This is a genomic window from Stenotrophomonas sp. YJH_SMC_54, assembly GCF_059368435.1.
In genome coordinates, this window is sequence record NZ_JCAFRS010000002.1 from 224746 (window position 1) to 339429 (window position 114684).

Genomic DNA, 114684 nt, shown 5'->3' on the forward strand with positions numbered 1-114684 from the left:
CGTGCTGGACTTCATCGTGCAGGGGGGGCAGGCGCTGGCGCAGTACCCCGATTTCCACAAGGTCGTGCGCGATGCCGATGGCAGCTACCGCATGCACGATCGCCGCCAGGCGCTGCGGCACCGCCTGTCGATCGGCACCATCAGCAGCGATGGCAGCGTGCGCGTGCAGTTCCTGCGCGGTGGCGGGCTTGGTGCAGTGGAGGAGCAGTTCGCCAGCCGCCTGCGTCGCGGCGACCGTTTCCAGTTCGCCGGGCGCCTGCTGGAACTGGTGCAGCTGCGCGACATGACCGCTTTCGTGCGGCTGGCACGAGGGCGCGGTGATGGTGTGGTGCCGCGCTGGCAGGGAGGCCAGTTGCCGCTGTCGATGCCACTCGGCCGTGAGCTGGAGTGGGTGCTGTCCGGCGCCGACGACAGTGCCGAATCCCGCTGGTTGTCACCGTTGCTGGCACTGCAGCAACAGCTGTCGGCGCTTCCCGGCCCAGAGCACCTGCTGGTGGAAGAGGTGCGGCGCCGCGAAGGCCAGTTCATGTTCGTCTACCCCTTTGCCGGCCGCCACGTACACGAGGCACTGGCCGCGCTGTTGGCGCTGCGCTGCACCCGCCAGCAACGCAACAGCATTGGCTATGCGGTGAACGATCATGGCCTGGTGCTGGCGCCGGCGCGGCCGATCGATCTGGATGAGGCGCAATGGCGTGCGTTGTTCGGCAATGACCGCTTGCTGGCCGATCTGCGCGAGGCAGTGAACCTGGGCGAGCTGGCGCGACGTCAGTTCCGGGGCATCGCACGCGTAGCAGGCCTGCTGGTGCCCAGCCTGCCCGGTGGCATGCCACGGTCGCTGCGCCAGCTGCAGGCGTCCGCGGGCCTGCTGTACGACGTGCTGCGCGAGCACGATCCGGAACACCTGCTGCTGGCGCTGGCGGAACATGAAGTGCTGTACGACAGCCTCGACCTGCCGGGGGTGCAGCAGGTACTGGAGCGGATCGGCACGCAGCAGCTGTCGCTGCAGCGACCGTCATCACTCACGCCGCTGGGCTTTCCATTGTGGGCCGAACGCCTGCGCGGTCAGTTCAGCAATGAAGACTGGCGTATGCGCGTGCAGCGCGCGGCCCAGCAACTGGAGCGCCGCCATGACCGATGAATTACCGCTGCTGCTTGCTGGTGAGTCCGTGGTCCTGGTGGGCGCGCGTGCGCTGTACTGGCCCGCGCGGCAGGCACTGCTGATCGCAGACCTCCACCTGGGCAAGGCCGATGTGTTCCGTCGCGCCGGCATCGCGTTGCCCAGCGGCGGCACCGGCGAAGACCTGCAACGCTTGCAGCGGCTTCTGGACCTGCATGCCTGCCGCGAGCTGTGGATCCTGGGCGACATCCTGCATGGGCCGGCGCATCGCGCTGGGTGGTACCAGCAATGGCTGGGATGGCGTGAACGCAATGCTTCGCTGGACGTGCATGTCCTGCGCGGTAATCACGACCGCCAGCTGCCGCATGCGCAGTTGCAGGTCCAGATCCACGATGAAGTACGACTGCGGCCGTTCCTGCTTCGGCATGAGCCGATGCCCGATGCGGCGCTGCATGTGATCGCCGGGCATCTGCACCCGCAGGTTGCCTTGAGGCCACTGCGACGGCGCTTCCCCGCGTTCTGGCTGCGTGACCGGATGACGGTCCTGCCGGCCTTCTCCGCATTCACTGCAGGCATCGTGCCTGCCCCCGCCCGCGGCGAACAGATGATCGCCTGCGTGGAAAGCGGCCTGGTGGAACTGCCGGTCGCCTGACTCAGGCCGGGCCAATGCCCAGCTGCGGCATCAACTGGAAATCAGGGGTGTCATTCTCACGCCGCCGCGGCAAGGCCTGGATTGCCGCCAGCATCTCCTGCGCGCAGGTCCGGATGCGTGCGTGGTGTTCCGGCGACGCATGGCTGACCAGGCTGCCGACATGGAACTCGAATACATCCTCCAGTACGTCGGGCTGGTCCTCGTGCAGCATCTGCAGCAGTCCACGCAGCTTGCAGATTTCCGATTCCAGCTCTTCGACCGCGAACAACATGGCGTCCTCCTGTTCAACATCAAGCGGCACGTCCGGGCCGCAACAGGCCGCAACAGCAGCGCTGCCCGAGCCACGCGCGATGTTGATCACGGAAAGGAAAACGGGCGACGCGCAGTCGCGTGCAACCTACTTCTCGCACATCCGCGGTGAGGCAACCGTTAATTCACGTGACGGCACGCTTCACGCGCTGGCCGTGATCGCGTTGCTGCGAGGTATTTCCATCGTCGTCGCCAATGCGTCGATGAAGGCCGGATCCAGCGTAAGCGAACCGAACCACCCCTGCTGCGTGCCGCTGAGCACGCGCAGCATGTGGCCACGGCCTCCCGGCAGGCGCCCCATCGGGCCCAGCAGCACGTCGCGCGTCTTCGCCCAGGCATCGCGATCGGACTGGAACAGCGGCGTCAGCCAGCGACTCCAGCGCTGGTAGACCGCCACGTGGGCCCTGCGTTGCGCCTGGTAGGCCTGCAATGCAGCGGCACCACCGCCATGCGTGCGCACCGCATCGCGCAGCGCCAGCGCATCGAGCAGCGCCATGTTCACCCCCTGTCCCAGCTGCGGGCTCATCGCGTGCGCCGCATCACCTGCCAGCACCATGCGGCCCTGGTGCCAGCGCGTCATCACTGCATCGCGATAGACCGCGCGCGCCAGCTGGCCGGCATCGCGCAGGTGGGCGAAGCGCGCACTGGCCTGCGGCCACAGCGCATGCAGCTCGTCCAGCCAGGGCGTCATGCCATCGGCCTGCCAGCGCTCGAAGTCGGTGCGTGGCAGGCTCCAGAAGAAGCTCAGGCGCGGCGTGTCATCGCCGGGGCGCGTGCCGACCGGCAACAGGCCGATCATCTTGCGCGCGGCCACGTAGCGCTGCCGCAGCTCCTGCACATGCGGCCAGTCTTCGGCCGGCAACAGGCACCACAGCGCTCCCCACGGATACACGCGGTCCAGCCCGGCACCGCCGGCAATGGTGCTGCGCAGCGTAGAGGCCGCGCCATCGGCGGCCACCACCAGGTCGAACGGGCCATGCAGGCGCCCTTCGCTGTCGCGCAGGCGGCCCTGCTCGGCATCCACGGCGGCGATGGTGACGCCCGCATGCAGATTGCCTGCCCCCGCGCGCGCCTGGTCCAACAGCGAGAACAACGCCCCACGCTGCATACCCAGGCCATGCAGGCGCGCATCCAGACCGTCGTAGCGCATGTCCATCACCGCGCGCTCGCATGGCGTGTCGCCATACAGGCGGTGCACCGGCGCGGCATGCGCGCGCACCGCATCCAGCAGGCCCATCTGCCACAGCACCTGCAGGCCGCTGGGCTGCAGCAGGAAACCGGCACCCACCGGTCCCGGCGTCGGCACGCGTTCGAATATCTCCACTTCGTGGCCGTCACGGGTGAGGAGGATGGACACCGCCTGTCCAGCGGTGCCGTAGCCGATCACGGCGATACGCAGTCGTTCCGTCATGGCCACATTGTGCCCGAGGCGGGTGGACCGCGAACCGGCCGCGGGCACGCCGCGCAAAAAAAAACCCCGCCGAAGCGGGGTTTTCAACGCACTGTCGAGTGGATCACTCGGCCGGCGTGATGTTCGAAGCCTGGGCACCCTTCGGGCCCTGGGTCACGTCATAGGTGACACGCTGGCCTTCCTGCAGGCTGCGGAAGCCCTTGGAGTTGATGGCGGAGAAGTGCGCGAACACGTCGGCGCTGCCATCCTCCGGCGAGATGAAGCCAAATCCCTTGGCGTCGTTGAACCACTTGACGGTACCGTTCGGCATGGTGATGCGAGACCTTATGCAATGAATGGGTGGTGTACGCTGAACCCGCGCACAAGCTGAGTATGCAAAGCTTGCTCGGGGAAGACAATCACCCCCGCGCCAATTCGCCCACCAGTTCCGGAAGTCCGTTGCTGGCCGCCTGTACGTTGGCCAGCACTTCGGCCATCGTAATCTCCTCGCCATCACCACAGCCGGCAGCCCAGTTGGCGATGATCGCCAGGCAGGCGTAATCCAGCCCCAGTTCGCGTGCCAGCGCGGCTTCCGGCATGCCGGTCATGCCCACCAGGTCGCAGCCGTCGCGGCGCATGCGGGCGATTTCAGCGATGGTTTCCAGGCGCGGGCCCTGCGTTGCGCCGTAGCAGCCACCGTCATGGACCGTGACGCCGGTCACTTTGGCCGCCGCCAGGATCTTGCTGCGCAGCATCGGCGTGTACGGGTGGCCGAAATCGACGTGGACCACATCGGTGCCCTCTTCTTCACAGATGGTACTGATGCGGCCCCAGGTGTAGTCGATGATCTGGTCCGGGCAGGCCAGCACGCGCGGGCCGAAGTTCTCGGTGATGCCACCGACCGTGTTCAACGCCAACACGCGCTGCGCGCCCAGCTGCTGCAGCGCGGCCAGGTTGGCGCGGTAGTTGATCTTGTGCGGCGGCAGCGAGTGGCCTTCACCATGGCGCGCCAGGAACGCCACGCGATGGCCGAGCAGCGTGCCCACGCGCACCGGACCGGACGGGCGGCCGAAGCGGGTGTCGACCTCGTGGGTCTGCACGTCGTCAAGCTTGGCCAGGTTGTAGACACCGGTACCGCCGATCACGGCCAGGGCGATCTGTTGCATTCGAAGCACTCCATGAAAAGACGAACGCCGGCACCCGAGGATGCCGGCGGCAGAAGAAGACGCGCCGCGGGCGGCTGCGCCGTTATTCCTTCATCGCGTAGATGGCCGGCACGCAGCGCAGGGTTTCGTTGACGTCCATGCCGAAGCCGAACACGTAGCGGTCCGGCAGTTCGATGCCGGCGTAGTCGGCGGTCACGTCCGGCAGCGCGCGGTCGTGCTTCTTCACGGTCATCGCGGCGATGCGCACGTCGGTTGCGCCCTGTTCCAGGCACCAGGTGCGAACGCCCTGCAGGGTGTAGCCCTCGTCAAGGATGTCGTCGACCAGCAGCACGCGGCGGCCGAACAGCGAGGTGGCCGGCTTGTGCTTCCAGACCAGGTCGCCGCCGGTGGTTTCACCGCGGTAACGGGTGGCGTGCAGGTAATCGAACTGCACGTCCTGGCCGCGCGCGCCCAGCTCCAGTGCCAGCTGGCCGGCGAACGGCAGCGCACCGTGCATGATCGACAGGAACAACGGCACCTCGCCCTTGTAATCGCGCGCGATGGCGTCGGCGATACCCGCGATGGCCTTGTCGATGGTGGGGCGGTCGACCAGCAGGTCAGCCTGGGCCAGGGCCTGGGAAATGGTGAGGTTGGGCATCAGACGGTTCTTCCAAGGGTTTCAAGCAGACGGGATTGGGTGTTGCCATGGCGGGCATCGGCCAGCAGGCCGTCCCAGCCAAGCGCGCCGCGGCCGAGCAGGCCCAGCAGCGCAGCGGTATTGAGGGAGCGCCCCTGCACCGCGTGCAGGGCTTCATCGACCAGCTCCGGGTGGCAGACCAGCACCACGTCGCAGCCGGCGTCCAGATGGGCGTGCACGCGCGCCGGCACGCCGCCGGCGCTGTGCGAGGCGGCCATGCCGATGTCGTCGGAGAACACCACGCCACGGAAGCCGAGCTCGCCGCGCAGGATGTCCTGGATCCAGCGCGGCGAGTAACCTGCCGGTTCAGGCGCAATCTGCGGGTAGATCACGTGCGCCATCATCACCGCATCGGCACCGGCGGCGATGCCGGCCTGGAACGGCACCAGGTCCTGCGCACGCAGCTCGTCCAGCGCGCGCGGATCGATCGCGGTATCGACGTGGGTGTCTTCCAGCACGGTGCCGTGGCCGGGGAAATGCTTGAGCGTGGCGGCCATGCCGACCGAATGCATGCCGCGCACGTAGGCGGCGGTGAACGCGGCCACCACCTGCGGGTCTTCACTGAAGGCGCGGTTGCCGATGGCACGGTTGCCACGGCCAAGGTCGACCACCGGCGCGAAGCTCAGGTCCAGGCCGCTGGCGCGTACTTCGCTGGCCATCAGCCAGGCGTGCCGTTCGGCCAATGCCAAGGCCTGCTGCGGGTCGGTGGCATACAGGGCACCAATGTCCTGCAGTGGCGGCAGATCGCTGTAACCCTCGCGGAAACGCTGTACACGACCGCCTTCCTGGTCCACGCAGATCAGCTGCGGGCGCGGCGCGGCGGCGCGGATCGCCGCGCTAAGATCGGTCACCTGCTGGCGGGAGGCGAAGTTGCGCTTGAACAGCACCACCCCGGCCACGGCATCGTGCTGCAGCCAGTCACGTTCCTGGGCGGTCAGTTCGGTGCCGGCAACGCCGATCAGCAGCATGGTCGATCTCCACAACGCGCGCCCGCATGGCGCAGTGCCGCATTGTCGCAGAACCGGCCGACAGGCGCAGTGGTCAGAAAAAGGGGAGTGTGCGGTCAGAGCCCCTGCGGGGATCTGACCCCGGGGCCGGATCCCCGCAGGGGCTCTGACCCCGATCTGCTCAGACCTTGCAGCCGTCCGGGCCGCAGGCCTCGTCGTCGCCAGCCGGGGTGGCCGGGGCGCCCTGTTCGGCGGCAATCTGGCGCAGGGCGTTGGCGAAGGCCTCGGGGGGCTGCGCCCCGGAAATGGCCCACTTTCCATCGATGACGAAGGTCGGCACCGAGGAGATGCCCAGCGCATGCGCCTCCGCCAGCTTGGCTTCGACCTCGGCCAGGCCGCGGTCGGAGGCCAGCATCTGCGCGATTTCGCCGCCGTCCAGGCCGCCCGCCACACCGGCCTTGATCAGCACCGCGCTGTCCGCCAGGTTCTGGCCAAGCTCGAAGTGGGCGCGGAACAGCGCCTCCCCGACCGCGTCCTGCACGCCGTGCTGGCCGGCCAGCCACAGCACCCGATGTGCCGGCAGCGTGGTCACCCGCACCTGGCCCCGGCTGAAGTCCATCGGCAGGCCTTCCGCACGCGCCGTGGTCTGGGTCTGGCCGAGGATCTGCTCGGTGCGCTCGACGCCACCGAACTTGCGCACATAGGCCTCGCGCAGCGGCACCGGGGTGTCGTCCGCGTCCGGGTCCAGCTGGAACGGCTGCCAGTGGATATCGAGTTCAGGCGCATCGGCGCCCAGCAACTGCACGCCCTGCTGGAAACGATGCTTGCCGATCCAGCACCAGGGACAGACCACGTCGGAGTAGATGTCGATTCTCATCCCACCGACATGGGGCCCGCCCCCGCCGAAAAAAGGGGACGGAGGGGATTAAGTCGCTTTCCGCACAGGCGGGGTAAAGACGACTTAATCCCCTCCGTCCCCTTTTCAGGGTTTCACCACTGTGAATAGGGATGACTGGCGAGCGCGACGTTGTAGTAGCGGGCGTCGTCGGTGACTTCCGCGCCGGCCCAGTCCGGCAGCTCGATGGCCTGGTCGGCGCTGTCCAGTTCCACCTCAGCCACGACCAGGCCGGCGTTGTCGCCGAGGAACTCGTCCACTTCCCAGGTCAGGCCGGCGTGCTCGACCAGATGGCGGCGCTTGTCGATCAGGCCACCCACGCACAGCGCCAGCAGCGCGCGCGCGTCCTCCACCGGAATCGGGTAATCGAATTCCTGCCGGGTGTGGCCGATGGTGCGCGACTTCAGGTTCAGCGCAGCATGGTCGCCCTCGATACGCACGCGCACCGAGGCGTTCTGGGTACCGCGATCCAGCGCGCCCATGTCGTTGATGTAGCCCTGCGCCATCGGGATCACCCGGTGCGCAGCGGATCGCCAGCCATCGTTGATGACCAGGAATTTGCGTTCGATTTCAATGCCCATGGCGCGATTATGCGCCATGGGTGATGACAGCCGCTCAGCGCTTCTCGAACACCGCGATGCTTTCCACGTGCGCGGTGTGCGGGAACATGTCCATCGCACCGGCACTGACCAGGGTGAAGCCCTGTTCGTTGACCAGATAGCCGGCATCGCGCGCCAGCGAACCCGGGTGGCAGCTGACGTAGACGATGCGCTTGAACTGCTTCAGCGGCAGCTGCTGCAGCACTTCGATGGCGCCCGAGCGCGGCGGGTCCAGCAGCAGCTTGTCGAAGCCCTGGCGCATCCACGGCGTGCTGCGCTGGTCCTGGGTCAGGTCGGCGCTGAAGAACTGGGCGTTGGCCAGCCCGTTGCGCACGGCATTCTCACGGGCACGCGCGACCAGGCCGGCATCGCCTTCCACACCCACCACTTCGCGCACTCGGCGGGCCAGCGGCAGGGTGAAGTTGCCCAGGCCGCAGAACAGGTCAAGCACGCGTTCGTCCTCGCCCGGCTCAAGCAGGTCCAGGGCGTGGGCGATCATCTTTTCGTTGAGCTTGGCGTTGACCTGGATGAAGTCCAGCGGGCGGAACGCCAGTTCCACGTCCCAAGGCGCCAACCGGAACGACAGCGGCACGCCCTGCCCGTCCAGCGGCTGCACGGTGTCCACGCCGCCGGATTGCAGGTAGATCACGAAACCATGCTGCTGGCCAAAGGCGGCCCAGGCGGCGCGGTCGGCATCGCTGAGCGGCTGCAGGTGACGTACGGTCAGCACCACCGCCTGATCGCCGGCGATGAACTCGATCTGCGGGATGTCGCGCTTGCCATCGAGCGATTCGATGAAGGTGGACAGCGCCTCGACCTTGGTACCGATCTCGGGGATCACGGTCAGGCACTGGCTGAGGTCGGCGACGAAACGCGGGTCCTGTTCACGGAAACCGACCAGGGTCTTGTCCTTCTTCTCGACCCGGCGCACCGAGAAGCGGCCCTTGCGGCGATAACCCCAGCTCTCGCCGACCAGCGGCGCCAGCACCTTGCCCGGCTTCACATGGCCGATCCGCTCCAGGTTGTCCATCAGCACGCGCTGCTTGGCGACGATCTGCTGGTCTTCGTCCAGGTGCTGCAGCACGCAGCCGGCGCAGGTACCGAAATGCGGGCACTTCGGGGTCACGCGCTGGGGCGAGGCCTGCAGCACTTCCACCGTGCGTGCCTCGTCGAAATGGCGGCTGCGGGCGGTCTGTTCGGCCATGACCACCTCGCCCGGCAGGGCGCCGCTGACGAAGGTGACCTTGCCGCCCTCGCCTTCACGGCGGGCGACACCGCGACCATCATGGCTGAGGTCGAGGATCTCGGTCTGGAACGGGGTACGGTCGATGCGGGAGCGGGATCGGGCCACGTGGCAACAGGCTGCGGGCAAAAATGGGGGCACATTGTCGCAGATCCTGACTGGCAGGGTCCGGACCCGCTTGCGCCCGCCGCCGCCGTGCTTGATGATTGCAGCAGCTGACATGGAGGCAGCCCTGATGCAGATGACCCCGCGGGCCAGCCGGCCCCGCTTCCTGCTTGTCGAGGACGACATCATCAGCCGCGGTTTTTTCAAAGCGGCGTTGGAAACGTTACCGGCGGACGTGGACACCGCAGATTCATTGGCCAGCGCGCTGGCCAGCGCCGAGCCCGGCGCGCATGACCTGTGGCTGATCGACGTCAACCTGCCGGACGGCAATGGCGCGCAGCTGCTGCGTGAACTGCGCCGTTCACACCCCGATACCCCGGCATTGGCGCATACCGCCGATGGCGACACCTCCATCCATGCCCGCCTGCGCGAAGCTGGCTTCAGCGACACGCTGGTCAAGCCGCTGGGCCGCGACCAGTTGCTGAAGGCCGTGCGCCGGGCACTGGTGAACAGCCCGGCGGGGATCTCCGTTGCCCCGGCTCCGGCAGCGGTCGAGCTGCAGGTACAGGACTGGGACGAGACCGCGGCACTGGCCGCGCTCAATGGCCAGCGCAACCACTTGATCGCGCTGCGCGAGCTGTTCCTGGCCGAGTTGCCGGGCGTACGCGACGCGGTCGAGCAGGCCGTGGACCAGCACGACGAGCGCCAGCTGCGCAGCCAGCTGCACCGGTTGCAGGCGAGCTGTGGGTTTGTCGGCGCGGCACGGCTGGGACGGGCGGTGCGGCAGCTGCATCATGCGCCCGAGTCCGGGCAGGCCCAGGCGGGGTTCCGCGACGCGGTGGCGGCCCTGCTGCATTGAGGGTTTTCGGCAGGGCTGCGCCCTGCACCCGCAGAGGCTTCAGGCCAAGGCAACAGCAAAAGCAAAAGCTGGCATTCCGTGGGGTGGCGGGGCGGTATCGGAGTGCGGGGACGCCGTAAACCCGTCCATGGGGGCTTGGCAGCCGCATCCATGCGGCTGACACCCCGCCCTCCGACACCGCCCCACCTCTGACAGTTTTCCGCGATCGGGTAGATCCACGCCGTGCGTGGATGAATCTCTGTCAGATATCGAAATCAATCTGGGGTCGGATCCGTTTTCCTGTGGAAAACGGATCCGACCCCGTGCCGTCCCGACAGCTCGCGGAAAAACTGTCGAAGGCGGGGTGGGTCCGGTTGCGGAGGCGTGAGCCGCATGGGCCCGAGGCATGCCTCGGGCGGGTTGGGCAGGACGCCCAACCCCGGTCTTGCCGTGTGCGCAGGACAGCGCACACGAGCAAGCGGCGACCGAGCTTACATGGGTGAGGGCGCTTTGCTTGCGAAGCACTGCTTCGCAAGCGCCCGAACGCACAGCCGCCAGCGGCTGGGCCGGACCCCGGAGGGGGACTTGCAGCGCCCCCCACAACCGGACCCATCCCGCCATCCCACGGAATGCATGCTGTTGCTGTTGCTGTCGCTTTGGCCTCGGCAGGTGCAGGGCTGCAAGCCCTGCCGAACACCCCCTACCTGCGGGGCGCGAGCTGCTCGAGCATTTCCCAGGACTTCAGGCCGCGTGGCCCGAGGTGATGGGCCAGCACCCGCCGCATCGGCAGGCGCAGGCTGGCCAGGTCGGCGGCAGCGGGCTCTTCGTCGGCCGCCAACGCCAGCAGGGCCGAGCCAGTGGCCGCCGCCCGGCGCTCCCCACCGCGCTCACTGAGCAGGCGCTGCGCGCCTTCCTGTGGGTCCAGCTCGTAGCGCGCGGCCGGGTCGATCGGCTGGCCGTCGCTGGCACTGTCCAGTTCGAAACCCAGGCCCAGCGCGGTCAGCAGCTCGCGCTCGAAACGACGCAGCGTCCAGGCCAGGCCGGCACCGACCGCCAGCCGCGCGCGCGCTTCGCCATAGGCCAGATACAACTCAGGCAACGGATCCTGGCGAGGTGCCAGGCGCAGGGTCAGTTCACTCAGATAGAAGCCGGCCAGCATCGCCTGGCCGACCAGGCGCGGGGCCGCATCCAGCGCTTCAGCGCCGCGCAACTGGGCCAGTTCACCGCGCTGCTGGGCGCTGAAGCGGATCCACTGCAATGGCTGCAGGGCAGCGCGCAGCACCTGGCCCTTCGCGGTTGACACACCACGCGCGAGCAGGCCGACGCGGCCATGCTGCGCGCTCAACACTTCGACCAGCAGGCTGGTCTCGCGGTAGGCCCGCGCATGCAGCACGAAGCCGGTGTCGTCCTCGATCATCATCGAAGCGACCGCAACGGCTTACTCGTAACCGAAGGCCTTCAGCGCGGCCTCGTCATCGGACCAGCCTTCACGCACGCGCACCCAGGTCTCAAGGAACACCTTGGCCCCGAACAGACGCTCCATCTGCAGGCGGGACTTGGCGCCGATCTCCTTGAGGCGGGCGCCGCCCTTGCCGATCACGATGGCCTTCTGGCCTTCGCGCTCGACCCAGATCACCGCGCCGATGCGCAGCAGGTTGCCGTCCTCGGTGAAGCGCTCGATCTCAACGGTGGTGGCGTACGGCAGCTCTTCGCCGAGCTGGCGCATCAGCTGCTCGCGTACCAGCTCGCCGGCCAGGAAACGCTGGCTGCGGTCGGTGATCTCGTCCTCGCCGAACATCGGCGGCGCTTCCGGAAGCAGCTTCAGCACGTCGCGCACCAACGCTTCCAGGCCATTGCGCTTCTGCGCCGAGATCGGATGCACGGCAGCGAAATCACGGCCTTCGGTCACCTGCTGCAGGAACGGCAGCAGCGCGCCCTTTTCCTTCAGGCGATCGATCTTGTTGACCACCAGCACCACCGGAATGCCGGCATCGCGCAGCACATTGAAGGCCAGGCTGTCTTCTTCATCCCAGCGACCGGCCTCGATCACCAGCAGGCCGGCATCGACGCCCTCCAGCGAGCCGCGCGCGGCACGGTTCATCACCCGGTTCATCGCCCGCTTCTGCACCTTGTGCAGGCCGGGGGTATCAACCAGCACCAGCTGGCCTTCCGGGTAGGTGGCGATGCCCAGCAGGCGATGGCGCGTGGTCTGCGGACGGTTGGAAACGATGCTGACCTTCGCACCGACCAGGGCATTGGTCAGGGTCGACTTGCCCACGTTCGGGCGGCCGATGACGGCCACGCTGCCGCAATGATGAGGAGTTTGTTCGCTCACTTGGAATCCAGTTGTTCTAGGACGGCCGCAGCCGCCTGTTGTTCGGCAAGCCGCCGCGAGGCGCCTTCGCCCTCGGTGCTGGCGGCCGGGTCGGCTACGTTGCAGCGTACCCGGAAGTGCTTGGCATGGTCGTCACCGGATTCTGACACCAGTTCATACTGCGGCAACGCCTTCTGTCGGGCCTGCAGCCATTCCTGCAGGCGGGTCTTGGGGTCCTTCTCGGGACGGCCGGAGGCCGGCAGCGCTTCGATCGAAGCGCTGAACCAGGGCAGTACCACCGCCCGGCAGGCCTCGAAGCCGGCATCCAGGTAGATCGCAGCCACCACGGCTTCCACTGCGTCGGCCAGGATCGAGTCGCGGCGATGACCGCCGGACTTCATTTCGCCCGGGCCCAGGGTCAGCCGCTCGCCCAACTGCAGGGTGCGCGCGATCACCGCCAACGCGCCTTCGCGCACCAGTTCGGCACGGGCACGGGTCATCGCCCCTTCGTCAGCCTTGGGCCAGCGTCGGTACAACGCCTCGGCCGCCATCATGTTGACGATGCTGTCGCCGAGGAACTCCAGGCGCTCGTTGTGCGGCGCACCAGCACTGCGATGCGTCAGCGCCTGCTTGAGCAGGGCCGGGTCGCTGAAGGCATGACCGATCAGGTCGCCACGTTGGATGAATTTACTGGGCACCGCTTCGTGTCAGGTCCTGGGAAGAATCGAATTTGCCAACCACATCGAGGTTGCCGATCAGCTGGCGACGCACTTCGTAGTTGACCTTGAGGGTCCAGCCATTGTCGCGACGGTCGAACTTCACGTTGGCCGGCTTCACATTGTCCGAGTAGTTGATGTACAGGCGCTTGAAGAACAGGTCCTGGATCCGCGACGGCTCCATGCTGCCCACGCCCGGCTCGTTGGCCAGGCTCTTCATCGCCGAGCGCACGGCGTAGTACTCCTGGTACATCGGGAACAGCTTCATGCCGATGTAGAGGAAGAAACCGACCACGATCAGGACCGTCAGGAACGAGGTCAGGGTCATGCCGCGCTGCGTGTTCATCGTCTTCATTGCGTTCTCCCCAGATACGCGTTGGATGTGAAGGTACTCAGTTGATGCCCGATCAGTTGATGCTCGAGCCGATCCGCGACGGCTCGAAGCCATCCTTGCAGAACCAGCCCTGGCAGTTCAGCCAGATCAGGAAGGCCTTGCCGCGCAGGTTCTCTTCCGGCAGCAGGCCCCAGAAACGGCCATCGTCGCTGTTGTCGCGGTTGTCGCCCATCACCAGGTACTTGCCGGCCGGCACCGTCCACTGGCCCTGGCCGCGCGGGTAGTCGGTCTCCAGCACGGTGTGGGTGCGGCCCGGCAGGTGCTCGACCAGCAGGTTGGCGCCTTCGCCCTGGCCCTTGTGGCCGGCGTAGATGCCCTTGTTGTCGTACTTCAGCGGCTCGCCATTGAGGATCACGCCGTCGCCTTCGAAGACCACGGTGTCACCCGGCACGCCGATCACGCGCTTGATGAAGTTCTCGCCCTTGGCCGGGTCGTTGTCGCTGTGGCCGGGGAAGTGGAATACCACCACGTCGCCACGCGAGGGCTCGCCGAACGGCACGATCCTGGTGTTGCTGATCGGCAGGCGCAGGCCGTAGGAGAACTTGTTGACCAGGATGAAATCGCCGATCAGCAGGTTCGGCATCATCGAGCTGGACGGGATCTTGTACGGTTCGGCAATGAAGCTGCGCACGATCAGCACGATCGCCAGCACCGGGAAGAACGCACGCGAGTAATCCACCAGCACCGGCTCGGAATCGAGCAGGCCGGCGCGCTGGGCGCGACGCTTGGCGAGGTACAGCTTGTCCGCAAGCAGGATCAGGCCCGAGGCCAGGGTCAGCACGACCAGGAGGATCTCAAACAGTTTCATTCAGGGTCCTTTGCAACGTCACCGGACGACCGGCCCCGCAGGGCCGGTGCGGGATTACTTGTTGTCCATCTGCAGCACGGCCAGGAACGCTTCCTGCGGGATCTCCACGCGGCCGACCTGCTTCATGCGCTTCTTGCCTTCCTTCTGCTTTTCCAGAAGCTTCTTCTTGCGCGAAACGTCGCCACCATAGCACTTGGCCAGCACGTTCTTGCGCATGGCCTTGACCGTGGTACGGGCGATGATCTGCGAGCCGACCGCAGCCTGGATGGCGACGTCGAACATCTGGCGCGGAATCAGGTCCTTCATCTTCTCGCACAGCTCGCGGCCACGACGGTCGGCATGGCTGCGGTGCACGATCAGCGACAGTGCGTCGACCTTGTCGCCGTTGATCAGCACGTCCACGCGCACGAACGGGCCGGCGTCGAAGCGCACGAAGTGGTAGTCCAGCGAGGCGTAGCCACGGCTGACCGACTTCAGCTTGTCGAAGAAGTCCAGCACTACCTCGGCCATCGGCAGCTCATAGCTGATCTGCACCTGGCTGCCCAGGTAGTTGATGCCGATCTGGCTGCCGCGCTTTTCTTCGCACAGCTTGATGATGTTGCCGATGTACTCCTCGGGAGTGAGCACGTTGGCACGGATGATCGGCTCGCGGATCTCCTCGACCTGGTTCACCGGCGGCAGCTTGGCCGGGTTGTCCATGTTGATGATCGAGCCATCGGTCTTCAGGACTTCATACACCACCGTCGGCGCGGTGCTGATCAGGTCCAGGTTGTACTCGCGCTCCAGGCGTTCCTGCACGATTTCCATGTGCAGCATGCCCAGGAAGCCGCAGCGGAAGCCGAAGCCCATCGCCTCGGAGCTTTCCGGCTCGAAACGCAGCGCGGCATCGTTCAGGCGCAGCTTGTCCAGCGCTTCGCGCAGGTCCGGGTAATCTTCGGCATCGACCGGGAACAGACCGGCGAACACGCGCGGCTGCATTTCCTGGAAGCCCGGCAGCGGCTTCGGTGCCGGGTCGCCAGCCAGGGTCAGGGTGTCGCCGACCGGCGCACCGTGCACGTCCTTGATGCTGGCGGTGACCCAGCCCACTTCACCGGCACGCAGCGCAGGCAGCACTTTCCGCTTCGGCGTGAACACGCCGACGTTGTCGACCTGGTGGTTGCGGCCGGTGGACATCACCTGCAGCTTGTCACCGGCCTTGATCTCGCCCTGCATCACGCGTACCAGCGAGACCACGCCCAGGTAGTTGTCGAACCAGGAGTCGATGATCAGCGCCTGCAGCTTCTCGGTGTCGCGCGGTGTCGGCGGCGGGATGCGATGCACGATCGCTTCCAGCACGTCCTGCACGTTCAGGCCGGTCTTGGCACTGACCGGCACGGCGTCGGAGGCGTCGATGCCGATCACGGCCTCGATCTCGGCCTTGGCGCGCTCGATGTCGGCGGTCGGCAGGTCGATCTTGTTGATCACCGGCACCACTTCCAGGCCCTGCTCCACCGCGGTGTAGCAGTTGGCCACCGACTGCGCTTCCACGCCCTGGGCCGCATCGACCACCAGCAGCGCGCCTTCGCAGGCGGCCAGCGAGCGGCTGACTTCATAGGAGAAGTCGACGTGGCCGGGGGTGTCGATGAAGTTCAGATGGTAGGTCTGCCCGTCCTTGGCCAGGTACGGCAACGACACCGACTGCGCCTTGATCGTGATGCCGCGCTCGCGCTCGATCGGGTTGGAGTCGAGCACCTGCGCTTCCATCTCGCGGGCCTGCAGGCCACCACAGAGCTGGATGATGCGGTCGGCCAGCGTGGACTTGCCGTGGTCGACATGGGCGATGATGGAGAAGTTGCGGATGTTCCGCATCGAATCAGAAGACATAGGTGGCGGCGGCGCGCGGCGTCGTCAGGGTAACGGTCGATTATCGCATGCCCGGCGCCCCACCGCGAAAGCGGACTGCTCGGGCCCCGCCCGGAAAGGCCGAAGCCCCGCCAGGGCGGGGCTTCAGGGGAGACACAGGGGCCGCCGAAGCGGCCCCGGCAGGCCTTACTGGCCGGCCTTGACCGCCACGAAGGCGCTGTTGCCGTTGCCGGTGCGCACCAGCAGCATCACCACGTCGTCCTTCTTGTAGCTGGACAGCGCCCGGTTCAGGCTCTCCACGCTGCCGACCGGGGTACGGCCGACCTGCAGGATCACCATGCCCGGGGACAGGCCGGCATCACGCGCCGCCTGGCCCTTGACTCCGGTGATGCGCACGCCTTCGTTGCCATCCAGGCCGAACTGCTTGCGCTGCGGTGCGGTCAGGTCGCTCACGTCCAGGCCCAGCAGGGCATTGGCGCCGGCCTGCGGTGCCGCATCGGGCCTGGCGGCAGACGCCGCACGGGCATTGCCCTGACCGTCTTCGCTCAGCGCCGTGAGCGTGGCGCTGAGGTCGCGCGGCTTGCCGTCGCGGATCACCCCCAGCGTGACCCGGCTGCCCGGTGCCATCGCACCGATCAGCGGCGGCAGGTCGGACCAGCTGTTGACCGGGCTGCCGTTGACCGAACGCACTACGTCGCCGATCTGCACACCGGCCTTCTCTGCGGCACTGCCGGCGACGATCTGGTTGACCAGCGCGCCACGGCTGTCGGGCAGGCCCAGGCCCTGCGCCTTCAGCGCATCGATCGGCTCGACCACCGCACCCAGCTGGCCACGGGTGACCTTGCCACTCTTTTTGATCTGCTCGACCGCGCTCATCGCCAGGTCGATCGGGATCGCGAAGCTGATGCCCATGTAGCCGCCGGAGGCGGAGAAGATCTGCGAGTTGATGCCGACCACTTCGCCGCGGGTGTTCAACAACGGACCGCCGGAGTTGCCCTGGTTGATCGCCACGTCGGTCTGGATGAACGGCACGTAGCGCTGGTCGGCGCCACCCGTGCTACGCCCCAGTGCACTGACGATACCGGCGGTGACCGAATGGTCGAGACCGAACGGCGAGCCGATCGCGACAACCCACTGGCCGGGCTTCAGCGTATTGGAATCACCCACGCGCACGGTCGGCAGGTTCTTGCCATCGATCTTCAGCAGCGCCACGTCGTACTGCTGGTCGCTGCCCACCACCTTGGCGTTGAACTCACGGCTGTCGCCCAGCTTGACCTTCACGTCGCTGGCATCGGCCACCACGTGGTAGTTGGTCAGCACATAGCCATCGGGCGAAATGATGAAGCCCGAGCCCATGCCGCGGCCCTTGATGCTGGGGCCACCGTCCGGGCCGCCCGGGCCCTGCCCCGGCATCGGGAAGTCCGGGCCGAAGAAGCGACGGAAGAATTCCGGCATGTCGTCGTCACCGCCCATCGGGCCCCGCGAAGCCTGGCGGTTGGTGCGGACGATGGTGGTGTCGACGTTGACCACACCCGGACCGACCTGTTCAACAAGGTTGGTGAAATCAGGCAGGCCGGTAACCAGCGGCTGTGCCGGTGCCCTTGGCGCGGTGGCTGGAGCAGCCTGGGTCGGGGCGGCCGGAGCCGGTGCCTGCGCGCAGGCCACCAGCGGCAGGGTCAGGGCCAACAGGCCCATGGCCTGCGTGCGGAGTCGGGGAGTCATCGGACGGCAACCTCCGGATCGGATGGAAAGAGGAATACGGGCCCCGCTGACGGCGGGGCGTGAAAGCGCCCGGCTCAGTCGCGCGGGCGCGGCGGCACCGGCAGGTCGTCCTGCAGGCGCGGCTCGAACGGGTAGAACGCGGCGCCACCGGTATGGGCCGGGAAGCTGGCATTGAGCGCGCCGCCGGCGGCAGGCGCCAGGCTGGAACGCGGCCACGGCCGCGCCTGCAGCCCACCGACCTCGCCAAACGGCATGTTGCGGCTGCCATTGGCGGGTACGGTCGGGGTCAGCGGCGCCTGCGCAGCAGCCACCGCGCGTTGCGGCACGTCCTCACGCTGGGCGGCACGCGCGGCCTGCTGGCTGCGGGTAGCACTGGCGCGGCGGGTGTCCTGGCGGCGACCGGCAGTGGCCATCGCCAGGGCGGGAGCCGCCGCCACAGCCATCGCGGCCGTGTCTGCAGAGGCTTCGGTAACCGGGGCAGGATCGGTCGGCACGGTCGGCAGCTCCGCCTGGCTGGCGATCACCTGAGGTGCCAACGGCTCGCCCGGGGTGGCTTCCTTCAGCTTCTCACCGCCCATGAACAGCGCCACCGCTGCCACTGAAGCGGCCAGTGCGGCACCACCGCCCCAGGCCCGCCAGCCACTGCGACGCACCTGACGGCGCGGCTCGGCCTGCGGCGCAGGCTCGGCGGCGATGGCAGCAGCCACGGCGGAACTGAACCCGGCCGGGGCCAGTGCCGACGCCTGCCCACGCATCACGTCGCCCAGCAGCTGCCAGCGCTCCTGGCAGCCGGCCAGTTCGGGGTCATGCTCCATCCGCCGCAGCAGGAAGCGCGCTTCATCGGCGCCCAGCTCGCCATCGACCAGGGCCGACAGCTGCTCGCGATGGCGCTGGTCCAGGCGCTGCCCGGCGGGCGATTGATGGTTCTGCGATTCGTTGAACGGGTTACTGGTCATACGCGGCTCTTCTCACGGGTGGCGCTGCCGATGTCCAACAGCGGCCGGAGTTCGGTGTCGATCGCCTCGCGCGCCCGGAAGATCCGTGAACGCACGGTGCCGATCGGGCACCCCATTTTCTGCGCGATTTCCTCGTAGCTCAGGCCTTCCACCTCGCGCAGGGTGATCGCCGACCGGAGCTCTTCCGGCAGCGCGTTGACGGCCTTCATCACCGTCTGTTCCAGCTCCTGGCGCATCAACTCGCGTTCGGGCGTGTCGGTGTCGCGCAGGCGCGTACCACTGTCGAACTGTTCGGCATCGCCGATGTCGATGTCATCGGTCGGTGGCCGTCGATTGTGTGAAGCCAGGTAGTTTTTGGCGGTATTCACGGCGATTCGATGCAACCAGGTTGAGAACTGGGCGTCGCCACGGAAACTTCCGATCGCGCGATAGGCGCGGATGAAAGTGTCCTGGGCGACGTCCTGACATTCGCTCCAGTCGGCGATGTAGCGGCCGACAAGGGCCACCACGCGATGCTGGTACTTGCGCACCAGGACATCGAACGCGGCGCTCTCGCCGTGCTGCACGCGCCGGACCAGTTCCAGATCCAGCTCCTGTGGTGTATCAACCTCGGCCATGAGGGGCCGCACTCCTGTCAGCCCAACCGACGTCGGGCAATGAGACTGCCAATCCCGGGAAAAGTTCAGTCGCCGATCACCCGGCGCCGCACCAGCTTTTAACCACCGTTCCGTTAGCGTTCCGGTCCACGGCCATGGATCCGGGGTCGCCACTCCCCTGCTATTGGGATTTGACGCGGGGGAAACAACCTCTGGATCATAGCCGCTTCTCCATACACAACCGGATGGAACGTCCATGCTCTCAGGCTTCGATGGTCTCCGCTTCAGCCACTGGCACCCCGAGATCCGCGACGACGGCGTGGTGGTCCTCTCCCTGGATCGCCAGGACAGCAGCGTCAATGCCATGTCGCAGGATGTGCTGCTGGAGCTGGGTGACCTGCTTGAGCGCATTGCACTGGACCCGCCCAAGGGCGTGGTGATCCAGTCGCTGAAGAAAGCCGGCTTCATTGCCGGGGCGGACCTGAAGGAGTTCCAGGAGTTCGACCGTCGCGGCACCGTCAACGACGCCATCCGCCGCGGCCAGGCTACTTACCAGAAGCTGGCCGAGCTGCCCTGCCCCACCGTGGCGGCCATCCACGGCCATTGCCTGGGCGGCGGCACCGAGCTGGCGCTGGCCTGCCGCTATCGCGTGGCCTCCAATGACAGCAGCACCCGCATCGGCCTGCCGGAAACCCAGCTGGGCATCTTCCCGGGCTGGGGCGGCAGCGCGCGCCTGCCGCAGCTGGTCGGCGCGCCAGCGGCAATGGACATGATGCTGACCGGCCGTACGCTGTCGGCCTCGGCCGCGCGTGGCATCGGGCTGGTCGACAAGGTGGTGGCACCGGCCGTGGTGCTCGACACCGCCGTGGCGCTGGCGCTGTCCGGCACCACGCGCCCGTTCAAGCAGCGCGCAACGGCCTGGGCCACCAACACCTGGCTGGCACGCACGCTGCTGGCACCGCAGATGGTCAAGCAGGTCGCACGCAAGGCCAAGAAGGACCAGTATCCGGCGCCCTACGCGCTGATCAGCACCTGGCAGCGCAGTGGCGGCAAGCCGATCCAGGCGCGTCTGGACGCCGAGCGCCGCGCGGTGGTGAAGCTGGCCAGCACCCCGACCGCGCGCAACCTGATCCGCATTTTCTTCCTCACCGAACGCCTGAAGGGCCTCGGTGGTGGTGATTCCGGCATCCGCCACGTGCACGTGGTCGGCGCCGGCGTGATGGGCGGTGACATCGCCGCCTGGGCCGCCTACAAGGGCTTTGAAGTGACTCTCCAGGACCGCGAGCAGCGCTTCATCGACCCCGCCATGGAGCGCGCGCAGGCGCTGTTCGCCAAGAAGGTGCGCGACGAGAGCAAGCGCCCCGCCGTGGCCGCGCGCCTGCGTGCCGACCTGGAAGGCAACGGCGTGGCCGAGGCCGACCTGGTGATCGAAGCGATCATCGAGAACCCGGAAGCCAAGCGTGCGCTGTACCAGACGCTGGAACCGAAGATGAAGCTGGACGCGCTGCTGACCACCAACACCTCGTCGATTCCGCTGGTGGAACTGCGCGACCACATCCAGCGCCCGGCGCAGTTCGCTGGCCTGCACTACTTCAACCCGGTGGCGCAGATGCCACTGGTGGAGATCATCCACCACGACGGCATGGCGCCGGAGACCGAGCGCCGCCTCGCCGCGTTCTGCAAGGCGCTGGGCAAGTTCCCGGTACCGGTGGCCGGCAGCCCGGGCTTCCTGGTCAACCGTGTGCTGTTCCCGTACATGCTGGAAGCCGCCACCGCGTATGCCGAAGGCATTCCGGGCCCGGTGATCGACAGGGCCGCTGTGAAGTTCGGCATGCCGATGGGCCCGATCGAACTGATCGACACCGTCGGCCTGGACGTGGCCGCCGGCGTCGGCCGCGAACTGGCGCCGTTCCTGGGCCTGCAGATTCCAGCAGCCTTGCAGACGGTGGAGCCGGACAAGCGCGGCAAGAAGGACGGCCAGGGCATCTACACCTGGGAAAACGGCAAGCCGAAGAAGCCGGACGTGGCCAGCGATTACCAGGCCCCGGCCGATCTGGAGGACCGCCTGATCCTGCCGCTGTTGAACGAGGCGGTGGCGTGCCTGCACGAAGGCGTTGTGGCCGATGCGGACCTGCTGGATGCCGGCGTGATCTTCGGTACCGGCTTTGCCCCGTTCCGCGGTGGTCCGATCCAGCACATCCGTGCGGTCGGTGCCGATGCGATCGTCGAGCGGCTGAAGGCACTGCAGCAGCGTCACGGTGACCGCTTCGCCCCGCGCCCGGGCTGGGACAACCCCACCCTGCGCGAACCAGTGGTTTGAGTTTATCGGCCGGGCCTGCGGCCCGGCACCCGCGGTAGTGCCGGCCGCTGGCCGGCAACCTCAAAAGCCAGAGCCGGAGCAACAGCCGGCTCTGGCTTTTCTGTTTGTTGGGCGGGACGGTGTGGGCAGGCAGGACACGCCGTAAACCCATCCATGGGGGCTCGATGGCGCCATCCATGGCGCCAACGGTCCTGCCTGCCCACACCGCCCCACCCCTGACAGTTTCCCGGTGACGGTCGGTGAATCTCGATTCCGGTGTGGATCACTACGAACGGGTGGGTGGCTACCTGGGCCGCCACCAGGAGCGAAGCAACCAGCGTTTGATTTTGACTTTGATTTTCTTTTTTCTTCTCCGTGGCTGGACGCACACGGAAACTGTCAGAGGTCGGGCGGGGGGGATTCGCGGGGGTGTCCGCGGCATGGATGCCGCGGCCAAGCCTCCACGGACGGATTCACGGCGTCCCCCGCGAACCCACCCCGCCCGGCCAAGCGCGGCTTTTGCTTTACGCGACCAACCCCACAGCCACGAGGGGCTGCGCCGTTGGCTGGAACACCCTGTTACCCATACGGGGCATGTGCCCGTCACAGCTGCATGCGATGCTGACCGCCTGATCCCTGCCAGCGAGAACGCCCGCATGACCACCATCATCGCCCCGCGCGTGCACGACATCGGCGGACTCGAAGTCCGTCGCGCCGTCCCCACCCTGCAGGCGCGCAGCATCGGCTCGTTCGTGTTCGTCGACCAGATGGGCCCGGCGCTCATGCATCCCGGCACGGCCATCGACGTGCGCCCGCATCCGCATATCGGCCTGGCCACCGTCACCTATCTGTGGTCGGGCGCCATCGGCCATCGCGACACACTCGGTTCGGACCAGGTGATCCGACCCGGAGACGTCAACTGGATGACCGCTGGCCGCGGCATCGCCCATTCCGAGCGCACGCCGCAGCCGGACCGCGATCACGACAACCCGATCCACGGCATGCAGACCTGGGTGGCGCTGCCGAAGTCACATGAAGAGATCGAGCCGGCGTTCTACCACCACGCCGCGGCCACCCTGCCCGAGCAGCGCCGCAACGGTGCCTGGCTGCGCGTCATCGCCGGCCGCGCCTATGGCGAGGAATCGCCGGTGAAGGTGTTCGCCGACACCCTCAACGTGGCAATCGATCTCGACCCGGATGCGGAAATCGATATCGACGACGGCCACCGCGAGCGCGCGCTGTACATCCTCGAAGGCGACGCACAGCTGGATGGCGTGGACATCCCTGCACAGCATCTGGTGATTCCCGAAGCCGGCGCACGTGGCCGCCTGCGCGCGAAGACGCCGGTGAAGGCGATGCTGTTCGGTGGCGAGCCGCTGGATGGCCCGCGTCACCTGTGGTGGAACTTCGTGTCCAGCTCGAAGGAACGCATCGAGCAGGCCAAGCACGATTGGGAGGCCGGCCGCTTCGGGACCATTCCGGGCGACGACAAGGAATTCATCCCGCTGCCGCAGTACTGAACATCGCGTGTTGCACACATCCGAAGGTGTATGCCTGCACCCGGCGTTGACGCTACAGTCACCCGCTGATCATTGAAATGTGACATAAATCACATTTTCGACCGTCAAAGGAGTGCAACACATGAGCATGGGTAAACGCTTGTCCGCCGAATTCCTCGGCACGTTCTGGCTGGTTCTGGGTGGCTGCGGCAGTGCGGTGCTGGCCGCCAAGTTCGGCGGTGACAGCAATCCGCTGGGTATCGGGTTCCTCGGCGTGGCGCTCGCCTTCGGCCTGACCGTGGTGACCGGCGCCTATGCGTTCGGCCATATCTCCGGCGCGCACTTCAATCCGGCGGTCAGCGTCGGCCTGTGGGCCGGTGGCCGCTTCCCGACCAAGGACCTGGTGCCGTACATCATCGCCCAGGTGGCTGGTGGCCTGTTGGCCGGCTTCATCCTGCTGCAGATCGCCTCGGGGGCCAGCGGCTTCGCCATCGACGGCAGCCAGGCCGGTGCGTTCGCCAGCAATGGCTATGGTGCGCTGTCGCCCGGCGGTTACAGCGTGGCGGCGGCCTTCCTGTGCGAAGTGGTGCTGACCGCCGTGTTCCTGATCGTGATCATGGGCGCCACCCACGGCAAGGCACCGGCTGGCTTCGCGCCGCTGGCGATCGGCCTGTCGCTGACCCTGATCCATCTGATCAGCATCCCGGTCACCAACACCTCGGTGAACCCGGCCCGCTCCACCGCCGTGGCCTTCTTCGCCGGCAGCGGGGCGGTCAGCCAGCTGTGGCTGTTCTGGGTCGCCCCGCTGCTGGGCGGTGCGATCGGCGGCATCATCTACAAGTGGCTCGGCAACGACCGCTGAGGCCTGTGCGGACCATTGCGGCCGACCTTCGGCCGCAATGGTTACGCTTGTAACCGCAATTTGTGCGATCGCTCACGTTCCGTTAAGGTTGAGTTGACCGTCCGTGCACATGCCGGCCGGCGGGGCATCCGGGGATGGGATGCCAAGGCCGCCGGTCCATCCGACGGAGCCACGACACACCACCTTGGGGGATGCATGAAGTTCGCGCCTGTAGTGTTGTCGAGCCTGCTGTTCGCTGCGGCCCAGGCCGCCGCGCAGGCTCCCACCGAATGTCCTTCATTGCCGGCCAACAGCGGCCTGCAGTGGCAACAGCAGGCACAGGCCGATTTCCTGGTCTGCCGTGCCAGCACCAGCGATGGCCGCGAGGTACTGAGCCTGATGCTCAGTGCACGCGATCCCAACCTTCCATTGAACCGCTCGCTGCGCCACGAAAAGGGCAGCTTCGGCGGTGAATCACTGTACTGGTACCAGCCCGATCTGGGAGGCCAGCAGCCGCCCGGTTATGCCGAGCGCCGCATCAGCGTGGTCAAGCTCGACAAAGGGCGTTACGCGCAGATTTCGCTGTATCCGGACAGCGCGCAGGAACTGGGTTCGCTGCAACAGCTGGCGCAGGGGATGAGCCTGACCCCGTCGGCCGTGGCTGCCGGGAACTGACGATGGCGGGGATGACTGCCTTGCAGCATCCCCGCAATGCGAGCCGACCTGACGGTAGTGCCGGCCGCTGGCCGGCACCTCGATCCGCCGTGACCGCAGGCAGTTGCCGGCCAGCGGCCGGCACCGCCTCAGAACTTGCCTTCCTGGAAATCGACGAAGGCCTGCATCAGTTCCTGCCGCGTGTTCATCACGAACGGGCCATGGCGCATCACCGGTTCTCGCAACGGACGACCAGCCACCAGGATCAGCCGCGCACCCTCGCTGCCGGCCGACAGATGCAGCTGCTCGCCACCGCCCAGCACCGCCAGTTCCTGGCGGGCGACGTCGCGCGCCGCGTCCTGCTCACCCACCGTCACCGCACCTTCGAACACATACGCGAAGGCGTTGTGCCCTTCCGGCAAGGCATAGGTCCAGGCGCGATCCGGGGCCAGCGTGATGTCCAGGTACAGCGGATCGGTGGCCGGCTGCACGATCGGGCCCTGCGTGCCATCCACGTTGCCGGCGATCACCTTCACTTCCACGCCGGCGTCCGGCTGCACCACGGGAATGCGCTCGGGCGCGAACTCCTGGTACTTCGGCTCGGTCATCTTCTCTTTCGCCGGCAGGTTCACCCACAGCTGGAAGCCGCGCATCTGACCGCTTTCCTGCTCGGGCATTTCCGAATGCACCAGGCCACGGCCTGCGGTCATCCACTGCACGCTGCCCGGGGTAAGCAGGCCCTCGTTGCCGTGGTTGTCGCGATGCCGCATGCGCCCGTCGAGCATGTAGGTGACGGTCTCGAAACCGCGATGCGGATGCTCCGGGAAGCCGGCGATGTAGTCCTCGGCACGGTCGGTGCCGAATTCATCGAGCAGCAGGAACGGGTCCAGGTCAGGCAGCGTCGGGCCGCCGATGACGCGGGTCAGGCGCACGCCGGCACCGTCGGAGGTGGGCATGCCACGGATGGTCCGCAGTACGCGGACCGGTTCGGGAAAGCTCATGGCGACTCCTGTTGGATGGATGCCACTGAAGATGGACGCCACATGGCCGCACGCCAATGGACGGCGCCGCAACCGATTGTTCCATCCCTGATGTTCGCTGCATGTCAGCACAACAAGCGTACGACCAAAGTACTACCGCCGATTCGTCCTGTGCCAATTGACCCTGCCGAGGGCACGCGGGACTCTTTGACTGTCTTTCCGGGAGAGAGCACCTCATGAAAGGGTTTTCCAAAATAGGCTGGGCGGTACTCGCCCTGCTCGGCGCCTTCTGTCTGGGCACCGTGGCCCTGCGCCGCGGCGAACACATCAATGCCCTGTGGATCGTCGTCGCCGCCGTTTCGCTGTACCTGGTGGCCTACCGCTTCTACAGCCTGTTCATCGCCAACAAGGTGATGCAGCTGGATCCGACCCGGGCCACCCCGGCGGTGATCAACAACGATGGCCTGGACTACGTGCCGACCAACAAGCACGTGCTGTTCGGTCACCATTTCGCAGCCATTGCCGGTGCCGGCCCGCTGGTGGGACCGGTGCTGGCCGCACAGATGGGCTACCTGCCCGGCCTGCTGTGGCTGGTGGTGGGCGTGGTGCTGGCCGGCGCGGTGCAGGACTTCATGGTCCTGTTCCTGTCCAGCCGCCGCAACGGCCGCTCCCTGGGCGATCTTGTGCGGGAAGAGATGGGCCAGGTGCCCGGCACCATCGCGCTGTTCGGTGCGTTCCTGATCATGATCATCATCCTGGCGGTGCTGGCGATGGTGGTGGTCAAGGCGTTGGCCGAAAGCCCGTGGGGCATGTTCACGGTGATCGCGACGATGCCCATCGCGATCCTGATGGGCGTGTACATGCGCTACATCCGCCCCGGCAGGATCGGCGAGATTTCGGTGGTCGGCCTGATCCTGCTGCTGGCCGCGATCTGGTACGGCGGCAAGGTCGCCGCCGATCCGGTCTGGGGCCCGGCCTTCACCTTCACCGGCACCCAGATCACCTGGATGCTGATCGGTTACGGCTTCGTCGCCTCGGTGCTGCCGGTGTGGCTGCTGCTGGCCCCCCGCGATTACCTGTCGACCTTCCTCAAGATCGGCACCATCATCGCGCTGGCCGTCGGCATCCTGATTGTGATGCCGGAACTGAAGATGCCGGCGCTGACCCAGTTCGCTGCCAGTGGTGATGGCCCGGTGTGGAAGGGCGGCATGTTCCCGTTCCTGTTCATCACCATCGCCTGCGGTGCGGTCTCCGGTTTCCACGCGTTGATTTCCTCCGGCACCACGCCGAAGCTGCTGGCCAATGAAGCGCACATGCGCTACATCGGCTACGGCGGCATGCTGATGGAATCGTTCGTGGCGGTGATGGCGCTGGTGGCGGCCTCGATCATCGATCCGGGCATCTACTTCGCGATGAACAGCCCGGCGGCGGTGATCGGTGCCGATGCGGCCTCGGCGGCGCACTACATCACCAACACCTGGGGCTTCACCATCACGCCCGAGCAGCTGACCGCGACCGCGGCGGCCATTGGCGAGCCGACCATCCTGCATCGCGCAGGTGGCGCACCGACACTGGCGGTGGGCATCGCGCAGATCCTGCACGAAGCGATTCCCAGTGGCAGCGACGCGATGATGGCGTTCTGGTACCACTTCGCGATCCTGTTCGAAGCGTTGTTCATCCTCACGGCGGTCGACGCTGGCACCCGTGCCGGTCGCTTCATGCTGCAGGACCTGCTGGGCAACTTCGTGCCGGCCCTGAAGAAGACCGAATCGTGGACCGCCAACATCATCGGTACCGCCGGCTGCGTGGCGCTGTGGGGCTACCTGCTCTACACCGGCGTGGTCGATCCGTTCGGTGGCATCCAGACGCTGTGGCCGCTGTTCGGCATCTCCAACCAGATGCTGGCGGGTATCGCACTGATGCTGGGCACGGTGGTGCTGTTCAAGATGAAGCGTGACCGCTATGCGTGGGTGACGGCCGTGCCGGCCATCTGGCTGCTGATCTGCACCACCTACGCCGGCTTCATCAAGATCTTCGACAGCAATCCGGCGCAGGGCTTCCTGGCCCAGGCACACAAGTTCCAGGCCGCCCTCGCCAGCGACACCATCACGGCACCGGCCAAATCGGTGGCGCAGATGAAGCAGATCGTGGTCAACGCCTACGTCAACACCGGCCTGACCGCGCTGTTCCTGCTGGTGGTGGGCGCAGTGCTGGTGTATTCGATCAAGACCATCCTGGCGGCCCGCCGCAATCCGCAGCGCAGCGACCGCGAGACCCCGTACGTGGCGCTGAAGCCACATGAAATGGTGGATCTGTGATGAGCACGCAACTGGTTCCCGCCGGCCAGTACCAGGCACACCGCCGCATCTGGCGGCGCCTGGTGCAGACCGCCCGACTGTGCTGTGGCATTCCTGATTACGACAACTACGTCCGGCACATGCTGGAAAAGCATCCGGACCAGGAGCCGATGGATTACAAGACGTTCTTCCGCGAGCGCCAGGAAGCGCGCTACGGCGGACGCAACGGTGGTCGCTGCTGTTGAGGTTCCAGGGTGGGTGCCGGGCTTGCAGCCCGGCGCCCGCAGAGGCCGGAGCAACGGCAACAGCTGAGGCGTCGGCTCTGGGTTTCTGTGTGGTTGGCGGGGTGGTGTCGGATGGCGGGGACGCCGTAAACCCATCCCTGGGGGCTTGGCCGCGGCATCCATGCCGCGGACACCCCGCCATCCGACACCACCCCACCTTCGACAGATTTCCGGTGACGGCGAGATGCATCAGGGGTCAGATCCGTTTCCTCCGGGAAACGGATCTGACCCCTTCCATGTTCATGGAGGCCCATGAAGTGCATCCACGCATGGCGTGGATCTACACAAGCATGACGCCGGGGCGGCCCGGACTCAGCCGTTGGCCATCCACTTCAGGATCAGGCCAGTGACATAGGCCAGCCCGGTGCCGGTGGCGTAGCCCACCGTGCCCAGCAGCACGCCCACCGGAGCCAGCGTCGGATGGAACGCCGCAGCCACCACGGGGGCCGAAGCGGCTGCGCCGATGTTGCCCTGCGAACCGATCGCGAAGAAGAACAGCGGCGCGCGCAGCAGCTTGGCCACCACCCACAGCACCAGCACATGCGTGGCCATCCAGATCGCGCCGAGCAGGAACAGCCACGGCCGGTCCAGCAGCGACAGCAGGTTCATCTGCATGCCGATGCAGGCGATCAGGAAGTACAGGAACACCGTGCCCAGCCGCGAAGCGCCCGCGGCTTCCAGCCGGCGCGCACGGGTGAAGCTCAGGCCCAGGCCCATCGCTGTCGACAGCAGGATCACCCACACGAACTGGCTGTCCAGGCTGAACTGGCTGGCCCAGCTGACATTGGTCTTGAACCAGCCCGCCAGCGGCGCGGCGATGGCATGGGCCAGGCCGACGCCGCCCAGTGCCACGCCGACGATCACCATCAGGTCGGTCATGCTGGGAATGCGCGCGTTCTGCGCCTCGTAGGCACTGATGCGCGCCTTCATCTCGTCGATGGCACGGGTATCGGCACCGTTGCGGGTATCGATCTGCTGCGCGCGGTTGGCCAGGAACAGCAGGATGGCCATCCACAGGCTGGCGCAGGCCACGTCGACCACTGCGAACTGGCCGAAGGTGGTGGCATCGGTGCCGAACACTTCACGCATGGCCACCATGTTGGCGCCGCCGCCGATCCAGCTGCCGGCCAGCGCCGCCATGCCGGCCCAGGTATCACCGGCCACGGTTTCGGGGTGGATCAGCTTCATCAGCTGGAACGAGACGATGGCGCCGAGCATGATGCCGGCGGTACCGGCGCAGAACACGATCAGCAGTTTCGGGCCGAGCTTGGCAATACCCTTGAGGTCGATCGACAGGGTCAGCAGGACCAGCGCGGCCGGCAGCAGCACGTCACGCGCGACCGGGTTGTACAGCGAGGTGTTGTGGCCGTCGATGACACCGGCGGTGTTGTAGATGGCGGGGACGAAGTAGCACAGCAGCAGCGCCGGCACCCAGGCGAAGATCTTCTTCAACAACGGGGTCGGGCCACTGGCGGCCCAGAAGATCAGGGCCAGGGTGGCGGCAATCAGGCCCAGGCCAACGATGTCGTTGCTGATCAGGGCAGTAGCGGGTTCGGTCGGCATGGGATCCTCTGTCGATCGAAAGAGCGGGAAAAAAAAGCGCCGCATGAAGCGGCGCACGCCGAGATTAACATTGTCTTCACGCCGGGTCATGCTGCAGTGCCGGCTGCCCTTTCCCGGAGCCACTCCCATGCAGCTCGGCGCCTTCTCCGTCAGCCTCTCGGTCAGGGACCTGGCGGCCTCCCGCAGCTTCTACGAAGCACTGGGCTTCTCGGTGACCGGCGGCGAGCCGGCGCAGAACTGGCTGGTGATGCGCAACAACGGCGTCATCATCGGCCTGTTCCAGGGCATGTTCGAGGGCAACCTGCTCACCTTCAACCCGGGCTGGGACCAGCACAAGCAGGAACTGCCCCACTTCCAGGATGTGCGTGAACTGCAGGCGGAACTGGATGCGAAGGGCATTGAACTGACGGTGCGTATCGACCCTCATGGGCGGGGCACCGGCTACCTGCAGTTGGCCGATCCCGACGGCAATGTGATCCTGATCGACCAGCACGTGGCGCGGCCGAACGGCCGGTAATGCGAACGGACATTGCGTGGGCAGGCGTCGACCTTGGTCGACGGGCAGCATGCCAACCAAGGTTGGCATCTACCAGGACGGCCGGTTCAGGCCGGACGTGAAGCGCTGAAATCGAGCGTGGCGCGCGTGCCACGCGGCTCGCAGGGCTGCAGCTGCAGGGTCCAGCCAAGGTGCTCGCAGAGCCGGGCGATCAGGTCCAGGCCGATGCCGCCGCCACGGTCGGCGCGCTCGCCGCGGGCCATCCGCGCGTGGATCGCCGCAATCTCCTCCGGGCTCATGCCATGTCCCGGGTCCTGCAGGGTCAGCACCGCCGACGAGCTCAGGCGCAACTCAATGTGGCCACGCCCGCTGTTCTCGATGGCATTGCGCAGCAGGTTGCCGATCGCGGCCTGCACGACGGCCAGCGGCGCGACAATATCCACCGGGGCCGCCTGGATGCCGATGCTCAGGTCCTTGTCACCGAGCAGGTGGCGATGGTCGTCGACGATTTCCGGCAGCAGCTGGTCCAGGGCGATGCGCTCGGCGCGCGCGGCCAGGCGCGCCGGGTCACGCGCCAGCACCAGCAGCAGTTCGATCAGCTGCTCCACGCTCTGCGCGGTGCGCAGCACGCGTTGCATCTGCTGGCGCGCGCGCTCGGGCAGGCCCGGCTGTTCCAGTGCCAGCTCTGCGGCACCGGTCATCACCGCAATCGGCGTACGCAGCTCGTGGCTGGCGGTGCTGATGAACACCCGCTCGCGTTCGACAAACTGCTCGTTGCGGTCCAGATAGTCGTTCAGTGCATCGGCAATGGTGTGCAGCTCGGAGCTGCCGCGCGGGTCGACCTCGATGCGCTGGCCCTGGACACCCGGCCGCAGCGCGGCGATGTGCTGCGCCAGCAGGCTCAACGGGCGCACCATGCGTTCCATGCCGAACGACGCCATCAGCACGGTGACGAAGATCATGATCACCCCGGCCAGCATCACCCAGCGCGTGGCGAACTGTTCCAGGTCATGGAAGTCGGAAATGTCCAGCGCCAGCGCCACCCGCCCCATCGAGCCGGTGTCACGCACCATCACCGCAGTCTGCCGCCCGTTGATCGGCACCCCGTCATGCAGCCCCGGGTGCAGCATGCGCACGCTTTCCGGCATGTTGCCTTCATCGAAGCGGAACAGGCTGAGCGTGTCCGAGTCCTGCCAGCGATAGTGCGGCTCGTGCTCGGTGTGCTCGACGATGCTGTCCAGTTCGGAATTGAGCAGCGCGCGCCAGGCAGCGTGCTCCGCATGTTCATGCACGTAGTTGCCGACGCTGAACACCGCGATCGACAGCAGCGCCAGATAGCCCAGCAACCACCACACCACGCGCCGGTACAACGGCCCCGGCTTACTCGCCTTCATCATCATCCTTGCCGGCATCGCTGGGCGTGGTCACGGCCAAGCGGTAACCCACCCGCGGCAGGGTATGGATCAGTTTCTCGGCGAACGGTCCGTCCACACTGCGGCGCAGCTCGTAGACATGCGAACGCAGCAGGTCGCCATCCGGCGGTTCGTCGCCCCACAGAGCGAATTCCAGCTGCTGGCGGGTCACCGCGCCGGGGCTGGCGCGCATGAGCACTTCCAGCAGCTTGCGGCAGGCCGGGTACAGGTGCAGCACCTGGGTGCCGCGCTGGGCTTCCAGGGTGGCCAGATCCAGCACCAGATCGCCCACCTGCAGGCGCTTGCGCGGGTTGCGGCCCTGCGCACGCAGCAGCAGCGCTTCCAGCCGCACCTCCAGCTCCGGGAGTGCGAACGGCTTGGTCAGGTAGTCGTCGGCACCGGCGCGGAAGCCGGCAATCTTGTCCGGCAGCTCGTCACGCGCGGTCAGCATGATCACCGGCACTTCCGATGCATGCTCGGCGCGCAGCCGGCGCAGCACCTCCGGGCCCTCCATGCGCGGCAGCATCCAGTCCAGGATGACGGCGTCATACGGATGGCTCCCGGCCAGGTGCAGTCCGGTGATGCCATCCGGCGCCACGTCGAGCACGTGCCCGCGCGACTCGAAATAGTCGAACAGGTTGGCCACCAGCTGGCGGTTGTCCTCGATCACCAACAGACGCATGCACGAAACACCCACGGAAGTTCGTACCATGGTAGCGCCGCACATGTCGGAATGCGGTCGCCCCGGCGCCGCTCTGACGCTTTTCCCACCCCCGCCACCTCAGAATGGCCGTTTTGCTCCCGGAGCCTGCCGTGCCCGTAGCCCTGCCCCGCCGTTGGCGCCTGCCCCTGTTGTGGCTGCTGATCATTGCTGCGCTGGCAGCGGGGATCGGCCTTCGGCAGCCGCAGCCGCCGGACGAGCCGCGCTTCGTGCTGGCGGCCCGGACCATGGTCGAGAGCGGGCAATGGCTGCTGCCGCACCGTGGCGTGGAACTGTATGCGGAGAAGCCACCCGTCTTCATGTGGCTGCAGGCCGCCGCCTACGAGATCGTCGGCAGCTGGCAGTGGTCCTTCCTGCTGCCGTCGTTGCTGGGCGCCCTGCTCAGCCTGTGGCTGGTGTCGGACCTGGCGCGGCGGCTGTGGTCGCCACGACATTCCATCTACGCCCTCGCTGCGCTGTTCTGCACCCTGCAGTTCGGGCTGATGGCCAAGCGCGCGCAGATCGACATGGTGCTGGTGGGCATGACCACCGTGGCCCTCTGGGGCCTGATGCGTCATCTGTGTGAACGCCGCAACCTGCCTGCCCTGTGGCTGGCCGGCTTCGCCGCAGGCGTCGGCACGGTGACCAAGGGCGTGGGTTTCCTGCCGCTGCTGATGGTGCTGCCCTGGTTCGGCTGGTGGCTGTACCAGCGCCGCCGCGGACGCACGGTGGAGGGTCCGCATCCGGCAACCCTGCTGTGGCTGATCCCGGCCTTCCTGCTGGGTGTCGGGGTGTGGCTGGCGCCGCTGGGCTGGGCCCTGCTGCACACGCCCAGTGCCGAACTGCAGGCTTATGCGCACGAGCTGCTGTTCAAGCAGACCGGCACCCGTTATGCCAATGCGTGGCACCACCGGCAGCCCGCCTGGTATTACCTGCAGGTGATCCTTACCCTGTGGCTGCCGGGCAGCCTGCTGCTGCCGATGCTGTTCAAGCCCTGGTGGCGCCGTATCCGCCGTGGCGACCGCCGCCAGTGGCTGCTGCTGGGCTGGGCCGTGCTGGTGCTGGTGTTCTTCAGCGCCAGCCCGGGCAAGCGCGAGGTGTACCTGCTGCCGATGTTGCCGGCGATGGCGCTGGCCGTAGCCCCGCTGCTGCCCGGCCTGCTGCGCCGCCTGTGCGTTCGCCGCTACCTGTTCGGCTACAGCGTGGTGCTGATGCTGGCCACTGGCACGCTGGGCGTGATGCTGCTGACCGAACACGCTTGGGCGGTGGCCCAGCTGGAACGCCGCGCCATGCCCGATACCCTGCTGCCGGTGCTGGGCGATGGCCTGCTGACCTTCGCCATCGCGCTGGCCACGCTGATCGTGTGGTTGCGGGTGCGCCGCGCGGCGACGCTGGTGCTGCTGACCCACGGCATGCTGTGGATGCTCTACGGCCTGGTACTGATCCCGGCGCTGGATCCCTATGCATCGGCGTCAGCGCTGATGCGCCGGGTCGGCGCGCGGATCGGACCGGATGCCGAACTGGCGCTGGTGGCCTGGCGCGAGCAGAACCTGCTGCAGGCCGACCGCCCGGTACGCGAATTCGGCTTCAAGCGGCCCTGGGCAGAGCAATGGCATGACGCCGGCCCTTGGCTCGCTGAGGCGCCGGACAAGCGCTGGCTGCTGGTGCTGGACGATGCGATGAGCCCCTGCGTGGATCCGGCCAAAGTGATCGACATCGGTGTTGCCAACAGGAATCGTTGGCAACTGCTTCCCGGTACCGCATGGAACCCGGAGTGCCACGCCGAGCGGACAGGATCGACCGCCGAAGAAGACTGAACGTTGACACGTGCCGGACGAACATTAACCCGGCACGAACGAGCATCCGACCCTTCTCCGACATCCAGGTGACGAGCATGACTGCGGATTCCCGAACCGCCCCTTCCCAGCATGCCCGTCCGTCCCCTTGATTCGGTAGCGCCGCTTGCGACATCACCACTGGCGTCTCGATTTGCCGTAACTCACCTCTGGCTGCCTGTCGCAATCGGTCTGCCATTGTTTACGCTGCTGATGGACTTCGGCGGTGATCAATGGGTGGCCGATCACCTGTTCCGTCTTGAAGGCAGCCACTGGGCGCTGCAGGACGCCTGGATCACCCGCAGCGTCGTGCACAAGGCCGGCAAATGGTTGAGCACGGCGGCAGCGCTGGTCGTGACCCTGCTGTGCTTCCACCACTGGCGTAGGGGTCGCGATCGCACCCTGCAATGGGCGCTGCTTTATGTCGTGATTGCCATGGCACTGGGCACCGGCGTGATCTCCCTGCTGAAGTCGCTGGTGCCGATGGAATGCCCGTGGGACCTGCTGCGCTACGGTGGCCACCAGCCTTTCATCGGTCTGTTCACCCTGCGCCCGGAAGGCATGCCGGCACAGGCCTGCTTCCCGGCAGGCCACGCCAGCGCAGGCTATGCGTGGCTCTGCCTGTACTTCTTCGCGTTGCTGTGGCGGCCGTCCTGGCGCTGGACCGGGCTCTGGATCGGCCTCGGCGCCGGCCTGGTGTTCGGGATCAGCCAGCAGTTGCGGGGCGCCCATTTCCTTTCGCATGACATTGCCACCGCGTTGATATGTTGGCTGCTTTCGTTGGGCCTGTATGTTCTGATCCACCGTCAGCTGGACCGTCCCCACCGCCAGGAGGCAAACGCATGAGTGCATCGGTCCAACGCCCCGCCCGCCTCCCCGCCCTTGCGGGTCTTCGCAACTGGCGGCCGCAGCTCTCCACGGAAGCACTGATCGCGCTGACCAGCCTGTTCTTCGCGGTGGCCGGCAACGGCCTGTTCTGGCACAGCGCGATGGCGAGCCATCCAGGCAGCCTGCGTTACGCGCTTTCACTGCTGCTGTTGCTGCTGGGTGCGCACGGCGTGCTGCTGGGCATCCTGGTCTGGCGCTGGAATGCCAAAGTGGTAATCAGCCTGTTGCTGCTGGTGACGGCGTTCGCTGCGCACTACATGAGCCGGTACCACATCTATCTGGATGCGGACATGCTGCGCAACGTGCTGGCGACCGACCCCAAGGAGAGCCGCGAGCTGATGACCGTATCGCTGCTGTGGCCGCTGCTGCTGCTGGCCGTGCTGCCGATGGTGGTGCTGTGGCGCGTGCAGCTGCGCCGACGCAGTTGGGGCCGCAGCCTGCTGTGGCGACTCGGCTTCCTGGTCGTGGCGGCGGCGACCGCAGTTGGCGGTGCGCTGATCTCGTTCCAGGATGTCTCGGCGCTGATGCGCAACCAGCGCGAAGTACGCTATCTCGCCACCCCGGCCAACGTGCTGCTCGGTATGCCGCGCGCGCTGCGTGGCGACAACCCGGTGCAGCGCGCGCCGAAGCTGCCGATCGGCACCGACGCCAAGGCCACGCCACGCGCCCCGGCCAGCAAGCCGCGCCTGCTGGTGATCGTCATGGGCGAAACCGTGCGCGCGCAGAACTGGGGGCTCAACGGTGGCCGCAACACCACCCCGGAGTTGGCCCAGGCACCGGTGATCAACTTCCCCGACATGCACTCCTGCGGCACCAGCACCGAAGTATCGCTGCCGTGCCTGTTCTCGCCGTGGGGACGCCACGACTACGATGAAAAGAAGATCCGTGCACACCAGTCGCTGCTGCACGTGCTGAACCGCGCCGGCATCGCGCCGTTGTGGCGTGACAACCAGTCCGGCTGCAAGGGCGTCTGCGAAGGGCTGGAGTTCCAGTCGCTGTCCGATGCGACCACGCCGGGGCTGTGCGCCGATGGCCGCTGCATGGACGAGATCCTGCTGCAGGACCTGGCCACCCAGGTGCGTGCCAAGCCCGGTGACCGCGTGGTGGTGCTGCACCAGCTGGGCAACCACGGCCCGGCCTACTTCGAGCGTTACCCGGCAGCCTTCGCGCGCTTCAAGCCAACCTGCGACACCCGTGACATCGGCCGTTGCTCTCGCGAAGAGATCACCAACAGCTATGACAACGCGGTGTTGTACACCGATCATTTCCTGAGCAAGACCATCGGCACCCTGCAGGGCATGCAGGATTACGACACGGCGATGATCTACCTGTCCGATCATGGTGAATCGCTGGGCGAGAAGGGCCTGTTCCTGCATGGCGTGCCGTATGCGATCGCTCCGGCCGAGCAGACCCGCGTACCGATGACGATGTGGTTCTCGCCGGGCTTCGCCAGCAGCCGTGGGTTGGACCTGCAGTGCGTGCGCAAGCGTTCGGCGGCCTATACCGACCACGACAACCTGTTCCCGTCGGTGCTGGGCCTGATGCAGGTCAAGACCTCGCTGTACGAGCGCGATCGCGACCTGTTCGCCAACTGCGAAGGTTGAGGGTTGTTCGGCAGGGCTTGCAGCCCTGCACCTGCGGTAGTGCCGGCCGCTGGCCGGCAGCCTCGACAGCAACAGCAACAGCAACAGCAACAGCAAAAGCAAAAGCAAAAGCAAAAGCTGGCATTCCGTGGATTGGCGGGGTGGGTCCGGTTGCGGGGGACGCTGCAAGTACGTCCATGTAAGCTCGGTCGCCGCATCCATGCGGCTCACGCCCCCGCAACCGGACCCACCCCGCCTTCGACAGATTTCCGCGATCTGTTGGAACGACCTTGGGGTCGGATCCGTTTTCCTGAGGAAAACGGATCCGACCCCATTTTGATTTTCGATACCTGACAGATGTGTCGACCAAGGTCGACACCCACCAACGGCCGCCGCGATCTGTCAGAGGTGGGGCGGTGTGGGCTTGCAGGACCGTTGGCGCCATGGATGGCGCCATCGAGCCCCCATGGATGGGTTTACGGCGTGTCCTGCAAGCCCACACCGCCCCGCCATCCCACGGATAGCCCGCTTCTGCTGTTGCTTTGGCCGTTGCCGTTGCTTCTGCGGGTGCAGGGCGCAGCCCTGCCGAACCCGGCCGACTTCCGCCACTTGCGGTCGCAGCCACTGCCCACTAGCCTTCGGCCGTCGTTCACCACCCAAGGACCGCCCGTGAAACACCGTCATCTCCTGCTGGCCTCGGCAATCGCCGCCGCCACGCTGGCCCTGGCCGCCTGCAAAAAGGAAGCTGCCCCAGGCACCGATACCGCCAGCAGCAGCGCCCCGGCCGGCGAAACCGCCGACCAGTTCGTGGCCCGCATCAATGCCGAATTCAAGGCCGCCTACCCGGAGATGACCTCGGCGCAGTGGCTGTCTTCCACCTACATCAACAGTGATTCCGAACGCATCGCGGCCAAGGCCAACGAGCGCTCGCTGACCCAGCTCAACAGCTGGATCGAGCAGGCCGCCAAGTTCGACGGCAAGCCGATGAGCGAGGACAGCAAGCGTGCGATCCACCTGCTGAAACTGATGTCCTCGATGCCGGCGCCGCGCGATCCGGCCAAGCTGGCCGAGCTGACCCAGATCGCCACCCGCATGGAAGGCAGCTACGGTGCCGGCAAGTACTGCACCGACGCCAACGATCCGAACTCCTGCCGCCAGCTGGGCGAGCTGGAACAGGTACTGGCGCGCAGCCGCGACTACGACAAGCAGCTTGACGCCTGGCAGGGCTGGCACAGCACCACCAAGAGCATGCGCGGCGACTACCAGAAGTTCGTCGGCCTGGTGAACGAAGGCGCCAAGGGCATGGGCTTCACCGATGCCGGCCAGATGTGGCGCAGCGGCTACGACATGCCGCCGGAGCAGATCGGCCCGGAAACCGACCGCCTGTGGGAACAGGTCAAGCCGATGTACGAGCAGCTGCACTGCTACGCGCGCGGCAAGCTGGACAAGACCTATGGCAAGGACAAGGCCGAAGTTGGCAATGGCCTGATCGCCGCGCACCTGCTGGGCAACATGTGGCAGCAGGACTGGTCGAACCTGTGGGACCAGCTGGAACCGTACCCGGGCGCCGGCAGCCTGGACATCACCGCGGCGCTGGAAAAGCAGTACCAGACCAACCTGAGCGCGGCGCTGGCCAAGGCCGGCAAGGATGCCAACGTGGCCGCGCAGTACAAGGCGCAGCGCGAGGCCGAACTGCGTACCGCCAAGCAGATGACCGAGCGCGCGCAGGACTTCTACGTGTCGCTGGGCATGCCGTCGCTGCCGCAGTCCTACTGGGAAAAAACCCAGTTCATCAAGCCTGACGACCGCGACGTGGTCTGCCACGCCAGCGCCTGGGACATGAACATGGAAGGCGACGTGCGCACCAAGATGTGCATCAAGCCGAACGAAGAGAACTTCACCACCATCTACCACGAGCTGGGCCACATCTATTACGACCTGGCCTACAACCCGCTGCCGCCGCTGTTCCAGGACGGTGCCAACGATGGCTTCCATGAAGCGATCGGCGACACCATCGTGCTGGCGATGACGCCCAAGTACCTCAGCTCGATCGGCCTGGTCGATGCGCCGACCGAAAGCCGCGAGGCGGTCATCAACAACCAGATGCGCATGGCGCTGTCAGGCGTGTCGTTCCTGCCGTTCGGGCTGATGATCGACCGCTGGCGCTGGGGCGTGTTCGATGGCTCGATCACTGCCGACAACTACAACAAGGCGTGGTGGGACCTGAAGGCCAAGTACCAGGGCGTGGCGCCGGCCAGCACCCGTGGCGAAGAGTTCTTCGATCCGGGCGCGAAGTACCACGTGCCGGGCAACACTCCGTACACCCGCTACTTCCTGGCGCGCATCCTGCAGTTCCAGTTCTACAAGGGCCTGTGCGACGCGTCCGGCTACAAGGGCCCGCTGCATGAGTGCACCTTCTACGGCAACAAGGAAGCCGGCCAGAAGTACTGGGCGATGCTGAGCAAGGGTGCCAGCCAGCCGTGGCAGGCCACGCTGAAGGAGCTGACCGGTACCGACAAGCTCGATGCCGGCCCGATGATCGAGTACTTCACCCCGGTCAACGAGTGGCTGAAGCAGCAGAACGAAGGCCAGATGTGCGGCTGGCAGGCCAACGCGGCCCCGGCGGCGAAATGAGAAAAGGGGCGGGTCCGAAAGGATCCGCCCCTTTCCGGTAGTGCCGGCCGCTGGCCGGCAACTCCGCGATGAAGACCGAACGGGCAGCCGGCCAGCGGCCGGCTCTACCGAAACGGCAGTCAAAGGCCAGATGTGCGGCTGGCAGGCCAACGCGGCCCCGGCGACGAAATGAAAAAAGGGGCGGATCCGAAAGGATCCGCCCCTTTCCGGTAGTGCCGGCCGCTGGCCGGCAACTACGCGATGAAGACCCAACAGGCAGCCGGCCAGCGGCCGGCTCTACCGAAACAGCAGTCAAAGGCCAGATGTGCGGCTGGCAGGCCAACGCGGCCCCGGCGGCGAAATAAAAAAAGGGGCGGATCCGCGAGGATCCGCCCCTTTCTGGTAGTGCCGGCCGCTGGCCGGCAACTGCACGGTGGAAATCCGTCTGGCAGTCGGCCAGCGGCCGGCTCTACCGAAACAGCAGTCAAAGGCCAGATGTGCGGCTGGCAGGCCAACGCGGCCCCGACGGCGAAATGAAAAAAGGGGCGGGTCCGAAAGGATCCGCCCCTTTCCGGTAGTGCCGGCCGCTGGCCGGCAACTACGCGATGAAGACCCAACGGGCAGCCGGCCAGCGGCCGGCTCTACCGCAACAGCGGTCAGCTGTTCTTCTTCGCGGCCATCGCTGCGGCCAGCTCGGCCTTGAATTCCTCGAAGGTCTGGCCCTTCTCCCTGGCTTCGGCCTGTGCGGCATCGCGCAGTGCATCGGAGTACATCAGGCGCACCGGCGTGCCGTTGCGCTCGTGCAGTTCACCGGCCTGCATGATCAGCGCCAGCACCTGCGCAGCGCTCTCGCTGTGGCCCGCGATGCGGCCGTCCATGCCCAGTACCCATTCGCCGTCGCGGCGCACGACACCGGCCAGCAGGGTGCGCTGTGCATCGCGCAGTTCCGCATGCGGCTCCACCGGCGAGGCCTGCGCGGCGGCCTTGTTGGCGGCCTGCTTTTCCTGGCGACGGCGCTGGTCGCGGCGGGTCTTGGAGCTGGTGGACATGGTGCGGTACCGCTGCGAAGGGGGGCGCAAGGATAGCGCACCCCGCCCGCAGCACCGCTTCACACCCCTCAGTCCAGCACTTTGCCGTGCCGCCAGTAGCCCATGAAGGTGATCGCGCGGCGGTCCAGCCCGCAATCACGCACCAAGTGGCGGCGGATCGCCATCACCGCCCCCGCCTCGCCCGCCACCCAGGCATACAGCGGCCCGGCCACACCGGTTTCGGCCTGCTCCCAGAGGATCTGCGTATCGACGTCGATCTCCTCCAGCGCATCGCCGGCAGTCACGCCCGAGGTCGCTGCCAACCGCGCCTGGACCGCCTGCAGCAACCGCTGTCCGTAGGCGGCCTGCCCGCGCGGCAGCCAGACCAGCTCGGCGCTGGAGGGCGCCCTCAGGTGCACCGCATCACCGGCCTGCGCCACCTCCAGCAGCGCCAGCGTGCGCGGTGGGTCGACCATGGCCGCCAGCTCCTCGAGGATGCCGGCCACCGCAGGCAACGCGGTTTCATCGGCCACCAGCAGCACCTGGCCGACACCGGCCGGTGGCTTCCACTCCCAGCCCTCGCTGCTCCCGGCACAGTCGGCGTCCGGGGCCAGCAGCACCACGCGGTCGCCAGGGCGGGCGTGCATGGCCCAGCGCGAGGCGGGGCCGGTTTCGCCATGGATGACGAAATCGACGTCGACCTCGCCCTGCTCGGCGCGCAACTGGCGGATGGTGTAGGTACGCATCGGCGGGCGCTTGTCGTCCGGCAGGGCCCGGTAGCGTGGGTACCAGTCTTCACCGCTGGGGACCTGCGGCACCTCCTGGCCGGGCAAGGGGAAGAACACCTTGATGCGCTGGTCAGGGCCTTCGGTCTTCATCCGCGCCACGTCGGCACCGGTGAACACCATGCGGTCCAGGGAAGGGGAAAGAACGCGGCGCTCCTTCAGCGCCACCTCGAACAGGCGGTAGGTCTGCTGCGCAGCCATGGGGAACCTCATGCAACGACATCGGATTGGCTGGCTGTCGTGCATCCACGCACCGGCTGGCTGGAGTGCCCAGCCTAGTCCGGTCGTTCCTCTTCGCAAGCGTTGCGGGCAAAGCGGCCGGCCCTACCCCTGCGCGCTGCTCAATGGCCCGTGCAGGCCGCCTGTGCCGCGCGTTCACGCTGGTGTTCCCAGTACCAGAACACGAAGCCGGCGGCGAAGAACGCGGCCTGCCCCAGCGCCAGGTGCAGCGGGCTGGCGCTGAGCAGCGGCGACACCACGCCGGCCACCACCGTGCTGATCATCAGCTGCACGAAGGCCTGCAGCGACGAAGCCAGGCCGCGCTGGTGCGGGTACATGTCCAGCACCGCCAGCGCCAGGATCGGGAAGATCAATGCCATGCCCATGCCGCCCAGGAAGATCGGCAGCACCGCCCACGGCAGCACGAACTGCGGCGACAGCGCCACGTAGCCGACATTCAGCAGCACCGACAGCGCACACAGGCCGAAACCAATGGACACCTGGCGGGTGGGCGTGGTGTGCCCGGCCATGCGCCCGGACAGGAACGAGCCGGTGGTCATGCCGCCGATGGTGGGGATGAACAGCCAGGCAAAACCACCCTCGCCCAGATGCAGGTGCTGCATCACGAACACCGGCGCCGAGGAGATGTACAGGAAAATGCCGCCGAAACCGATGCTGCCGGCCAGCGCCAGGCGCAGGAACCGCGGGTTGAAACCGATGCGCACGTAATCACGCAGCAGCACGCGCGGTGACAACGGCACCCGTGCCTCCACCGGATGGGTTTCCGGCAGGTAGCGTGCAGTGGCCGCCAGCAGGATCAGCGCAAACACCACCAGGAACCAGAAAATCAGTGGCCAGCCAGCGCCACTGAGCAGGATCCAGCCGCCGATGATCGGTGCGATGGCCGGAGCGATGCCGAACAGCATCGAAACCTGGCTCATCAGGCGCTGCGCGTCGTGTCCGTGGTACAGGTCGCGGATCACCGCGCGGCCGACGATCATGCCGACGCCCGCTGACAGGCCCTGCAGCGCGCGGAACGCCAGCAGCGTGGTCAGGTCGGTGGACAGCGCGCAGCCGACCGAAGCGCCGACGAACACCACCAGGCCACCGAGGATCACCCGCTTGCGGCCCCAGGCATCGGACAGCGGGCCGTGCGCCAGGCTCATCAGGCCGTAGAACAGCAGGTACACGCTGATGGTCTGCTGCACCGCCACCTCGTCCACCGCCAGGCGCTGGGCCAGCTGCGGGAACGCGGGGAAGATGGTGTCGATCGAGAACGGACCGAACATGGCCAGGCCGGCGAGCAGCAGGGCCATGCGGCGGGTGGAGGGAGCAACAGCGGCGGTCATGGGAAAGGCGTCCGGCAGGGCCATGCGCGGCACGCACGGCGGGCGCCGGTCCCCTGCAGCAGGGACGGCGCCAGATGAATTCGGGTATCCCCCCATCATAGGTGGGGATTGCGCCTGATGCCATGCAGCAGTGCACAAAACGCACGGACGGGCCATCGGCCATTCAGGCGCGGCCGCCAGGTCCGAAGGCGGCCGCCGCGCCCGCAACGGGCTATAATCGGCGGGCAACACGGTGGGAGAAGCGGAACACCGCTGCCGAAGGCGCAACGCCCGTAATCGCTCAGGCCCGATACCACCCGTAACACAACTCTGGAGAGACCGGTTCGATCCGGCGCCGAAGGGGCACGAAGCTGCGGTCCGCCGCGCTTTTAAACTCTCAGGCAAAAGGACAGAGGGGCGCCCCGCAGACCGCCGACCGGCGGCTTGTGCCCGTGCGTGTGCCCTTTCCTGACGGATCCTTCGCCATGTCCCAGAACACCCCTTCCCTGCGTGAGCTCGAGCACCACAACGCGTTCGTCGAGCGCCACATCGGCCCCAACGACGCCGAGATCGCGCAGATGCTCGACGTCGTCGGCCACGCGTCGCTGGATGCGATGACCGATGCCATCGTGCCGGCCAAGATCAAGTCGCCGGCGCCGCTGGCGCTGCCGGAGTCGATGACCGAAGTGCAGGCACTGGCGAAGATCCGTGCGATCGCCGACAAGAACACCGTGCTGCGCAGCTTCATCGGCCAGGGCTACTACGGCACCCACACGCCGAACGTGATCCTGCGCAACATCCTGGAAAACCCGGCCTGGTACACCGCCTACACCCCGTACCAGGCGGAAATCTCGCAGGGCCGCATGGAAGCGCTGATCAACTTCCAGACCCTGTGCGCCGACCTGACCGGCATGGAAATCGCCAACGCCTCGCTGCTGGACGAAGCCACCGCCGCTGCTGAAGCGATGACCCTGGCCAAGCGTTCGGCCAAGTCCAAGTCGGACACCTTCTTCGTGCACGACGCCGTGCATCCGCAGACGCTGGAACTGCTGCGTACCCGCGCCGAGCCCATGGGCATCGTGCTGCGCGTCGGCACCCCGGCCGAAGCGCTGGAAGCGGAAGCCTTCGGCCTGCTGCTGCAGTATCCGGATACCTTCGGCCAGGTGGGCGACTACAAGGCGCTGGTCGATGCCGTGCACGCACGCGGCGGCCTGGTGGCCGTGGCCACGGACCTGCTGGCCCTGACCCTGCTGGCCGCCCCGGGCGAATGGGGCGCGGACATCGTGGTCGGCAACAGCCAGCGTTTCGGCGTGCCGTTCGGCTTCGGTGGCCCGCACGCCGCCTTCATGGCCTGCCGTGACGCCTACAAGCGCTCGATGCCGGGCCGCCTGATCGGCGTTTCGGTCGATGCCCAGGGCAACCCGGCCTACCGCCTGACCCTGCAGACCCGCGAGCAGCACATCCGCCGCGAGAAGGCGACTTCCAACATCTGTACCGCGCAGGTGCTGCTGGCGGTGATGGCCTCGATGTACGCCGTTTACCACGGCCCGGACGGCCTGACCCGCATTGCCCGCCGCACCCATCGCCTGGCCTCGATCCTGGCCGCGGCGCTGCGCAATGCCGGCGTGCAGGTTGGTGGCGACTTCTTCGACACCCTGCATGTCACCGGCGTGCACGCCGATGAGATCCATGCCAAGGCCCGCGCCGCCGGCTACAACCTGCGCGCGATCGACAGCGACTCGGTCGGCATCAGCCTGGACGAAACCACCACCCGCGCCGACATTGTTGCCGTGGCTGCCGTGTTCGGTGCCACGCTGGATGTCGATGCGCTGGATGCCAGCACCGCCGATGCGCTGCCGGCCGGCCTGCTGCGCCAGTCCGCGTTCCTGACCCACCCGGTGTTCAACACCCACCACAGCGAGCACGAACTGCTGCGCTACCTGCGCTCGCTGGCCGACAAGGACCTGGCGATGGACCGCACGATGATCCCGCTGGGCTCGTGCACGATGAAGCTCAACGCCACCGCCGAAATGATCCCGGTGACCTGGCCGGAGTTCTCGCAGATCCATCCGCTGGTGCCGGCCGACCAGGCGCTGGGCTACAAGGAACTGATCGATACGCTGGAAGCGATGCTGGTCGAATGCACCGGCTACGACGCGGTCAGCCTGCAGCCGAACTCCGGTGCACAGGGCGAGTACGCCGGCCTGCTGGCGATCCGCGCCTACCACCGCTCGCGCGGCGAAGGCCACCGCGACATCTGCCTGATCCCGGATTCGGCGCACGGCACCAACCCGGCCTCGGCGCAGATGTGCGGCATGAAGGTGGTGGTCACCAAGACCGATGCCAACGGCAATGTCGATGTGGAAGACATCCGCCTCAACGCCGAGAAGTACAGCGACCGCCTGGCCGCGATCATGATGACCTACCCGTCCACGCACGGCGTGTTCGAGGAAGAGGTGGTCGAGATCTGCGAGATCATCCACCAGCACGGCGGCCAGGTGTACACCGACGGCGCCAACATGAACGCCCTGGTCGGCGTGGCCAAGCCCGGCAAGTGGGGTTCGGACGTTTCGCACCTGAACCTGCACAAGACCTTCTGCATCCCGCACGGCGGCGGCGGCCCGGGCGTCGGCCCGTGCGCGGTCAAGGAGCACCTGGCCCCGTTCCTGCCGGGCAAGCTGGGTGACAACGGCCCGGTCGGCATGGTCAGCGCCGCCAGCTTCGGCAGCGCCTCGATCCTGCCGATCAGCTGGATGTACATCGCGATGATGGGCCGCGAAGGCCTGCGCAAGGCCACCCAGGTCGCGCAGCTCAACGCCAACTACATCGCCAAGCGCCTGGCCCCGCACTTCAAGACCCTGTACACCGGCCGCAACGGCCTGGTGGCACACGAGTGCATCCTCGACGTACGCCCGCTGGAGAAGACCAGCGGCATCGGCGCCGAGGACGTCGCCAAGCGCCTGATCGACTTCGGCTTCCACGCCCCGACCCTGAGCTTCCCGGTGGCCGGCACGCTGATGGTCGAACCGACCGAGAGCGAATCGCTGCACGAGCTGGACCGCTTCATCGACGCGATGATCCAGATCCGCGAGGAGATCACCGCGATCGAAGACGGCCGCCTGGACCGCGAGGACAACCCGCTGAAGAACGCGCCGCACACCGCCACCGCGGTGACCGCCAGCGAGTGGACCCACGCCTACCCGCGCGAACTGGCTGCCTTCCCGCTGGCCAGCCTGAAGCAGAGCAAGTACTGGCCGCCGGTGGCGCGCGTCGACAACGTGTACGGCGACAAGAACGTGATGTGCGCCTGCATCCCGGTCGATGCCTACAAGGATGATGAAGTCGAGGCTTGATTCCTCGCGGCATCGGTAAAGAGAACGGCCCGCGCAAGCGGGCCGTTTTCATGAGGGCGGGTGGACCAGGGTCCACACCCACGGTAATCCCGATCACGGGTCCGGCATCTGCCCCAGGCTCAACTGCCACGACACGCCGAAGCGATCCTGCACCCAGCCGTAGCGGTTGCTGAAGTCATAGTCGCCCACCGGCATCAGCCAGTGGCCGCCCTCGCCCAGCACGCGCGCGGCGCGCTCGAACTGCTCGGCGCCGGAGCACTCGACGAACAGCGAGATCGACGGGCTGAAGGTGAAATCGTGCACGTCCAGGCTGTCAAAGCACAGGTAGTGGGTGCCACCGAGCAGGAAGATGGCCTGTCGGACCTGCCCGGGCACGCCGGCACCGGCGCCGTCCGGATGGCGCTGCATTGCCAGCAGGCGGAAATCAGCGAAGGCCTCGGCGTACAGGGCCAGCGCGGCCTCGGCCTGGCCGGTAAACATCAGGAAGGGGCGACTGCGCAGCATGCGGTACTCCCGGTCGACGGGCCGATGACGGCCCACACGATCAGGATGGCACGGCAGATGTGCAGCCCCCGTGGTAGTGCCGGCCGCTGGCCGGCAGCTTCAGTCACGCCTCGCGCATGCGCCGTGCGATGGCGCTGCCGGCGGCGATCGTGGCGGTCAGCGCCACCATCGACAGGAACTGCAGGCGGGTGTGCGACTCGCTCAGCAGCAGGCCGAAGATCAGCGCCAGGATCGCCAGCGCGCAGCAGGTCAGCCACGGGAAGCCCGCCATGCGGAACGGCAGCCGGGTACCCAGGCGATCCGCGCGGCGGCGCAACACCAGTTGCGAGACCAGCGACAGCGTCCACACCAGCAGGCAGGTGGAACCGACGATGTTCAGCAGCACCGGCAGCACCCGGTCCGGGAACAGCAGTTCCATCACCGTGGCGGCGAAACCGAACAGCACGCTGGCCAGCACAGCAATCACCGGCACCTGGCGCGGATCGGTCCAGCCCAGCACCGCCGGCGCTTCGCGGCGCTGCGCCAGTGAATACATCATGCGCGAGGCGCCGTAGAGGTTGGCATTGAGTGCCGACAGCAGCGCGATCACCGCGATCAGGGTGATGGCGGTGCCGGCACCCGGAATACGGGCAATGTCCAGCACGGCGGCGAACGGCGACTTCAACGCTTCGCTGGTCCACGGCACGACGGCGATGATCACGCTCAGCGAGCCGATGTAGAACACCAGGATGCGCCACGCCACGGTGCGGATGGCACGGGCGATGCTGCGTTCCGGATCTTCGGTCTCCGCCGCCGCAACGGCCACGATCTCGGTGCCACCGAAGGCAAAAACGACAACCAGCAGTGCAGCGCCAATACCGGCCAGGCCCTTCGGCGCGAAGCCACCATGCTCGGTGAAGTTGCTCAGGCCCGGCGAGGTCACCTGCGGCAGCCCGCCCATCAGCAGCGCCACGCCGATGGCGATGAAGGCCAGGATCGCCGCCACCTTGAGGATGGCGAACCAGAATTCGAACTCGCCGAAGTTCTTCACCCCGAGCAGGTTGATCGCGGTGAAGAACAGCATGAAGGCCAGCGCCGCCATCGGTACAGGTACTGCTGGCCAGACCGTGGCCAGCAGCCCGGCCGCTCCCACCGCCTCGGCGGCGATCACGATCACCAGCTGCACCCACCACAACCAGCCGACGGTGGCACCGGCGGTGGCGCCCATGGCATCGGCGGCATAGACCGAGAACGCGCCGCTGGTCGGTTTGGCCGCCGCCATTTCGCCCAGAGCGTTCATCACGATGATCACCAGCGCGCCGGCGACCAGATACGACACCAGGACCGCCGGACCGGCCGCCTGCACACCCACGCCCGAGCCGAGGAACAGGCCGGCGCCGATGGCGCTGCCCAGGCCCATCATGATCAGCTGGCGGGGCTTGAGCGAATGTCCGAGGCGGGACGGTGAAGCGGTCGGAATCGAGTTGGGCATCGGCAGGGCTGGCGGCGGGCTACAGGGGCGACACCTTACCCTGTCCCATGCCCGCGGGGATAGGCACAGCGCAGCAGGCGGCTCAGGCCAGTGCCGGCTCTCCGACGCTGCCACCAATACGGGCGCGGTAGGCACGCGGCGAGAAACCGGTTTCAGCCTTGAACTTGCGGGTGAAGGCGCTCTGGTCGCTGAAACCGCAGGCCTGGCCGATGCTGGCGATGCTCTCGTCACCGTGCAGCAGGTGCATGGCCATCTGGATCCGCAGCCGGGTCAGCACCTGCTGCGGGGTCATCTGGAACACCTTGCGGAAGCTGCGCTCCAGCTTGGACAGCGAGAAGCCGGTGATGTCCAGCAGGGTCTGCATGCGCACGTTCTCGGCGTAGTGCGCGTTGAGGTGGGCCAGCGCCAGCCGCAGCTGCTCGTACTGGGTACCCAGGCTGTCCTTCTGGCCAAGGTCGCGGGAAATGCCGATCAGGCCCTCGATGGCCCCATCGACCACCAGCGGGCGCTTGCAGGTCAGGCACCAGCCCGGTTCGCGGTTGGCGAACAGGTGCAGCTCCATCAGGTTCTCGATCACCTCACCGGCCAGCACGCGGGCGTCCTGGTCCACGTAGTCCGCGCTCAGCCCGGTCGGGTAGATCTCCGCCGCGGTACGCCCGATCACGTCCTTGCGGGCGCGCAGGCCCAGCCGCCGCAGCATGGTCTGGTTGACGTGGGTGTAACGCCCCTGAAGGTCCTTGATGAAGAACAGCACATCCGGGATGGCGTCGAACAGGGCTTCGATGTCGGCGGGCTCGACTCGCATGGAGCAAGCATACCCGAGCCTGCTTTTGCCTGTACGTTCACCTTTGCCGGACCTCGGTTTAACGGGCCCGGTTCCAGTGTCGTGGTTCTCTTTGAGCATCCGGAGCCAACGTCAATGGCCGCCAGCAAGCCGACCGGCAAGCGCGCAACCACCCACGCCGAGAACCACCACCGCGGCAACGGCGATGAACTGCACCAGCAAGCCGGGGGCAGTCATCCGGCGATGACCACCGATCAGGGCATCCCGGTGGCAGACAACCAGAACTCCCTGCGCCAGGGACCTCGGGGGCCTACGCTGCTGGAGGACTTCATCCTGCGCGAGAAGATCACCCACTTCGACCATGAGCGCATTCCCGAGCGCATCGTGCACGCCCGCGGCAGCGCTGCGCATGGCTACTTCGAGTTGACCCGATCACTGAAGGCGCATACCCGCGCGCGCATCCTGACCGAGGTTGGCGTGAAGACACCCGTGTTCACCCGCTTCTCGACCGTGGCCGGTGGCGCAGGTTCGGTGGACACCCCGCGCGACGTGCGCGGCTTCGCGGTGAAGTTCTATACCAGGGAGGGCAACTGGGACCTGGTCGGCAACAATATCCCGGTGTTCTTCATCCAGGACGCCATGAAATTCCCGGACCTGGTGCACGCGGTGAAGATGGAACCGGACCGTGCCTTCCCGCAGGCCGCGTCGGCCCATGACACGTTCTGGGACTTCATTTCGCTGATGCCCGAATCGATGCACATGATCATGTGGGCGATGAGCGACCGCGCCATACCGCGTTCGCTGCGGATGATCGAAGGCTTCGGTGTGCACAGCTTCCGCCTGCTGAACGAGGCCGGCGAGTCAACGTTCGTCAAGTTCCACTGGCGGCCCAAGCTGGGTATCCAGTCCACGGTCTGGGACGAAGCATTGAAACTGCAATCGGCCGACAATGACTTCCATCGCCGCGACCTGTTCGAGGCCATCCAGCGCGGCGACTTCCCGGAATGGGAACTGGCGGTGCAGTTGTTCACCGAAGAAGACGCCGACGCATTCCCGTTCGATCATCTGGACCCGACCAAGATCATTCCCGAATCGCTGGTGCCGTTGCAGGTCATCGGGCGCATGGTGCTGGACCGCTGGCCGGACAACTTCTTCGCCGAGACCGAGCAGGTGGCTTTCTGCCCGGCCAACGTGCCACCGGGCATCGACTTCAGCAACGACCCGCTGCTGCAGGGGCGCCTGTTCTCCTACCTGGACACCCAGCTGCTGCGCCTGGGCGGCCCGAACTTCCACCAGATCCCGGTGAATGCGCCCAAGTGCCCGTTTGCCAATCATCAGCGCGACGGCCACATGCAGATGCAGGTTCCCAAGGGCCGGGTGGCCTACGATCCCAGTTCGCTGCAGGAGGACACCCCGCGCGAGACGCCTGTCGGATTCCGCAGCCATGCCAGCGCCGACGATGGCCGCAAGGGTCGCACCCGCGCGGAGAGTTTCGCCGACCACTACAGCCAGGCCCGCATGTTCTTCCGCAGCCTCGAAAAGCCGGAGCAGGCGCACCTGGCATCGGCGCTGGTGTTCGAGTTGTCCAAGGTGGAAACGCTGAAGGTGCGGGTACGCACCGTCAGCCACCTGCGCAACATCGATGACTCACTGGCGCAGCGCGTGGCCGATGGTCTGGCGTTGCCTGCACTGCCCGACCCGGCGCCGACCGCTACCCCAGTGCGGGACATGCCCCCCGCCCCCGAAGTGCGGGTGATCGGTCGCAACAAACCCACCCTGCAAGGGCGCTGCATCGGCATCCTGTTCGATGAGGGTTCTGATGCCCGGATCATTGCCAGCCTGAGCAAGGCAGCCAGGAAAGCAGGTGCGGATGTGAAGCTGGTCGCCCCCAGAGTGGGTGGCGCCACGCTCAGCGATGGCGCGCTGCAGGCGGCGGATGGGCAACTGGCGGGCACCCCGTCGGCCGTGTTCGATGCAGTAGCCGTGGTGCTCAGCCCGGAAGCGGCGAAGGCCTTGTCGAAAGAGAGTGCAGCCATCGAATTCGTCAGCCAGGCGTGGGCGCACCTGAAGGCCATCGCCAGCGATGCGGGCGGCCAGACGCTGCTGAAGGCGGCAAGGGTCGGCAACGACGCCGGCATCGTCGAAGCGGAAGACGCCAAGGCATTCCTGGCGGCGGCCGCCACCCGCCAGTGGGCGCGCGAACCCAAGCTGCGCCTGCTGGCCTGACTACAACAACAGGAGAACTGTCATGCCCCGTGGTGACAAATCCGCATACTCCGATAAACAGAAGCGCCAGGCCGAGCACATCGAGGAAAGCGAGCGCGAGCGCGGTGCCAGCGAAGGCACGGCCGAGCGCATTGCCTGGGCGACCGTGAACAAGCAGGATGGTGGTGGCAAGCGTAGCGGCAGCGCGCGCAAGGGTACGAAGAAGGCGACCAGCAAGAAGGCTGCCAAGAAGGCGCCTGCCAGGAAGTCGGGCACAAAGAAGGCCACGACCAAGACGACGGCGGCGAAGAAGGCACCGGCGAAGAAGACGACAGCCAGGAAGGCGGCGGCAAAGAAGGCACCGGCTCGCAAGACAGCCACAAAGAAAACCGCAAAGAAGACAGCGGCCAAGAAGGCCGGTACAGCCGCCTCGCGCAGTGCTGCAGCGAAGAAGGCGGCGAAGACACGTGCGGCGAAGAAGACCGTGCGCAAGGTGGCGGCGAAGAAGGCCGCGCGTACCCGCGCGCGCGGCTGAGTCCTTCGATCAGGGCGACAGCGTCCTCATCCACGCGGCAACTTCGGCTGCGGCTGCGTCAGCGCGTGCCTGCAGCAGCAGATGCGGCCCTTCCAGCGAAACATGCCGGGCATCCGGCAAAAGGGCCTGCAGTTCTGCCACGCTGGGCGGCCACAGCAGGCGGTCATGGCACGCGTGCAGGCACAGCGTCGGCACGTCGATTGCCGGCAGCAATGCGCGTACGTCGACGCGCAGGGTCGCTGCGGCGCGTTGCCGCAGTGTGGCCGCCGGAATCCGGGCCAGCGCATCGCGCAGCATCGACAGGTGCTCGCGGGTGCGCCACCGCCCCAGCAGCAGGCGCGCCAGCAACGCCACGGGAGGCAGAGGCCAGGCCGGCGTCAGCAGGGCTGCGCTGGCTGCCGGCAATGGCACCGGCCGACACGCAAAGGTCGCGGCAAGCACCAGTCCGCGCAGCCCGGCGGGCTGTCGCGTGGCCAGTTCAACCGCCAACGGGCCCGAGAAGGACTCGGCAAGCAGGATGAAGGGATGGCCGGGCAGCTGCGACCACAGCCGTTGGGCCAGCGTGGCGTGATCCTGCCCTCCCTGCGCAGGCAGCGTAATCGCCTGCGTCGTCAGCCCATGAGCCTGGAGTGCTGACAGAAACGGGATCGACAGCCTGCCGGAGCCATCCAGCCCGGGCAGCATCAGCACGTGCTGCGGCGTGGGTGATGCTGAATCACAGCCCGGCTTTTCCTCGCTCCCGATTCCCATGTCACCTCCTTTGCTGGCAAGCATCGCCCACATCGGCAGGCAGCGGAACCTCCGCTCCGGCTCTCCTGCTGCTTTGCCGGTCAAGGTTGAGCGATACTGCCCGCTCTGCCGCGGGACGCGGCTGCCAAGGAGAGCCTCTGATGCGATGGACCTACGCGCTGGCCATGATGGCCATGATGCTGCCACTGAACAGTTCCGCCAACGATGGCTGGATAAACGGGGCAGGCAAGGCGATGCCGGAGACCGATGCCATGAAATCCAGCGGTGGCTTTGCGGCATCGCTGCTGGTCACCTCCGATGCCGACTGGCAGGCCAAGTGGGAGACCCCGCCAGAGACCACTCCCGGTTTTACCCAGGCCGACGAAGTCCACCCGGGCGGTGAATTGTTCCTGCTGACATTCCTGTCCAACCCGCAACTGGATGAGAACCGCGTACCCAAGGTGCACTGCGATCTGCGCATGCTGCGCCCGGACGGCACTACCAGCATCGACGAACGCGATGTTCCCTGTTTCACCGCTGCCCTGCCCGGCCCGCCAACCCTGTTGTACATGACCAACCTGCACCTGAAGTTCGTGGCCGAGGCCAGTGATCCGAAAGGCACGTGGACTGCGCAGGTGGTGGTCAGGGATCTGCTGCGGAATGTGAGCCTGCCTCTGCAGGCTCACTTCGACGTCCGTTGAACGGAGGCGTGCGGATGAAGATGCGGCGATTACTGAGCTGGACCGGTCTTGCGCTTTGCGTGGTCTACCTGCTGTTGACCGCATGGCTGGTTCACGGCGCGCAGTCGGATGCGGACCCGAAGGGGGCCTATATCCTGATGTCGCTCCCCATCACCCTGCAGTCTGCTGCACTCGATGCCATCGGCGCAGGCAGCCTGCTGTACGGCAAACCCTGGTCGACCGCGTATGCAGTACTGGTTCCGCCAACACTGCTGTTGCTGTACGCAGCCGGCTGGCTGATCGAACGCGCCGCGGGCGGCCGCTAGCCAGCGGCACCGACCGGTTGCGTGCATGCGGTGCCCTGCATGCGGGGCATCGCATGCAGGGCGTCATCCAACATCCAGTCGCAGGTTGCTTACGCCGCCTGCGCAGGCACGATGGGCATGCGCGCGCCCTGCTCCACCTTGAACACCGCCACCGACGTGGTCAGCGCATGCGCCTGTTCTTCCAGCGCGCGGCTGGCGGCAGTGGCTTCTTCCACCAGCGCAGCGTTCTGCTGGGTCACCTGGTCCATCTGCACCACCACCTGGTTGACCTGCTCGATACCGGCGGCCTGTTCCTTGCTGGCCGCTGCGATGTCGCTCATCAGCTGCGTGGTGCGCGAGCTGGCCTGGGCCACGCGGGCGATCGCGGCTTCCGATTCAACGGTCACCGCCAGGCCACTCTTCACCTTGGCAGCGGCGTCTTCGATCAGCTCCTTGATTTCCTTGGCGGCGACACCGGCACGCTGTGCGAGCGTGCGTACCTCGCTGGCGACCACGGCAAAACCACGGCCCTGCTCACCTGCACGCGCGGCTTCAACCGCAGCATTCAGCGCCAGGATGTTGGTCTGGAACGCGATGCCGTCGATCACGGTGGAGATTTCCGAGATGCGTGCCGAGGACTGATCGATCTCACCCATCACCGACGCCATCTGCGCCATCGCCTGCTCGGTTTCGCGTACGGCGGCACCGGCGGCATGCGCTTCACTGTCGGCCTGACGAGCGAGCTCGGCATTCTGGCGCACAGTCGAGGTCAGTTCCTCCATCGATGCGGCGGCTTCTTCCAGGTTGGCGGCCTGCTGCTCGGTGCGGCGCGACAGGTCGTTGTTGCCGGCGGCCAGTTCCTGCGCCGCGTTGTTGATGCTGTCGGCGGCCACCTGGATGCCACGCACGATGCCGGTCAGCTGCGCGGTGGTGGTGTTGGCGTCGTCACGCATGCGGGCGAATACACCGTCGTACTCGCCGTCCATGCGTGCAGTCAGGTCGCCGTGCGAGATCGCGCGTAGCACGTCGGAAACGTCGGCGATGCTGGCCTGCGAACTGGCCATCATGCCGTTGAGGTGCTCGACCATCGCCTTGAACTGGAACTGGAACGCAGCGGCATCGCCACGCATGCTGAAATCACCGGCGCGCGCGGCCCGGGCCAGTTCATCGATCTGCGCGTTGATCGCCATCAGGCTCTGCTTCACTGCCGCCAGAGTGCGGGTCAGCGTGCCCTTCTCGCCCGGGTAGTCCGGCAGGTCGCGGCTGAGGTCACCGATGGCGTAACGCTGCATCACTTCAGCCATCAGCAGTTCCACCTGCACGTGCGATTCGACCAGGCTGTTGGTGGCCTGCACCATGCGGCCGAAATCGCCGGGGAAGGCGCTGGCGTCCATGCGGTAGCGGATCGCACCCGCCTCGTGCTGTTCGGCCATCTGCAGCTGTGCGCCGATCGCCGCCTGCACGCTCTGGCGCACGCTGGCCATCGCCTCGCCCAACTGGGTCAGTTCGTCACGGCCGCCGAGGCGGAACTCCTGGTCCAGCTGGCCCTTGGACAGGCGTTCGGCCAGGTTCACCGCGCGGGCCAACGGGCCGGTCAGGCTGCGGCCGATCATCACCGAGGCACCGATGCCCACCAGCAGCGCGACGCCGCCCAGCACCAGCAACTGCAGCAGGCTACGCTCGCCCAGGCGGATTGCCTCGGCAGCAGCCTCACGGCTTTCCTTCTCCTCGAAGTCCACGCCATCGGACAGCGCCTTGTTCCAGCCGTTGGCGGCTTCCTGCACCGGGCCCAGGGTCAGCGCCACGGCGCCCGGGTAGTCGCCCTGCTCCATCAGTTCGCTGGTCTGCTTGTTGAGCGGACGCGCGATGGCACGCTTGGCGGCGATGGTTTCGGCAATGGCCTTGCCCTCGGCGTCGCTGGGCAGCGCCTGGTAGGCCGTCCAACTGGCCTCATAGCGCTTGACCAGATCGGCGATGCGCTGCTCATCATGGCCACGATCATCGCCCTGGCGGATCAGCATCTCGCGGCGAACGACCATCATCTGGTTGTTGGCATCGAGCATCTGCGAGAGCAGGCGCACTTTGGCCACGCTGACATCGACCACCTGCTGCATCGCGCGCTTCTGCACGACACTGGCGGTGGCGCCGGTGGCCACCACGGCCGCAACCAACAGCAGCAACAGGCCAAAGCCCAGCCCAAGACGCCAGGCAACCCTGACATTCCTCAAGTAGTTCATCGGTACATCCAAAACGGGGGGATGTGGCGTTATCGGCGGCCCGCCAGGCAATCTTGATCGCCAACCGCCAATGGCGTGGGGCACCATTCACCTTGGTGAGCCCTTGGCCGGCGGCACCCTCGCGGGGACGGTGGCGCAACGACCCGACTGCTCATGCAGACGTCAGGTCTCTTTCACGGCGGCTCGGCGCGGCCTGCAGGCAAGGTGGTGGCGTCATCTGCTGGAGTTCCCAATGCCATTACCCGTGTATCGATCCACCCTGCTCGCTCTCTCGCTGCTGGCATCGCCGGCGTTCGCGCAGGCACCGCCGCCTGGTCTGCCCGCCCCCATTGCCGAGAAGGCCGGACCGGACACCGCAGCACGTTCCGCCCTGCATGCCCAGGTGCTGCTGGATCGCGCGAATTTCTCGCCCGGCCAGATCGACGGTGAAGTGGGCAGCAACCAGCGGCGCGCGGTGTCGGGTTTCCAGGCGGCGCACGGCCTGACCGTCACCGGTGAACTGGACGACGCGACCTGGCAGGCCCTGCAGGCTGATACGGTCCCCCCCCTGGCCAGCTACACGCTGACCAGCGAGGATGTCGCCGGGCCGTTCCAGGCGGTGCCGAAGGGCCCCGCCGCACAGGCCAAACTGAAATCGCTGGGCTTCAACAACGTCGAAGAGTCGCTGGGCGAACGCTTCCACGCATCCCCTGAGCTGTTGAAGCTGCTCAATCCGGGCGTGGATCTGAGCAAGGCGGGCAACCGCATCCAGGTGCCCAATATCGCACCATCGCCGCTACCGAAGGCGGCCAAGGTGGTCGTCGACAAGTCCGATTCCAGCCTGCAGCTGCTGGATGCGCAAGGCAAGGTGATCGCTCAGGTGCCGGTTTCCTCCGGCAGCCAGCATGATCCGCTGCCGATCGGCGAATGGAAGATCCTGGGCGTGTATCGCGACCCGCCGTTCCACTACAACCCCAAGCTGTTCTGGGATGCGCGCAAGGGCGAAAAGAAGGCGACACTGCCGCCGGGCCCGAACAATCCGGTCGGCCGGGTCTGGATCGACCTGTCCAAGCCACACTACGGCCTGCATGGCACGCCCGAGCCCGGCCATGTCGGCAAGACCGAGTCACATGGTTGCGTGCGCATGACCAACTGGGATGCGCTGCGCGTGGCCGATGCGGTGGATACCTCCGTCCCCGTGGTGATGCAGGAGTGAGCCGATGCGTCTTTCGCAGCTGATCGTGCTGGGCGTGCTGCTGGGACTGGGGGCCGGCTGGTGGCTGCGCCGCGATGCAGGCGAGCCGGTAGCCGCCTCGCTGCCGGAAGCACAACCGGCAGCCGCTGTGGCGCCGGCCAAGGGATCGGTAGCGCCGCTCGACACGGCCCCTGCCCCCGCCGCCACCGCACCGTCAGCCGCGCGGACTGCGGATGCGCCGTCGGGTCTGCTGCTGCCGGTACAGGGCGTCCTGGCCTCCCAGCTGCGCGACACGTTCACCGATGCGCGCAGCGAAGGCCGCGTGCACGATGCCATCGACATCATGGCCACCGCCGGTACGCCGGTGCTGGCAGTGGCCGATGGCACGGTGGAAAAACTGTTCAACAGCGAGCGCGGTGGCCTGACGATCTACCAGTTCGAGCCCAGTGGCCGCTGGTGCTACTACTACGCGCATCTGCAGCGCTACGCCGATGGCCTGGCGGAGAAGCAGGTGATCAAGCGCGGAGACGTCCTCGGCTATGTCGGCAGCACCGGCAACGCCAGTGCCGAGGCTCCGCATCTGCACTTTGAAGTGCACGTGCTGGGGCCGGAGAAGCAGTGGTGGAAGGGGGAATCGATCAATCCGTATCCACTGCTGAATCCGCCTGCTTCGAAGCCCGGTGCTGCCAGCGCCGCAAAGTGAACGTGAACACCGCCAAGGCAGCTCCTGGAATCAGCAGGAGCAGTGCCGCCACTTTCCAGAAGAAGAACGGCCACAACCAGACATAATCCAAGTCAGTCAGCTTCAACAGGTCCAGTGGCGGCTGCAGCTCGACGGTGGCCGCGCGATCGGCCAGCGCCGGGTCCACCTCCAGCACGGTTAGCCGCACCCATGAGCGGCCGCGTGGCAATGCATCGCCGCGACCATAGCCGAAGTAGGACGCCATGAGGCCGCTGGACTCAACCGAAGCCAGCCCACGATTGATGCCCTGTCCGGCCACTCCCGAACGCTCCCCTGCGCGGAAGTCTCCATGATCGGTCGGAGTTTCGATGCGCAGCAGCACCTCGGGGTCAGCGTCCGTACCGTCCGCGGCATAGCGCAGGCGCAGCCGCAGTTGATCATCGATGAGGCGGTAGACGGTGATCTGGGCGGTTGCGCCAGGGCTCAGCACCAACGGCACCGTCTGCGTGCGCGAAGCCAGGGTATTGGCTGCCGCGCCCAGCACCAGTACCAGGCAGGCGATGCCCCACAGGCTCCACAACACCCACAGGGTGATCCGCACGACCGTTTCGCCCTTCACGCTGACATCCTGGTCATCGCTTTGCTTCCTCGCCGACCCCGCTGACACAGTAACGAAAAAGCCCCGCTTGCGCGGGGCTTTTCCTGTCACCTACGCCGGGCAGCGCCCGGCGTTACCTCAGGCAAACGGATCCTGCAGGACCATGGTGTGGTCGCGGTCCGGGCCGGTGGAGACGATGCTGATCGGGCAGCCGGCCAGCTCTTCCAGCGAACGCAGGTAGGCGCGCGCAGCCGGCGGCAGGTCGTCCCAGTTGGTGATGCCGTGGGTGTTCTCGCTCCAGCCCGGGAACTCCAGGTACACCGGCGTGCACTCTTCCCAGCCCTGCGCGTCCAGCGGCGCGTACTCGGTGCGCTTGCCGTTGTATTCGTAGGCGATGCAGACCTTCAGCTTTTCCATGCCGTCCAGCACGTCCAGCTTGGTGATGCACAGGCCGCTGATGCCGTTGATGGCCACGGCACGCTTCAGCGCGACGATGTCCATCCAGCCGCAACGACGCGGACGGCCGGTCGACGCACCGTACTCGGCGCCGCGGTCACGGATGCCCTGGCCGACTTCGTCGTCCAGCTCGGTCGGGAACGGGCCACCGCCGACGCGGGTGGCGTAGGCCTTGGCGATGCCCAGCACGTAGTCGATCGAATCGGCGCCGACGCCGGAACCGGCCAGCGCGCCACCGACGGTGGTGTTGGAGCTGGTGACGTACGGGTAGGTGCCGTGGTCGATGTCCAGCAGCGCGCCCTGCGCGCCTTCGAACAGCACGCGCTTACCCTGCTTGCGCAGGTCGTGCAGGATGCCGGCCACGTCGGACTTCATCGGCTGCACGTATTCGCCGAAGGCCAGCGCTTCGTCGAAGGTCTTCTGGAAGTCGACCGCATCGGTGTTCAGATACTTGGTCAGCACGAAGTTGTGGTAATCCAGCGCGGTGCGCAGCAGTTCTTCCAGCTGCTTCGGGTAATGCAGGTCGGCGATGCGGATGCCGCGACGCGCCACCTTGTCTTCGTAGGCCGGGCCGATGCCACGGCCGGTGGTGCCGATCGCCTTGCCACCGGCAGCGCGCTCGCGCGCCTGGTCCAGGGCGATGTGGTACGGCATGATCAGCGGCGCGGCCGGAGAGATCTTCAGGCGCGACCGCACTTCCACGCCGGAGGCTTCCAGCTCGGCGATTTCCTTCTGCAGCGCGGCCGGCGAGATCACCACGCCGTTGCCGATCAGGCACAGCGCGTCGTCACGCAGGATGCCCGACGGGATCAGGTGCAGGACGGTCTTCTTGCCATTGATGACCAGGGTGTGGCCGGCGTTGTGGCCGCCCTGGAAGCGCACGACGGCGCCGATTTCCTCAGTGAGCAGATCGACGATCTTGCCCTTGCCTTCATCGCCCCACTGGGCACCCAACACTACGACAGACTGACCCATGACGGGCTCCTCGATTTGTTGCGGCCATCGGGGCCGCGGACGGGTAAACCGTGGCGGGGCTGGCCAGCACCTGCAAGGCGGCTCCAAACGGGGAGCGGCCGGCGATGGAAGGCCCAGACACGGAAAAAGCCGAACGGGGAGGCCCGTCCGGCTTTTGTGCATTATCCGGGTTTCCGGGGTCGGGTGCCACCTTTCCGACGGGCGGCTTTACCGGCCGGTCAGCCGCCCCGCCCGGTCGTGCCGGCCGCTCAGGCCCCGCCCGGTAGTGCCGGCCGCTGGCCGGCAATCCCAGGATGCCGGCCAGCGGCCGGCACTACCCTGCTAGTGGCGGGCCCACCACAGCAGGCTCAGGCCGGCCAGCAGCACCAGCCCGCCGAAGCTGCGCAGGGCCGGGCTGGGCAGGTCCAGCAGACGTTCGGCCATGCGCTTCCAGGCGAACGGTGCGACGAACAGGAACAGGCCTTCCAGCACCGCGACCAGGCAGACAGCGGCAAACAGATCTTTCATGGGGGACTCCGGAAAAAGCACGGGGCCCGGCATATGGCCGGGCCCCGTGGGGTACTGCCCTGCGACCTCAGCGGTCGTTCTTCAGGTACTGCAGGAACGGGTCGTTCTTGTCGAGCACGATCACGCCGTTGCCGTCGGTCATGGAGCCACGGTAGGCCTCCAGGCTGCGGTAGAACGCATAGAACGACGGATCGGCCGAGCCGGCCTTGCCGTAGATGCGGGCCGCCTCGGCATCGCCTTCACCGCGCAGGCGCTGGGCATCACGCTCGGCCTCGGCGATCAGCACGGTGCTGTCACGGTCGGCCTGGGCGCGAATGGTCAGCGACTGCTCCTCGCCCTCCGCGCGCAGCTTTGCGGCTTCCTGCTTGCGCTGGGCACGCATGCGCTCGTACACATCGTTGATCACCTGGCTGTCGGTCGGCAGGTCCACCTGCTTGATGCGCAGGTCGATCATCTGCATGCCCAGGCCGGCCACCGCTTCGTTGATCCCCTTCAGCTGCTCGGCGATCAGCTCGCTGCGGTCGCCGGAGACCAGCTGCTGCAGGGTGCGCGAGTTGATCTGGTTGCGCAGCGAGTCGGTGATGATCGGTGCCAGGCGGGCGTTGGCGATGCGCGGATCGCCGCCGGTGGCACGGAAGTAGTCACCCACGTTGGAGATGTAGCCGATGGCGAAGAAGTCGACGCTGACGTCCTTCTGCTCGGCGGTGAAGTAGCGCGCCGGCGCGGTGTCGAGCACCTGGAAGCGGCGGTCGAAGACCTTCACCGTTTCCACCACCGGCACCTTGAAATGCAGGCCCGGCTTGATGTCCGAACGCACCACCTTGCCCAGGTTCAGCACCATGGCGGTCTGGTCCTCACGGACCACGTACACCGAGCCGAGCAGGCCCAGCACGACCGCCACGATCACGGCGATCCAGATAGGACTCTTCATCGGCTGCCCTCCTCACGGCCGCTCGGTCGCCCGGTCGGGCGGCCCACCGGCCGGCCCGGATCACGGGAAGCTTCCGTCGCTGCACCCGGCAGCGACGGCATCACCACGTCCGGGTTGGCCACTGCGGCCGGAGCCGACGTGCTCGGACGGGTATCGCCGGTCATCGGCACGTAGATCAGCTGGCGGCCATCGCCACCGATCACCTTGCGGTTCTCGCTCAGCACCTGCTGCACGGTCTCCAGCCACAGGCGCTTGCGGGTCACTTCGGGGGCGTCCTTGTACTGGGCCTGCAACAGGCTGAAGCGCTGCGCGTCACCCTCGGCCTTGGACACCACGGCCTGCTTGTAGCCTTCGGCGGTGGTACGGGCGCGCGAGGCCTGGCCCCGGGCTTCCGGCACGACCTTGGCGGCGTAGGCCTGGGCTTCGTTGATCAGGCGTTCCTTGACCTGCTGGGCACCGTTGACCTCGTCGAAGGCCGGCTTCACTTCCTCCGGCGGACGGGCGTCCTGCAGGGTCAGGCCGGTCACGGTCAGGCCGGTCTTGAACGCCTTCAGCAGCGCCTGCAGGCGCTCCTCGGCAGCCACGGCCAGCGGGCCACGGTTGTTCAGCACGGCGTTGAGATCGGCGCGGCCGACTTCCTCGCGTACGGCGCTCTGCGCCGACTGCTCCAGCACCTGGTTGGCATCGACGGTGCCGAACAGGTACTGCTGCGGGTCGTCGATGCGGTACTGGACGTTCAGCGAGACGTTGACGATGTTCTCGTCGCGGGTCAGCACCGGCACCTGGATCGAGAAGGTCTTGATCTCGGTGGCGTTGACCTTGGTGACCGATTCGATCGGCCACGGCAGCTTGAAGTTCGGGCCGGGCTGCAGGATGCGCGAGAACTGGCCGAAGCGCAGCACCACGCCACGCTGCTGTTCGCCGATCAGCTGGAAGCTGGAGAACAGCACCAGCAGCACCACGGCTGCCACCACCCAACGCACGATGCCGCCGTCGAACAGGTCCTTCAGCGGCCCGGGCAAACCGCCCCAGCCACCACCATTGCCACCGCCGCGCGACCCGAACGGCCCGCGTCGATTGTCCTCGGGGCCTTGTCCGCCCTTGTTGCCGCCGGGTGTATTCCAGGCCATGCACGCTCCATCAAGATTTGGGCTGCGGCGCGGGCCCTTCCCGCACCGCCAGCCGTGAAACCATCACCGATCATACAAGATGGGGCGGATCGGCAGGATCGAAAGGGGGGCAACGGGGTAAGGTGGCGTTTTCCTCGAAGTCAGGCAACGCCGATGGTCCCCACCACCCCGTTCACCGCCTTCCGCATCGAAAACGACGACGCCGGCTACCGCAGCGGCCTGGTCCGGCTCGGGGTCGACGACCTCAACCCCGGCCAGGTGCTGATCCGCGCCCACTGGTCCTCGGTCAACTACAAGGACGCGCTGGCCGGTACTGGAAAAGGGAAGATCCTGCGCCGCTTCCCGCTGGTGGGCGGCATCGATGTGGCCGGCACCGTGGTCGCCAGCACCGACCCGGACTGGCGTGAAGGCGACGCGGTGCTGGCCACCGGCTGCGGCCTCAGCGAGACCCGCGACGGCGGCTACAGCCAGTACGTGCGGCTGGAATCGCGCGCGGTGATCGCCCAGCCGGCCGGGCTGACCCCACGCGAGGCGATGGTGCTGGGCACCGCCGGCTTCACTGCGGCGCTGGCCCTGCTGCGCATGCAGGACAACCGCCAGACCCCGGAACTCGGCCCGCTGGCGGTCACCGGTGCCAGCGGCGGTGTCGGTGCGCTGGCGCTGTCCATCTTCAGCCGTGCCGGCTACAGCGTGCACGCGGTCAGCGGCAAGCCGGACCAGGCAGGATTCCTGCGCAGCATCGGCGCCACCGAGGTCCTGCCGCGCGACGCGCTGGCCGACACCGGCGCGCTGCAGTCGGCCCGCTTCGGGGGTGGCCTCGATAATGCCGGAGGCGACATGCTGGCCAGCCTGCTGGCGCAGACCGTGCCCTACGGCAGCGTGGTCAGTGCCGGCCTGGCAGCCAGTCCGACGCTGGACATGACGGTGATGCCGTTCATCCTGCGCGGTGTCTCGCTGCTGGGCGTGTCCTCGGCCAATGCGCCACGCGGACTGCGTGAGGAAGTGTGGTCGCGGCTGGGGAGTGACTGGAAGCCGCAGCACCTGCACCGCATCTGCACCGCCGAAGTCGGCCTCGATGGCCTTCCTGCCGTGTTCGAACGGATGCTGGCGGGCGGTTCGCTGGGTCGCACCGTGGTGCGGATCGACTGAACGTCGCAGGCAGGCGACGGACGGCAGACGCGGCCCTCCCGCCGGTAATGGGCCCGCACTACACTGCGGGCATTACATGGGGAACAACATGGCACGCATTCTGATCGTCGACGACTCACCGTCGCAGCTGTTGGGGATACAGCGCATCGTCGAGAAGCTCGGGCACCAGATCCTGACCGCCACCGATGGCGCCGCCGGGGTCGAAACCGCCAAGGCCGAGCTGCCCGACCTGGTCCTGATGGACGTGGTGATGCCCAACCTCAACGGCTTCCAGGCCACCCGTACCCTCGCCCGCGACGAGGCGACCCGGCATATCCCGGTGATCCTGGTGACCACCAAGGACCAGGACACCGACCGCATGTGGGGCATGCGCCAGGGCGCCAAGGCCTACATCACCAAGCCGTTCTCGGAGGACGAGCTGTCCGAGGTGCTGGAGCGCGTGTTCGCGGGCCAGGGCTGAGACGCGCGCGGTAGTGCCGGCCGCTGGCCGGCAACCACGCATCACCGTCCAGGGCAATGAAGTTGCCGGCCAGCGGCCGGCAGTACCTTCAAATGGTCTCGCCGAACGCCTTGGCCAGATTGCGGTACGCCTTCTTCTGCGCCTCATCGGTCGCAGCCGGGGCCACGATCTCGATCTCGACGATCTGGTCGCCATCCGGGTTGCCCGGCAGGCCACGCCCGCGCAGGCGCAGCTTGCGGCCGGCATCGGAATCGGCCGGAATCTTCAGTTCCACCGCGCCGCCCAGGGTCGGCACGCTGATGCTGGTGCCCAGCGCGGCCTGCCACGGCGTGAGCGGCAGCGTATAGAGGATGTTGCGGCCATCGACCTCGAACTGCGGGTGGGCGGCGTATTCCACTTCCAGCAGCAGGTTGCCGCCATGGTTGCCCTGCCCTGCCAGGCGGATCACCTGGCCCGGGCGGATGCCCTTGGGCACGCGCACGTCCAGCTGCTTGCCGTTGACGGTGATGCGCAGGCTGTCGCCGCTGTAGGCCGCTTCCAGTGGCACCGACAGCTTGGCGCGGGTATCGCGGTTGGGCGCATGGCCCTGGCTGCTGAAGCCCGGACCGGCCCCCGCGCCCGCTCCACCGCGCTGGCGCGCGAACAGGCTTTCGAAGAAGTCGCTGAAGCCGCCGTTGGGGCCGCCGCCACCGAACACTTCCTCGAAATTGAAACCACCGGCGCCGCCGTAGTTCGGCGGCACGTTGAACTCCTCGCCCGGGCGATAGCCCTGCGCGCGCAGCTGGTCGTAGGCCGCGCGCTTTTCCGGATCACGCAGCGCCTCGTAGGCCTCGTTGACCGCCTTGAACTTGTCTTCGGCCCCAGCCTCCTTGCTGACGTCCGGGTGGTACTTGCGTGCCAGCCGGCGGTAGGCGGTCTTGATCTCCGCCTCGCCCGCGCTCGGTTCCACCCCCAGGGTGGCGTAGTAATCCTTGAATTCCATCCAGCTACCTCGATTCGCTTCGGCCGCGCCGGTGGCGCCGCCCCGGGTTCATTCTACGCGCCTGCGAGGCTACGCCGCCCCTCGTGCGGCCCCGGTGAGGCCGACTGATCCTGCGCAATGCGGCTGCCATCCCCGTGCGCCACGCTGTGGCTGGAAGCCCCTGCCACAAAGCCGGAAGATGGGGCCTGCACACCGGGTTTCCAATGTCTTGACGCCCCTGTCCCATCCGGCCCACTAGCCTGCCCCAGCAAGGAGTTCCCATGACCATCCATGTCGGTGACCGCATTCCGGAAGTGACCCTCAAGCGCATCCGCGAGGGCATTGAAACGCTTGATACGCATTCGTTGTTCGATGCGCGCAAGGTGGTGCTGTTCGCCGTGCCCGGTGCGTTCACCCCGACCTGTTCGGCCCGTCACCTGCCCGGCTACGTCGAGAAGTTCGAGGCCTTCCGCCAGCGCGGCATCGACGTCTACTGCGTGGCGGTCAACGACCCGTTCGTGATGAAGGCCTGGGCCGCCGACCAGCACGTGCCCGACGGCCTGCTGATGCTGTCCGACGGCAATGCAGAACTGACCCGCGCGCTCGGCCTGGAGCTCGACGCCAGCGCCTCGGGCATGGGCATCCGCTCGCGCCGCTTCGCACTGTACGTGGTCGATGGCGTGGTGCGCGCGGCGTGGGTCGAACAGCCCGGCCAGTTCGAAGTGTCTTCGGCCGAGTACGTGCTGGAGCACCTGCCCACCTGATTCTCCACCGCAAGAGGAAACGGCCAGCCATGTCCAGCAAGCCAGCCAAAGCCAGCAAGCCCGCCGCGAACGTTCCTGGCATCAGCGATCGCGCAACCCTGCGCGAGCGCGCCCGGCGCAACCTCGAAGACGGCGCGATCACAGACAGCTACAGCGCTGACCGCGAGGTGGTGATCAAGCTGCTCAACGACGCACTGGCCACCGAGTACGTCTGCGTTCTGCGCTACTACCGGCACTACTTCATGGCCAAGGGCATGCTGGCCGACGCGGTCAAGGCCGAGTTCCTGGAACATGCACAGCAGGAACAGGCGCATGCCGGCAAGCTGGCCGAGCGCATCGTCCAGCTGGGCGGCGAGCCCGACCTCAATCCGGATACGCTGACCGCGCGTTCGCACGCCGAATACAAGGAAGGCAGCGACCTGCGCGACATGGTGCGCGAGAACCTGGTGGCCGAGCGCATCGCCATCGACAGCTATCGCGAGATGATCAACTTCATCGGCGACCGCGATACCACCACCAAGCGCATCCTTGAAGAGATCCTGGCGCAGGAGGAAGAGCACGCCGACGAGTTCGCCGACCTGCTGGATGGGTGGATCGGGGAATAGCGGCCCCGCACACGCCTTGGCAGATGCCCACCCTGGTGGGCGCATTTATCGCGTGCCAACCAGGGTTGGCACCTACCGCAGGACGTTGAACCTTACCTGTGTCCACGCGCCATCTGCCGCCAGCGCGGTCAAGGTGTGCGCGCCCGGCTCGGCGAACTCGCGCTGCATCAGCTGCGCACCGCGCGTCTGCGCGATCCAGCGTCCATCGAGCAACCAGTCCACCGCCTGCTCGCTGCCCAGCGCGCGCAGCTGCAGGCGTACGCCATGTTCCGAATTCGGCGCGCGCGCCAGCGTGGCGCCATCGTTGAGCCCATCGATGTGCAGCGCGACGCTGGCCTCGCGGCCATCATCACGGCAGTCCGGCGACAGCGCCGGCAGCTGCGAGGCTTCGCGCGTGGCCTTGGACAGCCACGGCGACAGCAACGCTGGCCAGCGCGCGATCTCGCGCGCGACTTCTTCGTGCGGCAAGCGGCAATCGGCTGACACGCGCAGACCGGTACGCGCATCGGCAAGGTAGCGCTGCCGACCCGGTTGCCAGCGCCGTGCCTCGCGTTCGGGGAAGGTCGGTGGTGCCGCGCCTTCCAGCAGATAGGCTGGCATCAGCCGCTGGCAGAGCGCAGCAGGCAGGCCTTCGGCACGCTCACCGGTCGGCCAGCAGATGTCTTCCTGGCTGACGCTGGCCGGCATCGGCGCAGCGGCCGAGTCACCGCGCTGGCGCGGCAGGCTGTCCACCACCTCGAACATCAGCGGCAACGCGGTCACCGCGCCGTACTGGCCCGGTAGCGGTGTGCCGTCCGGCCGCCCCACCCACACGCCCACGGTGTAGTGGCGGGTGCTGCCAATCGCCCACGCATCGCGGTACCCGTAACTGGTGCCGGTCTTCCACGCCACGCGCGGGCGGCCACCGACATCGAACGTCCCGACGCTATACCCCGGCCGCGGATTCGATTCCAGCATCTCGCGCACGATCCAGCTGGCGCCTGGCGAGGCCAGGCGCCGCTCGATCATCGGTTCGTCATCGGTGTAGCGCACGCGCCCGGCGATGCCGTTGCGGTTGAGCGCTGCGAACGCACCGACCAGATCTTCCAGCCGCGCACCGGTGCCGCCCAGGATCAGCGACAGATTGGGCGTGCTGCCCGGCGGGAAGCGCAGCTGGATGCCGGAGTGCGACAGGCGTGCGGCGAAGCGCGCCGGACCGACCCGCTGCAGCAGGTCCACCGAGGGCACGTTGAGTGACAGCCGCAGCGCGCTGGAGGCGCCGATCGGTCCATTGAAGGCCATGTCGAAGTTGCCGGGGCGGTAGCTGCCGAAACTCTGCGGCGCATCGACCAGCAGGCTTTCCGAATGGATCAGGCCATCGTCCAGCGCCATTGCATACAGGAACGGCTTGAGCGTGGAGCCCGGCGAGCGCCAGGCCTGCACCATGTCCACGTGGCCGAGCCGCTGGCGGTCACCGAACGCCAGCGTGCCGACATAGGCACGCGCCTGCAGGGTCTGGTTGTCGACCACCAGCAGGGCCGCCGAAGTGCGCTCGGGCAGCGTGGAGAAGTAGCTGGCCACGCGTTCTTCCAGGGTGCGCTGCAGGCCGATGTCGATACTGCTCTGGATGCGCGCCTGGCCCGGATGCGCCGAGTGCAGGCGCTGGGCCAGCAACGCGGCATGCAGCGGCGGCCGCAGCGAGCGTGCGACCACGTTCTCGATGCGCGCATCTTCCACTTCTTCCTCTGTCCACGCGCCCAGCTCGGCCATGCGTGACAGCACCTTGTCGCGCGCCTTCTGCGCCGTTTCCGGATGGCGGTCCGGGCGCAGCCGGCTCGGCGCCTGCGGCAGCACCGCCAGCAACGCGGCCTCGGCATGCGACAGCTGCGCCGCCGGCTTGCCCAGGTAGGCCCAGCTGGCCGCTTCCACGCCCTCGATGGTGCCGCCGTAGGGTGCGCGTTCCAGGTACAGGGCCAGGATCTGCTGCTTGCTCAGGTGCACTTCCAACTGCACCGCACGCAGCATCTGCTTGAGCTTGCCCCAGGGCGTGCGCGTATGCGGATCGAGGATGCGTGCGACCTGCATGGTCAAGGTCGAGCCACCGGACACGATGCGACCACCGCGCAGCAGCTGGCCACTGGCACGCAGGATCGCCAGCGGGTTGATGCCCGGATGGCGCCAGAACCAGCGGTCTTCGTAGGTCAGCAGCGCCTGCAGGTACAGCGGCGAGACGCTGTCGGTCGATGCCGGATAACGCCACACGCCCTCGGCATCGGCGAACGCACGCAGCGGCGTGCCATCGGCAGCCACCACCAGGGTGCTGGTATCGCGCTGCTTCGGCAGCGGCGGCGGGAAGGCGAAATCCAGCACCAGCAGCAGTGCCAGCGTGGCGGCCGTACCCCAGCGCAGCCACGGCCACAGCGGCTGCAGCCGGCGGCGCAGGGCCGCCCGCCGGGTCGTCATCGTGTTCGTCATTGCAGCGTGCCGCATTGGAGCTTGCCAGCTGGACGGGCCGCACCGTCGCGGCCCGTCCGCGCGGTCACGGCTGTACCACCGTGATCGTGGTCGGGTTGCTGCGGCCGACGCCGCGCAGCTGCGGCCGGTACATGTCCTCCACCAGCGGCGGCGGCACCGAGTAGGTACCCGGGGTCACCGCGCGCACCAGGTAGAACACGTTGGCCTTGCTGCCACGCGAGAGCTTCAGCGCGGCCACGTAGCGGTCGTCGCGGAATTCCTCGTGCTTGGTATCGGCGGCTTCACCCCGGTCGCTGATGGTGATGCCATCGACCACCACGTCGGCCCACTGCTTGGCATCGCCCAGGTTGAAGTTCTCGATCTCCAGGCCGGCCGGCAGCAGGTCGGTCAGCAGTGCATCGGGCATCGTGGTGTCAGCGGTGACGGTGACGCGCACGATCAGGGCTTCGCCTTCCTTCAGCGGCCGCGGCGACCACGGCTTGCCATCGGTGCCGTAGTAGCTGCGCTCGACGCCCAGCACGCTGTTATCCGGTGCCGGCGCGCTGCGCGGGATACCGGCGACGTCGATGCTGGCGAACATCGGCGGCTGGCCCTGCGGGGTGAAGCGCACGCCGCTGGCGAGTTCATTTGCACTGAAGTTGCGGCCGAACAGCTTGCGTTCGCCGATGGCTTCGGTGTTGCCACCGATCACCAGTTCACCGGCCACCAGCGCCTTCTGGTTGGCAGCAAGCGCCTTGCCAAGGCGGGCAATCGCCACCTGTTCCTGCGTGCTCAGCCACATCCAGCCGGCATTGCGGCGCGCATCCAGGCCGCGGCCGAGGTCAACCGCACGTGCATCCCAGGCCGGCTTGGCCAGCTTGTTTTCGTGGGTCAGCGCGATCATCAGCGCGTCATCACGGATCGCACTGCCGTAGTCGCCGAAGTACGACGGGCGTTCGCTGCTGGACTTGGCGAAGGCCGCGGCCAGCGCCGCCTGACCACGCTTGGCATCACCCTGCAACGACAGCGCCACGCCCAGGTGGACCAGCGACAGGCCGCCGACCGCCTTGCTGCGCTCGTTGTCGTACAGCGTGCGCAGGGTACCCAGCGGCGCACGGTTGACCCTGGCCAGCACGTAGCCCGAGTACGCCTGGTTGGCGAACTTCAGCTTCTCGCGGTCGTCCTGCCCATAGAACTGGTTGCCACCGGACAGCAGATCCTCGCTGAGGCGGTTGAGTGCCTTCTGCAGCACGTTGTCGGGCACTGCGAAGCCGGCGTCCTTGGCATCGAGCAGGAACTCGGTGATGTACGGGGTCAGCCACGGGTTCACGTAGCCGTCGTCACCCCACATCGAGAAGTTGCCATTGGCCACCTGCATCGACGCCAGGCGGCCAAACGCACCTTCCATGCGCTCGCGACGGGTCTTGGCATCCAGCCCGTCGGCACCGAGCATCGACGAAGTGGCCTGGTCCAGGATCAGCGCGGCGTAACCCTTGCTGGTGGTCTGCTCGGCACAGCCGTACGGGTAGTTCAGCGCGCCCTGCAGCGCACTGGCGAACGGGATCGGCGGCAGCGGGCTGACCAGCAGGCGGGCATTCACCGACTCGGCCATCAGGCCATCGGTCAGGCTGTTGTCGAGGCTGACCGCGGCCAACGGATCAAGCGTGCGCACCTGCGAACGCAGCACCTGCGGCCACGCCGCACGCACCGGCAGGTCGTAACGGCGATCGGCCTTGAAGCCGTTGCCGTCCACCCGCACCCGCACCTTGGCCACGCTGTGGCCCTCGCGTGCCGAAAGCGGGAAGCTCAACGTGGTCTTGGCATCGGCATTCAACTGCACGCTGCGGCTGCCTTCGCCCAGGTTCAGCGGTCCCTCGCTTTCCACCTTCACGTTGAACTGGCCCGGCTTGCCGGTGAAGTTCTGCACATCCAGGGTCACGGTGCTGCGGTCGCCCGGGGCGAGCACGCGCGGCATGCTGGCTTCAGCCAGGATCGGCGCGCGCACAACCGTTTCCACGTCGCGCTTGCCGTACTGGTCATCGCTGTAGACCAGTGCCGACACCCGCAGGGTACCGTTGAAGTCCGGCACCTTCAGGCGGATGCGGGCGATGCCCTTGGCATCGAGCTGCACCGGGCCAGAGAACAGGTCCACGGTCTGCACGCGCGCAGTCGGGCGCTTGGCCTGCGGCAACGCCTGCAGCGCCATGTCGCCACCGAACTTCAGCTTGCCGGCACCGCCGTCAAAGCTCTCGATCACCCGGCTGTAGATGTCGTAGGCATCGATGCCGAGGCGACGCTGGGCGAAGAAGTGCGCACCGGCATCGGGCACCGGGAAGCGGGTGATGTTGAGGATGCCCACGTCCACCGCCGAGACCGTGACGTGCGCCATTTTGCCGGCCAGCTGCGGTGCGCTGACCGTCACCGGCAGGTCCTGTTCCGGTCGCATCTGCTTGGGCGCTGCCAGGCCGACGGCCACGGTGCGCCCCTTGCGGTCCATCGGTACGTGCACCACGCCCACCGCACGGGCCGGGGTGATCTTGCTCGGCGCACTGCCGCCGCGGAACACCAGCGCGGTGATGTAGACGTCGTGGCGCTCCCAGTCAGCGGTGACCGGAATCTTGAAGGTCGAACCCGGCTTGGCGTCGATGTCCTGCACGTAGAGCATGCGGTCGGTCTCGACCATCAGGATGCCCTTGCCGGCGTGCGGCGGGGTCACCGTCACCTCTAGCGTGTCGCCTGCCTTGTAGCCGGTCTTGTCCAGGCCCAGCTTGATCTTGTCAGGGCGCGCGTCCAGGCCGCGGTTGTCATCCCCCCAGCTCCAGCCGGCGCGGAACGGGTAACGGCTGGTCAGGCCGGTGGACGGGTCGAACACGTCCACCCGGTACTCACCCCACTCCACCGGGAAATCGAAGGCGACCGCACTGCTGCCGGCATCGACGGTGCGGGTTTCCTTGTTCTCGAAACGACGGGTGAAATCGTAGTCCCAGCGGTTGTCGTTGAAGGTCCAGTGGTAGTCGCGCAGCTCGCGCACCAGAGTGATCTTCAGGCCCTTGGCCGGCTGCGGCGTACCAGCAGCATCCACGCGCATCAATTCGAAGCGCGCGTTGCCGTTGGAATCGGCACCGTCCTCCGGGTTGAACAGCGGGCGTACACCGACCAGGGCGTTGGCCGGCCACATCACCCGCTTCAGGGTACGGGTGACGGTGCGGCCACCGGTTTCATACAGGCTGCCGGACAGCACCACGGCAATCGGCGCCTTGGCCTTGGCCGCCTCTTCCGGCAGCGCCACATCCTCACGCAGCTGGCCGTTGCCCGGCAACGTGGTGTCGATCACGTCCTTGGCCTCGCGCGGCAGCTGCAGGGTCGGGTCACCGAAGGAATAGCCCGGCAGGCCCTCCACCGGCTTCTGTTCGGCGGCCACCGCCATACGTGCCGTGAAGCGGTTGCCATCGGCCGGTGCCCCGTACAGATAGGCACCATTGGCCTGCAGGCGCAGGTCCTCACCCGGCTTCAGCGTCTTCTGCGCGCTGTCCAGGTCCAGCTTCATGCGTTCCGGCAGGAACTCCTCGATGCGCAGGGTCATGCCCTGGATCGCTTCCTTGCTGGCCGGGTCGGTGCGGAACTCGACCTGCCAGCGCCCGGTCGGCGCCTCGGCGGGAATGACCTGCTCGAAGTTGATGTAGCCCTGGTCGCCCGGCTGCAGGCGGGTCTCGCGGAAAGTCTTGCCGTCGGGCTGCTTCAGGCGCAGGAATACCGGCTGCGCCTTGACCGGCTTGCCGTCGTTGTCGCGCAGCAGGGCGGACAGGCGCACGGTCTCGCCCGGGCGGTACAGGTCGCGGCCGGACCAGGCGTAGACGTCGAACCAGGCATTGTCACGGCCGGCCACGGCGAATTCGCTCAGATCCAGCGCCGGCTGGTTGAACGGCAGGAAGCTGGTGTCCTTGCCGGTGCTGGCGACCAGCACGTGGGTGGCATCCAGGGTGTAGTTCAACAGCGCGTTGCCATTGCCATCGGTGCTGCCCTTCAGCACCACCTCGCCCTTGGCATCGAGCACGCGCAGGTCGATGCCCTTCAGCGGCACGCCGTCCTTCAGGCCGGCGGTATGGACGAACAGCTTGTCCTTGTAGGCGCGGGTATGCAGGCCGATGTCGCTGACCGAGAAGAACGCGGTATCGAACTCGCCTTCGTAGTCACCGGTGCGCTTGAGCAGGGCGAAGTACAGGCCCGGCTCCTGCAGTTCCTTGATGTCCTGGGTCGGCAGGTAGGTCAGCACCCGCTCGTTCTTCTTGCCGCCCAGGATGAAGCGGTTGACGTAGACCGGCTCTGCCAGCTTGTTGATCGGGCTGCGCTCGTAGTCGCTGCTCAGCTCCCAGCTGCCGCGGCGGCCACCGCGCTGGTACTGGCTGAAGAAGGTCGGCAGGTCCTTCTCGCGCACGCGCAGGAACTCGACGTCGACCTCCGGCACGTTCACCGAGACCACCGGCAGGCCACGACTGTCCTTGGCCGGCAGCACGCTGCCCTGCGAGGCGAAGCCGACCACCGGTTTCAGCTCGCCGCTGAACACCTTCTGTTTCAGTTCCTTGCCCAGGCGGCTGCCATCGGCGGCCAGCAGGTCCGGCGAGACCACCAGGCTGAACTCCTTGCCGGCCTCGACGAACGGGTAGCGCAGGGTCAGGCCGTCATCGGACAGCGTCCAGCTGCTGTCGTCGGTGCCGACCTTCTCTTCGAAGCGCACCAGCTTGTCGAAATCCTGGGTACCGACCAGCGGGCGCGAGAACTCCAGCGCCAGCGACAGGCCGTCATTCTTCTGGTCCGGGTAGGTACGCAGCAGGGTGAATTCCTTCACCTGCTCGGCCTTGGTGGTGATGGCTTCACCGCTGGCCTTGGGCAGCTGCCCGCTGTCATTGCGGCAGCCGGCCAGGCCCAGCAACAGGCCTCCTGCCAGTACCGCCGCCGCCCATCCCCACCGCTTCCGCCGTGCCGGACCGCTCATGTCGTCACTCCTTGATCGAGGCGGCCATTATAGGCAGGCCGCGTCAAGGTGTTGACGCGATTTCGGCAATTGCCCCAAGTGCGGGTAGTGCCGGCCGCTGCCCGGCAACCGGCATGGCAGGTTGGATGGAATCGCCGGCCAGCGGCCGGCACTACCGATCGCCCTAGCCCGGCAGGTACAGGTCCACGTAGTCGGTCACCGGCATTGCCGCCAGGGCCACCGGGTCCAGCGATGCGGCCAGGATGCGCTGCTGCTGGCTGGTCGGGAAGCGGTGGGCCAGGTGCCGGCGGAACTTGTCCATCAGCAGCGGAATGCCTTCCTCGCGACGGCGCGCGTGGCCCAGCGGGTATTCCACCAGTACCTCGGGCAGCTCGGTGCCATCGGTGAAGCGCACGCTCAGGCCGTTGGCGATGCTGCGCTTGTCAGCTTCCAGGTAATCGGCGCTGAGCTGCGGGTCTTCATGGCAGGTCATCTTCGCGCGCAGCGCATCGATGCGCGGATCCGCCGCCACATCGTCCTCGTAGTCCTCTGCCACCAGCCGCCCATGCAGCAACGCGATGGCGACCATGTACTGCACGCAATGATCGCGGTCAGCGGGATTATGCAGCGGGCCCTGCTTGTCGATGATGCAGATGCAGGCTTCCTGGGTCCGGATCGCGATATGCGCGATGTCCTCGACCCGTCGCCCCATCGCACGCAGCTGCTGGTGCAGCGCGACCGCCGCCTCCACCGCGGTCTGGCCGTGGAACTCGGCCGGGTAGCTGATCTTGAACAGCACGTTCTCCATCACATAGCTGCCCAGCGGTCGCCCCAGCGTCAGTGCCTGACCGCGCATGGACACGGCCTCGAAGCCCCAGGTTGGCGCGCTCAGCACGCTGGGATAGCCCATCTCACCACTGGCCGCCATCAAGGCCAGGCGCACGCCACGGCTGGTCGCATCGCCGGCCGCCCAGCTCTTGCGCGAGCCGGTGTTGGGAGCGTGCCGGTAGGTGCGCAGCGCTTGGCCATCGACCCAGGCCAGTGACAGCGCATTGAGCATGCGCTCGCGGTCCAGCCCGAGCAGTTGGGCGACCACGGCCGTGGTAGCCACCTTGACCAGCACCACGTGGTCCAGCCCGACCCGGTTGAAGGAGTTCTGCAGCGCCAGCACGCCCTGGATCTCGTGCGCCTTGATCATCGCCAGCAGCACGTCGTGCACGGTCGGCGGCGGGCGGCGCAGGGCCTGCGCGTTGCGCCCCAGCCAGTCGCAAACAGCCAAGATGCCGCCGAGATTGTCGGAAGGATGGCCCCACTCGGCAGCCAGCCAGGTGTCGTTGAAATCCAGCCAGCGCACCATTGCGCCGAGATTGAAGGCGGCCTGCACCGGGTCCAGCACGTAGTGCGTGCCCGGCACGCGCGCGCCGTTGACCACGCTGATGCCCGGCACCAGTGGACCGAGCAGCTTGCTGCAGGCCGGGAAAGAAAGTGCCTCCAGTCCGCACCCAAGCGTATCGAGCAGGCAGTGGTGCGCGGTCTGGAACGCCAGCGGTGAGTCGATGCGTGCGTCGCGCACGTAATCGACGATGTCCACCAGCAGCGCATCCCACGCTGCACGCTCGTTGGATGGGGTGTGGCTGTCGGACATCGTCGATCTCCTCTTCAGAAGCAGGTCAGGCCGCGCCTCCCGGTAATCGCCAACCTAGGTTGGCGCTGGACCGTACCCGGGCGGTGCCAATGCAATGCCAACCAAGGCTGGCATCCACCAGAGCATGTGATGCCGGCGCCGTTCGGCTGGTTACTCGGCCGGTACCCGCACCTTGCCTTCCATCAATACGCGGGCGCTGCGGCTCATGATGGCCTTGGTCACTGTCCACTGGCCGTCAACGAGACCTGCCTGCGCACCCACGCGCAACGTGCCCGAGGGATGACCGAACGTCACCGCTTCGCGTTCGCCGCCACCGGCGGCGCGATTGACCAGCGTGCCCGGGATCGCCGCCGCAGTGCCGATCGCTACGGCGGCGGTACCCATCATCGCGTGGTGCAGCTTGCCCATCGACAACGCGCGCGCATGCAGGTCGATCGCCGAGGCCGGGATGGCCTTGCCACTGGACGACACATAGTCCTGAGCCGGTGCAACGAACGCCACCTTCGGCGTGTGCTGGCGCGTCGCCGCGTCCTCCAGGTTCTTGATCAGACCCATGCACAAGGCGCCGTAGGCGCGGATCTTCTCGAAGCGCTCCAGCGCTCCCTTGTCCTCGTTGATCGCCGGTTGCAGCTCGATACCGGTGTAGCCGAGGTCGGCGGCGTTGAGGAAGATGGTCGGGATGCCGGCGGTGATCATGGTCACCTCGAAGCTGCCCACGCCGGGCACGTCCAGTGTATCGACCAGATTGCCGGTCGGGAACATCGCGCCCGCATCACCGTCATCGGACGGATCGATGAATTCCAGCTGGATCTCGGCCGCCGGGAAGGTCACGCCATCCAGCTCGAAATCGCCGGTCTCCTGCACTTCGCCATCGCGCATCGGCACATGGGCGATGATGGTCTTGCCGATGTTGGCCTGCCAGATGCGTACGGTGCACAGGCCATCGCGCGGCACCCGGGCCGGATCGATCAGCCCATTGGCGATCGCAAACGGACCCACCGCGGTGCTGAGGTTGCCACAATTGCCGCTCCAGTCGACGAAGGCGGTATCGATCGAGACCTGGCCGTACAGGTAGTCCACATCGTGGTCCGGCACCGAAGCGGTGGAGATGATCACGCATTTGCTGGTGCTGGACGTTGCACCGCCCATACCATCGGTCTGCTTGCCATACGGATCGGGCGAGCCGATCACGCGCATCAGCAGCGCATCGCGTGCGGCGCCCGGCACCTGCGCGGCCTCGGGCAGGTCCTGCAGGCGGAAGAACACGCCCTTGCTGGTGCCACCGCGCATGTAGGTGGCGGGAATACGGAGTTGCGGGAGGAAGGTCATGGATCAGTATCCTGGATGCGACGAACCAATATCGGGGTTGAGCTTCTCGTCTTCGAACAGTGCTTCCATGCCCCGCGAAGCATTCCAGATGCGCACGATGGAAACGTGCGCAGGTAGCTCCACGTAGTAGATCAGGTAGCCGTTGAAGCGACGAACCGGATGAAAACGCAACGGCGCTGGCAGCGAGGGCAATAGACCCGCATGCAGTGCGGAACCAGCACCCGGGTGGGCCTCGATCAGCTTTACAACGGATTCCACCGCATCGATGAAGCCGATTTCCAGCACTTCTCCGCCTTGATCTGCATACCAGCCTGCTGCCTGGTCAAGATCTCGAACCGCTGCGGGGGACCAGTGCGAGGGCTTCACTTGCGGTTCCGTGCACGCTCACGCAGCTTGTCGAAGTGATCCGGCGCCAGAGGCGCCGAAGGTCCCGACGCCAGCCCCTCGGCAATCAGCTGCTTGAGCAGTTCTTCGGCCTTGCTGCGCTGGCGCTGGCGGATCAGGTCACGCACATAGTCCGACGTACTGGAGTAGCCGCCTTCGCGCACTTCTTCGTCCACGAACTGCTTGAGCGGATCGGTCAGCGAAATGTTCATGGTGGCCATGAAACTCTCCTTTGGCAGTTTTTGCCAAGCCAGTGTGCGCCCTGCCCTGGGGTCGGACAAGCCCGCCCCCGGCCTCCGGGGGCGGGCATTCAGCCGGCTATCACGCCACCTTGGCGCCTTCCAGGAAGTCCTGGGCGAAGCGCTGCAGCACGCCGCCGGCCTCGTAGATCGCCACTTCCTCGTCGCTGTCCAGGCGGCAGGTGACCGGCACCACCACGTCCTGGCCGTCACGGCGGTGGATGACCAGGGTCAGCTCGGCACGCGGGGTACGCTCGCCGATCACGTCAAAGGTCTCGGTGCCATCGATCCCCAGGGTCAGCCGGGTGGTGCCCGGCTTGAACTCCAGCGGCAGCACGCCCATGCCGATCAGGTTGGTGCGGTGGATGCGCTCGAAGCCCTCGGCCACGATCGCCTCCACGCCGGCCAGGCGCACGCCCTTGGCGGCCCAGTCACGCGAGCTGCCCTGGCCGTAGTCGGCACCGGCGATGATGATCAGCGGCTGCTTGCGCTGCATGTAGGTCTCGATCGCCTCCCACATGCGCATCACCTTGCCTTCCGGCTCCACGCGCGCCAGCGAACCCTGCTTCACGCTGCCGTCGTCATTGCGCACCATCTCGTTGAACAGCTTCGGATTGGCGAAGGTGGCGCGCTGCGCGGTCAGGTGGTCACCGCGATGCGTGGCGTAGGAATTGAAGTCCTCTTCCGGTAGGCCCATCTTCGCCAGGTATTCGCCGGCGGCACTGGACGCCAGGATCGCGTTGGACGGCGACAGGTGGTCGGTGGTGATGTTGTCCGGCAGCACCGCCAGCGCGCGCATGCCTGCCAGCGTGCGCTCGCCGGCCAGTGCGCCCTCCCAGTACGGAGGACGGCGGATGTAGGTGCTCTGCGGGCGCCAGTCGTACAGCGGGCTGACCGCGGCGCCGTGCTCCACGCGCACGTTGAACATCGGGTTGTAGACCTTGCGGAACTGCTCGGGCTTCACCGAGGCCTTCACCACCGCGTCGATCTCGGCATCGCTGGGCCAGATGTCCTTCAGGCGCACTTCGTTGCCGTCGGCGTCCACGCCCAGCACGTCCTTCTCGATATCGAAGCGGACGGTGCCGGCGATGGCATAGGCGATCACCAGCGGCGGCGAGGCCAGGAAGGCCTGCTTGGCGTACGGATGGATGCGGCCATCGAAGTTGCGGTTACCCGACAGCACGGCCGTGGAATACAGGTCACGGTCGATGATTTCCTGCTGGATCTTCGGATCCAGCGCACCACTCATGCCATTGCAGGTAGTGCACGCGAAGGCGACGATGCCGAAGCCGAGCTGTTCCAGGTCGGGCAGCAGACCGGATTCTTCCAGGTACAGCTGGACGGCCTTGGAACCCGGCGCCAGCGACGACTTCACCCACGGCTTGCGCTGCAGGCCACGCGCGTTGGCGTTGCGCGCCAGCAGTGCTGCGGCGATCACGTTGCGCGGATTGGAGGTGTTGGTGCAGCTGGTGATGGCCGCGATGATCACCGCGCCATCGGGCATCAGGCCCTGCGCCTGCTCGGCCTTGCCCGCTTCCAGCTTGGCCTCGTCGGCGATGCCGCGCTCGGCCAGCTCGGCAGTGGCCACGCGCTTGTGCGGGTTGGACGGGCCAGCCATGTTGCGCACCACGCTGGACAGGTCGAAGTGCAGCACGCGCTCGTACTGCGCGGTCGCCAGATCGTCGGCCCACAGACCGGTGGTGCGTGCGTAGTTTTCCACCAGCGCTACCTGCGACTCCTCGCGCCCGGTCAGGCGCAGGTAATCGGTGGTCTGTGCGTCGATGTAGAACATCGCGGCGGTGGCCCCGTATTCGGGGCACATGTTGGAGATGGTGGCACGGTCACCGATGGTCAGTGCCGCGGCACCCTCGCCGAAGAATTCAAGCCACGCGCCGACCACGCGTTCCTTGCGCAGGAACTCGGTCAGCGCCAGCACCACGTCGGTGGCGGTGATGCCCGGCTGCGGGCGGCCAGTCAGTTCGACACCGACGGTGTCAGGCAGGCGCATCCACGACGCGCGGCCCAGCATCACGTTCTCCGCTTCCAGACCACCCACACCAATGGCGATCACACCCAGCGCATCCACGTGCGGGGTGTGGCTGTCGGTGCCCACGCAGGTGTCCGGGAAGGCCACGCCGTCCTGCACGTAGATCACCGGAGACATCTTCTCCAGGTTGATCTGGTGCATGATGCCGTTGCCCGGCGGAATCACATCCACGTTCTGGAATGCCTGCTTGGTCCAGTCGATGAAGTGGAAACGGTCTTCATTGCGACGATCTTCGATCGCGCGGTTCTTCTCGAACGCCTGCGGATCGAAACCACCGCACTCCACCGCCAGCGAGTGATCGACGATCAGCTGCACCGGCACAACCGGGTTGACCTTGGCCGGGTCGCCACCCTTGTCGGCGATCGCATCACGCAGGCCGGCCAGGTCCACCAGCGCGGTCTGGCCGAGGATGTCGTGGCAGACCACGCGCGCCGGGAACCACGGGAAATCGAGGTCGCGACGGCGCTCGATCAGCTGCTTCAGCGAATCGCCGAGCGTGGCCGGGTCGCAGCGACGCACCAGGTTCTCGGCCAGCACGCGCGAGGTGTACGGCAGGGTGGCGTAGGCGCCGGGCTGGATCGCATCGACAGCGGCACGCGCGTCGAAATAATCCAGCGCGCTGCCGGGGAGGTTCTTGCGGTAATCGGTATTCATGGGCTGGCGGAGTACTTGGGGCGGGCCGGGTGCCGGCGGTGCGGCGGCGAAAGCACCCGGCCGGCACGCGGCCGGCCGGATGGGTACGGCAGGTGGATCAGACGCGCTTGTCGATGGCGACGAAGTCGCGGTCTTCCGGACCGATGTAGTTGGCGCTCGGGCGGATGATCTTGCCGTCGATACGCTGCTCGACGATGTGCGCGCTCCAGCCGGCGGTGCGGGCGATCACGAACAGGGGAGTGAACATCGCGGTCGGCACGCCCATCATGTGGTAGCTGACGGCGCTGAACCAGTCCAGGTTCGGGAACATCTTCTTGATGTCCCACATCACCGATTCCAGGCGCTCGGCAATGTTGTACATCTTCATGCTCGACTGCTCTTCGGACAGCTCGCGGGCCACGTCCTTGATCACCTTGTTGCGCGGATCAGAGACGGTGTAGACCGGGTGGCCGAAACCGATCACCACTTCCTTGCGCTCGACGCGGGCCTTGATGTCTTCCTCGGCCTCATCGGGACTGTCGTAGCGCTTCTGCACTTCGAACGCCACTTCGTTGGCGCCGCCGTGCTTCGGACCGCGCAGCGCGCCGATGCCACCGCAGATCGCGCTGTACATGTCGCTGCCGGTGCCGGCGATGACGCGGCAGGTGAATGTCGAGGCGTTGAACTCGTGCTCCGCGTACAGGATCAGCGAGGTGTGCATCGCCTTCACCCACGATTCCTGCGGCTTCTCGCCGTGCAGCAGGTGCAGGAAGTGGCCGCCGATCGAGTCATCGTCGGTTTCCACGTCGATGGCACGGCCGTTGTGGCTCCAGTGGTACCAGTACAGCAGCATCGAACCGAGGCAGGCCATCAGCTTGTCGGCGATGTCACGCGCGCCCGGATGGTTGTGGTCGTCCTTCTCCGGCGCCACGCAGCCGAGCACGGACACGCCGGTACGCATCACGTCCATCGGGTGTGCCGACGGCGGAAGCTCTTCCAGCGCCGCCTTCACCGCAGCAGGAATGCCACGCAGCGACTTCAGTTTGGCCTTGTACGAAACCAGCTCGGCTCGGGTCGGCAGCTTGCCGTGCACCAGCAGGTAGGCGATTTCCTCGAACTCGCTGGTGTTGGCCAGGTCCAGGATGTCGTAGCCACGGTAGTGCAGGTCGTTGCCACTACGGCCCACGCTGCACAGCGCGGTGTTGCCGGCAGCGGTGCCGGACAGGGCGACGGACTTCTTCGGCTTGAAGGTCGGGGTTGCGGTCGTATCGTTCATGTTTCCCTCCGAAAACTTGATGGTGCAGGGTACTGCTTATTTCTTGGCGGCGAACAGTGCATCGAGCTGCTGCTCGAAGGCGTGGTAGCCGATGCGGTCGTAGAGTTCTTCGCGGGTCTGCATGGTCTCCACCACATTGCGCTGGTGGCCATCGCGGCGCACCGCCTGGTAGACGTTCTCGGCGGCCTTGTTGGCGGCGCGGAAGGCCGACAGCGGGAACAGCTGGATCGCAACGCCGGCAGAAGCCAGTTCATCGCGGCTGAACAGCGGGGTGGCGCCGAACTCGGTGATGTTCGCCAGCACCGGCACCTTCACCGCGTCGACGAAGCGGCGATAGGTGTCCAGGTCGTAGGCCGCCTCGGCGAAGATGCCGTCGGCACCGGCCTCGACACAGGCGATGGCGCGCTCGATGGCCTTGTCCACGCCGTCCACCTGGATGGCGTCGGTACGCGCGATCAGGAAGAAGTCCGGATCGGTCTTGGCATCGGCAGCCGCCTTCACGCGGTCGACCATTTCACCCTGCGAGACGATTTCCTTGCCCGGGCGGTGACCGCAGCGCTTGGCGCCGACCTGGTCTTCGATGTGGCAGGCGGCCGCGCCGGCCTTGATCAGCGACTTCACGGTGCGCGCGATGTTGAACGCGCTCGGGCCGAAGCCGGTGTCGATGTCGACCATCAACGGCAGGTCGCAGACATCGGTGATGCGGCGCACGTCCACCAGCACGTCTTCCAGGGTGTTGATGCCCAGGTCCGGCAGGCCCAGCGAGCCCGCGGCAACACCGCCGCCGGACAGGTAGATGGCGCGGAAGCCGGCGCGCTTGGCCAGCAGGGCGTGGTTGGCGTTGATCGCGCCGATCACCTGCAGCGGCAATTCGGCAGCCAGCGCCTCACGGAAGCGGGCACCGGCGGAGAAAGGAGTGGAAGCGGTCATGCGGCAATCCAGGTTGAAGTACGGGAAAGAGAGCGCAAGCACCATGCCAAGCTGCAAGCCGTTGATTTCACGGGAATGACGCCCATGCAACAGCGAAACATATGAAACATTGAAACAGATGTATCATGAAACATCCCGTCCAACGCGCGCCGCCATGTACCTGCCCCGCTCGCCCCTGCGCCACGCCGATGCCGACCCCAGTCGGCCGGTGATCTGGACCGTCAGCGTCTCGCGGCTGACCGGTCTTCTCGGCGACGTCATTCCCGAGTTCGATCGCCGCGCGCGTATCGAGCAGATCAACCTCGGCTTCGAGGAAGCGGTGGACGTGATCGGCCAGCGCCTGCGCCGCGAGCACTGCGACGTGGTCATCGCTGGCGGCTCCAACGCGGCCTGGCTGCGCAGCCGGCTGGAGCTGCCGCTGGTGCCGATCCAGGCCAACGGCTTCGACCTGATGGAAGCCTTGGCGCGCGCACGGCGGATCGCCGGCCGTATCGGCCTGGTCACCCACGCCAGCGACGTGCCGGTGTTCAGCAACTTCCAGCAGAGCTTCGGCCTGGACATCGAGCATCGCCGCTTCGTCACCCGCGAGGACGCCCGCGACTGCATCGCCGACCTGCGCGCCAACGGCATCGAGGTGATCGTCGGCACCGGCATGGCCATCGACCACGCCGAACAGGCCGGACTGCCCGGCGTGCTGCTGTACTCGGCAGATTCGGTACGGCAAGCGTTCGAGCACGCGTTGGAACTGACCCAGACCCTGGCCCGCTCCGGCGGCAGCCGGCCCGCGCCGCGCCGCCGTGCCGCACCGCGCAGCGATGCCCACGACCTGCTCGGCGACAGCGAGGCCATGGCACAGGTGCGCGCACAGATCGCGCTGTACGCCCCGCATGACAGCACCGTACTGGTCACCGGCGAAACCGGCACCGGCAAGGAACTGGTGGCGCGCCAGCTGCACGCCGCCAGCGGACGCCGTGGCCGCTTCGTGGCACTGAACTGTGGCGCGATCAGCGAATCGCTGCTGGAAGCGGAGCTGTTCGGCTACAGCGATGGCGCCTTCACCGGCGCACGCCGTGGCGGCCGCGTCGGCCTGGTCGAGGCCGCTGACGGCGGCACCCTGTTCCTGGATGAAATCGGCGAACTGCCGCTGCCACTGCAGACCCGCCTGCTGCGGGTGCTGGAAGAACGCGAGGTACTGCGTGTCGGTGCCACCGAGCCGACCCCGGTCGACCTTCGCGTGGTGGCCGCGACCCTGCAGTCGCTCGAGCAGCGCGTGGCGGCCGGCAGCTTCCGCCGCGACCTGTATTACCGCCTGGCCGCGCTGCGCATCGCCCTGCCCGCACTGCGTGCCCGGCGCGGTGACATCCCGCTGCTGGCGCAGCATTTCTTCCGCCAGCTGCGTGGTATCGACGCGCCACTGGATGCGGAGGCACTGGCGGTGCTGACCACCGCCGAGTGGCCAGGAAACGTGCGCGAATTGCGCAATCTGGTGGATCGGCTGCGCATCCATTGGCAACCCGGTGAAGGGCTGATTGATGCCGCGCGACTGCTGCAGCTGGCACCCGAACTGGTGAATGAGGGCGCCGCTGCGCTACCGGTGGAAAGCAACGGCAAGCGGCCGCCGCGTGCGCAGTTGGAAACGCTGTTGCAGGAACACCGCAATGACCGCGAGGGCATGGCGCAGGCGCTGGGCGTCTCACGCACTACGCTCTGGCGCTGGCTGCGCGCGGAGGGATTGTAACGTCCTGCCATCTGGCTGGTGCACACCGATCTCTGGCCGGGGCGAACCGATGCCGATGTCTGTTGAGGGCAACCCGATGCCTGGGCGGTGCGAAGCGATCCCCGGTGGGTGCGAACCTTGGTTCGCACCGCTTTTCCCAATCACCCCATCCACGCATGGCGTGGAACTACTGGAGCGTCCAGGCGCTACAGCACGCTCGTCGGCCGGGCGCCGAATAAAGTGCAATCAGCGTGTCCAACGCGCTTCGATCGCGAACCGTCCACTCCCCACTGCGGCAATCCACAACAGCAACACACCCAGCGGCACTTCGCTCAGGTAGAAGAACCAGCTCAACCAATCCGGCAAGCTCAGTCCCGCAGGAATGCGCGCGATGCCATCGGTCAGCGCCGCCACCGCACAGATCCCCGCCAGCAGCAGGGCCGAAGGACGGCTGAGCAGGCCCAGCACCAGCAGGCCGCCCGCAATCCATTCAATGCCGCCGAGCACCGGCGCACTGAACACCGGGAACGGGATCCCCGCATCAACCAGCGTATGCACCATGCGTTCGCGGCCCGCATCGGTGAACACCTTGTTCCAGCCGGACACGCAGAACATCACCCCGGCGACGATGCGGGCGATCAACAGCAGGAACGCTTCCACGCCGTGACGCGGCGGCGGCACCGCAAACAGGCAACGCCAGGAGGGCATGGCAACTCCGGAAGTCGAGAACATCCGTCGGAGTGTGCCGGTTAAGGGCCTGCTCGCAGATGAAGCAAGCCGGTCCATTTGCGACAGCCTGCTCTTGTGGAGTCGAGCCCTGCTCGACTGCCTCATGCGTCGGCCAGCAGAAGCTCGATTTCCTCCACCTGCACCACCGGCACCTGCCACGGATGATGCGGCACGATGCCCTGTTCGAAGATGCGCTGCAGCCGCTGCGGATCGCGCAGCAGGCAGAATTCCAGGCGTACGCTGTCGACCACTTCGGTGCGCCCCGCCTCACCCTGCACGGGCGACGCACCCACGCGCGGGCGGAACTGTTCGAACCCCGGCGCCGACCACCACATACCGTGCTCGTAGTCGCCGGCCGCCAGCGCATCCACCGCCAGGATGCCCTGCTTCACAGCGCCCAGTGCTGCCGACGGCACGAACACCACTACGCGGTACAGCGCCACGCGTTGCATCGGGCAGCCTTACGGGTACAGCAGGCGCTTGCTCCAGCGCCCTTCGGCGCCGGCTTCATAGCACCAGCGTTCGTGCAGGCGGAACTGCGCGCCGTACCAGAACTCGATGCGGTCGGGCACCACGCGCAGGCCACTCCAGCCCTCCGGGCGCGGCACATCCTTGCCCTCGAAGCGGGCTTCGACCTCGGCCACGCGCGCATCGAATTCCTCGCGCGTTGCCAGCGTCTTCGACTGCTGCGAGGCCCACGCGCCGATCTGGCTCATGCGCGGGCGGCTGGCGAAATAGGCATCGGCTTCGGCATCGGCGACCTGCTCCACACGGCCTTCAATGCGCACCTGGATGCCGGCCTCACGCAGGCTGCGCCACAGGAACAACAGCGCGGCCTGCGGATTGACCTGCAGTTCCTGGCCCTTGTGGCTGTCCAGGTGGGTGTAGAAGACGAAGCCACGCTCGTCGAAGGCCTTCAGCAGCACAGTGCGTGCCGAGGGACGGCCCTGCGTATCGGCGGTGGCCACGGTCATCGCGTTCGGCTCGACCTCGCGGCTCTGTTTGGCCTCCTCGAACAGGCCGGCAAACGTGGACAGGGCTTCGGCGTACAGGTCGCTCATGATTGCGTTCTTCTCACACGGATTGGGCTATTGTGGCTGCATGGCCGCTGCTGCGTATATGCCCCAGGTGAAAGGATTCCCCGAAACATTGGCCGAACAGGTGCTGGACGATGCACTGGGCAACGCTGCAGCGGTTCCAGTATTGGCGATCAGCGGCCTGCAGGGGAGCGGCAAATCGACGCTGGCCGCGCAGGTGGTGGCGCGCGCCCAGTCGCGCGGCCTGAACGCCGCCACGCTGTCCATCGATGACGTCTACCTGACCCGCGCACAGCGGCAGCGGCTGGCCCGCCAGGTGCACCCGCTGCTGATCACCCGAGGCCCGCCGGGCACCCATGACCTGCCGTTGGCCCATGCAGTGCTGGACGCCGTGGCCACACGCCAGCCCTTCGCGATGCCGCGCTTCGACAAGCTGGCCGATGAACGCCTGCCCGAAGCGCACTGGCCGCGCCTGCAGCAACCGCTGGACCTGCTGGTCTTCGAAGGCTGGTTCCTTGGCACCCCCGCGCAGGATGACGACGCGCTGGACAGCCCGTTGAACGCACTGGAGCGCGAAGCCGACGCCGATGGTCGCTGGCGGCGCTGGTGCAACCAGGCGCTGGCCCGCGACTACCCGGCGCTGTGGCAGCGCTGCGACCGCCTGTGGTTCCTGCAGCCGCCGGATTTCTCGGTGGTACCGCGCTGGCGCTGGCAGCAGGAGCAGAACCTGCAGGCCGCGCAGCCCGGCCGGCACGGCATGAGCCGGCCACAGCTGGAGCGCTTCGTGCAGTACTACGAGCGGGTCAGCCGGCAGGCGCTGCATGCCCTGCCCGCCCTGGCCGACCACGTGGTGGTGCTGGACGGCCAGCGACAGGTGCAGGACGTGCGCTGAGCGCGCCTATTCCACCAGGAAGGTCACCCGCAGGTTGACCCGCCATTCGGTGATTTCGCCGCTGCCATTGGTCACCACCTTGGTCTCGTTCACCCAGGCGCCCTGGATGCCCTTGACCGTCTCGGAGACCTTCTTCAGACCGCTGCGCACGGCGTCCTCCACGCTCTTCGGCGAGGAGGCGGTGATTTCGATGACCTTCGCGACCGTCATGGCCTGTACTCCGGTTGGCGCGGGAAACCCCGCAGGAACGCCTACCCTGACGTGAAGGACGTAAAGGCCAGGGCACGGAGGTGTTAGCATCACAGGGCATGAATCCTGCTCCGAACCTGATCCTGATCGGCCCGATGGGCGCCGGCAAAACCTGCATCGGCCGCCGTCTGGCCGAGCGCTTCACGCTGGACTTCGTCGATGTCGACCAGGCCATCGTCGATGCCGCCGGCGCCAGCATCCCGACCATTTTCGAGCACTCCGGCGAGGCCGGCTTCCGCAGCCATGAACGCGAGGCGCTTGCCCGCGTGCTGGAAGGTCGCGGCCAGCTGGTCTCCACCGGTGGCGGCGCGGTGCTGGATCCTGGCAACCGCGCGTTGATCGCCCAGCGCGGCTTCGTGGTCTACCTGCGGGTCAGCGTGACCGCGCAGCTGGAGCGCCTGGCCCGCGACAAAGGCAGGCCGCTGCTGCAGCGCCCGGACCGTGAGCAGGTGCTGCACGATCTGGCCGCGCACCGCGACCCGCTGTACCGCGAACTGGCCGACATCACCCTTGATACCGACCCGTACACCGCTGCCGACGCGACCGCCCACCTGGTGGTCAAGCTGGCCACGCAATGGCAGCGCCAGGACCTGACCCCATGACTTCCCCCGCCCTGCTGCAGGTCGCCGTCGGCGGCGACCGCCCTTACCCCATCACCATCGGCGCCGGTGCGCAGGCAGACGGCACCGCGCTGGCCTCGCATGTGCGTGGCCGCCACGTGCTTTTGCTCAGCGACAGCGAAGTGGCCCCGCGCTATCTGGATGCCGTGAAGCAGACCCTTCTGACCGCACGCCCCGACCTGATCGTCGGCGAGCATGTGCTGGCCGCGGGCGAGGCCTCCAAGACGCTGGCCGAATTCGGCCGTGCCATCGAAGCCCTGGCCGCGCTCGGCGCCACCCGCGACGCCTGCGTGTTCGCCCTCGGCGGCGGCGTGGTCGGTGATCTCGCCGGCTTCGCTGCGGCCTGCTGGATGCGCGGCGTGGACTGCGTGCAGCTGCCGACCACCCTGTTGGCGATGGTCGATTCGTCGGTGGGCGGCAAGACTGCGGTCGACATCCCGGCCGGCAAGAACCTGGTCGGCGCGTTCCATCCGCCGCGCGCGGTGATCGCCGATACCCGCGTGCTGGCCACCCTGCCGCCGCGCGAGCTGCGTGCCGGCCTGGCCGAAGTGGTGAAGTACGGCGCGCTGGGTGATGCCGTGTTCTTCGAATGGCTGCAGCAGCATGCCGATGCGCTGCTGGCCGGCGAGGATGCGGTACTGGCCGAAGCCATCGCGCGCAGCTGCCGGCACAAGGCCGCCATCGTCGAGCGTGATCCGTTCGAGAAGGGCGAGCGCGCCCTGCTCAACCTCGGCCATACCTTCGGCCATGCCATCGAAACCGAGCAGGGCTACTCGGCCCCGGGCCGCGATGCACTGAACCACGGCGAAGCGGTCGCGGTGGGCATGGTATTGGCCGCGAAGCTGTCCACCGATCTGGGCCTGGCCGACGATGCCGATCGCGCACGCCTGCAGGCGCTGCTGGAACGGCTCGGCCTGCCGGTGTCGATCCCGGCCGGGCTGGACCCGCAGGCCCTGCTCGGCCGCATGCGGCTGGACAAGAAGAATGTGGCCGGCCGCCTGCGCCTGGTGCTGTGGCGCGGCATGGGCCGCGCCGAAGTGGTGCCGGACGTGGATGAAGCGGCGGTGCTGAAGGTGCTGTCGGCCCGGTAGTGCCGGCCGCTGGCCGGCAACGTCAGCAACGAGGAAGCCCGCCAGCCGTCGGCACGACCGCGTTGCGGCCGGGGTCACCCTGGCCCCGCTACAATCGGCCCATGCACGTCTACCTGCAACATCCCGACGCCGGTGCGCAGGCACCGCGCTTCCTGCGGCTGAGCCTGCAGCCGGACCTGTTCGGCGGCTGGGAGCTGCTGCGCGAGAGCGGCCGCGTCGGTAACCGCTCGCAGCTGCGGCGCGAGCTGTTCCTGCAGGCCGACGAAGCCCGTCATGCCTTCGAGAAGGCCCGCGATGCCGAACTGCATCGCGGCTTCCAGATCCTCTCGCACGGCGACTGACGCCGCTGCCAACTTTCGTCCAAGGAATGCCCATCGTGACCAGCCCTCTCCGCAACGATCGCCTGCTGCGCGCCCTGCGCCGCGAACCGGTGGACTGCACCCCCGTCTGGCTGATGCGCCAGGCCGGCCGCTACCTGCCGGAGTACCGCGCAACCCGGGCCAAGGCCGGCAGCTTCCTGGCCATGGCCAAGAACCCGGAGATCGCCTGCGAAGTCACGCTGCAGCCGCTGCGCCGATTCCCGCTGGACGCAGCCATCCTGTTCTCGGACATCCTCACCATTCCCGATGCGATGGGCCTGGAGCTCTACTTTGTTGAAGGCGAAGGCCCGAAGTTCCGTCATCCGGTGCGTGACGAAGCGGCCATCGCCCGGCTGGCGGTACCGGACATGGAGCAGGACCTGGGCTACGTGATGGACGCGGTACGCCTGATCCGCCGCGAGCTGGACGGCCAGGTACCGTTGATCGGCTTCTCCGGCAGCCCCTGGACACTGGCCTGCTACATGGTGGAAGGCGGCGGCAGCAAGGATTTCGCGCGCATCAAGGCAATGGCGCTGAACCATCCGCAGGCCCTGCACCGCCTGCTGGAGGTCACCACCGACGCGGTGATTGCGTACCTGGGCGCGCAGCGCGCGGCCGGTGCGCAGGCGCTGCAGGTGTTCGACACCTGGGGCGGCGTGCTGTCGCCGGCCATGTACCGCGAGTTCTCGCTGCGCTACCTGCAGCGCATCGCCGAGGGCCTGGAGCGCGGCGAAGGCAGCGAGCGCACGCCGCTGATCCTGTTCGGCAAGGGTACCGGCCTGCACCTGGAAGCGCTGTCGCAGACCGGCGCCGATGCACTGGGCCTGGACTGGACGCTGGACCTGGACGAGGCGATGCGCCGCACCGGTGGCCGCGTCGCGCTGCAGGGCAACCTCGACCCGACCACGCTGTACGCCTCGCCGGATGCGATCGCCGCAGCCGCAGCGCGGGTGCTCGACACCTACGCCGCCGGCAATGGCGGTTCGCGCGAGGGCCACGTGTTCAACCTCGGCCACGGCATGTCGCCGGACATGGACCCGGCCCACGTGCAGGTGCTGGTCGACGCGGTGCACGCGCACAGCCAGCGCTGAGCATTCGGCATACGGTTGCGGCGCGATGTTGATCGCGCCGTGACCCACAGTGCGCGATCATGGCATCCCCCACGCTGCACCGGCCGCACCCCATGTCCACATCGCCATCGACCTACAACCGCCAGCGCCCCCTGCTGTGGCTGGTGTCCTTGGCGATCTTCATGCAGATGCTGGACTCGACCATCGTCAACACGGCATTGCCGGCGATGGCGGCCAGCCTGGGCGAAAGCCCGCTACAGATGCAGTCGGTGGTGTTCAGCTACGCGCTGGCGGTGGCCACCTTCATTCCCGCCTCGGGCTGGATCGCTGACCGCTACGGCACCCGTCGCACCTTCCTGGTGGCGATCATTCTGTTCACCCTCGGCTCGCTGGCCTGCGCGCTGGCCCAGCACCTGCACCAGCTGGTCGGTGCGCGCGTGCTGCAGGGCATCGGCGGTGCCATGCTGCTGCCGGTCGGCCGGCTGGCAGTGATGCGATCAGTACCGCGCGAGGATTTCCTGCGCGCGATGAGCTTCATCGCCATCCCGGCCCTGGTCGGCCCGCTGATCGGCCCCACGCTGGGCGGCTGGCTGGTGGAGATCGCCTCGTGGCACTGGGTGTTCCTGATCAACCTGCCGATCGGCGTGATCGGATTCATCGCCGCGATGAAGATCATGCCCGACCACTACGCCAGCCATCGCACCCGTTTCGACCTGCGTGGCTACATCATGCTGGCCTTCGCGATGGTGGTGCTGTCACTGGCGCTGGACGGCATCTCCGGACTGGGCACGCCACACGCGCTGGTGATGCTGATGACCGTTGCAGGGCTGGCGGCGCTGGTGGGTTACTGGCTGCACGCTGCCAATTCGACGGCGCCGTTGTTCTCGCTGGCGCTGTTCCGCGTACCCAGCTACCGCATCGGCATTCTCGGAAATCTTTTCTCGCGCATCGGCAGCAGCGCCATGCCGATGCTGATCCCGTTGCTGCTGCAGGTCGGCCTGGGCCTGGGCCCGATGAACGCCGGCCTGATGATGGTGCCGGTGGCAGCCGCCGGCATGGTCTCAAAGAAACTGGCAGTGAAGCTGGTGGAGCGCTACGGCTACCGCCGCGTGCTGATGGTCAACACCGTGCTGGTGGGCCTGGCGATGGCCAGCTTCATCCTGATGACACCCGGCCAGCACCTGGCCTGGCGCCTGCTGCAGCTGGCGTTCTTCGGCGCGGTCAATTCGCTGCAGTTCACCGTGATGAACACCGTGACCCTGCGCGATCTGGACCGTGAGTTCGCCAGTTCCGGCAACAGCCTGCTGTCGATGGTGATGATGCTCGCCGCCGGCTTTGGTGCTGCTGCGGCCGGCAGCCTGCTGGCCGCGTTCGGCAACCACCTGGACAGCAACAGCGCCACCGCCGCGCTGCATGCCACGTTCCTGTGCGTGGGCGCGATCACCCTGACCTCGACGATGATCTTCTGGCAGCTGCCCGATACCAAGCCGGAGCCACGGCAGGTCGAGCACGTTGCGGAGTGAGGGTGGTTCGGCAGGGCCTGCGGCCCTGCACCTGCAGAGGCTTCAAGCCAAGGCAACAGCAACGGCAAAAGCAGGCATTTCGTGGGTGGTGGGGCGGTGTGGGCTTGCAGGACACGCCGTAAACCCGTCCCTGGGGGCTCGATGGCGCCATCCATGGCGCCAACGGTCCTGCAAGCCCACACCGCCCCACCTCTGACAGATTTTCGCGATCGGGTAGATCCACGCCATGCATGGATGAATCTCCATCGAGATCGAATATGTCGAACTGAGATCGCAAACCATCCACGCATGGCGTGGATCTACTGCAGATCGCAGAATTCTGTCGAAGGCGGGGTGGTGTCGGAGTGCGGGGTGTCAGCCGCATGGATGCGGCTGCCAAGCCTACAAGGACGTACTTGCGGCGTCCCCGCACTCCGGCACCGCCCCGCCATCCCACGGGAAACCAGCTTTTGCTTCGGCTGTTGCTGTTGCTCCGGCTTGCAGCAGGTGCAGGGCTGCAAGCCCTGCAATAAGCCCTACCGTCCCATGACCCTGGCGATCGCTTCCACCAGCAGCTCACCGGTCACCGGCTTGCGCAGGAAACCACCGATGCCGGCCGCTTCCACCTGCTGCTGAAGGTCCGGATCGGTCCGTGCCGTCACGGCGAGCAGTGGCAGCATGTAGCCCTGGTTACGCAGGTGCTGGGCCAACTCGAAGCCGCTCAGGCCCGGCAGGTCCAGATCCAGCAGGCCGACGTCGAAATCCCCTGCGCTGATCTCGCGCAGTGCCGCCAGCGCATGGCCCGCATGCACCACTTCATGGCCGCGCGCACTCAACAGCCCGCGCACCACATCAGCCACGGTTGCATCATCCTCGACCAGCAGCACGCGCAATGGCGGCATGTTGGCCGCATCCTCGCGGTGCACTTCGCCCTCGGACTCTGCATTGGCATCGACCACCAGCGGCAACGGCAGGGTCACGCCAAAACACGTGCCGCGGCCGAGCTGGCTTTCCACCTGGATACGCCCCTGCATCGCCTGCGCCAGTTCGCGGCAGATCGCCAGGCCCAGGCCGCTGCCGCCGTACTGCGCCGCGGTGCGGGCGCCATCGGCCTGCTCGAAGCGGCGGAACAGGCGCTGCTGCTGTTCCTGGCTGATGCCCGGCCCGGTGTCGCGCACTTCGAAATGCAACGCGCGCAGCTCGCCGTCGCTGCGCGCATGCAGGGTGATGGTTCCGCGGCTGGTGAACTTGACCGCGTTGGAGAGCAGGTTGAGCAGGATCTGCCTTACCCGCATCGCATCGCCGGTCGCCTGCAGGCCCGGCGGCAACTGGTTGTCGAGGGTGAAGCGCAGGCCCTTCTGCGCTGCCAGCGGTCCCATCAGCGCGGCCAGGTCCTGCAGCAGGCAGCTCAGCGCGAACGGCTTGGACTGCAGCTCCAGCCGTCCGGATTCGATCCGTGCCAGGTCCAGTGCATCGTTGACCAGGTGAAGCAGGTGTTCGCCGGCGTGCCGGATCGACTGCGTGTAGCCGCGCTGCTGCGGGTCCAGCGGCGAGGCCAGCAGCAGTTCGCTCATGCCGAGCACACCGGTCATCGGCGTGCGGATTTCGTGGCCGAGATTGGCCAGGAAGCGGGTCTTGGCCGCCGAGGCCTGTTCGGCCAGTTCCTGTTTATGCAGTGCCAGCTGATAGGCATGGCGCCGCTGCAGGCGACGGCGATACAACCAGGCAAACCAACTGGTCAGCAGAAGCGCGATCGAGGCCAGCACCAGCAGCCCGGACAGGCTGCGCCACCACGGTGGCTGTACACGGAATTCCAGGCTCTGCACCCGCGACCAGACATGGTCGGCCGAGCGCGCCTGTACCTCCAGGCGGTAGCTGCCCGGCGGCAGGCGCGAGAACAGGCGCTCACCGGCCGGCCCCACTTCCACCCAATCGGGGTCGTAGCCGGCCAGGCGGTAGCGGTAGCTGTTGGAGGCCGAATCGGCGAATGACAACAGTCGCGCGACGATGCGCAGGTCACGGTCACCATCGGCAATCTGCAAGGGCGTGTCGTGGGTCAGGTCGAGTACCTGCTCGTTGCGGCGGACTTCGACCCGTTCGATCACCAACGGCGCCCGCCGTACCGACGGCCGCACCTGTTCCGGGTCGAACACCACCACGCCGGCCGGGGTACCGGCCACCAGATGGCCATCGCCGGACATCGTCAACGTGTGCTCGCGGAACTCCTGGCTGGGCAGGCCGTCGTGGACGCCGTACAGGCGCACGCTCTGCCCGTCGGCGCCAACCCGGACCAGGCCGCGCGCACTGGTGGCCCAGGCCACGCCCTGTGCGTCGACCACCAGCCCGGAGGCGGAGATTGCCGGGTAGCCCTGCTCCGCGCCGACAACGGCCTGCCGCTCCAACCGGCCCTGGCTCCAGCGGTAGCGCGACAGGCGGCCATCCTCCGACAGCCAGACCTGGCCATCGCGGCCCACGTGCAACGCATGGATCGCCGTCGCCGGCGCGCCCGGCACCGGCTGGAAGCGCTCGCTTTCCGGCAGCCACTGCAGCAGGCCACGGCTACTGGCCAGCCAGATGTGGTCCTGCGGCCCGCATTCCACATCCAGGTTGAGCTGGCCCTGCTGCAGGCCGCGCTGGCCGTTTTCCAGCTGGCGGCGCAGGCGACCGTCGAGGTCACGCTGCTGCAGACCTGCAGGCAACATCAACCATAGACTGTCGCCGTCACAGGTCATCATCGACTCGATGACCCCTTCCATGGTCGCGTCGGCCCCGGCATCACGGCCCCAGCGACGTAGCTCACGTCGCTTCGGGTCATAGCGCAGCAACGCATCGGTCGAGCCGATCCAGACCTGGCCACGGCGATCCTCGCGTACCGAGGACAACCAGTACATGCCATTGACCCAGGTGCGGTGCTGCTCGATCTTGCCCGTCCTGGGATCGAACCGGTCCAGCGCACCGTGGCTGCCGACCGTCCAGATGCCGCCATTGCTGGAAGGGCTGGTGCCGAGCACGAAGGCATTGCGCAGCGAACCGGTGTCGTCCTCCAATCGCGACAGCACCGAGAACTGCCACCAGCGCGGCAGCAGATGCCACAGGCCGGCATTGGTACTGGCCAACCAGATGCCGCCTTCGCGGTCCTCGTAGGCGCCCGTCCAGTTCGGCCGCACCGGCCCGCGCGCAACGGCGCTGTACAGCGGAACGGTCTGGTACTGCCCATCCACGGCCCGACCAAGCCCGGTACGGGTATCCAACCAATGCCCGCCCTGTTCATCGCGCAGCATCATGCCGAGCACCTGCTCGCCCGGCGGCAGTTTCCAGGGCGGCGATTCAAAACGCCCGTCGGGGCGACGCACCGTGGCGCCGGCCATCGTACTGATCCACAGGCTGCCATCGGGTTCGCTGGTCAACCCATTGATCAGCAGGCTGGGAATGACGTCGGTGCCGACCCGCTCGAAGTCGGTGCCGGTCCAGCGCGCCACGCCATGCTTGGTGCCGACCCACAGGCTGCCATCGGCCAGCGTAGCCAGGTACGGCACCGAGGCGGCAGGCAGGCTGCGGGGATTGTTGGCCTCGGGCAGGAAACGCTGCAGGCGGTCCTGGCTGTCCAGCCGGTACAGCCCACCTTCGTGGGTGCCGAACCAGATCGCACCGTCCGGCGTGGTCGCCAGGCTCCAGACCGTGTTGGTCCCCATCAACGGCTGGCTGCTGCGGTCGTAGAAATGCAGCTGGCGGCGGTCGGCCGACATCCGTACCAGGCCCGCGTTCTCGGTCCCGATCCAGAGCTGGTTGCGCGCATCGACCAGGACCGTCCAGATGCGGTTGTCGCGCAGGCCATCCTCAGAACGCCAGATCCGGTAGTTGCGCCCGTCGTAACGGGCCAGGCCGTCGTTGGTGGCGATCCACAGGTAGCCATAGCGGTCTTCGGCCATGCGGTTGACGGTATTGGACGGCAGGCCGTCGAATACCGTCACCTGGCGCGGGCTCGGTGGCACCGGCTGCGCGGCAGCGGGTGACAGGCCGCACAGGAGGATCAGCAGCAGCATTGCCGCCCGCAGATACACCACCGATTGCCTCCTCACGCTGCCTGATGATTCCCGCGCCGCGGGCGTCGGCATGGTAAACCGAAAGTCACGCCGTTCACGCCCGGCGTCGACGTTTTCAAGTTGTGGTCTGTCGTTTGGCGCGAGCCTGGATGATCGCTGCCACCAGCATGTCGCCGGTCACCGGCTTGCGCAGGAAACCATCGAAACCGGCAGCGAGCACCTGCGATTCGGCATACGCATCGGAGCGGGCGGTCACCGCCACCAGTGGCAGTTCGTAGCCCAGGGTGCGCAGCTGGCGGGCGATCGCAGTGCCGTCCAGCGCAGGCAGGTCGAGATCGAGCAGGCCGACATCGAAGCCGTCGGTAGCGATCTCCGACAAAGCCCCCAGGCCATGCAGCACATGCACCACCTCATGGCCGCGGCTGCGCAGCAGGCCGGCGATGACCTCGGCCACGGTGGCATCGTCCTCCACCAGCAGGATGCGCAGTGGCGGCAGCATCGGCAGTGCCGGCGCTTCGCCCGTGGCGGCTGCCTGCCGGGTCCAGGGCAGCGGCAACCGCACCCGGAAACGCGCGCCCTTGCCTGGCTGGCTGTCCACTTCGATGCGCCCGCCCATCGCCACGGCCAGCTCCTGGCAGATCGCCAGGCCCAGCCCGCTTCCACCATAGCGCGAGGCCGTGCGCGGCCCCTCCGCCTGTTCGAATCGGTGGAACAGCCGCTCCTGCTGCTCGGCATTGATACCCGGACCACTGTCGTGCACTTCGAAGCAGAGACCGCCGCCGTTCTCTTCCAGGTGCACGGCCAGGCCGACATGACCGCGCTCGGTGAACTTGATGGCATTGCCCAGCAGGTTGAGCAGGATCTGCCGCACGCGCATCTCGTCGCCACTGACGCTGATCGGGCCGGGCGGATCGTCGCCACGCTGGAAATCCAGCTTGCGCTGTTTCGCCATGGGCTGCATCAGCGCCTGCACCTGATCGAGCAGGCCGGCCAGGTCGAACGGACGCAGATCCAGCTCCAGTCGACCGGCTTCGATGCGCGCGAGGTCCAGCGCATCGTTGACCAACCGCAGCAGATGGCTGCCGGCCTGCTGGATGGAGCCGGCATAGCTGCGCTGCACCGGGTCCAGCGGTGTGGCCAGCAGCAACTCGCTCATGCCAAGCACGCCGGTCATCGGCGTGCGGACTTCATGCCCCAGCGTGGCCAGGAACCGGCTCTTGGCCTGCGAGGCCTGTTCGGCCAGCTCCTGCTTGTGCACGGTCAGCTGCCATTGCTGGCGACGGCGCAGGCGCGCACGGATCGACCAGACCAGGACGAGCAGCAGCAGCGAACCGATCAGGATGTAGCCGAAGATCGCCATGCCGCTGCGCCACCAGGGTGGCAGCACCTTCACCTGCAGCTGCTGCGAAGGCGTCCATGCACCATTGGCAGTGGCCGCCTGCACTTCGATGACGTAGCTGCCGGTCGGCAGTCGCGACAGCGTGCGCTGGCCGTCGCCGCCCTGCTCCACCCAGTTCTGGTCATACCCGCGTACCCGGAAGCGGTAGCGGTTGCCCTGGGGATTGGCATACGACAACAACCGCGCATCGATCTGCAGGTCGCGATCATCCGGTCCCAGCAGCAGGGTGCCGGTGTTCGGCAGCGGCTGCCAGCCGCGTGCATCGTCGCGGCGCACGCGCACCTCGGCAATCACCAGCGACGACCCGGGCAGCACCACGTCGTCGGCATTCACGTCGAATGCAACCAGGCCGGTCTGGGCGACGGCCAGAACGCGACCATCGGCATTCACCGCTGGCGGCCGGCTGGTGAACTCGGCATCGGACAGGCCATCGCGTTCATTGAACAACTGCAGGCGTCGTGCTTTCGGATCCCAGCGCAGCAGGCCGCGCGGCGTGGTCGCCCACACCCGGCCATTGTCGGCCAATGCCAGGCCCCCCATGCTGACCGGCGGCACACCGGCGCTTCCATCAATGCGCTGGATCAGGCGCAGGCTCATGCCATCCCACTGGTAGCGCTCCAGCGCGCCCTGGCGGGCCAGCCACAACTGCTGCGGATCCACCCACACCAGGTCGTAGATCAGCCCGCGCGAGACCCCCGGCACCGCTTCGAAGCGACCGGCCTGCTCACGCCAGATGCCCATGTCGCCCATCACCCATGCCTTGCCATGGGCATCGAAGCGGATCTGCTCGATGGGTGAGTCGGCCGCCTTGCGGAAATCGTCGAGAGGATAGCTGCGCAGCACCCGGCCCTCCGCACTGCGCTGCTGCAGGCCCAGGTTCATCACCGAAAGCCAGACCGTGCCATCGGGTGCCTGCCGCATCAGGTCGATGCGCTGGCGCAGATCGGCGCCTCCACCGATGTGCCAGTCGTGCAGCGCGCGGGTGGCCGGGTCATACACGCTGATGCGGCCGGCACGCCCCAGCCACAGGCGCCCGCCCGACCGCGGCAGTACCGACCACACCGCACCGCTGCCGATCTCGCGGTCGCTGGCCAGCAGGCGCAACGTGCCGTGCGCGTCCAGCTGATACACGCCGTGCGCCGAACCCACGTAGTAGTTCTGGCCATCACTGGCCGCGCCCAGCAGGTACTGGCTGTCCAGCGGCTTGCCATCGAGCTGGTTCCAGATCGAGAAGCGGCGCCAGTCCGGCGGGAGGTAGGCCAGTCCCTGGGTCAGCAGGGCGACCCACAATCCGCCTTCATGGTCCTGCAGCAGATCGAGCACACCGCTCTGTGCAGTGAGGAAACCACTGCCGCGGTCGCCGTCGAGCCGCCATAGCGCACTTGCGTCGCCACGCAGCAGGCCATCGGACGTGCCCGCCCAGTAGCCGCCCTGGCGATCGGCCAGCACCAGCGCCGAGCGCAGGCCGGCGCTGTCGCTCCAGCGCGGACGACTGACCCGGTCCTGCGCATCGATGCGGTACAGGCCATCATTCTGGCTGCCGACCCAGATCGAGCCATCCGGATCGCGGCTCATCCGCAGCACGCTCAATGCGCCCAGCGCGTGCGGTGCCACGGGCTCGAAGTCACGGCCATTCCAGCGTGCGACGCCGGCCTCGGTACCGATCCACAGGCGCCCCCGCGCATCGACCAGGCTGCTGTAGATGGTGTTGCTGGGCAGGCCGTCGGCACGGGCCGGGTCGTGCTTGAAGAAGCGCAGGCTGCCGTCCTCCCCGAACCGGCAGATACCCTGGCTGCTGGTGCCGATCCACAACGCATCCCCGGCGTAGGCCAGCGTCCAGAACTGGCCCAGGCACGGACCATTGACCGCATCGAAGGTCTTGAACCGCTCGCGGTCGGCATCCAGGCGGGCCACGCCCTTGCCATTGATGCCCACCCACACACGGTCCAGCGGATCGACCAGCAGGGTCTCGATCTCGTTGCCGGGCAACGAGCCGGGCTGTTCCGGGTCATGTTCCCAGACCCGCAGCGAGCTGCCGTCGTAGCGCACCAGACCGCCATCGGTTGCGGCCCAGACATGGCCCTGGCGGTCCTCGGCCAGCGCCAGCACCATGCGTGAAGGCATGCCTTCGGCGGCACCGAAGCGCCGCAGGCGTGGTGTTTCTGCCATGTCCAGGGCTGCAGCCGCCGTGGCAGACGCCAACAGCAGCAGCCCCGTTGCCGCGATGCCCAGGCACCACAGGCGCCAGCTGCTCGTCATCCTGAACCCCCTGTCCTGTCCCGATTGTCACACAGGGCCGGGGTCATGGCTGCAACAGCCTGTTGCCGGGGGCAGGACCACCACGAACTGTTGCAGCCATGCACGCATCCTTGGCAGGGGCCTGTGCGTATGATCACAGCGTCCCCCTTCCGGAGCCCGCCATCGATGCGTCCCTGCCTGGCCCTGCTGCCGATGCTGCTCGCCACCGCTCCCGCCTGGGCGGATGCAGATACCTATCGCCTCGATCCGGTGCACACGCGTGTGCTGTTCAGCATCGACCACGCGGGCTACTCGCAGGCGATGGGCACGGTCTCCGGCAGTGAGGGCCGGCTGCAGTTCGATCCCGACAACTGGCGCGAAGCCACGTTGGACGTCGAAGTCCCCGTGTCGCGATTGGACCTTGGTGACGCCAAATGGAACCAGGCCACGCTGGCCCGCAGCCTTCTGGATGGCGAGCGTTTCCCGAAGGCACATTTCGTCTCCAGCCGGGTCGAACCGATCGATGCCAGGCGCGCCCACGTGATCGGCACCCTGACCCTGCGCGGGGTCAGCCAGGAGATCACGCTGGACGTGACCCTCAACGCCATCAAGCGCTACCCCCTCCCCCCGTTCCGACGCACCGCCGGTTTTTCCGCCAGCACCACGCTGAGCCGGCGCGCGTTCGGCATCACCGCCTGGCCGGGCGTCATCGGTGATGCAGTACAGCTGAGGATCGAGGCTGAAGCCACCCTCGACCGCAGCGACGCCCCGGGAACTCCCGCTCCCGTTCCACACTCCGACCCCAAGACGGCCCCCTAGAGGACCCTTCATGACCGCCAAGAACACCCCCGCCGCCTGGGGGAGTGTCAGCCAGATCCTGCATTGGTTGATCGCATTGCTGATCCTCGCCCTGGGCGTGGTCGGCCTGACCATGGGCGAACTGCCCAAGACCCCCAAGTATTTCTGGGTCTATACCGCGCACAAGTCGATCGGCATCACCGTGCTGGCGCTCGTGCTCTTCCGCCTCGGCTGGCGCCTGTATGCCGGTGCCCCCAAGCCGGTGCCGGGCGTGCCCAGCTGGCAGGAACGCATCGCCAGTGCCACCCACGTGCTGCTGTATGTGCTGATGTTCGCCATCCCGCTGTCGGGCTGGCTGTACGACTCGGCCAGCGGCCTGCGCCCGTTCCGCTGGTTCGGCCTGGTCGACGTGCCCAAGCTGAGCGGTCCCGACCCGCAGGTGGTCGCGGTATCGCATGCCATCCACGAGTATGGCTTCTGGCTGTTGATCGCGGTGGTGCTGGCCCATGCCGGCGCTGCCTTCTACCACCACCTGTTCCAGCGCGATGCGACCTTGTCCCGCATGTTGCCGCGCGGCTGGCTTGCCTCCCCTCAGAAGGACTGACCGATGAACCTGAAACTGACCACTCCGGCCGCCGTGGCCGCCGCCCTGGCCGGCATGCTGGCCACCACCCCGGTGTTCGCCGCCGACTACGCACAGGCGCCCGGCGCCGGCTCGATCCTGGTGTTCGCCACCAAGTACGACGGCGAAGTGTTCACCGGCAGCTTCCCGGGCTTCGCCACCAAGCTCAGCTTCGACCCGGCCAACCCGGCCGCCGGTTCGCTGGACGTGGTGATCCCGCTGGCCGGCGCCAAGAGCGGCAACAGCGACCGTGACTCGACCCTGCAGACCGCCGACTTCTTCAATGTTGGCAAGTTCGCCACCGCACGCTACACCGCCAAGGGCTTCCGCGCGGTGGGCAATGACCAGTTCGCCGCCGATGGCACACTGGAGCTGCGAGGCGTCAGCAAGCCGGTCACCCTCACCTTCACCTGGAAGCCGGGCACCCAGCCGGTGCTGACCGGCAAGGCCACGGTCAAGCGCCTGGACTTCGGCGTCGGCGGCGGCGACTGGGCCGACACCAAGACCATCCCGGACGAAACCGCGATCAGCACGATCGTGAAGTTCGACGCGAAATAAACCGCGTCTGGTAGTGCCGGCCGCTGGCCGGCATCACCGGACATGGCAACGCCTCTGGTAGTGCCGGCCGCTGGCCGGCATCACCGGGCATCGCGGGCTTGCCGGCCAACGGCCGGCACTACCGGTCGACGGCCAGCCAGGCCTGGACCGTGGCTGCGTCGAACGGCCAGTCCAGCTCACGACCACCAGTCTCGTCGCGCAGCACCGGCACCCGCGCGCCGTAGCGCGCTTCCAGCGCAGGCTGGTCATCCAGGAACACCGATTCGAACTCCGGTGCCCGCGCCTTGGCCAGCTCGGCCAGGGCCATGTCGCACAGGTGGCAGTCATCGCGCTGGAACAGGGTCAACACCGGTTTTGCTCCCTCTGCCCAAATGCTGCGCCGCAGCCATGGAAGTGCGGCATGAACCGCTAGAATAGCGGTCTCCTCCGGTACCCGCAGTACGGCAACCATGGCTGTCAGCACGTTCGACGTTTTCAAGATCGGCATTGGCCCGAGCTCCTCGCACACCGTCGGGCCGATGAAGGCCGCCGAGCGATTCATCCATCGCTGGCTGCTTGACCCGGGCCGCCTGCACGAGGTCGCGCGCATCCGCGCCGATGTCTATGGCTCGCTGGCGCTGACCGGCCGCGGCCATGGCACCGACAAGGCGATCCTGCTGGGCCTGGAAGGCCAGCGTCCGAACCTGATCGATCCGGACATCATTCCGGCCACCCTGGAGCGCATCCGCAGCAGCAAGCGCATCCAGCTGATGGGCCAGCACGAGATCGCCTTCGACGAGAAGCGCGACCTCGGCATGAACAAGCGCCAGAAGCTGCCGTACCACACCAACGGCATGCGCTTCACCGCGTACAACGCCGAGGACGAGGTGATCGCCACCCGCGACTATTACTCGGTCGGTGGCGGCTTCGTGGTCAACCAGGACGACGCGGCCGATGACCGCATCGTGCCCGACGAGACCCCGCTGCCCTACCCGTTCAAGAGCGGCGACGAGCTGCTGGCGCAGACGGCGCGCAGCGGCCTGAGCATCGCCCAGCTGATGTTCGAGAACGAGAAGTGCTGGCGCAGCGAAGACGAGATCCGCGCCAACCTGCGCGAGATCTGGAGTGCGATGCAGTCGTGCGTGGCGCGCGGCATCCGCGAGGAAGGCGTGCTGCCGGGTGGCCTGAAGGTCGGCCGTCGTGCACCGGCGCTGTACCGCGAGCTGTCGTCGAAGCCGGAAGCAGCGATGCGCGATCCGCTGACCACGCTGGACTGGGTCAATCTCTATGCGCTGGCGGTGAACGAAGAGAACGCCGCCGGTGGTCGTGTGGTGACTGCGCCGACCAACGGCGCTGCCGGCGTGCTGCCGGCGGTGCTGCATTACTTCGACCGTTTCTGCCCCGGCGCCAACGAACAGCGCGTATTCGACTTCCTGCTGACCTCGGCAGCGATCGGCATCCTGTACAAGGAAAACGCCTCGATCTCCGGCGCCGAAGTGGGCTGCCAGGGCGAAGTGGGCGTGGCCTGCTCGATGGCGGCCGGTGGCCTGGTCGCAGCGCTGGGTGGCAACCCGAGCCAGATCGAGAATGCCGCGGAAATCGGCATGGAACACAACCTCGGCCTGACCTGTGACCCGATCGGCGGGCTGGTGCAGATCCCCTGCATCGAACGCAATGCGATGGGCGCGGTGAAGGCGATCAATGCCTCGCGCATGGCGATGCGCGGCGACGGCAAGCACAAGGTGTCGCTGGACAAGGTGATCAAGACCATGCGCGATACCGGCCGCGACATGCAGGACAAGTACAAGGAAACCAGCCGTGGCGGCCTGGCGGTGAACGTCATCGAGTGTTGAGGTCTACCGGTCCCGGCGCGATGGCGCCGGGCCACAGGTAGAGTCGACCGTTGGTCGACTATCGCGCGCAGCGCGGGATTTTCGCTCGTTGTGGGGAAGGTAGTCGACTAACCGTCGACTCTACCCAGTCGACTCTACCTCGTCGCCCTTGCCCGGTCGGACGACACCGTCATTGCGTTCCGGTTAGGCTCGGGGCTCCCCTACCCAGGACCGCCCCATGCGCGTGATCGCTGCCGCCCTGCTTGCCTGCCTTCCACTGCCTGCGCTGGCCGCGCCCACTTACGGGCCGCGGCTGGAGGGTTTCGACTACGGCTATCCGGTGAAGACCTTCGCGCTGGAATCGCAGCAGCAGCCGCTGGAAATGGCCTACCTCGACATCGCGCCGAAGAAGGCACCCATCGGCGTGGTGGTGCTGCTGCACGGCAAGAACTTCTGTGCCGCCACCTGGAAGGAATCGATCAAGCCACTGGTTGGCGCCGGCTATCGGGTGATCGCTCCGGACCAGGTGGGCTTCTGCAAATCCAGCAAGCCCGAGCGTTACCAGTATTCGTTCGCGCAGCTGGCCGCCAACACCCATGCCCTGCTGCAACAGCTGCAACTGGGTGATGTCCCGGTGCACCTGGTCGGTCATTCGATGGGCGGCATGCTGGCGGTGCGCTATGCGCTGATGTTCCCGCAGGACCTGCGCAGCCTGTCACTGGTCAACCCGATCGGGCTGGAAGACTGGAAGGCACTGGGTATTCCCTGGCGCAGCGTGGACGCGTGGTACGCCGGCGAAATGAACATCAGCTATGACAGCATCCGCCGCTACCAGCTGGACGTGTACTACGACGGAAAATGGAAGCCGGCGTATGAACCGTGGGCACGGATGCAGTCGGGCATGTACGAAGGGCCCGGCAAGCAGGCCGTTGCATGGAGCCAGGCACTGGCCTCGGACATGGTGTTCAACCAGCCGGTGGTCTACGAACTCAAGAATGTTCAGGTGCCGACCACGCTGTTCATCGGCCAGAAGGACCGCACCGCGATCGGTCGCGACCTGGCGCCACCAGCGGTGAAGGCGACGCTGGGCAACTATCCGGTGCTCGGCAAGGCGGCCGCCGCGGCGATTCCCGGCGCGACGCTGATCGAGTTCGCCGAACTGGGCCATTCGCCGCAGGTGCAGGACCCGAAGCAGTTCAACGCGGCGTTGCTGAAGGCATTGAAGGCGCATTGAACAGCAGCCCTCCCCTGTAGAGTCGAGCCATGCTCGGCTTATCCAGCAAGAGGGATCTCGCCAGTAGCAGCCGAGCATGGGCTCGGCTCTACAGAAGCAGTGCGATCAGCCGACGATCCGCAACACGTCATCCAGCAGCGCGGCGGCGGTGACTTCCGCGCCCGCGCCCGGGCCCTGGATCAACAACGGCTGGCGGTGATAGCGATCGCTGTGGATGGCCACGCGGTTGTCGGTGCCCGCGCCCTGCGCCAACGGGTGATCGGCAGGCAACTCACGCAGGCCCACCTGCGCACCCTCGCCATCGACACGGCCAACGAAACGCAGCACGCGGCCATTGTCATGCGCCTGCTGCCAGCGCGCCTGCAACGGCGCATCCAGCTGCTCGAGCGCCGCCACCGCATCCTCCAGCGGCAGCGCTGCCAGCGCTTCAGGCACCAGTGAATCCACCTCTACCTGCGACGCATCCAGCGCCAACCCGCTGCTGCGGGCGAGGATCAGCAGCTTGCGACGCACGTCTTCACCGGAAAGGTCCAGACGCGGATCGGGCTCGGTGTAGCCGGCAGCCAGCGCCTCGCGCACCGCCGCCGAGAACGGCGACTGGCCGTCATAACGATGGAACAGCCACGCCAGCGAACCGGACAGCACGCCTTCGATGGCATGGATGTGATCGCCACCGGCCACCAGTGCACGCAGGCTGCTCAACAGCGGCAGGCCCGCGCCCACCGTCGCGCTGTCGCCATAGCGTGCGCCACTGTCGGCACAGCTTTCCGCAATGGCCTGCGCGCGGGCCAGCTGCGCACCACGTCCCAGCTTGTTGGCGGTCACCACATGCACGCCCCGCGCCAGCCACTGCACGTGGCGCGCGGCCACGTCTTCGCTGGCGGTGGCGTCGACCACCACGTCGCCACGCTCCAGTCCTTCGGCACTCGCCCACGGTGGCGAACTCTGGCCATCGCGCGGTGCACGCCGTGCCAGTTCCAGCGGCAAGGCCAGGTCACGATCGATCTCCAGCGCAGTGCGTGAATTGGCCAGCCACTGCACGCTGGGCAGTTCCAGCCCACGCGCCCGCAATGCCTGGTAACGCTGTACGAAGGCCGAGCCGACCGTGCCGGTGCCCAGCAGCGCCAGGCGTCCCACGCCCAGAGCAGGAATTTCTGCGGCGAGCGCGCTCATGCATCCACCACCTGTTTGCGGCGCGCAGCCGCATCAATCACCGCTTCGGCACGCTGCAGCGCGGCGCCGAGATCGGCCAACAGGTCACGCTCGGCCTCGATGCCAACCGACAGGCGCAGCAGGCCTTCGCTGATGCCGGCCGCAGCACGCGCTTCGGCGGTCATCGCCGCATGGGTCATGGTGGCGGGGTGCGCGATCAGGCTTTCGACGCCGCCCAGCGATTCGGCCAGGGTGAAACAGCGCAGGCCATCGACGAACGCGCGAACCGCCGCGTGCGGATCATCACCCGCGCAGTGCGCCAGTTCGAACGACAGCATCGCGCCGAAGCCACTCTGCTGGCGAGCAGCGATGGAGTGGCCCGGGTGATCGGCCAGGCCCGGATAATAGACGCGGCCGACCGCCGGATGCTGGTCCAGCAGCGCAACGATCGACGTGGTGTTCTCCTGATGCACGCGCAGGCGCGCATCCAGCGTACGCAGGCCGCGCAGGGTCAGGAAGGCATCAAACGGCGAACCCGTCAGGCCCAGCGCGTTGCCCCACCACACCAGCTGCTCATGCAGTGCCGGATCGCGCGCGACGACCGCACCACCCACCACGTCGCTGTGGCCGTTGATGTACTTGGTGGTGGAATGCAGCACCAGATCCGCACCGAACGACAGTGGTTGCTGCAGGGCCGGCGACAGGAAGGTGTTGTCGACCACAACCAGAGCACCTGCCTTGTGCGCGGCATCGATGACGAAGCGCAGGTCGGTGATGCGCAGCAGCGGATTGGACGGCGTTTCCACCAGCACCAGCTTCGGCTGGGTGGCCAGGGCCTGCGACAGCGCGCGCGGATCGGTCAGGTCGGCGGTGACCAGTTCGAAATGGCCCTTCTTCGCCAGCGCATTGAACAGCCGCCAGCTGCCACCGTACGCGTCGTGCGGCACGACCAGGGTATCGCCCGGCTGAAGCAGCGCGTTCAACACCAGGTTGATCGCGCCCATGCCGGTGGCGGTGATCACGCCGCCCGCACCGCCTTCCAGCTCGGCCAGCGCTTCACCCAACAGGTCGCGGGTCGGGTTGCCACTGCGCGTGTAGTCGTACTGGCGCTTGTTGCCGAAGCCTTCAAAGCTGAAGTTCGACGACAGCACGATCGGCGGCGTGACCGCGCCATGCGCGGTGTCCCGATCGATGCCGGCACGGACAGCGGCAGTGGTGCGGCTACAGGACGGCTCGTTGGCGTGCAGGCTCATGCGGACTCTCCAGAGGTGCGGAAGGCGGTGGCGAGGATCGCGTCGATGCGATCGGTTTCTTTGAGGAAGGCGTCGTGGCCATAGGGCGAGCGCAGCACGCGCAGGCTGCCGCGCGGCCCCAGCCCCTCGACCAGGCCGACCAGGTCGGCCAACGGCACCAGGCGGTCACCCTCCACCGCGACCACCACGGTCGGCGGCAGGATGGCCGCGGGGTCCACGCGGTGCAGGTCGATCGATTCGGACAGGCGCAGGTAGGCGGTCACCGGCGTGCGCGCGACGTACTGCGCGCCGGCGGCGTCGAGATAGTCCTCGGCGGCGACCCGCACGCGGCCGTTGATCACTTCCGGCGCGGCGTCGAAGCGCTCGCCGAACTCTTCCGGGGTGCGGTAGCTGAGCATGGCGAACTGCCGGGCCAGCGCCAGGCCGTGGTCTTCGCCGCACTGCAGTTGGCCGAGGGCGACGGCGCGGCGCTGCAGTGCGCGCCAGGCCGCGGCATACGGGTGCGGACGATGCGCGCCGCTGGCCAGCACCAGCTGGCGCACCCGGGCTCGATGACGGATCGCGAACTGCTGGCCGACCAGCGCGCCATACGAGTAGCCGACGAAGGCCTTCAGCGTGCGGATACCCAGATGATCCAGCAGCAGTGCCAGCGCATCGGCCTGGTCAGCGGTATCGATCGGCACGTCCAACGCACCGTCGGCCCCGATGAAGTCGAACGCCAGTACGCGCAACTGCTGCGGATCCAGCGTGCGACCACTGCCGACCAGGTCTTCGGCCCAGCCCTTCTCGCTGAACTGTGCGTTGGACGCCACATGGCGATGGGCGGAAATGCCGCCGGCCAGCACCACCACCGGCGCATTGGCGGGGCCGACCCACTCATAGCGCAGGCGCACCGGGCTGGGGCCAGCGTGACGCATCGACAGCACCGCGGCGAACTCACCGCGCTCGGCATGCACGCGATCTTCGACCGGCACGCTGACGGGAACAAAGGGTTCGGGGCGAACGGCGGTACTGGCAGCGAAGCTCATGGCGGGATCCGGTTGGGGAATCGGCCATCGAGCCTTCGCGGGGCTCGCGTTCGAGATGCACGTGCGGTGCATGGATCGAACCATCTTTCGGTGGACGCCACGGTCCCCGCAGGATTTGGCACCTACGCGAACGCTTTCGCATCCGCGGGCTGCCCCGGCTTCAAAGGGCCTGTCCCTCTGCCGGTCTCGATGGTGAGGCCACGATGCCAGCGCTTCCGGGCGCTGTCAATCCCTTCATGCGGATAAAGCGATGAATATTTTCGCGACAGGTATGCGAGAGGCGTCGCGGTCGCTCCGTTCAGGATCGGGTACAGTCCGGACGGTCCGTTTTCCTGAATCCGCTGATGCCACGCCTGCCCTTGACCTGCCTGCTCCTGCCGCTGCTGGCCAGCGCCTCTGCCGGCGCCAGCGAGTGGCGCCAGGGCTGGGGGATGCTGCCGAAGGCGCCTGCCCCCGCCAGCGCGGAGGCGAAGGCCCCCCTTCCGATGGCCCAGCTGCGCCTGCAGTCGATCGGCGAACAGTGGCAGGCCCGGATCGACAACACCCTGGCCGGGCCGTTGCAGATCGAACTGCGCGCCGCCCCTGGGCACCCGGTCGACGGCTTGCCGGTGCAGTCACTGATACAGGGCGACAGCAGCCTGGTAGTCGGCCACCTCCCCGCGCCGGTCAACGGCCGGATGCTGGACCTGCGCCTGCAGTCGGTACCAGGCAACCCCGCCGCACAGGCCGAGGATGTGGCCTACCGCCTGCCCTTCGATGATGCACGCCCGCGGGTGGACCAGGCGCCGCAGGGCCGGTTCAGCCACGACGACGAGGAGAACCGCGACGCGGTCGACTTCGCACTGCCGGAGGGCACGCTGGTGCTGGCCGCGCGCGAGGGCACGGTGATGCAGATCCAGGATGGCTTCCGAGGCAACGGCCAGGACCGCGAACGTGATGGTGCCCGCGCCAACTTCATCCGCGTGCTGCACAGCGACGGCAGCATGGCCCTGTACGGCCACCTGCAGGCCGGCGGCATGCGCGTGCGTCGCGGCCAGGCGGTGGGCGCCGGGCAGCCCATCGGCCTGTCCGGCAACAGCGGCTTCAGCAGCGCACCGCACCTGCACTTCGTGGTGCAGGTCAACCGCGGCATGGGCCTGCGTTCGGTGCCGGCACGCATCTTCGCCGAGCAGGGCCAGCTGCAGTTCGCCCGCCAGGGCGAGGCCGAGGGCGGCATCGGGCGCTGAACGGCCCCGGCCGGTATAATCGGGCGCTTATCTCTTTTATAATCGGGCGCTTATCTCTTTGAAAAGCGCCCCGGGCGGGCGCCACTGCCATGTCCGAAGTCGCCAACGAAGCGTCGCGTCGCCGCACCTTCGCCATCATTTCCCACCCTGACGCCGGCAAGACCACGCTGACCGAAAAGCTGCTGCTGTTCGGAGGCGCGATCCAGATGGCCGGTTCGGTCAAGGGCCGCAAGGCCGCCCGCCACGCCACCTCCGACTGGATGGCATTGGAAAAGGAACGCGGCATCTCCGTCACCTCTTCGGTGATGCAGTTCCCGTACGAAGACAAGATCGTCAACCTGCTCGACACCCCCGGCCACGCCGACTTCGGCGAGGACACCTACCGCGTGCTGACTGCGGTGGACTCGGCGCTGATGGTGATCGACGTGGCCAAGGGCGTGGAAGAGCGCACCATCAAGCTGATGGAAGTGTGCCGCCTGCGCGATACCCCGATCATGACCTTCATCAACAAGCTCGACCGCGAGGGCAAGGACCCGATCGAGCTGCTGGATGAAGTGGAAACCGTGCTGGGCATCCAGTGCGCGCCGGTGACCTGGCCGATCGGCATGGGCCAGCGCCTGAAGGGCGTGGTCCACCTGCTGACCGGCGAAGTGCACCTGTACGAGCCGGGCCGCAACTTCACCCGCCAGGACTCGACCATCTTCCCGTCCATCGACGCCCCCGGCCTGGCCGAGAAGATCGGTGCGCAGATGCTGGCCGACCTGCGCGACGAGCTGGAACTGGTGCAGGGCGCCAGCCATCCGTTCGACCTGGAGGCCTACCGCGCCGGCAAGCAGACCCCGGTGTTCTTCGGCTCGGGCGTGAACAACTTCGGCGTGCAGCCGCTGCTGGACTTCTTCGTCGAGCATGCGCCGTCGCCACAGGCACGCTCCACCACCGGCCGCGAGATCGCCCCGGAAGAAAACAAGCTGACCGGCTTCGTGTTCAAGATCCAGGCCAACATGGACCCGCAGCACCGCGACCGCGTCGCGTTCATGCGCGTCTGCTCGGGCCGCTTCAGCGCCGGCATGAAGACCTTCCACGTGCGCACCGGCAAGGAAATGAAGCTGGCCAACGCACTGACCTTCATGGCCAGCGATCGTGAAATCGCCGCCGAAGCCTGGCCGGGCGATGTGATCGGCATCCACAACCACGGCACCATTTCCATCGGCGATACCTTTACCGAAGGCGAAGCGGTCACCTTCACCGGCATCCCCAACTTCGCCCCGGAACTGTTCCGCCGCGCGCGCCTGCGCGATCCGCTCAAGCTCAAGCAGCTGCAGAAGGGACTGGCCCAGCTGTCCGAAGAAGGCGCGACCCAGTTCTTCCGCCCTCTCACCAGCAACGACCTGATCCTGGGTGCGGTGGGTGTGCTGCAGTTCGACGTGGCGGCCTATCGCCTGAAGGACGAGTACGGCGTGGAAGCCACCTTCGAGCCGGTCAGCGTGACCACCGCGCGTTGGGTCCACTGCAGCAACGAGAAGAAGCTGGAAGAGTTCCGAGAAAAGAATGCGCTGAACCTGGCACTGGATGCAGCCGGCCACCTGGTCTACCTGGCACCGACCCGGGTCAACCTGCAGCTGGCGCAGGAACGCTCGCCGGACGTGCGTTTCTCGGCCACCCGCGAAGCGGCCCATACCGTTTCGGTGGGCTGATGCCAAGGGGTCGGATCCCTTTCCGGCAGGAAAGGGCTCTGACCCCAGCCAACGCAAGGCAGGCATTCACCCACCATACGGTGACAGGCGTGCACGCATCGCCCATCGCGGCGATGATAAGGGGGTGCGGGTCCCCCTCCCCGCGAACAATGCCTACGCCATGTCCACGACGTCCATTGCTTCGATCCGTGAAGAAATCGCCAGCGCCCTGACCCATGGCCTGGGCGCGGTATTCGCTCTGGCCGCCAGCGCGGTGTTGATCACCCTGGCTGCGATCTACGGCGACGGCTGGCAGCTGGCCAGCGCGATCGTGTTCGGTATCGCGCTGTTGCTGCTGTACACCGCCTCCACGCTGTACCACGCCATCCAGCATCCGGTTGCCAAGGGCCGGTTGAAGGTGTTCGACCACTGCGCGATCTATGTGCTGATCGCGGGCACCTATACCCCGTTCACCCTGATCGGCCTGCGCGGTCCGTGGGGCTGGGGCCTGTTCACCGCGATCTGGGCGCTGGCGCTGGGCGGCGTGGTGTTCAAGCTGTTCTACACCGGCCGTTTCAAGGTGCTCTCAACGGTGATCTACATCGCCATGGGCTGGCTGGTGGTCGTGGCGATCAAGCCGATGTGGGCCTCGATCGATGGCGGCACCCTCACCTGGCTGTTCGCCGGCGGCCTGTCGTACACGCTGGGGACCTACTTCTACCACCGTGAATCGATCCCGTACTCGCATGCCATCTGGCACCTGTTCGTGATCGGCGGCAGCGTCTGCCACTTCGTCGCGGTCACCATGCAGGTGCTGTAAACGGCCGCTCGAGGGCGGCGTGTGCACGCCATGCACATGGTCGCTTCGCGTCCTGTCCACGAACAGGGGGCAACCATGGCAGCGTGAATGCTGCCGCCTCCCCTGCCGCAAGGCGCACGCCCCGCTGGCGCCTCCGCCGCCCCGGCCCACGAGGCCGGCGCTGGCTCACGATCCTGGTTTTCCTGCTGGCGGCGATCCTGGTACTGCTCGCGTTGTGGGACTGGAACTGGTTCAAGGGACCGGTGGAGCGCGCGGTGCAGGCACGCACCGGCCGAGTGCTGCACATCGGGAACCTTGATGTCGACCTCGGCCGCACCAGCACGATCCGCGCCGATGCGATCACCTTCGCCAATGCCAGCTGGGCGAAACAACCTGAGATGGCCAGCGCAGACCGCGTCGAGATCGACGTGCGGGTCTGGCCCCTGCTGCGCGGCAGCGTGCAGCTGCCCGAGGTGCGCCTGACCCGGCCGGACGTGCTGCTGGAAACCGCCCCGCGCAAGGGCGAGCCGGGCAACTGGGACTTCCTCGGTGACAGCGCCGGCGGCACAAGCCCGCAGCTCAAACGCCTGCGCATCGACGATGGTCGGCTGCAGTTCATCGATGCACTGGGCCGCACCGACATCCGCGTGGGCGTGCGCAGCGGTCAGCCGAAACAGGCCGATGCCTCGCCGCCGCTGCTGGTGCAGGGCAAAGGCCACTGGCAAGGCAACCCGTTCACCCTGCGCGGTGGCACCGAATCACCGCTGGAACTGACCGACAGCGACCACCCGTTCCGCATGCACCTCGACGGTCGCGCCGGCGCTACCCACGCGGTGGCCAGTGGCACGCTGACCAATCCGTTCCAGCTGCGGGTGTTCGACCTGCAGTTCGCACTCAGCGGGCAGGACCTGTCGGACCTGTACCCGCTGCTCGGCATTGCCATCCCGCCCTCACCGCCCTACGCCTTGGACGGACGGCTGAAGCGCGACCACAACGTCTGGCGCTACGACAGCTTCACCGGGAAGGTCGGTGACAGCGACCTCGCTGGCAACCTGCAGTTCGAGGTGGGACGCGACCGTCCACGGCTGACCGCGACACTGGAATCCAGGCGCCTGGACTTCGATGACCTGGCCGGCTTCGTGGGAGCGCCACCGAAGACCGGCGGCGGCGAAACCGCGAATGCGGAGCAAAAGGCACAGGCCGCCCGCGTCGCCGCCAGCCGCCGGGTATTGCCCGACACGCCCTACAACCTGGGCAAACTGCGTGCGATGGATGCCGACGTGCGCTGGAAGGCCCACCGCATCAACGCGCCCTCGTTGCCACTGGACGACATGGACGCGCACCTGCTGCTGGATGACGGCGTGCTGCGGCTGGACCCGCTGAACTTCGGCGTGGCCGGCGGCGATATCCGCAGCACGATCCGCATGGATGCACGCCAGGCGCAGATTCGCACCGCGTTGAAGGCCAGCGTACGCGGCGTGCAGCTGGGCCAGCTTTTCCCGGATGCGAAACTGGCCGAGCAGGCCAAGGGCGGCATCGGCGGCGAAGTGGACCTGAGCGGGCGCGGCAACTCGATCGCCGCCATGCTCGGCAGCAGCAGCGGCAAGGTCGGGCTGGCGATGGGCCGTGGCCATGTCGGCAACCTGGTGATGGAACTGGCCGGGCTGGATATCACCGAATCACTGAAGTTCCTGGTGACCGGTGACAAGCAGATTCCGCTGCGCTGCGCCTTCGCCGACTTCGGTGTGCAGGACGGCCTGATGACCAGCCAGGCACTGGCGGTGGACACCACCGATACCATCCTCATCGGCGAAGGCACGGTCAGCCTGCGCGACGAGACCCTGGACCTGCTGCTGAAACCGCGCCCGAAGGACAAGAGCATCCTGGTACTGCGGTCACCGTTGCATATCAGCGGCACGTTCAAGGACCCGTCGTTCCGCCCTGACTTCAAGGCGTTGGGTATTCGCGGCGCGGTGGCCCTGGCACTGGGCAGTATTGCCCCGCCGGCAGCGCTGCTGGCTACGATTGAACTGGGGCCGGGCAAGGATGCCAACTGCGGTGGGCAGTATGCGAAGTAGGGTTACAGCGTTGTTCGCGGCGCCTCCCTTCCCGCGCGTAGAGCCGGAGCAAGGCGACAGGCAGGACACGCCGTAAATACGTCCCTGTAGGCTCGGTCGGCGCATCCATGCGCCTCACGGTCCTGCCTGCCGCCTTGCTCCGGCTCCGGACAGTTTCCTGCGCGCGCGGAACGAGAGCGAAATTCAAAGTCAAAAAAAAAAGCAAAGTCAAAAGCTGTTGCCAACCAAGGTTGGCATCTACCAGGAGCGGGGGATCGGCACTGAAACGCACCGCGCTCGCGGGAACGTGTCCAGAGGCGGAGGACCCTGCCCAGCCGCACCCTCCGCCTCCCAACGTATCAGGAAGGCGCTGCTTTGGCTTTGGCTTTGGCTTTGGCTTTGGCTTTGGCTTTAGCTTTGGCTTTAGCTTTGGCTTTGACTTTGGCTTTGAGCTTCGAAAAGCGGGCTGGCGGGCCGCAGGCCCGCCAGCGAAAAACTCATCCCGCCACGATGTACTGCTGCAGCTGATCCAGCTCCCTGCGCTGCGCATCGATCACCGACTTCACCAGGTCGCCAATGGAAATCACCCCCAGCACCTGCACGCCCTCCACCACCGGCAGGTGGCGGATGCGGTAGTCGGTCACCAGCTGCAGACAATGCTCCACCTGTTCGCCCGGCGACACCGTCACCACCTGCGTCGTCATGATCTCGGCCACCGCCGTATCGCGCGAAGAACGATCACGCAACACGATCTTGCGCGCGTAATCGCGCTCCGAAAGGATCCCGACCAACCGCGGCCCGTCCATCACCAGGACCGCGCCAATGCCCTTTTCCGCCATCAACCGGATCGCATCGATCACCGCCGCATCCGGCGCGACCGCATGTACTTCAGGAGACTTGCCGTCCAACAGTTGCCGTACCGTGGTCATCTGCCTGCCCTCCGAGGGTGGGTTGCAGGGCCGAGTCTGCCACGGCGGATGCTAGCCACGCGTCAACCAGGTACAACGGCCGCTGCTTGGACTCTTCGTACAGGCGCCCCAGGTACTCACCGATCAGGCCCAGCGCGATCAACTGCACCCCGCCCAGGAACAGGATCACCGCCATCATCGTCGGCCAGCCCGCCACCCGGTCGCCGTACAGCGCGGCCTTGACGATCACCCACATGCCGAACACGAAGGCCACCGCCGCGGTTGCCAGCCCCAGGTAGGTCGCCGCGCGCAGGGGCACGGTCGAGAACCCGGTAATGCCTTCCAGGGCGAAGTTCCACAGCCGCCACAGGCTGAACTTGCTGGTGCCGGCCACGCGTGCGTGGCGGTGATAGGGCACCGCCACGCGCTTGAAACCCACCCAGCTGAAAAGCCCCTTCATGAAACGATGGCGCTCACGCATCTCGCGCAGCGCACTCAGCGCGCGTGGTGACAGCAGGCGGAAATCCCCGGTATCGGCCGGGATCGGCGTACGCGAAAGGCGCCCCATCACGCGGTAGAAGATCGCCGCCGTGGCACGCTTGATCCAGGCCTCGCCATCGCGCGCCAGGCGCGTGCCATAGACGTTGTCATGGCCCTCGCGCCAGCGCGCGACGAACTGCGGCACAAGCTCCGGCGGGTCCTGGCCATCGGCATCCAGGATCATCGCCGCCCCTTCGCGCACCAGGTCCAGGCCAGCGGTCAGTGCGGCTTCCTTGCCGAAATTGCGCGACAGCTTCAGCGCGGAGACCCGCGCGTCGGATTGGGCCAGGCGGGCGATCACCTCCCAGGTCCCGTCATGGCTGCCGTCGTCCACGTACAGAATGTGGCCGTCGATGTCGGGCAGCGCGTCGAGCACCGCGCACAACCGCGGATGCAGCAACGGCAGT

At 67.0% G+C, this 114684-nt stretch carries 98 protein-coding genes and 2 riboswitches (2 of these 100 cut by a window edge); of the genes, 41 read left to right on the top strand and 57 right to left on the bottom strand.

Features of this window, described 5'->3' with window-relative positions; all coding sequences use genetic code 11:
* Nucleotides 1-1138, top strand: partial view of a ligase-associated DNA damage response DEXH box helicase gene (locus AC5P5S_RS03365; RefSeq protein ID WP_062607888.1) — the 3' portion only. Its footprint begins 1322 nt before the window's first position; 1138 of the gene's 2460 nt are visible here — the last part of the coding sequence; the start codon falls outside the window, past its left edge; its stop codon occupies nt 1136-1138.
* On the top strand, nt 1128-1769 hold the full coding sequence (gene pdeM, locus AC5P5S_RS03370) for a ligase-associated DNA damage response endonuclease PdeM (RefSeq protein ID WP_043035436.1): 642 nt from the start codon (nt 1128-1130) through the stop codon (nt 1767-1769). Before AC5P5S_RS03365 ends, pdeM begins: the two co-directional genes overlap by 11 nt.
* 1 nt (nt 1770) lies before the next feature.
* On the opposite strand, the gene AC5P5S_RS03375 is transcribed toward pdeM, so the two are convergent.
* The 9 genes from AC5P5S_RS03375 to rlmD form a co-directional block, all read right to left on the bottom strand.
* Nucleotides 1771-2040: a hypothetical protein gene (locus AC5P5S_RS03375; RefSeq protein ID WP_024958257.1), complete on the bottom strand. Its 270-nt coding sequence runs from the start codon at nt 2038-2040 to the stop codon at nt 1771-1773.
* A 180-nt stretch (nt 2041-2220) separates the two neighbouring features.
* The gene (locus tag AC5P5S_RS03380; protein ID WP_043035435.1) at nt 2221-3489 is read right to left on the bottom strand and encodes an FAD-dependent oxidoreductase; all 1269 of its coding nucleotides are present in this window, start codon (nt 3487-3489) and stop codon (nt 2221-2223) included.
* A gap of 103 nt (nt 3490-3592) precedes the next feature.
* A complete protein-coding gene (locus AC5P5S_RS03385; RefSeq protein WP_005410590.1) occupies nt 3593-3799 on the bottom strand; it encodes a cold-shock protein in 207 nt (68 codons plus the stop codon).
* Between the two features lie 88 nt (nt 3800-3887).
* Complete coding sequence (locus tag AC5P5S_RS03390; RefSeq protein WP_005410591.1) at nt 3888-4634, bottom strand: S-methyl-5'-thioinosine phosphorylase; 747 nt, start codon at nt 4632-4634, stop codon at nt 3888-3890.
* Between the two features lie 82 nt (nt 4635-4716).
* Nucleotides 4717-5271 carry a hypoxanthine-guanine phosphoribosyltransferase gene (locus AC5P5S_RS03395; protein WP_005410592.1) on the bottom strand — a complete coding sequence of 185 codons (555 nt, stop codon included), beginning with the start codon at nt 5269-5271 and terminating at the stop codon, nt 4717-4719.
* Nucleotides 5271-6278, bottom strand: coding sequence for a beta-N-acetylhexosaminidase (gene nagZ, locus AC5P5S_RS03400; RefSeq protein ID WP_087802796.1), 1008 nt, complete (start codon nt 6276-6278; stop codon nt 5271-5273). The genes AC5P5S_RS03395 and nagZ overlap by 1 nt, the downstream gene beginning before the upstream one ends.
* Nucleotides 6279-6438: 160 nt before the next feature.
* Nucleotides 6439-7134: a DsbA family oxidoreductase gene (locus AC5P5S_RS03405; protein ID WP_005414203.1), complete on the bottom strand. Its 696-nt coding sequence runs from the start codon at nt 7132-7134 to the stop codon at nt 6439-6441.
* Nucleotides 7135-7247: 113 nt separating this feature from the next.
* Nucleotides 7248-7733, bottom strand: coding sequence for a CYTH domain-containing protein (locus AC5P5S_RS03410; protein ID WP_012480971.1), 486 nt, complete (start codon nt 7731-7733; stop codon nt 7248-7250).
* A gap of 34 nt (nt 7734-7767) precedes the next feature.
* Nucleotides 7768-9102 (bottom strand): 23S rRNA (uracil(1939)-C(5))-methyltransferase RlmD, encoded by a 1335-nt coding sequence (gene rlmD, locus AC5P5S_RS03415; protein ID WP_005414201.1) that lies wholly within the window; start codon nt 9100-9102, stop codon nt 7768-7770.
* A 127-nt stretch (nt 9103-9229) separates the two neighbouring features.
* Between rlmD and AC5P5S_RS03420 the strand changes: the two genes are divergently transcribed.
* Nucleotides 9230-9958: a response regulator gene (locus AC5P5S_RS03420; protein ID WP_005410597.1), complete on the top strand. Its 729-nt coding sequence runs from the start codon at nt 9230-9232 to the stop codon at nt 9956-9958.
* A gap of 679 nt (nt 9959-10637) precedes the next feature.
* On the opposite strand, the gene recO is transcribed toward AC5P5S_RS03420, so the two are convergent.
* From recO to rpoE, 9 genes are all read right to left on the bottom strand, one after another.
* The gene (gene recO, locus AC5P5S_RS03425) at nt 10638-11357 is read right to left on the bottom strand and encodes a DNA repair protein RecO (protein WP_005410598.1); all 720 of its coding nucleotides are present in this window, start codon (nt 11355-11357) and stop codon (nt 10638-10640) included.
* 18 nt (nt 11358-11375) lie between these two features.
* Nucleotides 11376-12272 carry a GTPase Era gene (gene era / locus AC5P5S_RS03430; protein WP_005410599.1) on the bottom strand — a complete coding sequence of 299 codons (897 nt, stop codon included), beginning with the start codon at nt 12270-12272 and terminating at the stop codon, nt 11376-11378.
* The gene (gene rnc, locus AC5P5S_RS03435; protein WP_005410600.1) at nt 12269-12949 is read right to left on the bottom strand and encodes a ribonuclease III; all 681 of its coding nucleotides are present in this window, start codon (nt 12947-12949) and stop codon (nt 12269-12271) included. The genes era and rnc overlap by 4 nt, the downstream gene beginning before the upstream one ends.
* On the bottom strand, nt 12939-13322 hold the full coding sequence (locus AC5P5S_RS03440) for a DUF4845 domain-containing protein (protein ID WP_005410601.1): 384 nt from the start codon (nt 13320-13322) through the stop codon (nt 12939-12941). Before AC5P5S_RS03440 ends, rnc begins: the two co-directional genes overlap by 11 nt.
* A gap of 52 nt (nt 13323-13374) precedes the next feature.
* The gene (gene lepB, locus AC5P5S_RS03445) at nt 13375-14169 is read right to left on the bottom strand and encodes a signal peptidase I (protein ID WP_005410602.1); all 795 of its coding nucleotides are present in this window, start codon (nt 14167-14169) and stop codon (nt 13375-13377) included.
* Nucleotides 14170-14223: 54 nt separating this feature from the next.
* A complete protein-coding gene (lepA, locus tag AC5P5S_RS03450) occupies nt 14224-16017 on the bottom strand; it encodes a translation elongation factor 4 (RefSeq protein WP_005410603.1) in 1794 nt (597 codons plus the stop codon).
* Nucleotides 16018-16197: 180 nt separating this feature from the next.
* Nucleotides 16198-17733 carry a DegQ family serine endoprotease gene (locus tag AC5P5S_RS03455; protein WP_005410604.1) on the bottom strand — a complete coding sequence of 512 codons (1536 nt, stop codon included), beginning with the start codon at nt 17731-17733 and terminating at the stop codon, nt 16198-16200.
* A 74-nt stretch (nt 17734-17807) separates the two neighbouring features.
* The gene (locus AC5P5S_RS03460; RefSeq protein ID WP_005414198.1) at nt 17808-18689 is read right to left on the bottom strand and encodes a sigma-E factor negative regulatory protein; all 882 of its coding nucleotides are present in this window, start codon (nt 18687-18689) and stop codon (nt 17808-17810) included.
* The gene (gene rpoE / locus AC5P5S_RS03465; RefSeq protein WP_005414197.1) at nt 18686-19306 is read right to left on the bottom strand and encodes an RNA polymerase sigma factor RpoE; all 621 of its coding nucleotides are present in this window, start codon (nt 19304-19306) and stop codon (nt 18686-18688) included. The genes AC5P5S_RS03460 and rpoE overlap by 4 nt, the downstream gene beginning before the upstream one ends.
* 235 nt (nt 19307-19541) lie before the next feature.
* Here rpoE and AC5P5S_RS03470 point away from each other — a divergent pair, with 235 nt between their 5' ends.
* From AC5P5S_RS03470 to AC5P5S_RS03485, 4 genes are all read left to right on the top strand, one after another.
* Nucleotides 19542-21605 (top strand): 3-hydroxyacyl-CoA dehydrogenase NAD-binding domain-containing protein, encoded by a 2064-nt coding sequence (locus AC5P5S_RS03470; RefSeq protein WP_024958698.1) that lies wholly within the window; start codon nt 19542-19544, stop codon nt 21603-21605.
* 635 nt (nt 21606-22240) lie between these two features.
* Nucleotides 22241-23104 carry a pirin family protein gene (locus AC5P5S_RS03475; protein ID WP_005410608.1) on the top strand — a complete coding sequence of 288 codons (864 nt, stop codon included), beginning with the start codon at nt 22241-22243 and terminating at the stop codon, nt 23102-23104.
* Between the two features lie 121 nt (nt 23105-23225).
* Nucleotides 23226-23945, top strand: a complete 720-nt coding sequence (gene aqpZ / locus AC5P5S_RS03480) for an aquaporin Z (protein WP_005414195.1) — start codon at nt 23226-23228, stop codon at nt 23943-23945.
* A 195-nt stretch (nt 23946-24140) separates the two neighbouring features.
* Nucleotides 24141-24599, top strand: coding sequence for a hypothetical protein (locus AC5P5S_RS03485; protein WP_005410610.1), 459 nt, complete (start codon nt 24141-24143; stop codon nt 24597-24599).
* A gap of 128 nt (nt 24600-24727) precedes the next feature.
* Here AC5P5S_RS03485 and AC5P5S_RS03490 read toward each other — a convergent pair whose 3' ends face one another.
* Complete coding sequence (locus AC5P5S_RS03490) at nt 24728-25579, bottom strand: pirin family protein (RefSeq protein ID WP_005410611.1); 852 nt, start codon at nt 25577-25579, stop codon at nt 24728-24730.
* 215 nt (nt 25580-25794) lie between these two features.
* Between AC5P5S_RS03490 and AC5P5S_RS03495 the strand changes: the two genes are divergently transcribed.
* Nucleotides 25795-27876 (top strand): carbon starvation CstA family protein, encoded by a 2082-nt coding sequence (locus AC5P5S_RS03495; protein ID WP_005410612.1) that lies wholly within the window; start codon nt 25795-25797, stop codon nt 27874-27876.
* Nucleotides 27876-28100: a YbdD/YjiX family protein gene (locus AC5P5S_RS03500; RefSeq protein ID WP_005410613.1), complete on the top strand. Its 225-nt coding sequence runs from the start codon at nt 27876-27878 to the stop codon at nt 28098-28100. The genes AC5P5S_RS03495 and AC5P5S_RS03500 overlap by 1 nt, the downstream gene beginning before the upstream one ends.
* Before the next feature lie 351 nt (nt 28101-28451).
* Here AC5P5S_RS03500 and AC5P5S_RS03505 read toward each other — a convergent pair whose 3' ends face one another.
* A complete protein-coding gene (locus AC5P5S_RS03505; RefSeq protein ID WP_012480981.1) occupies nt 28452-29702 on the bottom strand; it encodes a DUF819 family protein in 1251 nt (416 codons plus the stop codon).
* A gap of 127 nt (nt 29703-29829) precedes the next feature.
* Between AC5P5S_RS03505 and AC5P5S_RS03510 the strand changes: the two genes are divergently transcribed.
* The gene (locus AC5P5S_RS03510) at nt 29830-30219 is read left to right on the top strand and encodes a VOC family protein (protein ID WP_062607893.1); all 390 of its coding nucleotides are present in this window, start codon (nt 29830-29832) and stop codon (nt 30217-30219) included.
* Nucleotides 30220-30305: 86 nt separating this feature from the next.
* Here AC5P5S_RS03510 and AC5P5S_RS03515 read toward each other — a convergent pair whose 3' ends face one another.
* Together AC5P5S_RS03515 and AC5P5S_RS03520 are read right to left on the bottom strand one after the other, a co-directional pair.
* Nucleotides 30306-31592, bottom strand: coding sequence for a sensor histidine kinase (locus AC5P5S_RS03515; protein ID WP_005410616.1), 1287 nt, complete (start codon nt 31590-31592; stop codon nt 30306-30308).
* On the bottom strand, nt 31579-32292 hold the full coding sequence (locus AC5P5S_RS03520; protein ID WP_005410617.1) for a response regulator transcription factor: 714 nt from the start codon (nt 32290-32292) through the stop codon (nt 31579-31581). The genes AC5P5S_RS03515 and AC5P5S_RS03520 overlap by 14 nt, the downstream gene beginning before the upstream one ends.
* Nucleotides 32293-32423: 131 nt before the next feature.
* Between AC5P5S_RS03520 and AC5P5S_RS03525 the strand changes: the two genes are divergently transcribed.
* From AC5P5S_RS03525 to AC5P5S_RS03540, 4 genes are all read left to right on the top strand, one after another.
* Entirely contained in the window at nt 32424-34127 is a 1704-nt protein-coding gene (locus AC5P5S_RS03525; protein ID WP_005410618.1) for an ArnT family glycosyltransferase, read from the top strand.
* Between the two features lie 111 nt (nt 34128-34238).
* Nucleotides 34239-34991 (top strand): phosphatase PAP2 family protein, encoded by a 753-nt coding sequence (locus AC5P5S_RS03530; RefSeq protein WP_062607895.1) that lies wholly within the window; start codon nt 34239-34241, stop codon nt 34989-34991.
* The gene (locus AC5P5S_RS03535) at nt 34988-36637 is read left to right on the top strand and encodes a phosphoethanolamine transferase (protein ID WP_062607898.1); all 1650 of its coding nucleotides are present in this window, start codon (nt 34988-34990) and stop codon (nt 36635-36637) included. Before AC5P5S_RS03530 ends, AC5P5S_RS03535 begins: the two co-directional genes overlap by 4 nt.
* Nucleotides 36638-37285: 648 nt before the next feature.
* On the top strand, nt 37286-39250 hold the full coding sequence (locus tag AC5P5S_RS03540; RefSeq protein WP_495276288.1) for a M2 family metallopeptidase: 1965 nt from the start codon (nt 37286-37288) through the stop codon (nt 39248-39250).
* A gap of 635 nt (nt 39251-39885) precedes the next feature.
* Here AC5P5S_RS03540 and AC5P5S_RS03545 read toward each other — a convergent pair.
* From AC5P5S_RS03545 to AC5P5S_RS03555, 3 genes are all read right to left on the bottom strand, one after another.
* Nucleotides 39886-40278, bottom strand: coding sequence for a hypothetical protein (locus AC5P5S_RS03545; protein WP_005410623.1), 393 nt, complete (start codon nt 40276-40278; stop codon nt 39886-39888).
* A gap of 68 nt (nt 40279-40346) precedes the next feature.
* Nucleotides 40347-41243, bottom strand: a complete 897-nt coding sequence (locus AC5P5S_RS03550; RefSeq protein ID WP_062607900.1) for a siderophore-interacting protein — start codon at nt 41241-41243, stop codon at nt 40347-40349.
* A 140-nt stretch (nt 41244-41383) separates the two neighbouring features.
* Nucleotides 41384-42610, bottom strand: coding sequence for a multidrug effflux MFS transporter (locus AC5P5S_RS03555; RefSeq protein WP_062607982.1), 1227 nt, complete (start codon nt 42608-42610; stop codon nt 41384-41386).
* Nucleotides 42611-42909: 299 nt separating this feature from the next.
* A riboswitch (glycine riboswitch) is annotated at nt 42910-43012 on the top strand.
* Between the two features lie 62 nt (nt 43013-43074).
* Between AC5P5S_RS03555 and gcvP the strand changes: the two genes are divergently transcribed.
* Nucleotides 43075-45942, top strand: a complete 2868-nt coding sequence (gene gcvP / locus AC5P5S_RS03560; protein ID WP_231336615.1) for an aminomethyl-transferring glycine dehydrogenase — start codon at nt 43075-43077, stop codon at nt 45940-45942.
* A gap of 93 nt (nt 45943-46035) precedes the next feature.
* On the opposite strand, the gene AC5P5S_RS03565 is transcribed toward gcvP, so the two are convergent.
* The 3 genes from AC5P5S_RS03565 to AC5P5S_RS03575 all read right to left on the bottom strand — a co-directional run bounded on the left by AC5P5S_RS03565 (nt 46036) and on the right by AC5P5S_RS03575 (nt 48722).
* Complete coding sequence (locus tag AC5P5S_RS03565; protein ID WP_005410627.1) at nt 46036-46446, bottom strand: VOC family protein; 411 nt, start codon at nt 46444-46446, stop codon at nt 46036-46038.
* Between the two features lie 103 nt (nt 46447-46549).
* Nucleotides 46550-47917, bottom strand: coding sequence for an amino acid permease (locus tag AC5P5S_RS03570; protein ID WP_231336616.1), 1368 nt, complete (start codon nt 47915-47917; stop codon nt 46550-46552).
* Nucleotides 47918-47999: 82 nt separating this feature from the next.
* The gene (locus AC5P5S_RS03575; RefSeq protein WP_005410629.1) at nt 48000-48722 is read right to left on the bottom strand and encodes a helix-turn-helix transcriptional regulator; all 723 of its coding nucleotides are present in this window, start codon (nt 48720-48722) and stop codon (nt 48000-48002) included.
* 114 nt (nt 48723-48836) lie between these two features.
* Here AC5P5S_RS03575 and AC5P5S_RS03580 point away from each other — a divergent pair, with 114 nt between their 5' ends.
* On the top strand, nt 48837-50927 hold the full coding sequence (locus AC5P5S_RS03580) for a catalase (protein WP_231336617.1): 2091 nt from the start codon (nt 48837-48839) through the stop codon (nt 50925-50927).
* Between the two features lie 22 nt (nt 50928-50949).
* Nucleotides 50950-51441, top strand: coding sequence for a hypothetical protein (locus AC5P5S_RS03585; protein WP_012480990.1), 492 nt, complete (start codon nt 50950-50952; stop codon nt 51439-51441).
* A 9-nt stretch (nt 51442-51450) separates the two neighbouring features.
* Here the strand turns inward: AC5P5S_RS03585 and AC5P5S_RS03590 are convergent, their stop codons facing one another.
* On the bottom strand, nt 51451-52191 hold the full coding sequence (locus tag AC5P5S_RS03590) for an alpha/beta fold hydrolase (protein WP_005414175.1): 741 nt from the start codon (nt 52189-52191) through the stop codon (nt 51451-51453).
* A gap of 140 nt (nt 52192-52331) precedes the next feature.
* Here AC5P5S_RS03590 and AC5P5S_RS03595 point away from each other — a divergent pair, with 140 nt between their 5' ends.
* On the top strand, nt 52332-52871 hold the full coding sequence (locus AC5P5S_RS03595; protein WP_005414174.1) for a hypothetical protein: 540 nt from the start codon (nt 52332-52334) through the stop codon (nt 52869-52871).
* 14 nt (nt 52872-52885) lie between these two features.
* Entirely contained in the window at nt 52886-53176 is a 291-nt protein-coding gene (locus AC5P5S_RS03600; protein WP_044570698.1) for a hypothetical protein, read from the top strand.
* 89 nt (nt 53177-53265) lie between these two features.
* On the opposite strand, the gene AC5P5S_RS03605 is transcribed toward AC5P5S_RS03600, so the two are convergent.
* On the bottom strand, nt 53266-55392 hold the full coding sequence (locus AC5P5S_RS03605; protein ID WP_231336618.1) for a methyl-accepting chemotaxis protein: 2127 nt from the start codon (nt 55390-55392) through the stop codon (nt 53266-53268).
* Between the two features lie 232 nt (nt 55393-55624).
* On the opposite strand from AC5P5S_RS03605, the gene AC5P5S_RS03610 reads away from it, so the two are divergent.
* Both AC5P5S_RS03610 and AC5P5S_RS03615 read left to right on the top strand, forming a co-directional pair.
* Nucleotides 55625-56587, top strand: a complete 963-nt coding sequence (locus AC5P5S_RS03610; RefSeq protein WP_088436301.1) for a L,D-transpeptidase family protein — start codon at nt 55625-55627, stop codon at nt 56585-56587.
* A 4-nt stretch (nt 56588-56591) separates the two neighbouring features.
* Nucleotides 56592-57269 (top strand): M23 family metallopeptidase, encoded by a 678-nt coding sequence (locus tag AC5P5S_RS03615; protein WP_043034524.1) that lies wholly within the window; start codon nt 56592-56594, stop codon nt 57267-57269.
* Here AC5P5S_RS03615 and AC5P5S_RS03620 read toward each other — a convergent pair.
* The 5 genes from AC5P5S_RS03620 to hflK all read right to left on the bottom strand — a co-directional run bounded on the left by AC5P5S_RS03620 (nt 57205) and on the right by hflK (nt 61845).
* Complete coding sequence (locus AC5P5S_RS03620) at nt 57205-57867, bottom strand: hypothetical protein (protein ID WP_111189063.1); 663 nt, start codon at nt 57865-57867, stop codon at nt 57205-57207. The two genes, AC5P5S_RS03615 and AC5P5S_RS03620, sit on opposite strands and share 65 nt — an antisense overlap.
* A 117-nt stretch (nt 57868-57984) precedes the next feature.
* On the bottom strand, nt 57985-59277 hold the full coding sequence (locus tag AC5P5S_RS03625; protein ID WP_005410639.1) for an adenylosuccinate synthase: 1293 nt from the start codon (nt 59275-59277) through the stop codon (nt 57985-57987).
* 321 nt (nt 59278-59598) lie between these two features.
* Complete coding sequence (locus AC5P5S_RS03630) at nt 59599-59784, bottom strand: DUF2065 domain-containing protein (protein ID WP_005410640.1); 186 nt, start codon at nt 59782-59784, stop codon at nt 59599-59601.
* A gap of 67 nt (nt 59785-59851) precedes the next feature.
* Nucleotides 59852-60715 carry a protease modulator HflC gene (gene hflC / locus AC5P5S_RS03635; protein WP_005414169.1) on the bottom strand — a complete coding sequence of 288 codons (864 nt, stop codon included), beginning with the start codon at nt 60713-60715 and terminating at the stop codon, nt 59852-59854.
* Nucleotides 60712-61845 (bottom strand): FtsH protease activity modulator HflK, encoded by a 1134-nt coding sequence (hflK, locus tag AC5P5S_RS03640; RefSeq protein ID WP_005414168.1) that lies wholly within the window; start codon nt 61843-61845, stop codon nt 60712-60714. The genes hflC and hflK overlap by 4 nt, the downstream gene beginning before the upstream one ends.
* 153 nt (nt 61846-61998) lie before the next feature.
* Between hflK and AC5P5S_RS03645 the strand changes: the two genes are divergently transcribed.
* Together AC5P5S_RS03645 and pilH are read left to right on the top strand one after the other, a co-directional pair.
* Nucleotides 61999-62994, top strand: coding sequence for a YhdH/YhfP family quinone oxidoreductase (locus AC5P5S_RS03645; RefSeq protein ID WP_062607925.1), 996 nt, complete (start codon nt 61999-62001; stop codon nt 62992-62994).
* Nucleotides 62995-63082: 88 nt separating this feature from the next.
* Nucleotides 63083-63454, top strand: a complete 372-nt coding sequence (gene pilH / locus AC5P5S_RS03650) for a twitching motility response regulator PilH (protein ID WP_005410644.1) — start codon at nt 63083-63085, stop codon at nt 63452-63454.
* Between the two features lie 88 nt (nt 63455-63542).
* Here pilH and AC5P5S_RS03655 read toward each other — a convergent pair whose 3' ends face one another.
* On the bottom strand, nt 63543-64436 hold the full coding sequence (locus AC5P5S_RS03655) for a DnaJ C-terminal domain-containing protein (protein ID WP_005410645.1): 894 nt from the start codon (nt 64434-64436) through the stop codon (nt 63543-63545).
* Between the two features lie 260 nt (nt 64437-64696).
* On the opposite strand from AC5P5S_RS03655, the gene AC5P5S_RS03660 reads away from it, so the two are divergent.
* A complete protein-coding gene (locus AC5P5S_RS03660; protein ID WP_062607928.1) occupies nt 64697-65179 on the top strand; it encodes a peroxiredoxin in 483 nt (160 codons plus the stop codon).
* A gap of 29 nt (nt 65180-65208) precedes the next feature.
* Nucleotides 65209-65784, top strand: coding sequence for a ferritin-like domain-containing protein (locus AC5P5S_RS03665; protein WP_005410647.1), 576 nt, complete (start codon nt 65209-65211; stop codon nt 65782-65784).
* Between the two features lie 72 nt (nt 65785-65856).
* On the opposite strand, the gene pbpC is transcribed toward AC5P5S_RS03665, so the two are convergent.
* The 9 genes from pbpC to prpB all read right to left on the bottom strand — a co-directional run bounded on the left by pbpC (nt 65857) and on the right by prpB (nt 81672).
* Nucleotides 65857-68238 carry a penicillin-binding protein 1C gene (pbpC, locus tag AC5P5S_RS03670; protein WP_231336619.1) on the bottom strand — a complete coding sequence of 794 codons (2382 nt, stop codon included), beginning with the start codon at nt 68236-68238 and terminating at the stop codon, nt 65857-65859.
* Nucleotides 68239-68302: 64 nt separating this feature from the next.
* A complete protein-coding gene (locus AC5P5S_RS03675) occupies nt 68303-73210 on the bottom strand; it encodes an alpha-2-macroglobulin family protein (RefSeq protein WP_231336620.1) in 4908 nt (1635 codons plus the stop codon).
* A 163-nt stretch (nt 73211-73373) separates the two neighbouring features.
* Nucleotides 73374-74834, bottom strand: coding sequence for a bifunctional 2-methylcitrate dehydratase/aconitate hydratase (locus tag AC5P5S_RS03680; protein ID WP_111687565.1), 1461 nt, complete (start codon nt 74832-74834; stop codon nt 73374-73376).
* 150 nt (nt 74835-74984) lie between these two features.
* Nucleotides 74985-76163 carry a 2-methylaconitate cis-trans isomerase PrpF gene (gene prpF, locus AC5P5S_RS03685; protein WP_111687566.1) on the bottom strand — a complete coding sequence of 393 codons (1179 nt, stop codon included), beginning with the start codon at nt 76161-76163 and terminating at the stop codon, nt 74985-74987.
* Nucleotides 76164-76166: 3 nt separating this feature from the next.
* Nucleotides 76167-76529: a type II toxin-antitoxin system RelE/ParE family toxin gene (locus tag AC5P5S_RS03690; RefSeq protein ID WP_005414161.1), complete on the bottom strand. Its 363-nt coding sequence runs from the start codon at nt 76527-76529 to the stop codon at nt 76167-76169.
* Nucleotides 76526-76768, bottom strand: coding sequence for a type II toxin-antitoxin system ParD family antitoxin (locus tag AC5P5S_RS03695; protein ID WP_005410653.1), 243 nt, complete (start codon nt 76766-76768; stop codon nt 76526-76528). The genes AC5P5S_RS03690 and AC5P5S_RS03695 overlap by 4 nt, the downstream gene beginning before the upstream one ends.
* A 100-nt stretch (nt 76769-76868) precedes the next feature.
* A complete protein-coding gene (acnD, locus tag AC5P5S_RS03700; RefSeq protein WP_111687567.1) occupies nt 76869-79487 on the bottom strand; it encodes a Fe/S-dependent 2-methylisocitrate dehydratase AcnD in 2619 nt (872 codons plus the stop codon).
* 97 nt (nt 79488-79584) lie between these two features.
* Nucleotides 79585-80742: a bifunctional 2-methylcitrate synthase/citrate synthase gene (prpC, locus tag AC5P5S_RS03705; RefSeq protein WP_005410655.1), complete on the bottom strand. Its 1158-nt coding sequence runs from the start codon at nt 80740-80742 to the stop codon at nt 79585-79587.
* A gap of 36 nt (nt 80743-80778) precedes the next feature.
* The gene (gene prpB, locus AC5P5S_RS03710; RefSeq protein ID WP_032963526.1) at nt 80779-81672 is read right to left on the bottom strand and encodes a methylisocitrate lyase; all 894 of its coding nucleotides are present in this window, start codon (nt 81670-81672) and stop codon (nt 80779-80781) included.
* Nucleotides 81673-81826: 154 nt separating this feature from the next.
* On the opposite strand from prpB, the gene prpR reads away from it, so the two are divergent.
* Entirely contained in the window at nt 81827-83410 is a 1584-nt protein-coding gene (gene prpR / locus AC5P5S_RS03715) for a propionate catabolism operon regulatory protein PrpR (protein WP_005410657.1), read from the top strand.
* A 225-nt stretch (nt 83411-83635) separates the two neighbouring features.
* On the opposite strand, the gene AC5P5S_RS03720 is transcribed toward prpR, so the two are convergent.
* The 3 genes from AC5P5S_RS03720 to pdxH all read right to left on the bottom strand — a co-directional run bounded on the left by AC5P5S_RS03720 (nt 83636) and on the right by pdxH (nt 85179).
* Nucleotides 83636-84097 carry a DoxX family protein gene (locus tag AC5P5S_RS03720; RefSeq protein ID WP_231336622.1) on the bottom strand — a complete coding sequence of 154 codons (462 nt, stop codon included), beginning with the start codon at nt 84095-84097 and terminating at the stop codon, nt 83636-83638.
* A 122-nt stretch (nt 84098-84219) separates the two neighbouring features.
* Complete coding sequence (locus AC5P5S_RS03725; RefSeq protein WP_231336623.1) at nt 84220-84570, bottom strand: YqfO family protein; 351 nt, start codon at nt 84568-84570, stop codon at nt 84220-84222.
* Nucleotides 84571-84579: 9 nt separating this feature from the next.
* Complete coding sequence (pdxH, locus tag AC5P5S_RS03730; RefSeq protein ID WP_111687570.1) at nt 84580-85179, bottom strand: pyridoxamine 5'-phosphate oxidase; 600 nt, start codon at nt 85177-85179, stop codon at nt 84580-84582.
* 40 nt (nt 85180-85219) lie between these two features.
* Here pdxH and AC5P5S_RS03735 point away from each other — a divergent pair, with 40 nt between their 5' ends.
* On the top strand, nt 85220-86047 hold the full coding sequence (locus AC5P5S_RS03735) for a hypothetical protein (protein ID WP_060380704.1): 828 nt from the start codon (nt 85220-85222) through the stop codon (nt 86045-86047).
* Between the two features lie 6 nt (nt 86048-86053).
* Here the strand turns inward: AC5P5S_RS03735 and AC5P5S_RS03740 are convergent, their stop codons facing one another.
* Nucleotides 86054-86257, bottom strand: coding sequence for a dodecin family protein (locus AC5P5S_RS03740; RefSeq protein WP_005410663.1), 204 nt, complete (start codon nt 86255-86257; stop codon nt 86054-86056).
* 98 nt (nt 86258-86355) lie between these two features.
* On the opposite strand from AC5P5S_RS03740, the gene AC5P5S_RS03745 reads away from it, so the two are divergent.
* The 5 genes from AC5P5S_RS03745 (at nt 86356) to mdtD (ending at nt 90959) form a co-directional block, all read left to right on the top strand.
* The gene (locus tag AC5P5S_RS03745; protein WP_005414151.1) at nt 86356-86898 is read left to right on the top strand and encodes a shikimate kinase; all 543 of its coding nucleotides are present in this window, start codon (nt 86356-86358) and stop codon (nt 86896-86898) included.
* Nucleotides 86895-88007 carry a 3-dehydroquinate synthase gene (aroB, locus tag AC5P5S_RS03750; protein WP_111687571.1) on the top strand — a complete coding sequence of 371 codons (1113 nt, stop codon included), beginning with the start codon at nt 86895-86897 and terminating at the stop codon, nt 88005-88007. Before AC5P5S_RS03745 ends, aroB begins: the two co-directional genes overlap by 4 nt.
* Nucleotides 88008-88108: 101 nt before the next feature.
* Nucleotides 88109-88348 carry a WGR domain-containing protein gene (locus tag AC5P5S_RS03755; protein ID WP_005410666.1) on the top strand — a complete coding sequence of 80 codons (240 nt, stop codon included), beginning with the start codon at nt 88109-88111 and terminating at the stop codon, nt 88346-88348.
* Nucleotides 88349-88374: 26 nt separating this feature from the next.
* Nucleotides 88375-89457, top strand: coding sequence for a uroporphyrinogen decarboxylase (gene hemE, locus AC5P5S_RS03760; RefSeq protein WP_012481016.1), 1083 nt, complete (start codon nt 88375-88377; stop codon nt 89455-89457).
* A 92-nt stretch (nt 89458-89549) separates the two neighbouring features.
* Nucleotides 89550-90959, top strand: a complete 1410-nt coding sequence (mdtD, locus tag AC5P5S_RS03765) for a multidrug transporter subunit MdtD (protein ID WP_010482759.1) — start codon at nt 89550-89552, stop codon at nt 90957-90959.
* Nucleotides 90960-91474: 515 nt separating this feature from the next.
* On the opposite strand, the gene AC5P5S_RS03770 is transcribed toward mdtD, so the two are convergent.
* Together AC5P5S_RS03770 and AC5P5S_RS03775 are read right to left on the bottom strand one after the other, a co-directional pair.
* Nucleotides 91475-95002, bottom strand: coding sequence for a hybrid sensor histidine kinase/response regulator (locus tag AC5P5S_RS03770; protein ID WP_032966941.1), 3528 nt, complete (start codon nt 95000-95002; stop codon nt 91475-91477).
* Between the two features lie 94 nt (nt 95003-95096).
* Nucleotides 95097-98639 (bottom strand): sensor histidine kinase, encoded by a 3543-nt coding sequence (locus tag AC5P5S_RS03775; RefSeq protein ID WP_171968978.1) that lies wholly within the window; start codon nt 98637-98639, stop codon nt 95097-95099.
* A 165-nt stretch (nt 98640-98804) separates the two neighbouring features.
* On the opposite strand from AC5P5S_RS03775, the gene AC5P5S_RS03780 reads away from it, so the two are divergent.
* Genes AC5P5S_RS03780 through AC5P5S_RS03790 form a run of 3 tightly spaced genes read left to right on the top strand, consistent with a single transcriptional unit; the run spans nt 98805 to nt 100596 of the window.
* Entirely contained in the window at nt 98805-99437 is a 633-nt protein-coding gene (locus AC5P5S_RS03780) for a YceI family protein (protein ID WP_005410671.1), read from the top strand.
* 10 nt (nt 99438-99447) lie between these two features.
* On the top strand, nt 99448-100020 hold the full coding sequence (locus AC5P5S_RS03785; RefSeq protein ID WP_005410672.1) for a cytochrome b: 573 nt from the start codon (nt 99448-99450) through the stop codon (nt 100018-100020).
* Nucleotides 100021-100023: 3 nt separating this feature from the next.
* Entirely contained in the window at nt 100024-100596 is a 573-nt protein-coding gene (locus tag AC5P5S_RS03790) for a YceI family protein (protein ID WP_005414145.1), read from the top strand.
* A gap of 118 nt (nt 100597-100714) precedes the next feature.
* Here AC5P5S_RS03790 and AC5P5S_RS03795 read toward each other — a convergent pair whose 3' ends face one another.
* Nucleotides 100715-100945: a glutaredoxin family protein gene (locus tag AC5P5S_RS03795; RefSeq protein WP_024956919.1), complete on the bottom strand. Its 231-nt coding sequence runs from the start codon at nt 100943-100945 to the stop codon at nt 100715-100717.
* A gap of 100 nt (nt 100946-101045) precedes the next feature.
* On the opposite strand from AC5P5S_RS03795, the gene AC5P5S_RS03800 reads away from it, so the two are divergent.
* Together AC5P5S_RS03800 and AC5P5S_RS03805 are read left to right on the top strand one after the other, a co-directional pair.
* Nucleotides 101046-102428, top strand: coding sequence for an L-serine ammonia-lyase (locus tag AC5P5S_RS03800; RefSeq protein ID WP_024956918.1), 1383 nt, complete (start codon nt 101046-101048; stop codon nt 102426-102428).
* A 217-nt stretch (nt 102429-102645) separates the two neighbouring features.
* Entirely contained in the window at nt 102646-103641 is a 996-nt protein-coding gene (locus tag AC5P5S_RS03805) for an alpha/beta fold hydrolase (RefSeq protein ID WP_062607954.1), read from the top strand.
* 105 nt (nt 103642-103746) lie between these two features.
* On the opposite strand, the gene AC5P5S_RS03810 is transcribed toward AC5P5S_RS03805, so the two are convergent.
* Genes AC5P5S_RS03810 through metX form a run of 3 tightly spaced genes read right to left on the bottom strand, consistent with a single transcriptional unit; the run spans nt 103747 to nt 107074 of the window.
* The gene (locus AC5P5S_RS03810) at nt 103747-104814 is read right to left on the bottom strand and encodes a homoserine dehydrogenase family protein (RefSeq protein WP_049404532.1); all 1068 of its coding nucleotides are present in this window, start codon (nt 104812-104814) and stop codon (nt 103747-103749) included.
* Entirely contained in the window at nt 104811-106046 is a 1236-nt protein-coding gene (locus AC5P5S_RS03815) for an O-succinylhomoserine (thiol)-lyase (RefSeq protein ID WP_005410678.1), read from the bottom strand. The genes AC5P5S_RS03810 and AC5P5S_RS03815 overlap by 4 nt, the downstream gene beginning before the upstream one ends.
* A complete protein-coding gene (gene metX / locus AC5P5S_RS03820) occupies nt 106043-107074 on the bottom strand; it encodes a homoserine O-succinyltransferase MetX (protein ID WP_005410679.1) in 1032 nt (343 codons plus the stop codon). Before metX ends, AC5P5S_RS03815 begins: the two co-directional genes overlap by 4 nt.
* Nucleotides 107075-107151: 77 nt before the next feature.
* Nucleotides 107152-107270, bottom strand: a riboswitch (SAM riboswitch).
* Nucleotides 107271-107418: 148 nt separating this feature from the next.
* Between metX and AC5P5S_RS03825 the strand changes: the two genes are divergently transcribed.
* The 4 genes from AC5P5S_RS03825 to AC5P5S_RS03840 all read left to right on the top strand — a co-directional run bounded on the left by AC5P5S_RS03825 (nt 107419) and on the right by AC5P5S_RS03840 (nt 112850).
* Nucleotides 107419-108300, top strand: coding sequence for a M23 family metallopeptidase (locus tag AC5P5S_RS03825; RefSeq protein WP_111687574.1), 882 nt, complete (start codon nt 107419-107421; stop codon nt 108298-108300).
* An 89-nt stretch (nt 108301-108389) separates the two neighbouring features.
* Nucleotides 108390-109994, top strand: coding sequence for a peptide chain release factor 3 (locus tag AC5P5S_RS03830; protein WP_005410681.1), 1605 nt, complete (start codon nt 108390-108392; stop codon nt 109992-109994).
* A 160-nt stretch (nt 109995-110154) separates the two neighbouring features.
* Complete coding sequence (gene trhA / locus AC5P5S_RS03835; RefSeq protein WP_005410682.1) at nt 110155-110793, top strand: PAQR family membrane homeostasis protein TrhA; 639 nt, start codon at nt 110155-110157, stop codon at nt 110791-110793.
* Between the two features lie 83 nt (nt 110794-110876).
* Nucleotides 110877-112850, top strand: a complete 1974-nt coding sequence (locus tag AC5P5S_RS03840; protein ID WP_231336624.1) for an AsmA family protein — start codon at nt 110877-110879, stop codon at nt 112848-112850.
* A 476-nt stretch (nt 112851-113326) separates the two neighbouring features.
* Here AC5P5S_RS03840 and AC5P5S_RS03845 read toward each other — a convergent pair whose 3' ends face one another.
* Together AC5P5S_RS03845 and AC5P5S_RS03850 are read right to left on the bottom strand one after the other, a co-directional pair.
* Nucleotides 113327-113758, bottom strand: a complete 432-nt coding sequence (locus AC5P5S_RS03845) for a CBS domain-containing protein (protein WP_033834030.1) — start codon at nt 113756-113758, stop codon at nt 113327-113329.
* Nucleotides 113718-114684: the 3' portion of a glycosyltransferase family 2 protein gene (locus tag AC5P5S_RS03850; protein ID WP_005410685.1), read on the bottom strand. Its footprint extends 53 nt past the window's final position; 967 of the gene's 1020 nt are visible here — the last part of the coding sequence; its start codon lies off the right edge, out of view; the stop codon is at nt 113718-113720. The genes AC5P5S_RS03845 and AC5P5S_RS03850 overlap by 41 nt, the downstream gene beginning before the upstream one ends.

Bases quoted from the DNA above. Each gene is read 5' to 3' on its own strand.
- pdeM (WP_043035436.1), top strand. From the start codon at position 1,128: ATGACCGATGAATTACCGCTGCTGCTTGCTGGTGAGTCCGTGGTCCTG.
- AC5P5S_RS03375 (WP_024958257.1), bottom strand. From the start codon at position 2,040: ATGTTGTTCGCGGTCGAAGAGCTGGAATCGGAAATCTGCAAGCTGCGT.
- AC5P5S_RS03380 (WP_043035435.1), bottom strand. From the start codon at position 3,489: ATGACGGAACGACTGCGTATCGCCGTGATCGGCTACGGCACCGCTGGA.
- AC5P5S_RS03385 (WP_005410590.1), bottom strand. From the start codon at position 3,799: ATGCCGAACGGTACCGTCAAGTGGTTCAACGACGCCAAGGGATTTGGC.
- AC5P5S_RS03390 (WP_005410591.1), bottom strand. From the start codon at position 4,634: ATGCAACAGATCGCCCTGGCCGTGATCGGCGGTACCGGTGTCTACAAC.
- AC5P5S_RS03395 (WP_005410592.1), bottom strand. From the start codon at position 5,271: ATGCCCAACCTCACCATTTCCCAGGCCCTGGCCCAGGCTGACCTGCTG.
- nagZ (WP_087802796.1), bottom strand. From the start codon at position 6,278: ATGCTGCTGATCGGCGTTGCCGGCACCGAACTGACCGCCCAGGAACGT.
- AC5P5S_RS03405 (WP_005414203.1), bottom strand. From the start codon at position 7,134: ATGAGAATCGACATCTACTCCGACGTGGTCTGTCCCTGGTGCTGGATC.
- AC5P5S_RS03410 (WP_012480971.1), bottom strand. From the start codon at position 7,733: ATGGGCATTGAAATCGAACGCAAATTCCTGGTCATCAACGATGGCTGG.
- AC5P5S_RS03420 (WP_005410597.1), top strand. From the start codon at position 9,230: ATGCAGATGACCCCGCGGGCCAGCCGGCCCCGCTTCCTGCTTGTCGAG.
- recO (WP_005410598.1), bottom strand. From the start codon at position 11,357: ATGATGATCGAGGACGACACCGGCTTCGTGCTGCATGCGCGGGCCTAC.
- AC5P5S_RS03440 (WP_005410601.1), bottom strand. From the start codon at position 13,322: ATGAAGACGATGAACACGCAGCGCGGCATGACCCTGACCTCGTTCCTG.
- lepB (WP_005410602.1), bottom strand. From the start codon at position 14,169: ATGAAACTGTTTGAGATCCTCCTGGTCGTGCTGACCCTGGCCTCGGGC.
- lepA (WP_005410603.1), bottom strand. From the start codon at position 16,017: ATGCGGAACATCCGCAACTTCTCCATCATCGCCCATGTCGACCACGGC.
- AC5P5S_RS03455 (WP_005410604.1), bottom strand. From the start codon at position 17,733: ATGACTCCCCGACTCCGCACGCAGGCCATGGGCCTGTTGGCCCTGACC.
- AC5P5S_RS03460 (WP_005414198.1), bottom strand. From the start codon at position 18,689: ATGACCAGTAACCCGTTCAACGAATCGCAGAACCATCAATCGCCCGCC.
- rpoE (WP_005414197.1), bottom strand. From the start codon at position 19,306: ATGGCCGAGGTTGATACACCACAGGAGCTGGATCTGGAACTGGTCCGG.
- AC5P5S_RS03470 (WP_024958698.1), top strand. From the start codon at position 19,542: ATGCTCTCAGGCTTCGATGGTCTCCGCTTCAGCCACTGGCACCCCGAG.
- AC5P5S_RS03475 (WP_005410608.1), top strand. From the start codon at position 22,241: ATGACCACCATCATCGCCCCGCGCGTGCACGACATCGGCGGACTCGAA.
- aqpZ (WP_005414195.1), top strand. From the start codon at position 23,226: ATGAGCATGGGTAAACGCTTGTCCGCCGAATTCCTCGGCACGTTCTGG.
- AC5P5S_RS03485 (WP_005410610.1), top strand. From the start codon at position 24,141: ATGAAGTTCGCGCCTGTAGTGTTGTCGAGCCTGCTGTTCGCTGCGGCC.
- AC5P5S_RS03490 (WP_005410611.1), bottom strand. From the start codon at position 25,579: ATGAGCTTTCCCGAACCGGTCCGCGTACTGCGGACCATCCGTGGCATG.
- AC5P5S_RS03495 (WP_005410612.1), top strand. From the start codon at position 25,795: ATGAAAGGGTTTTCCAAAATAGGCTGGGCGGTACTCGCCCTGCTCGGC.
- AC5P5S_RS03500 (WP_005410613.1), top strand. From the start codon at position 27,876: ATGAGCACGCAACTGGTTCCCGCCGGCCAGTACCAGGCACACCGCCGC.
- AC5P5S_RS03505 (WP_012480981.1), bottom strand. From the start codon at position 29,702: ATGCCGACCGAACCCGCTACTGCCCTGATCAGCAACGACATCGTTGGC.
- AC5P5S_RS03510 (WP_062607893.1), top strand. From the start codon at position 29,830: ATGCAGCTCGGCGCCTTCTCCGTCAGCCTCTCGGTCAGGGACCTGGCG.
- AC5P5S_RS03515 (WP_005410616.1), bottom strand. From the start codon at position 31,592: ATGAAGGCGAGTAAGCCGGGGCCGTTGTACCGGCGCGTGGTGTGGTGG.
- AC5P5S_RS03520 (WP_005410617.1), bottom strand. From the start codon at position 32,292: ATGCGTCTGTTGGTGATCGAGGACAACCGCCAGCTGGTGGCCAACCTG.
- AC5P5S_RS03530 (WP_062607895.1), top strand. From the start codon at position 34,239: ATGCCCGTCCGTCCCCTTGATTCGGTAGCGCCGCTTGCGACATCACCA.
- AC5P5S_RS03535 (WP_062607898.1), top strand. From the start codon at position 34,988: ATGAGTGCATCGGTCCAACGCCCCGCCCGCCTCCCCGCCCTTGCGGGT.
- AC5P5S_RS03545 (WP_005410623.1), bottom strand. From the start codon at position 40,278: ATGTCCACCAGCTCCAAGACCCGCCGCGACCAGCGCCGTCGCCAGGAA.
- AC5P5S_RS03550 (WP_062607900.1), bottom strand. From the start codon at position 41,243: ATGGCTGCGCAGCAGACCTACCGCCTGTTCGAGGTGGCGCTGAAGGAG.
- AC5P5S_RS03555 (WP_062607982.1), bottom strand. From the start codon at position 42,610: ATGACCGCCGCTGTTGCTCCCTCCACCCGCCGCATGGCCCTGCTGCTC.
- gcvP (WP_231336615.1), top strand. From the start codon at position 43,075: ATGTCCCAGAACACCCCTTCCCTGCGTGAGCTCGAGCACCACAACGCG.
- AC5P5S_RS03565 (WP_005410627.1), bottom strand. From the start codon at position 46,446: ATGCTGCGCAGTCGCCCCTTCCTGATGTTTACCGGCCAGGCCGAGGCC.
- AC5P5S_RS03570 (WP_231336616.1), bottom strand. From the start codon at position 47,917: ATGCCCAACTCGATTCCGACCGCTTCACCGTCCCGCCTCGGACATTCG.
- AC5P5S_RS03575 (WP_005410629.1), bottom strand. From the start codon at position 48,722: ATGCGAGTCGAGCCCGCCGACATCGAAGCCCTGTTCGACGCCATCCCG.
- AC5P5S_RS03580 (WP_231336617.1), top strand. From the start codon at position 48,837: ATGGCCGCCAGCAAGCCGACCGGCAAGCGCGCAACCACCCACGCCGAG.
- AC5P5S_RS03585 (WP_012480990.1), top strand. From the start codon at position 50,950: ATGCCCCGTGGTGACAAATCCGCATACTCCGATAAACAGAAGCGCCAG.
- AC5P5S_RS03590 (WP_005414175.1), bottom strand. From the start codon at position 52,191: ATGGGAATCGGGAGCGAGGAAAAGCCGGGCTGTGATTCAGCATCACCC.
- AC5P5S_RS03595 (WP_005414174.1), top strand. From the start codon at position 52,332: ATGCGATGGACCTACGCGCTGGCCATGATGGCCATGATGCTGCCACTG.
- AC5P5S_RS03600 (WP_044570698.1), top strand. From the start codon at position 52,886: ATGAAGATGCGGCGATTACTGAGCTGGACCGGTCTTGCGCTTTGCGTG.
- AC5P5S_RS03605 (WP_231336618.1), bottom strand. From the start codon at position 55,392: ATGAACTACTTGAGGAATGTCAGGGTTGCCTGGCGTCTTGGGCTGGGC.
- AC5P5S_RS03610 (WP_088436301.1), top strand. From the start codon at position 55,625: ATGCCATTACCCGTGTATCGATCCACCCTGCTCGCTCTCTCGCTGCTG.
- AC5P5S_RS03615 (WP_043034524.1), top strand. From the start codon at position 56,592: ATGCGTCTTTCGCAGCTGATCGTGCTGGGCGTGCTGCTGGGACTGGGG.
- AC5P5S_RS03625 (WP_005410639.1), bottom strand. From the start codon at position 59,277: ATGGGTCAGTCTGTCGTAGTGTTGGGTGCCCAGTGGGGCGATGAAGGC.
- AC5P5S_RS03630 (WP_005410640.1), bottom strand. From the start codon at position 59,784: ATGAAAGATCTGTTTGCCGCTGTCTGCCTGGTCGCGGTGCTGGAAGGC.
- hflC (WP_005414169.1), bottom strand. From the start codon at position 60,715: ATGAAGAGTCCTATCTGGATCGCCGTGATCGTGGCGGTCGTGCTGGGC.
- hflK (WP_005414168.1), bottom strand. From the start codon at position 61,845: ATGGCCTGGAATACACCCGGCGGCAACAAGGGCGGACAAGGCCCCGAG.
- AC5P5S_RS03645 (WP_062607925.1), top strand. From the start codon at position 61,999: ATGGTCCCCACCACCCCGTTCACCGCCTTCCGCATCGAAAACGACGAC.
- pilH (WP_005410644.1), top strand. From the start codon at position 63,083: ATGGCACGCATTCTGATCGTCGACGACTCACCGTCGCAGCTGTTGGGG.
- AC5P5S_RS03655 (WP_005410645.1), bottom strand. From the start codon at position 64,436: ATGGAATTCAAGGATTACTACGCCACCCTGGGGGTGGAACCGAGCGCG.
- AC5P5S_RS03660 (WP_062607928.1), top strand. From the start codon at position 64,697: ATGACCATCCATGTCGGTGACCGCATTCCGGAAGTGACCCTCAAGCGC.
- AC5P5S_RS03665 (WP_005410647.1), top strand. From the start codon at position 65,209: ATGTCCAGCAAGCCAGCCAAAGCCAGCAAGCCCGCCGCGAACGTTCCT.
- pbpC (WP_231336619.1), bottom strand. From the start codon at position 68,238: ATGACGAACACGATGACGACCCGGCGGGCGGCCCTGCGCCGCCGGCTG.
- AC5P5S_RS03675 (WP_231336620.1), bottom strand. From the start codon at position 73,210: ATGAGCGGTCCGGCACGGCGGAAGCGGTGGGGATGGGCGGCGGCGGTA.
- AC5P5S_RS03680 (WP_111687565.1), bottom strand. From the start codon at position 74,834: ATGTCCGACAGCCACACCCCATCCAACGAGCGTGCAGCGTGGGATGCG.
- prpF (WP_111687566.1), bottom strand. From the start codon at position 76,163: ATGACCTTCCTCCCGCAACTCCGTATTCCCGCCACCTACATGCGCGGT.
- AC5P5S_RS03695 (WP_005410653.1), bottom strand. From the start codon at position 76,768: ATGGCCACCATGAACATTTCGCTGACCGATCCGCTCAAGCAGTTCGTG.
- acnD (WP_111687567.1), bottom strand. From the start codon at position 79,487: ATGAATACCGATTACCGCAAGAACCTCCCCGGCAGCGCGCTGGATTAT.
- prpC (WP_005410655.1), bottom strand. From the start codon at position 80,742: ATGAACGATACGACCGCAACCCCGACCTTCAAGCCGAAGAAGTCCGTC.
- prpB (WP_032963526.1), bottom strand. From the start codon at position 81,672: ATGACCGCTTCCACTCCTTTCTCCGCCGGTGCCCGCTTCCGTGAGGCG.
- prpR (WP_005410657.1), top strand. From the start codon at position 81,827: ATGTACCTGCCCCGCTCGCCCCTGCGCCACGCCGATGCCGACCCCAGT.
- AC5P5S_RS03720 (WP_231336622.1), bottom strand. From the start codon at position 84,097: ATGCCCTCCTGGCGTTGCCTGTTTGCGGTGCCGCCGCCGCGTCACGGC.
- AC5P5S_RS03725 (WP_231336623.1), bottom strand. From the start codon at position 84,570: ATGCAACGCGTGGCGCTGTACCGCGTAGTGGTGTTCGTGCCGTCGGCA.
- pdxH (WP_111687570.1), bottom strand. From the start codon at position 85,179: ATGAGCGACCTGTACGCCGAAGCCCTGTCCACGTTTGCCGGCCTGTTC.
- AC5P5S_RS03735 (WP_060380704.1), top strand. From the start codon at position 85,220: ATGGCCGCTGCTGCGTATATGCCCCAGGTGAAAGGATTCCCCGAAACA.
- AC5P5S_RS03740 (WP_005410663.1), bottom strand. From the start codon at position 86,257: ATGACGGTCGCGAAGGTCATCGAAATCACCGCCTCCTCGCCGAAGAGC.
- AC5P5S_RS03745 (WP_005414151.1), top strand. From the start codon at position 86,356: ATGAATCCTGCTCCGAACCTGATCCTGATCGGCCCGATGGGCGCCGGC.
- aroB (WP_111687571.1), top strand. From the start codon at position 86,895: ATGACTTCCCCCGCCCTGCTGCAGGTCGCCGTCGGCGGCGACCGCCCT.
- AC5P5S_RS03755 (WP_005410666.1), top strand. From the start codon at position 88,109: ATGCACGTCTACCTGCAACATCCCGACGCCGGTGCGCAGGCACCGCGC.
- hemE (WP_012481016.1), top strand. From the start codon at position 88,375: ATGCCCATCGTGACCAGCCCTCTCCGCAACGATCGCCTGCTGCGCGCC.
- mdtD (WP_010482759.1), top strand. From the start codon at position 89,550: ATGTCCACATCGCCATCGACCTACAACCGCCAGCGCCCCCTGCTGTGG.
- AC5P5S_RS03775 (WP_171968978.1), bottom strand. From the start codon at position 98,639: ATGACGAGCAGCTGGCGCCTGTGGTGCCTGGGCATCGCGGCAACGGGG.
- AC5P5S_RS03780 (WP_005410671.1), top strand. From the start codon at position 98,805: ATGCGTCCCTGCCTGGCCCTGCTGCCGATGCTGCTCGCCACCGCTCCC.
- AC5P5S_RS03785 (WP_005410672.1), top strand. From the start codon at position 99,448: ATGACCGCCAAGAACACCCCCGCCGCCTGGGGGAGTGTCAGCCAGATC.
- AC5P5S_RS03790 (WP_005414145.1), top strand. From the start codon at position 100,024: ATGAACCTGAAACTGACCACTCCGGCCGCCGTGGCCGCCGCCCTGGCC.
- AC5P5S_RS03800 (WP_024956918.1), top strand. From the start codon at position 101,046: ATGGCTGTCAGCACGTTCGACGTTTTCAAGATCGGCATTGGCCCGAGC.
- AC5P5S_RS03805 (WP_062607954.1), top strand. From the start codon at position 102,646: ATGCGCGTGATCGCTGCCGCCCTGCTTGCCTGCCTTCCACTGCCTGCG.
- AC5P5S_RS03810 (WP_049404532.1), bottom strand. From the start codon at position 104,814: ATGAGCGCGCTCGCCGCAGAAATTCCTGCTCTGGGCGTGGGACGCCTG.
- AC5P5S_RS03815 (WP_005410678.1), bottom strand. From the start codon at position 106,046: ATGAGCCTGCACGCCAACGAGCCGTCCTGTAGCCGCACCACTGCCGCT.
- metX (WP_005410679.1), bottom strand. From the start codon at position 107,074: ATGAGCTTCGCTGCCAGTACCGCCGTTCGCCCCGAACCCTTTGTTCCC.
- AC5P5S_RS03825 (WP_111687574.1), top strand. From the start codon at position 107,419: ATGCCACGCCTGCCCTTGACCTGCCTGCTCCTGCCGCTGCTGGCCAGC.
- AC5P5S_RS03830 (WP_005410681.1), top strand. From the start codon at position 108,390: ATGTCCGAAGTCGCCAACGAAGCGTCGCGTCGCCGCACCTTCGCCATC.
- trhA (WP_005410682.1), top strand. From the start codon at position 110,155: ATGTCCACGACGTCCATTGCTTCGATCCGTGAAGAAATCGCCAGCGCC.
- AC5P5S_RS03845 (WP_033834030.1), bottom strand. From the start codon at position 113,758: ATGACCACGGTACGGCAACTGTTGGACGGCAAGTCTCCTGAAGTACAT.